Raw genomic sequence first — 112,989 nt, 5'->3', positions numbered from 1 at the left:
CGACACCACGCTCGGCGCCCCCAACTTCCCCGCGGTCGTGATCGCGATCGTGATCGGGCTGGGAATCAATGTGGTCCTGGGACTCTCGGTGTTCCGCCCACAGCTGCGCTGGTTCGTCAGCGGGCGTCCCGCTGACCGCGCCCGACGTCGTGCCGTGCAACGCATCCCCGGCTATCAGGTGATCACCACCCTGGTCGCGTGGTCCGCTGCGGTCCTCTCCTATGTCCTCGCCGCCAACGAGCTCACCGAGAAGACCGTGGTGGGTGTCGCGGTGGCATTCATGCTGGCGGGTTTCTCGAGTTCGTGTATCACCTACGTGTTCGCCGAGCGCGCGGCACGGCCGTTGTCGGTGGTCGCGCTGCAGGACGCGCCGGCACAGCATGTGATGCACGGCGTGCAGACGAGGATGATCGCGGTCTGGGCGGTGAGCTCGGCGGTCCCGATGGTCGGCCTGCTCATCATCAACATCGGGCGGTGGACGGGCATGCTGCCACCGGCCGTCGGCCCCGTCGACTGGGCCACCGTGGTACTAGCCATCGTCGGTCTGGCATCCGGCGCCCGCGTCATGGTCCTCGTCGGCCGAGCCATCGCCGACCCGCTCATCGATCTGCGGCGAGCTGTCGAACGTGTCGAGCAAGGCGACCTCTCGGCCCAGGTGGCGGTCTACGATTCCTCCGAACTCGGTGTCCTGCAACACGGTTTCAACGAGATGGTGGAGGGACTCGACGAGCGGGAACGCATGCGCGAACTGTTCGCCCGCCACGTCGGCGACACGGTTGCCGAACTCGCGCTCGAGCGTGGGGTCGGCATGCACGGCACCAACGCCCTCGTAGGTGTGCTGTTCGTGGACATCGTGGGGTCGACGTCGATTGCGGCCCAGCAGGATCCGCAGGCCACGGTAAAACTGCTGAACAGCTTCTTCACCATCGTCGCCGATGTGGTCGACAACCATTCCGGGTTCGTCAACAAGTTCGAGGGTGACGCCGCACTCGCGGTGTTCGGAGTGCCGGTCGTCATCGACGATCCGGCAGCCGAGGCCCTCGCGGCCGCGCGGGATCTGGCCGTTCGGCTCGAAGAACTGCCCGTCCGGTGGGGGATCGGGGTTTCCTACGGGATGTCGTTCGCGGGCAATGTGGGTGCCGAACACCGCTACGAGTACACCGTCATCGGTGATCCGGTCAACGAATGTGCGCGGCTGTCCGAGCTCGCAAAGACATCCGCCGTCCCGGTCCTCGCCGGTGATGGGGCCGTCGGTGCGGCCGGTGACGAGGCGCAGGAGTGGAGCTCGGTGGGCACACGGACATTGCGCGGTCGGCCGCGGCCGACCGAGGTGTTCGCCCCGGCGGCAATGGTCGTCGAACCGGCGACCCCGTCGGTCGGAGGGGTGCTGTCCGGCCTGCTGCGGCCGGCACGCCGCGTGGGACTGTCCGGGATGATGCGCCTGCCGTCCCAGTTCCTCGGTCGTTGACGGCCATCGGCGACGTCAATAGCGTGGACTGCATCATTCGCCGAGTAGGGGGTCGTGAGCACATGAGTGGTTGGTCGACATCGGACATCCCGGATCAGTCCGGGCGCACGGTGGTCATCACCGGCGCCAACAGCGGGCTGGGTGCGGAGACCGCGAAGGCGCTGGCGGCGGCCGGCGCCCAGGTGATCCTCGCGTGTCGTAACGCGCAGAAGGCCGATGTGGTGGCGCGGGAGATCGGATCCGCGGCGACCGTGGCGCAACTCGACCTCGCCGATCTCGACTCGGTGCGTGCCTTCGCCGACGGTCTCACCGGCGCCGACGTGCTGATCAACAACGCCGGCGTGATGGCGATCCCGCTCGACCGTACGGCGCAGGGCTTCGAGATGCAGATGGGCACGAACCATCTCGGCCACTTCGCGTTGACCGCGCTGGTCTTGCCGAAGATCGCCGACCGGGTCGTGACGCTGTCGTCGACGATGCATCAGATGGGGCGTATCGATCTCGGGGACCTCAACTGGGACAAGCGACGTTATCGGCGCTGGCGGGCGTACGGCGACGCCAAGATGGCCAACCTCATGTTCGGCAAGGAACTGGCGCAACGACTTGCCGCCGCCGGCTCCGCGACGGCGTCCCTGATCGCCCATCCCGGCTACGCGGCAACCGAACTGCAAGGCAGGTCGGGGACAGTCGAGGATGTGTTCATGAACGCGGCGAACAAGGTGTTCGCGCAGTCGGCCGCCGCCGGCGCGCTGCCGTCGTTGTACGCCGCGACGTCACCCGATGCCACGAACGGCACCTTCTACGGTCCGACTCAGATGTTCGGCGCTCACGGCGCTCCGGGGATCTCCGGCTACAGCAAGCGTGCCGACGACAAGGCCATCCGCGACGGTCTGTGGGCGACGTCGGAGAAGCTGACGGGCATCGGCTTCGCGCTCTGACGCCGGTGTGTCGGCGCCGGGGCTATTGGACGTCGAACTTGATGGAGTTCGAGGCTCCGGAGATGGTGTCGGTGACGCTGATCCCATAGGAACCCGGAGCGCGCAGGAGGAACGACTTCGCCGAGGTGCAGTCCTGTGTCTTGGTGAGCTGCGCCTTCTTCGGGACCCTCGGTCCCGAGAGGCGGATCTCCATCCGGCACTGGTTGCCGTCGACCACGGGGCCGGCGTCGATGGTCGAGTTCCACCGGACACCGAGCTGTGAGTTCTTCGGGTACACGCCCGGCGAGATCGCCTGTGCCTTGGGCGCATACGTCCACACGTTGATGGACTTCACGCCATTGGTCGCATCCGGGCGGCCGAGCTTGCCATAGTGCTGCGGCTTCGAGCTCGACGATCCGAGAGCGGAGCTGCCGGCGTTCAGGAGGTCGGAGCTGCCCGACCCCGAGCTCCCCGCGCTGCCGAAGAGAGTGTCCAGTGGACCGGCGGTTGCCGGGGCAGCGGCGGTTGCGATCGCGGCGGCGGCCAGAACGGCGACGGCGGCAGACTTTCGGATCATGATTCTCTTTTCGGCTCGGCCCCGGGGCGGTGACAACGCCCCCGATTCAACCATCCGACCAGGATGAGGAGGATATCGGGTTGGATCGATGTCGGGTCTGCCGGATCCCGGCGCTACCAGACGCCGGGTGGCCGGAACTGCACGCTGATGCGGGGTCCGACGCCGGGCGACTTCGGCACCGCGTGTTCCCACGTTCGCTGACAGCTCCCACCCATCACCAGGAGATCTCCCGGCCCGACCACGAACCGCACCGACGAGCCGCCACCGCGCGGCCGCAACATCAGCGGACGCGGGGAGCCGAGGGAGACGATGGCCACCATCGTGTCCTCGGTCGACCCGCGGCCGATCCGGTCGCCGTGCCAGGCGACACTGTCGGAACCGTCGCGATAGAGACACAGTCCGGCGGTCGCGAAACCCTCGGGCAGTTCGTCGCGATAGTGCCGCGACAGCCGCTCACGCGCCTCGCGGAGCAGAGGATCGGGGAATGACGCCGCGTCGAGGTAGGTCGCGACGAGGCGCGGGACGTCGACGACGCGGTTGTACATCTGCCGGCGTTCGGTGCGCCAGTCGGCCTCCCCGCGCAGCGAGTCGAAGAGCAGATCGGAGCCCGCGATCCAGCCGGGCCGGAGATCGACCCACGCGCCATCGGTGAGCACGCGACGCGTGGTCCGGTCGAGATCCCCGATACTCGTCTGGTCGCACTGCTGATCGAAGAGCGAACGCTGGATGCCCGCAGTCATGCTCACAGGCTACCGCATGATGCGAACATGTGTTCGATGATGTGCATCGCAGCCGGATGGCACCGAGGGGTCCGCCACAAATGTCCATTTCGTGGTGGCGGACAGCCGAGTCTTTCGGTATTCAGTAACAAGTGGAAGTCACTAACACTTTGGTGACCTCTGTCTGTTCGGCTCGTGCGAAGGGAAGACGATGGCGTCGTTGTTGTTCCGAGTCGGGAGGTTCTCCTTCCGGCACAAGTGGTGGGTGATCGCGGTTTGGTTGCTCGCCGCCGTGACGGTCGCCGGGCTCGTGGGCGCGTTGAGCCCGAAGTTCGCGAAGGACTTCAGCCTTCCCGGCACCGATTCGGGAACCGCGACATCGCAGGTCGAGAAGTACTTCCCGAATGTGATGAAACAGCAGTCACAGGCATCGACCAGTGTCCTGGTGGCCGCCGACGACGGACTGTCGGCGCACTCGTCGCAGATCGATGCGCTGGTCGATGATCTGCACAAGCTGCCCCAGCTGTCCGATGGCAACACCGTCGTGAATCCGACGGCGGTGGCCAAGGCGCAACCGGCGCTCGCCTCGTCCGTTCTCGGTGACGACGGCAAGGTAGGCCTGATCCAGGTCCGGCAGGGCATCGAGATGATGGACCTCACGGTCGATCAGAAGGACCAGCTCAAAGAGATCCTCGCCGACCACCGTGGTGGGGGACTGCAGGTGGAGGCGACGGGCTCCCTGATGCAGGTGCAGGAGGCGGGGGGCAAGGCCGAACTGATCGGTTTCGCGGTCGCCTTCGTGGTGATGATCGTCGCCTTCGGTGCGCTTGTCGCCGCATTCATCCCGCTCGTCACGGGCGTGCTCGGCGTGATGATCACCATCATGCTGGTGACCCTCGGGGCCAAGTTCATGAGCATCAACCAGACGGCAACCGGAATCGTCACGATGCTCGGCATCGCTGTGTCGATCGACTACGCACTGTTCATCGTGTCGCGCTATCGCAGTGAACGAAAGCGCGGGGGGAGCGCCGCCGACGCCGCGGGCAGAGCAGTCGGCACCGCCGGCTCGGCGGTGGTGTTCGCCGGGCTGACCGTGATCATCGCGGTGGTGGCGCTGATGGTCGTCGGTATCCCGCTGATCACCCAGATGGGTATGGGCGCGGCGATCGCCGTCGCCGTGGCGGTTCTCGCCGCACTGACGCTGATCCCGGCGTTGCTCGGCGCCGTCGGGCGCTTCGCCTTCGCTCCGCGTATCCCGTGGATCAAACATGCCGAGCCGTCCGAGACGTCCGAGACCGTCGGCGTGAAGTTCGGCCGGACCGTCGTCAAGCGTCCACTGCCGTTCATCATCGCGGGCCTGGCCGTCCTCGTGCTGGCCGCGATCCCGGCCACCAAGCTGGAGTTGGGGATGTCGATGACCACCGACGACGAGGCGGCGGCCCAGTCGCTGCTGCAGCGCGGCTTCGGTGAGGGCATCAACGGTCCGCTGCTGGTGGTGGTGCACACCGACAACGGTGACGTCACCGCGGCCGCCGCGCAGACCGTCGAGCACATCAAGACGCTCCCCGACGTCGCCAACACCAACACCCTGACCTGGGTCGGCAACGGCGCGACGCAACCTCAGGTCGGCGCGAACACCGCGCTCATCTCGGTGACGCCGACGAGCGCACCGTCGGACGGGGCCACCCACGAGCTCATGGAGCACATCCGCGACTACACGCCGGTCGTGGAGACCGCGGGTGCCCAGCTGCACGTCGGCGGGCAGACGGCCATCATGTCGGATCTGTCGGCCAAGCTCGACAAGGCGCTGATCCCGTATCTCGTGGTGGTGGTCGGCCTGGCGTTCCTGATCATGATCGCGGTCTTCCGGTCGATCTGGGTGCCGTTGATCGGCACCGTCGGCTTCATCTTCTCGGTGCTGGCGACGTTCGGCGTGACGGTGGCGATCTTCCAGGAAGGCAATTTCGGGCTGATCAGCCACACGCAGCCGATCCTCTCCTTCCTGCCGATCTTCCTGATCGGGGTGGTCTTCGGCCTTGCCATGGACTACCAGGTGTTCCTGGTGACGCGCATGCGGGAGGAATACATCCACGGGCTGTCGGCGAAGGACGCAATCGTCGCCGGTTATCGGCACGGTGCGCGCGTGGTGACCTCCGCGGCCATCATCATGATCAGCGTGTTCGCCGCGTTCATGCTGTCCCCGGACACGACGTCCAAGATGCTCGGTTTCGCATTGGCGGTCGCGGTGGCCTTCGACGCCTTCATCATTCGGATGATGGTCGTGCCCGCGATCATCGCGTTGCTCGGAGATCGCGCCTGGGGCCTCCCGAGATGGTTGGATCGACTCGTGGTGGACTTCGACATCGAGGGCGGAGCCGTCCGCGACCGCGGGCTGCCTGCCTCCGACACCGAGTCGACACCGCGGGAGCCAGTGGGTTCGGCGAGCTGATTCGAGGAGGTCGGGAGCATGGCCACACCGACGACGGCCCCGGGCGTCGGCCCGGGGCGTCGCATCGGGTTGCGGGAGAAGAACAAGATCCGTACCCGCAAGGCGATTCGTGAGGCGGCGATGCGACTGTTCGCCGAACATGGTTACACGCAGACCACCGTCGAACAGATCGCCCGTGAGGCCGAGGTCTCCCATACGACGTTCTTCCGATACTTCGCGTCGAAGGAGCAGGTGGTCATCTCCGACGACCTCGAGGAGGCCAGGGATGCGGCGACCGCCGCCATCCCCCCGGGGCTCGGGCATTTCGACCTCGTGCGGCGACTGGTGACCGATCTGTTCGAGATCGGCAACAGCGACGACTGGGCAAGCAACACCGAGAGGATGCGTCTGATCCAGTCCGAACCGGTCCTGCGCACCGCCTACCAGATCGAATCCGACCGGGCGATCTCCGAGGCGACGGACTTCTTCGCGGAATACACCGGTAAGACCGTCGACGACTTCCGGCTGCGGGTGTTCATCGCCGCGGCCGGTGGGGTGATGTTCCACTTCGCCCGGTCCGACGACCTCGCCGACGACGAGCTCCTGCGAGGACTGCTGGAAGCCATCGACCTGCTGGAACAGGGCCTGCCGCTCTAGGTCGGTCACGCATCACATCTGCTTCGACGGCGGCGGCATGGTGCCGACGCGTCACGAAAGGAGTTCTGCCATGGGACGTCTCGACAACAAGGTCGCGTTCATCACAGGGGTCGCGCGTGGCCAGGGTCGCGCCCACGCGGTTCGGCTGGCGGGTGAGGGCGCGCAGATCATCGGTGTGGACCTCGCGGGGCCGCTGCCCGGCGTGCCGTACGACCCGGCAACGCAAGCCGACCTCGACGAGACCGGCCGGCTCGTCGAGGAACAGGGCTCGAAGGCGCAGCTCGTCCGCTGTGATGTGCGGGACCTCGACGAGTTGAAAGCCGCTGTCGACGAGGGTGTCTCCGCTTTCGGTGGGCTTGACATCGCGGTGGCCAATGCGGGCATCTGCATCCCGGAGACGTGGGACGAGGTGACCCCTACCACCTTCCGCGACACCATGGACATCAACGTGATCGGGGCGTGGAACACGGTGACCGCAACTGCACATCATCTGATCGAGAGAGGTGGCGGCTCTATCATCCTGACCAGTTCGTTTGCCGGCAAGAAGATGCAGCCGTTCATGGTCCACTACACCACCAGCAAGCACGCGCTGGTCGGGATGACGCGGGCCTTCGCCGCCGAACTCGGGAACCACAACGTCCGGGTGAACAGCATCCATCCCGGAGCGGTCGCGACGCCTATGGGATCCGGCCAGATGGTGGCGCGGATCGAGGAGACCAACGCGGCCAACCCGCGTCTGGCCGGGATGGGTATGACGTTCCTGAACCAGTTCGTCGCCGAGGCAGACGAGATCGCCAATGTGGTGGCGTTCCTCGCCTCGGACGAGTCGAAGTTCATCACGGCCGAACACATCTCGATCGACGGTGGCGCGCAGTACTTCTGAGGACAACAGTACTTCTGACGACAGGAGACGGGTCAGCAGCGCCGCCCGCGGCCGGTCGACATCCGGCCGCGGGTGACCGTGATCCCCGTATGCGTACCCGCCTTCAGCCAGGTGGGGAGCGTGGGCCCGGTGAGGACCACGTCGACGCGTGCGGGACGAAAGGTCCCGGCGAGGGTCGCCGTCGCGCGGAGGAAATCGACCGGTCCGCCTTCCCTGCTGATCGGCTGCGCGAAGCCGAGCGCACCGGCGATGGGCAGCGTCACCGGTAGCGCGTGGGCGATGGCGTGCACGGACCAGTCCGCCCCGTTGGCGACCATCTCCGATGTCGCCTCCCCGTTGAACGCCGCCATCACCTTGGGCAGCCTCCAATGGACGCGACCACCGTGGACGGAGGTCTCCGAATCCACCGCGATGAACGGGACGTGCAGCCGCGGAAGAGGTCCGAGTCGTCGGCTCGGCGCCAGCAGCACCGGGCTGGCGAGAACCTCGCGATATGGTCCGACCGGCGAATCGAGGTAGTCGACCATCATCCCCACCGTGACCGGAATGGTCTTGGCGTCGGAGATCGCCAGCGACCGGGCGTCGTCGGTGGCCCGGTGCCACCAGAGGGTGGCGCGGACGGACGCAGGCCACGGCGCCGGCGGGCTCATCGGCCAGATATCACGATCAGTGCGGGACTCGACAACACTCCACATTCTGGTGCTCCTGGGATTCGCGGGATCAGGCGTGACGACGGACGGGGCTGATGGGGAGACGGATCGGCAGACGCAGGGCGCCCGGGGCGCCGTCCGGGACGGCCGCGCAATTCGGTGACACCGGCTCCACCGGTCGATAAGCCGTGCCCGGTTCCGGGCGTTGGTCCTGTTCACCGCGATTGGGCCACATGGCCAATGCCCGTTCCGCCGCGGCGGTGATGGTGAGCGACGGGTTGACGCCGAGATTCGCCGAGACCGTGGAACCGTCGACGATGTGCAGCCCGGGGTGGCCGAACACCCGGTGATAGGCGTCGACGACGCCGGTCCGCGAGTCGGTCCCGATGGCGCACCCGCCGAGGAAATGCGCTGTCATCGGGATGTTCAGGAGATCGACGACGGAGCCACCCGCATCGCCGTCGATGCGGTCGGCGACCGACCGGACAGCCCGATGTCCCTCGGGGATCCACCGCGGCGGTGGGTCCCCGGCTCCGGCTCGGCTGCGCAGACGAGGGCCGAGGCGGCCTCGTCGGGCGAAGAGTTCGATCGAGTTGTCGGCGGTCTGCATCACCAATGCGATGATCGTGCGCTCCGACCAGTGCCGCACCGACAGCGAACGGAGTGCGGCACCCGGATGTGTGAGCATCGCCCCGATCGCCTTGAGTATCCGCGGCATCCGCCCGCCGCCGTCGACGAGTACCGCCTGAAGGAGACCGATGAGGTTGCTGCCCTTGCCGTATCGGACCGGCTCGATATGGGTGTGCGCATTCGGGTGGAACGAGGAGGTGATCGCCACGCCCTGCGTGTAATCGACTGTGCGGTCGCGTGCGGTCGCTGCCAGTACGGCCTCCGAATTGGTGCGGACGACCTGGCCGAGACGATCCGAGAGGCCGGCGAGATCTCCGGACTGCTTCATCGAGAGGAGAAGTTTGTTGGTGCCGTAGGTACCGGCCGCGAAGACCACCTGGTCCGCGGTGTAGGTGCGTACCCGCCGACGGCGTCCGGTGCGATGGGTCCCGACGGTGTAGCCACCCTCGGCGCTGGGACGGACGGCATGCACCGAGGTCATCGGGATGATCTGTGCGCCCGCCTGTTCGGCGAGATACAGGTAGTTCTTCACCAGGGTGTTCTTCGCCCCGACCCGGCATCCGGTCATGCATGCCCCGCACTCGGTGCAGCCGGTGCGTGCCGGGCCGGCGCCACCGAAGAACGGGTCGGGGCTGGTGACTCCGGATTCCCCGAAGAAGACGCCCACCGGCGTCGGGACGAAGGTCTCCTCGACGCCGAATTCCGCGGCGACCTCACGCATGACGTCATCGGACGGCGTGACATGCGGGTACGTGGTGGCGCCCAGCATCCGTTCGGCCTGGTCGTAGTAGGGGCTCAGTTCGCCCGCCCAGTCAGTGATGGCGCCCCAGTGCGGATCGCCGAAGAACGACGCGGGCGGTCGGTAGAGCGTGTTCGCGTAGTTGAGCGAACCACCGCCGACGCCGGCGCCGGCCATCACCAGGACGTCGCGGAGAAGGTGCATCCGTTGCACGCCATAACATCCGAGGAACGGCGCCCAGAGATAGTCGCGGAGCCGCCAGCTCGTCGCGGGGAGTTCGTCGTCGGCGAATCGCCTGCCGGCTTCGAGGACGCCGACGCGGTAACCCTTCTCGGACAGCCGGAGTGCGGCGACCGAGCCGCCGAACCCGGACCCGATCACGATGACGTCGAAATCGGTGCCGGATGGACCGGCGGTGGGGCGGCCGATCATCGAACGACGCCCACGGTGGCCGGGGCCGTCGGCGTGATGTCCGCGTCCGGTGCGCCGGCAATCAGATGATCGGCCGGATCGAACTGCGACATCATCTTTCGATAGTCCTTGGTGAATGTCGGCCACATCACCGAGTTGCGTCCGGAGGAATCCATGTACCAGCTCGAGCAGCCGCCCGAGTTCCATACGGTCCCGGCGAGCTCGGCGTCCATCCGGTCCGTATACCGGCGCTGCGCGTCGGCAGTCACCTCGACGATCGAACGGCTTTGCGTTCGAAGGTGTTCGAGCACGGCCGAGATGTAGTACGCCTGCGGTTCGAGCATGAGCACTATGGAGCTGTGCCCGAGATTCGTGTTGGGCCCGTACATCAGGTGCAGATTGGGAAAGCCGTGTATCGCGACGCCACGATAGGCGCTCGGTGAACCGGCCCAGGTGTCGGCGAGCGTCCGGCCGTCGCGGCCCCGGAGGATGGTGGCGATCGGCGGCGTGGTGGGAGTGAAGCCGGTGGCGAAGATGACCGTGTCGACCCGATGCTCGGAGCCGTCGGCATCGACCGCCGCGCCGTCGGCGAGTCCGGAGATGGCGCCGGTCAGAGTCACATTGTCGCGCTGCAATGCCGGAAACCACTTGTTGGTCAGCAGCATCCGTTTGCACCCGATGGTGTAGTCGGGGGTGAGTCGCCGCCGCAGACCACGGTCGCGGACCTGGAGGCGGAGTTGCACCTTCGCGAGTGCGGTGGCTGCCGGGAGCAGCCGCGGGTGGCGGGCCATCATCAAGACGTAGGCCTCCCGATAGAGATAGGTGAGTCGGCGGATCAGCGTGTGGCTGATCGGCAGGGCGCGATAGGTGCCACGTTCGACGGGGCCGATGGTCCGGTCCATCCGCGGGACGACCCAGGCGGGCGTGCGTTGGAAGACGGTGAGATGCGCGACCCGGTCGACGATCTCGGGCACCACCTGGACGGCGGACGCCCCGCTGCCGACGATCGCGACGTGGCGGCCGGTGAGGTCGTGATCGTGACGCCACCGTGCGGTGTGGAACACCGTCCCGCCGAACTGGTCCGACCCGGGCAGGTCGGGGACGCCCGGCTCGGAGAGGGCGCCGGGGGCGGCCACCAGGTGGCGAGCATGGATGGTGCCGAGGCCGGTCTCGGCGATCCAGACAGCGGTGTCGTCATCCCAGGACGCCGCGGTGAGCGGACAGTTGTACCGGATGACGTCGGCGTGGTCGTGGGCAACCGCTTCGAGGTAGCGGCGGATCTCGTGCTGCCGACCGTAGGTGTGTGACCACTCCGGGTTCGCGGCGAAGGACAGCGAGTACAGGGAGGTCGGCACGTCGCAGGCCGCACCCGGATAGTCGTTGTCGCGCCAGACCCCGCCGGGGCCTGCCGCTCGCTCGATCACCCTGATGGTGAGCCGTGGGTGGTCTGCACGGAGGCGATGGACGGCGGCGAGTCCGCCGAATCCGGTTCCGACGATCAGGATGTCGACGTCTTCGGCCGGCTCGGCGCGTTCGGGATGTTCAGGCATGGCGGTCGAGGAGTTCCTTCCACACTGGGAGCAGTCGGGTGGTGAGCGCCCGGTCGGCATCGGCGGTTCGGAGAATTCGGGAAACAGCAAGTCCACGTGCGAGTTCCACGGTGAGCTCGAGTTCTGCGGGGGTGTAGCGGTCGCCGAAGAGGTCGGCGCATCCGGCGGCGAGTGCGTCGGTGACCTGTTGCTCGAGGGGGATCATCGCCTCGCGAAGCCCGCGGTCGGTGCGCGCGGCCACCCAGAGTTCCAGTGCCGCATCGAACAGTGGACCACTGAACGCTTCGACGACAATCTCGATGTCCTCGTCGCCGGTGCGGGGGCGGTTCAGGAGTTCGGTCAGCCGGCGATCCACCAGATGTGATACGGCAGCGACGACGAGCGCCTCGCGGGTCGGGAAGTGGTGCAGCAGCGCGCCGCGGGACACACCCGCACGCCGGTTGACCTCCTGCGTCGTCGTCCCGCCGTACCCGAGCTCGACGAGTGCGTCGACGGCGGCGTCCAGCACCTTCTCCCGGGTGGCGGCGGTGCGCTGCGCCTGGGTGCGCGTCACCGGTGCTGTCGGCTCGGTCATGGTGATGGAGAGTAGCGGGATTTAAAGAAACAGTCCAGACTGCTTGTTTCTTTCCGGGTTGGTGCATGTCGTGCACCTATCCGGGGAGTGTCGGGTCGGATAGCCTCTGACCTGCACGGCGCCGGAGCGTCGCCGGCCGCCGCGGAAATGAGGGGTGATCCGATGATGAAGGTGGGCCGGATTCATGTCGTCGGTGTCGTGGTGGTGGTGATCGCCGGAGTCGTGCCGTTGTTCGTCGGCGCGCAGGCGGCGGCCGCTCCTCGGTGCCCTGCGGTGTCGGTCACCACTGCGGCCGAGTCGCCGGGTGTCGCAGGCTGGGCCGAGAACCTGACCTTCGACGACGACGGCAACCTCTGGGTGTCGCGGGTGCTCGACAACACGGTCGAACGTTTTGATCGTGCCGGACGTCGCACCGCGGCAGTGCATGTCGTCGCTCCCGGAGCCATCCGGACCGGACCCGACGGCCTGCTCTACATCGCCTCGGGGGACACCACGCTCAACATGGTTCCGGGATCACCGCGCACCGGCACGATCGTCCGGTTGGATCCCTCAAGGCCTCGGCCGGCGGTGCAGGTGTTCGCCACGGGCCTGGGCATGCCGAACGGAATGGATTTCGACGCCGCCGGGATGCTCTACGTCGCCGACGGCAACTTCGGGGTCCTGCGAATCGACCGGCGTGGAGCCATCGACACGGCATGGTCACGTCGGGCTCCGAAGAATCTCGCAGTGTCCCGCACCGTGAACGGCACGAGCACCAATGGGATCGTCGTTCTCGGAGACAGTCTGTACGTCACATTGACGATGAGTCTCACCGGACGGATCCTGCGGGTGCCGATCGGTGATCCGGGCGCGGTGTCGGTCGCCGCCGACGTGACCCGGCCCTTCCCCGGCGTACTCGACGACCTGGTCGCGCTCGACGGCCGCACGCTGGCGGTCACGATGACGACCGGGCAGATCGCCACCGTCGATCTCCCGACGCATGGTGTCTGCGTCGCCGGCATCGGTCAGCCGGTCACGGCCATCGCGCAGCGTCCCGGCCGCCCGGACCTGCTGATCGTCGGCACCGAGTCCGGTGCGCTCCTGGCCGTCGCCGTGCGGCACTGAGTCGACTTCGTCGCCGAATGGCGAGAAAACTCGCTCGATGTATTGAGTCAGGTGACTGAATAGTGGTTGAATAGGCCGGACCCCGGGGACCGGGGGGGGGCTCCGGGGTCTAGGTCGGGGGACCGTGTCGGGGGCGTCGGACTTCCGGGGATGTGGGGGTCCTCGGCGGGTCGACGCCCCTGCTCCGGTTGGCTACTGCGCCGGTTCGCCTCGTCACTCCGGGGTGTGCGTCACCGGCGCCAGCCAGATACCGACGAGCGCGTCGATGAGCTGATCGCCGACGTCCGACCACGACCCGGTCGCCTCGCCGGCCGCCCGGGACCGCTCATGATCGGCCAGTGTCAGCAGGATCATGTTGCGCGCCATGGTGTCTCGCGATTCCAGGACGGTGGCGGGGATCGCGGGTAGCGACGAGTACAGGCCCGTGAGAACGGCCATCAGTCCGCTGGATGCGACTGCCTGATCGTAGAGGAGCGTCCCGAACTTCGGGTCGATCGTGATCTGCGCACAGAACCGGGCGAAATAGGTGGGTGTCCCGAGCGAACCCAGATAGTCGGTCTGCGGCGCGACGAGACAACCGATCCAGTCGCGTATCTCGACCTCCGGTCCGAGTGCGTCGACCATTGCGTATCGCAGTGGTTCGATCTCGGCGTTGTGAAGTTCGAGGATGGCCCGGACCAGTTCGAGCCGACCACCGAAGTGATATCCGACGGCATAGTTGTTGCCCTGGCCGGCGGCCTCGCTGATCTGACGATTGGACACAGTCGAAACACCCTGCTCGGCGAAGAGTCGCTCGGCAGTCGACATGATTCGGGCGCGGGTTACCGTGACCCGCTCGCTGCGGACCCTGCCCATCGTCGTCGATCTCCTAGCTGTCGCCGACTCCGTTCGGGTCGGGCATGCACTCGAGTCTAGTGCCCACCGAAGGCGCTGGGCCATGGCCGGCGCGGGTAGCGTGGGGCCATGCGATTCGGACTGTTCATTCCACAGGGTTGGCGTCTCGATCTCACCGGCATCGCGCCCGCAGATCAGTGGTCGGTGATGTCGTCGTTGGCCACGACAGCCGAAGAGACGGACTGGGATTCGATCTGGGTCTACGACCATTTCCACACGGTGCCGATGCCGACCGACGAGGCCACGCACGAGGCGTGGAGCCTGGTGTCCGCCTTTGCGGCCACCACGTCCCGCGTCGACATCGGGCAGATGTGCACGGCGATGAGTTACCGGAATCCGATGTATCTGGCGAAGGTGGCGGCCACCGCTGACCTCATCTCGGGTGGTCGAGTGCAGATGGGGATCGGCGCCGGGTGGTACGAGCAGGAGTGGCGTGCGTACGGTTATGGCTTCCCGTCTGCCGGGGTGCGACTCGCTCGGCTCGACGAGGGGGTGGCGATCATGAAACAGGCCTGGGAGACCGGACGTGCGAGTCTCGACGGTGTCCACTACCAGGTCGACGACGCGATCTGCGCACCCCAGCCGGTCGCCGGGCGCATCCCCTTGTGGATCGCGGGGGGTGGCGAGCGGAAGACGCTGCGGATCGCCGCGCAGTATGCCGACTACACGAACTTCGACGGAACGGCCGAGGGTTTCGCGCACAAATCATCTGTGCTGCAACAACACTGCGCCGACCTGGGTCGAGACTACGAATCGATCGTGCGCTCGGCCAACTGCAACGTGGTGATCGGCGAGACGGCCGCCGAGGTGGAGCGTCGGCTCGACGCCCTCGAGCAGCGGCTGGCGAAATTCGTCCATCCGGAGGCGGCCGCGGGGAGCATGGCGGCCTATCGCGGCATGCCTGCCGTCGGGACGCCGGAGCAGGTGATCGAGAACCTGTCCGCCCTGGTCGACCTCGGGATGTCCTATGGGATCTTCTACTTCCCGGACATCGCGCACGACCGCAGCAGCCTCGACTTGTTCGTCAACGAGGTCATGCCGGCGCTGCGCTGACAGCACCGCCGATCGGGCGCAACTTTCCGCCGATCGGGCGCACCGAAAGCACTGCGTCGGCCATCGGTCGGTGGCGGTGCCCGGTCGGCTGGTGGGAACCCGGGGATGGAACGTCAGAGTTGTCGAAGTCGTTGCGCGGCTTCGGAGATGACGTCCTCGCGCTTGCAGAAGGCGAATCGGACGAGGTGTCGCCAAGGTTCGACGTCGTCGACGAACGCGCTCACCGGAACGGCCGCGACACCGATCCGCTCGGGCAGCATCCGACAGAATGCGACACCATCGTCGAAGCCGAGCGGTCGCGGATCGGCACACACGAAATAGCCTGCCTCGCTTCGGTGGACGTCGAAGCCGGTGTCGCGGAGGGCGTCCGACAACAGAACGCGCGCCGAGGACAGTCGCTGCGCGGATCCGTGGACCCAGTCCATCTCGTCGTCGAGCGCGCGGGCCACCGCGGGCTGGAACGGTCCGGAACCCACATACGACATGAACTGCTTGGCGGAGCGGGCGGCCGCGACCAACTGGGCCGGACCGCTGACCCACCCGACCTTCCACCCGGTGCAGTTGAACGTCTTCGCGGCGCTCGAGATCCGCAGGGTTCGGTCACGCATGCCGGGAAAGGCGGCGAGCGGTCGATGGACCCGGTCGTCGAAGAGCAGGTGCTCGTAGACCTCGTCGGTCACCGCGACCACGTCGTGTTCGACGCACAGCCGCGCGATCTCGGCGAGATCGTCGTCGGAGAGGACCGTTCCGGTGGGGTTGTGCGGTGAGTTCACCAGGATGATCGCGGTGGAGGGGCCGAACGCGTCCGCCAGCCTGGTCCGGTCAAGACGGAAGCCGTCGCCGTCGGCGATCAGCGGAACGGTGCGTCGGATGCCGCCCGCCATCGCGACCGTGGCGGCATACGAGTCGTAGTACGGCTCCACCATCACCACTTCACGGCCGGGCTCGACGAGTCCGACGACGGCTCCGGCGATCGCCTCGGTTGCGCCGACCGTGATCAGCACCTCCGAGTCCGGGTCGTAGTCCAGTCCGTAATGTCGCCGCTGGTGCCGGGCCACCGCGTACCGGAGTTCGGGCACGCCGATCCCGGGTGGGTACTGGTTGTGTCCCTCGGCGATCGCGCGTTGTGCGGCCGTCAGCATCGACGCGGGACCGTCGGTGTCGGGGAAACCCTGCCCGAGGTTGACCGCATCGTGTTCGACCGCGAGCGCGGACATCTCGGCGAAGATCGTGGTGCCGAAGGGGCGGAGGCGGGAAACGGTGCGCACCGCTCAAGGCTGACACATCGGGGGTCATGCGTGCAGATGGCATCGTCACGGCCGTCATGGGCGGCGGTACGATCTGCGACTATGACCACCCCGCCCGTACCGCCGAACCCGGATTCACCGCAGGGGCCGCAGGACGCGGATCCCGAGCAGCCCCAGGGCAGTGGTGAGGGCCCGGCCGGAGCGCAACCGTCGCCAGGCGGCGAGCAGTACCCGGGTGCCCAGCCGGGCGCCGTTGCTCAGCCGTATCCGGGGGAACAGCCGTACTACGGCGCTCAGCCCAATCCCGGCGCTCAGCCTTATCCAGGTGCCCAGCCGTATCCCGGTGCCCAACCCGGTCCCGGCTCCCAGTCTTATCCGGGTGCGCAGTCTTATCCGGGTGCCCAGCAGTATCCGGGTGCCCAGCAGTATCCGGGTGCCCAGCAGTATCCGGGTGCTCAGCCGTACCCGGGGGAACAGCCATATCCCGGTGCTCAGACGTACCCGGGCGCCCAGCAATATCCGGGTGCCCCGCAATACCCGGGCGCGCAGCCGTACCCCGGTGCCCAGCAGTTTCCCGGCGGCCAGCCGTATCCGGGCCCGTATCCGTACGCGGCACCGCCGCCGAAGCGGTCGAGCAAGCGTTTGTGGTGGGTCGTCGGTATCGTGGCCGTCCTTCTGATGGCGATCATCGGGGTGGTCGGCTTCATCGCCCGCGATTCGGTCACCGACACCGGCGACGTCGCGGTGGGTGACTGTGTCTCGGTCACCGGCAGCGGACAGGGCGGTGACGTGCACGCGCGGAAGGCGGATTGCTCCTCGACGAGCAAGTTCACCTTCTACGTGGCGCAGAAGGTCACCGGAGCGACGTGCCCCAGCCAGGACTACTCCCGGCTCTACTGGATGCGCGACGGCGAGGAAACCGGCGAACAGTTGTGCCTGTCACCGAACCTGACGCAGGGCAAGTGTTACCAGATCCCGGTCGGCGGGATGCCGAGTGCGTCGCTGTCGGACTACAAGGAGCTCGGGTGCGGGGCCACCAAGGCCGCAGGCACCGAGATCGTCCGCGTCGATCAGCGGAGCAACGGACAGCCGTCCTGCTCCACCGACCAGCTGTCCGTCTACTTCGCGCTGCCCAAGCCGGTCGGCTACTGCCTCGCCGAACCCACCTGAGTCACCGGCAGGTCAGCCCGCCGATTCCTCGCCGATGGCGGGGCCGAGTAGATCGTCTGCGTCGGTGATCCGGTAGGCGTAGCCCTGCTCGGCGAGAAACCGCTGCCGATGCGCCGCATAGTCGGCGTCGAGGGTGTCGCGGGAGACCACTGAGTAGAAATGCGCCTGCCCGCCATCACGTTTCGGACGGAGTAGGCGGCCGAGGCGCTGCGCCTCCTCCTGGCGGGAACCGAAGGTGCCGGAGACCTGGACCGCGACGGATGCCTCCGGGAGATCGATCGAGAAGTTGGCCACCTTGGAGACCACCAGGGTCCGGATCTCACCTTTGCGGAACTGGTCGAACAGGACCTCGCGCTCCTTGTTCTTGGTGGAGCCCTGGATCACCGGCGAGTCGAGCTCGCGGCCCAACTCTTCCAGCTGATCGATGTAGGCACCGATGACCAGCGTCGGAGAATCCTTGTGCCGGGCCAGAATCGACTTCACCACATTCACCTTGGTGTGTGCGGTGGAGCAGAGCTTGTACTTCTCCTCGGCCTCGGCGACCGCGTACTGCATGCGCTCCTCGTCAGTGAGCGTCACCCGCACCTCGACACAGTCGGCGGGCGCGATCCAGCCCTGGGCCTCGATGTCCTTCCACGGTGCGTCATAGCGTTTCGGCCCGATGAGGCTGAAGACGTCGCCCTCGCGCCCGTCCTCGCGGACGAGGGTCGCGGTCAGGCCCAACCGGCGCCGTGACTGCAGGTCGGCGGTCATCCGGAACACCGGCGCGGGCAGCAGGTGCACCTCGTCGTAGATGATCAGGCCCCAGTCGCGGGAGTCGAACAGATCGAGATTCTTGTACTCGCCCTTCGATTTCCGGGTCATCACCTGGTAGGTGGCGATGGTGACCGGACGGACTTCCTTGCGTTCTCCGGAGTACTCGCCGATCTCGTCCTCGGTCAGGGATGTGCGGGCCACGAGTTCACGTTTCCACTGACGCCCGGCGACCGTATTGGTCACCAGGATCAGGGTGGTGGCACCGGCTTTGGCCATCGCGGCGGCGCCGACCATCGTCTTGCCGGCGCCGCAGGGCAGCACCACGACACCCGATCCGCCCGCCCAGAACGAATCGGCGGCCAGTTCCTGGTAGTCACGCAGATGCCAGTCGTCCTGATCGAGTTCGATGTGGTGGGCTTCGCCGTCGACGTAACCGGCGAGATCCTCGGCGGGCCAGCCCACCTTCAGCAGGACCTGCTTGAGCCGGCCACGCTCAGACGGGTGCACGACCACCGTGTCGTCGTCGAGGCGGGTGCCGAGCATCGGGGCGATCTTCTTGTTGCGCATGATCTCTTCGAGCACGGCGCGATCGAGGCTGATCAGGGTCAGGCCGTGTGCCGGGTGTTTGACCAGCTGCAGGCGGCCGAATCGGCCCATCGTGTCGACGATGTCCATCAGCAGCGGCTGCGGGACCGCGTAGCGGGAGTGGCTGACCAGGGCGTCGACCACCTGCTCGGCGTCGTGGCCTGCGGCGCGCGCGTTCCACAGGGCGAGCGGAGTCACCCGGTAGGTGTGCACATGTTCGGGGGCACGCTCGAGTTCGGCGAACGGCGCGATCGCCGCACGGGCCGCCGCCGCATCGGGGTGGTCGACCTCGAGCAGCAGGGTTTTGTCGGATTGCACGATCAGGGGTCCATCGGTCACCCCGTCCATTGTCCAGATCGGTGCAACTCTTGTCAGAAGCGGTCGCAGGTGGGAGGGCGCAGGTCGCCGCGACGACCCGTCGCAGCGGGTAGGTGTCGCCGGTGTCGCCCTCAGTTCTCGAGGAGTTCGACGCTGGTGATCCGGTGCAGGGAGAAGTGCTGCTCGTCCTCTGTTCCCGCGTCGACGGCGACGAGTTGCCCCGCCCCGAGGGTTCGTGGCGTCACCACATGCCGGCTGGCCGATCCGTGCGCGTCGACGTAGTCCACTCGCAGCCGCCGGTTCACCCGTAGCGCGAGCTGGATCAAGGCAGTCGCCGATTCGCCGCCACCGCTCGCACGGACCGGTGCCGCCGACGTCGCAAGGGATGCGGGACGGGCGGTCGCGGCCCGATCCTGGGAACGCATCCGGGCGACGACGGTCCGCAACTGATCTGGCGAAGGTACGGGCCGGCGCGGCTGGGGCGCTCGGCGCTGCCGTGCGACGGTGACGCGGCTGCCGCGTTCACGCAGGTCCACGACGGTGCCGGTGGAATCCTCGCCCGCCGGGGCGAACCCGGCGGCCCGGAGTCGGTCGATCACCTCACGGACGTCGGCCTGCGACACCGCAACCGTCGGCGCCAATGCGCGTAACGCCAGGTGTTCGGCGGCCTCGCTGCGTAGCACCGCGGCCAGGGTGGTGGGGTCCTCGCAGCGCACGAAGGCCGATGCGACGCCCACCCGCAGCTGGCCGTGCTTTCGCGCGACGTCCTCGATCAGGTAGGTCAACGACTGGGGCACCGGGGTGCGCGAATGTGCGGTGAACAGGGTCAGCAGTTCACTGCTGCTGCGGCCCGCGTCGAGCGCGCGTCGCACGCTGGCCTCGGAGACGCGATAGACCGACGCCGCGCCGCCGGACTCGAGGTCGGCGACGAGTTCCACCTGTTCGGCCAGGTCGGCGGCCATGGGTCCGGGGACCGTCAGGGTGAGGTCGGCCTGGGCGAGGAAGTGGTCGACGGGCTCGGGCAACGCCGCCCGCATCGCGGTGAGCACCGACGACTCCACCTCGTCGTGGTCGCCGGCGATGGCCGCCCGACCAACCGCGGTCAGCGATCCGTGGGCGACCACCCCCAGTTCGCGTGCCTCGCGCAGTGTCTCTTCGACGACGTGCCGTGAGTACCGGCGGATCTGGCGTGGGTGCTGCCAGTGCAGGGCTGTCGCCAGCGCGTCGGTGGTCACCGGCATGGCACGACCGGCCTCGCCCAGCGTCGAGAGCATCGCGTGACGCGCGATCGGTGCGTAGGCGTCGTGCAGCTCGCCCGACAACGCCGGCAGGGCGTTGCCGTCGCGATCGGGTTCGCCGATCTGCCACGCGCGCCGGGGCATCTCCAGCCATGCACCGAGCAACGCCCACCACTGCCGGTCGGGTGCCTGGTGCAACCAGGTGTCGGCGGCCATGGTGGGCGCGAAGGCGTGCTCGCCGGAGTCGGATGCCGGCGCGGGCTCGGGGAACCCGGCGTCGATGAATCGCAGGTACGCAAGGAGCTCGACGATGAATGCGAGACGCCGCTGTTCGAGGCCGGTCACCTTGGCCAGGCGCCGCAGCTCGCGAACACCCAGCGCGCCCGATCGCAACACCGCCGCGGGAGTTGCCCCGAGCGCGCGGATCAGCGAGGTGGCGTGGCGGATGAGCTCCAGCGCCTCGCCGCCCGCGGCGGCCTCGAGGGCGCTGGGGGAGAACCGGCGCTTGGCCGACTCGTCGTGCAGTGCGGGGGCACCGAGGTCGTCGGTGCGCAGCGTGGGCTCATCGCGCAGCAGCTGGCCGATCATCGGCGGCAACTCGACCGTCTGGTCGTCGATGCGCGCGAGGAGACCGGCCGCGAGGAGCCGGGCGACCGGCGAGTCCGGATCGGCGTCGGGTGCGGCGTCCCGGCTACGGCCCAGTGCGGGCCCGCGGGACAGGGTTTCGAGCAGACTGCGCTCGCGCTCATCGAGCCCGTCGAGGGTGGCGCGCAGGTCCTCGGGCTTCTGACGGGCGAGGGGCCCGGTGAGATGGTGGCCCCGCCACGGCAGGGCGGCCGGGGCATGCGCTCCGGTCAGGAGCGCGTCGTCGGGCCCCCAGAGCAGGGCGCGCCGCCGCAGCCGGTCGATCCGATCGAGGATCTCCTGCTTGTCGGCCTGCCCGGCGAGCGCGGCGACGATCGATGCGACGCCGGTCGGCGCGGGAATCGTGCCGGTGGTCTCGAGGCCGAGCGCGATCGCCTGTTCGAGCACGGCCACCGCGAGCAGATCGAGATCTTCGCCTGCCAGCGCCGATGACGCCGCCGACAAGGCCCGCGAGGCCAACACACCGGTGCCCGCCGGCGGTGGGGACGCGAGATCCGGGCGCGCGGTGAGCAGCTCGATGACCTCGTCGTCGCTGCGCAAGGCCAGGTCATCGGCCAGGCTGACGCCCTGGTCATCAGCACTCATTCGGTCGATTCTACTGAGCGGGCTCCCGACGGCGGTTTCGGCGGGACGGCCGTCGAGGCCACATGGCACAATGACCCCGTGGCTGAGAAGAAGAAGTACGTCGACAACGGCTGGCCGAAAGACGGAGAAGGCGACAGCGCACACGCTGTTTCCGAGTTCGCGGCCGGACTGTCCGGTGCCCTGTCGCCCTTCGGTGACATCGAGTTCCCGCTGGCCCCCGACGACCTGCCGTACCTCCAGCCGAAGACTGTCGTCAACCGCTGACGAGCGTGGCCGCCGGGAGCGAAGCGAGCGGGGCAGATGACACCGCCGCCGAGAGCGGGCCGATCCAGCCGGGCCTGAGTCACCTCGACTCGACCGGTGCGGCCCGGATGGTCGACGTCGGGGGCAAATCGCGCAGCGACCGCCGTGCGGTGGCCGGCGGGACGTTTCGCACCACGACCGAGGTGATCGGCTTGCTCAGCGACGGCAAGCTCCCGAAGGGCGATGTCCTCGCGACCGCCCGGATCGCCGGCATCATGGCCGCCAAGCGCACCGACGACCTGATCCCGCTGTGCCATCAGCTCGCCCTGTCGTCGGTCGAGGTCGAGTTCGCGATCGCCGACGATCACATCGATGTGACGGCAACGGTCGGGACCAGCGGTCAGACCGGGGTCGAGATGGAAGCCCTCACCGCGGTCGCGGTCGCCGGCCTCACCTTGCACGACATGGTGAAAGCGGTCGACCGCCGCGCCAGCATGGACGGGGTGCGCCTGCTCGAGAAGACCGGAGGCAAATCGGGGTCGTGGCGACGTGAGTGAGTCGCCGGGCGACGGCGGACGGTTCCGGGTGGCCAGGATCGTGGTCGCCTCGACCCGGGCCAGCCGTGGCGATTACGCCGACCGCACCGGACCCGTCATCGCCGACTGGCTCAAAGCCCGCCGATTCGTCGTCGACGACTGCAGCGTGGTGCCCGACGGCACGCCCGTGGGGAACGCGATCCGGGCCGGTGTGGACGCCGGTGCCGATCTGATCGTCACCACCGGCGGGACCGGTCTCTCGCCGACGGATCGCACCCCGGAACAGACCCGCCCGCTGCTCGACGTCGAGATCCCCGGTCTGGCGGACGCGATCCGTTCGGCCGGCCTGCCGACGGTGCCGACCGCGGTGCTGTCGCGCGGTACCGCGGGCGTGGCCGCCACGACGTTGGTGATCAACCTGCCGGGGTCGACCGGCGGGGTCAAGGACGGACTGTCCGTCCTCGACGGAGTCCTTGACCATGCGCTCGACCAGATTCGCGGCGGTGACCACTGATGTCGGAAGGGGCTGCCGGCGTGGCGGTGGTGCGGGCCTCGTTGTCCGACAACGAGATCGACCTGGCATCACACGAGGCGCTCGTCGTCGAGGCTGCGGGCGGTGCCGCCGGTGCCGTCGTGGGGTTCGTGGGTGCGGTGCGCAACCACGACGGCGGTCACGAGGTGACCAGGCTCGTCTACTCCGCCCATCCGACGGCGCCGACCGTGCTGTCCGACGTCGTCGGTGAGGTCGCCGGGGCAGCGGACGGGGTCCGTGCGGTGGCGGTGTCGCATCGGGTCGGAGAACTCGCGATCGGCGATGTCGCCTTCGTGGTGGCGGTCGCGGCCGATCATCGTCGAGCGGCCTTCGAGCTCTGCGCACGCCTGGTAGACGAGGTTAAGGCGCGACTGCCGGTGTGGAAGCACCAGTTCTTCGGCGACGGCAGCGACGAGTGGGTGGGGTCGGCGTGACCTCGCCACCTGACGAGGACGACGCGTCCCGGCCACGCCGCCACGAGACTCCTGCCGAGCGACTCGACCGCAACTGGGCCAGCCTGTTGCAGGAGCTGCGGGTGGTGCAGACCGGTGGTCAGATCCTCACCGGTCTGATGCTGACCGTCCCGTTCCAAGAGGGCTTCGAGGAGCTGAGCTCTCGTGAGCAGTACATCTTTGTCGTCAGCCTGGTCTGTGCGGTGCTGTCGACGGTCACCTTGATCTCGCCGGTGGCCCTGCATCGTCTGTTGTTCCGGCGCCACGCGATAGATCAGCTGGTGGACCGCGCACACGTGTTGACGCTGATCGGTATCGGACTGCTCGGAATGGCGCTGATCGGCGTTCTCACGGTGATCTTCGACATCGTGTTCGGCGGCTGGGCCGCGATCGCGGCCGGGTGCGTGGCACTGGTGGTCTTTCTGTTCATGTGGGTCGCGATGCCGCTGCGTGAACGGCGACGCTTGTCCCGACCCGACTGACCGGGCGTCCCATGAGAGTGGAAAAGGGCCCCGCACGGGTCTGAAACCGTCGTGCGGGGCCCTTCGACTGTGGGCCCGTGGTGCGGGCCGAGTCAGCTGCTCCTATCAGGGAGTGGGCAGCTGGTCCTTGTGCTCGTTGAACATCTTGATCTGGTCCGGGGTGAGCTCGTAGCCGCTCTTCTTGGCCATGTCCCACATGTTCTTGACCTCGGGCGAGATCCTGCCCTTCTCCTGCGCCTGGCTGAGCGCGGAGTCGAGCTGCTTCTGCACGTCATCGGTGCTCTTGGCCTCGGGCGCGGCCGACCAGTTGAACGGTGCCGGCAGCTTCGGGAGCTGCAGGCGCGGGGCCTCGCTCGGCGCGTTGCGCTGGGTGGCGCCCGAGAGGCCGGTGCCACACACGGGCCATGCGCCCTTGCCCTGGCTGCCCAGCACGCGCTCGGCAACCACGATCTGCTGCTCCTTGGTGGCCTGATCGGCGCTGGGAGCGAACTGGGTGCCGCCGTGGCCGGCCCAGGTGCCCTGGTTGAACTGCAGGCCGCCCTGGTATCCGTTGCCGGTGTTGATGGCCCAGTTGCCGCCCGACTCGCACTGGGCGACCTGGTTCCATTCGGCGTCGGTTGCGGCGTTTGCCGAACCGGTGCCGCCCAGCAGGGCGGCGCCGCCGCCGAGGACGGCTCCGGTGAGGGCGACCTTGGCGAAGGTCTTGGTGGGAGTGCCTGTAGTCGGTTTGCGATGGCGTCCGGACATGGTGGTGTTCCTCTCTCCACGCGCCTACGAAGTCAGCTGTCGGGTTCGGGCGAGAGGTGCCCGGTCTCGGCCTGACGTGAGTCACGCCGGGACTTAACCCCAAGGACGTCGTGATGACCGTCCGGTTCTCTGTCGGAGGGTGGGTCCCCCGTCCTCACTCCTAGATGTCGTTCTGGTGCGTCCCGTGACGGAGTGAGGTTCGGCGCGGCCGACGGGACGTTATGCATTTGGTTACTCGGTCGTGACCCCCCGGGGGGCGTCGTTCAGTCACAGTATTACGTCTGCGAGCTCGAATCACGTTGTTGGCAAGCCTGTTTTCGCGGCCCGATTGGGTCTCTCGACCCAATTTGAGGGTCATCCCTGCTCACGGGGCGATAGTCGACTTGTGTCCTTCTCGTTATCGACCCGTTATGTGATGAAGGTCACAGGGCGAGTGTGGCGTCAGCCACCGGTAAACGGCGGCAGAACGTCGACGATCGCACACGTCCCAAGGGTCACAGTGCGATCGCAGAGCGCGACGGAGTCGCGAAGATATGAACACCGTGCCAACACCCGCTGCAGATCCGGGTTGTCGGCGGACAGGATCGACTCGAGGTCGGCGAGCGTCGTATCCGCGTCGACGTCGACGACGGCCGTGTCCCTACCCGCCGCAGCGCGCGCAGCAGCGAAGTACCGGACGGTCAACTGCATCGCCGATCAGCCCCCGATGGCCGACATCGGCCGGGTGGGCTGGTGGAACTCGGGGCTGTTCACGCCGTGCCCGGCGGCCTTGACCCACGTGTTGCCGCGCCAGCGGTCGGCGATGGCCGCGTCGAGGCGATCGTCCGGCAGGCCGCTGCGCAGCACGGCGCGGAGATCGGTCTCCGACTCCGCGAACAGGCAGTTGCGCAGCGCGCCATCGGCGGTGAGTCGGGTGCGATCACAATCTCCGCAGAAGGGGCGGGTGACCGATGCGATCACACCGACGCGCGCCGGTGCACCGTCCACGTCGTGGCCGTCGACCAGCCACGTCGCGGCGGGAGCGCTGCCGCGCGGCCGGGGATCGGGCAGCAGGGTGTAGCGGGCGCGAAGCGCGGCGAGGATCTCGTCGGCGGTGACCATCGACGACCGGTCCCATCGGTGCTCGGCGTCGAGCGGCATCTGCTCGATGATGCGCAGCTGATAGCCGTGGTCCAGGCAGAACCCGAGAAGGTCGGGGAGGCGGTCGAGATCGTCGTGGCCGGCGAGGACCGCGTTCACCTTGATCGAGCGCACTCCGGCGGCGCGTGCGGCAGCCAGTCCGTCGACGACGTCGTCGAGGCGGTCACGTCGGGTGATCTCGGCGAATCGCTGTCGGTCGACGGTGTCGAGCGAGACGTTGATCCGATCGAGTCCGGCGGCCACGAGCGGTTCGATCCGGCGCCGGAGACCGAGGCCGTTGGTGGTCATCGCGATCTCGGGTGCGGCCGGCAGGGCCGACACGGCGCCGATCAGGTCGTCGAGGTCGCGGCGGAGCAGCGGTTCGCCGCCGGTGAAGCGGATCGTGCGGATGCCGAGGTCGCGGACCGCCACGGTCATCACCCGGATCAGCTCACCGGTCGTGAGCACGTCGTCGGTGGGCAGCCAGTCGAGCCCCTCGGCGGGCATGCAGTAGGTGCATCGCAGATTGCACCGATCGGTCACCGACACGCGCAGGTCGGTGACGATTCGACCGAACCGATCGCGCAGCGGACCCGTCGTCGGGGTGTCCGCCGGCGGTACGTCCATCGACGGCGATGTGGTGGGGAGGCCGAGCGAGACAACGGTCATGTGCCGGTCCTCCGCACTTCCAATGAGCGAAATGTGCTGGCGTGGAACACGAGTGGTTCCACGCCGGCGTCGTACTGCAGCGCCTCGATGCGGAGGAGGACCAAGGTGTGGTCACCGGCCGGGATCTCGTTGTGGAGCGAACAGGACAGGCAGGCGGCCGCGTCCGGGATGAACACGGCGCCGTCGTCGGTGCCGGAGGGGGTGATCCCGGAGAAGCGCGCGTGGCTCGGGCCGGCGAGCTGTCGACACAGGTCGGACTGATCGCGCGCGAACACGCTGACGCCGATGGCCGGGGCCGAGCGGAGTCGTGGCCACGTGGTCGACGAGTTCTGGACGCACAGCGAGACGAGTGGGGGGTCGAGCGAGACCGTGGTGAACGCACTTGCCGCCATCCCGACGAGTTCCGGCGCGCCGTCGGCGCCGACGACCCGGCACGCGACCGCGACGACGCCGGAGGGGAAACAGCTGTACGCGCGTTTGAGCACATCGACGTCGGCCGCGGGGGAGAGGTCGGCCGCGGTGGTCGGGAACGCGGATTCGAGGGTCATCGTGCCCGCCGCCCCGATCGGAGTGCGAAGACCAGCCCGATCACAAATCCCACCGGCGCGCACATGGTCAGCACGTACACGAACGTGGGTGCCGTGCCACCGTCGGTGACCATGGGAGTCACGAACAGGGCGACGATCGCCGCGAGTCCGATCGCGAACACGACCCCGGCCAGCTGCAGCAGTCGCGGGGACGATTGGCTCTTCATGTCTTCCACGGTAGAACACGTCGCGGGTCGGTGGCGCCCGGTGATCGTCGCGGGGCGTGAGGTAATCCACGTGCCCGGTCCGATTCGCGTTGGCTAGACTGAATCCTCATTGGCGCCTCTGCTCATCTGATGTGGAGCCGGGTCCCGGTCACGGGACCAGCTGTGACTCAGGTCAGGGGCGCTTTTGTCATGGACGCCGACGTACAGATGAGGGTGAGCACAGTGCCGACCGGCAAGGTGAAGTGGTACGACGCGGAAAAAGGTTTCGGCTTTCTCTCGCAGGACAGCGGTGAGGACGTCTACGTCCGATCGTCCGCATTGCCCGACGGCGTGGAGAGCCTGAAGCCGGGCCAGCGCGTCGAGTTCGGCATGGCCGCGGGACGTCGCGGACCACAGGCGCTGACCGTCACCGTTCTCGAACCGGCGCCCAGTGTCGCGAAGAACACACGCGAGGCCGCGCGCAAGGAGACCAAACGGCACACGCCCGACGAACTGCACGGCATGGTCGCCGATCTGATCACCCTTCTCGAGGGCGCGGTGCAGCCGGAGCTCCGCAAGGGCCGCTACCCGGATCGCAAGACGTCGCAGCGCATCTCCGAGGTGGTCCGTGCGGTCACCCGCGAACTGGAGCGCTGACCCCACCCCGGTGATCCGTCAGCGCGGGTTCGCGGCGGGCAATGGTAGGTCCTGGGGGCTTGTGTCCGCCGCGAGGTAGCCACGCGCGATCACGTTGTTGTTCTGGGCATCGGCGATCGCCGACGGCACCTGCACCTCGACGTTGACCAGGATTCGGTCCGGCGTCGAGTGCAGCACCGTGGTGTAGGTGGAGTTCGACCGCATCGGGACCGAGGTCCCGTCGAGCCCCTCGGGTGTGAGGTACTGGATCACCAGGTTCCAGGGCCATTCGGCGATGTCCTTGGACACCGACAGCATCACCGACTCGCCGACCGGCACCGGCACGCGCTGGACCTGCGCGTCGGCCATCCTCTTGGGCTCGCAGTTCTTGAGGAAGACGTCGCACATCCGGGTCGGGTCCACGCGTACGAGCCGATCGCCCACCGCGAGTTGCAGATACGGTTGTTCCTCGGTCGAATCGCCGGACCACTGATCCTTCGTCAGCACGGCGACCGTCCCGCCGACGATCACGACGAACGCGACCACCACGGCCGCGATGATCGCGAGCGCCTTCTTTTCTCCACTGTTCACGTGCACGGTCTACGACTGTCCTCGATCGGGTTCGGCGGGCATCTTCCGGGTGGGGTCGGCGGCGTGGCCGCGACGTGGATCAGGATGCCGACCACCAGGATGATGCGCGATGCGGGTCGGGGCGTCGGACGGGGGGTGGTGTGCGGGCGACGACCGGCGCGGCGGTGCCGCGGGGTGGCCGACCGCACGCAACGCCACCGTGGGTGCCGCGTAGTCGGGTCGTTGTCCGCCGATACCCGGCACCAACGACGATCCACGTGTGGTCATCACGGTCTGCAACAGGCCGATGCCCAGTAGCACCGCGACCACGGTGAAACCGATCCACAACGTCGGGGGCAACAGGACACCGAGCGTCGCGCCGAAGACCCATCCGAGCTGGAGAACGGTCTCCGACCGGCCGAAGGCCGAGGCCCGCGACTCTTCCGGCAGATCGTCCTGGATCGACGAATCGAGGCAGACCTTGCCGATCGCACTGGTGCCCGAGGCGACGAACGCGGCCAGTGTGGCGATCACGATGTTGCCGAAGATCGCGGCCAGTGCGGCGACGATGAAACAGGCCGCGGTGGACCAGACCACGATCCGGGGCGGGTTCTTCAGCTCCAGTCGGGTGCCGAGGCCGTTGCCGATCATGTTTCCGACACCCGCGGCCGCGCCGAACGCACCGAGCAGTACGAGTTGGGTCCAGTCGGAATGCACGTCCTGTTGCGCCTTGGCATAGAAGGCGATGTAGAGCGTGAGGAACCCGGTCAGGATGCGGATGGTCGCGTTGCCCCACAGCCCCGCGACGACCTTGCGGCCGAGTGGCTGCCGCATCTTCGCCGCCAGCGCGGTGGCCGTCTCGCGGGCACCGCGGCGCCCGCCCGCGGCGTCACCCGCAGGAGCGTGCGACATCGCCGGCTCCCCGTGGTAAGTGAGCGTGGTCGGGATCTCGCCCTCGGTCACCTCCACCCACGACGGGATGCGCATGCACAACCAGGCACCGGCAGCGGCGATCACCGCCAGCCAGACCATCGCGCCGGGGATGTGGATGGGCAGCACCTTGGCCAACAGCACCTCGAACATCGCCGCGACGGCACCGCCGATGATGGTGCCGCCGATCAGGCCGAAGGTGGTGAGGCGGGAGTTGACCCTGGGCAGGTCGATCGTGGGTGGCACCACGCGTGGCGTCACCGCGGATTTGAGGACCCCGAACGATTTGGACAACACCAGCAGGCCCAGCGCGCACGGATAGAGCACCCAGGGGTCGTACTGCAGTTGTTGCGTCGTGGCGTCCCAGGACGAGTTCGCCAGGATGAGCAACGCGAGGATCACCCGGAGCCCGAACGTGGTCGCCATCGCGATGCGCCGCCCGTGCTGGAGGCGATCGAGCATGGGGCCGATCAACGGGGCGATCAACGCGAACGGGGCGATCGTCAGGGCCAGGTAGAGGCCGACATTGGTCTTCGACTCGCCGGTGGCGGCCGCGAAGAACAGGGTGTTGGCGAGTGCGACGGCCATCGCGGCGTCCACCGCGAAGTTGGCGATCACCGGCAGTGTCAGGGCAGTCAGGCCGGAGCGGTCGGCGCCGTCGGCGGTCGCGGCCTGGTAGATCTTGCCGATCCCGCGGCCGGTCAACTCGCGGCTGCGCATCGCGGCGACGCGGGCGACGGTGATCTTCTTGGGGATTCCCGGACCCGAGGTGCCGCCCGGCATCGCCTTGGTACCGCCGATCCGGTCGGTCGGGGCGCCCGTCGGGGTCTCATCGTGCCCGTCGAGGGGTGGCAGATGCGGATTGTGGGTGGGCGGTGGCAGATAGGCGGTGTCGGCCGGTCCGCGGGACGTGGAGCGTCCGGTGACCGGACGCCGGGCGGTGGTCGGCTCGTCGGCAGGGTAGTTCGCGGTCCCGGGGTGTTGCCGACGACTGCGACCGTCGTGGCCGGCACCCGGTTCGACATCGTGACCCGCGCCGCGCGGGTCGGGCCCCGTCGGTTCGCTTCGCTTCCCCCGGGGGAAGCGGGGGCTGGGTCGGTTCACACCGACAATTGTTCCTCATCCCACCGACTCGGTGTCGGCACGGCCACCGCCCGCGCGTTGGATGGTCGACACATCGCCGACCGGGCGCACCTTTTCGCCGACCGGGCGCATCTTTTCGTCGACCGGGCGCATCTTTTCGTCGACCGTGCGCAGTTTCCTGTCGATCGTGCAGAGCCGACCCCAGTGCCGTTCACCGACGTGCACGGTCGGCGAGAAGGTGCGCACAGTCGGCGCGGGAAACGCCCCGAGCGGCGACATCGAGTCGCCCGCGAGGCCGATCGGGCCGGCTCGCGCGGTGCCGTGCGGGACCGCGATGCGAGACAAAGTGCGGGTCGGTGCCGCCGCGATCGCGCGATGTTGCACACTGGACACGTGACTCTTGCATTCGACGGTGACCGGCTGCTCGCCGCTGTCGACGCGGCGCGCGCAGCGCTGGTCGAGGATGGTCAGCAACCCGGGGCGCACCTGGAGAGCACCCCCGAGGGGGACTGGGCGGTCGCCCACTATTTCGAGGCCGACCTCGCCGGCTACCGAGGCTGGCAGTGGTGCGTCGTGCTGGCCGGGGCGCCGGACACCGACGAGATCACCGTCAGCGAGCTCGTGTTGCTGCCGGGTCAGGAATCGTTGCTGGCCCCGAACTGGGTGCCATGGAACCAGCGGGTCGCCCCGGGCGACCTGTCCGCGGGCGACGTCCTGGCGGCGGACCCCGACGATTCGCGGCTCGTGCCCAACCAGATCGACACCGCCGACGAGTTCGGGTTCTCGTCCGACGACGACGATCCTGACGACATCGGGCAGATCGCCGGTGAACTCGGCCTGGGTCGACGGCGATTGCTGAGTCGCGACGGTCGTGACGATGCTGCACAGCGCTGGCACGACGGCGAGTTCGGTCCCCGCAGCGAGATGGCTGTCGCCGCGGCGTACTCGTGTGCCAGCTGTGGCTTCTACCTACCGCTCGCCGGTGCGTTGCGGCCGGCCTTCGGCGTGTGCGCCAACGAGTACTCGGCCGACGGTCATGTGGTCGCCGCCGACTACGGGTGCGGTGCGCACTCCGATGTCGCCCCGCCGTCCGGTGGTGGATCGCCCGCCTACGACGCCTACGACGATGGTGCGCTCGAGATCGTCAGCGCCGGCGTGGGTGCCGCCGCGGACGCGACGTCCTGACCGACGTGCCCACGGGCATCGATCCCTGCGAACCTGACGATCCCTTCGCTCTCGACGAGCTCCGTGCGGCCACGCTCGACGCGTGGCGCGCCTCGCCGACGAGATTCGCCGAGGATGCCGCGGCCGAGCAGGACCTGGTCACCGTCGGCTACCGGGACCGGCTCTTCATCGAACTCGCGGCCAACGCGGCCGACGCCGCATCCGCATCCGATTCCCCGGGCCGGCTCGCCGTCTGGCTCGACGGACGTGCCCTGCACGTGGCCAACACCGGTGCCCCGCTGACTGTCGACGGCGTGCGATCACTGCTGTCGTTGAGGGTTTCGGCAAAGCGGGGTGATCTCGGGCGGCCGAGTGTCGGCCGGTTCGGGGTCGGCTTCACCGCGACCGGTACGGTCGCGGATCGCATCGAGATCCGGTCCAGGTCCGGGTCGTTCGTCGTAGATCGCGACCGGACCGCTCAGGCTGCCCGCGACGCCGGGGTGGCCGTGTCGGGAACCGACCGCATGCCGTTGCTCCGACTGGCATGGGCGCTCGACGTGCCGCCGGTGCCCGATCATGACACCGAGGTGGTGCTGCACCTGCGCGACGATGTCTCGGCCGACGCGCTGTTGGCGGCGGCCCGAGCGCAGGCCCCCGACCTGCTCCTGGAACTGGTCGGCCTGGAGGAGATCTCGGTGGCCGGCTCGACGACGACGATCGACCGGGGGACGCCCGTCGCGGACGCACGGACCCGTCGGTTGACGATCACCGAGACAGCGGCGACGGACCGCGTGGTGCGGACCTGGATCGAGGCCGATGGCAGCGGCACCCGATGGCTGATCGAGGCGGGGGAGTCGGGACCGAGACTCGCCGACCGGGATGTACTCAGGGCGCCGACCCCCACCGACATCGAGCTGTCGTTGCCGGCGCGATGCATCACCGACCTCCCGCTCACCCCCGACCGCAGACATCTGCATCCGGACGCCGACATAGCCACGGCGGCAACGGGTCACGCGGACCTGATGACCGGGGTGCCGGCGTCGTGGCGGCCGCTGCTGATCCCTTCGCCCGCACGAGCCCGCAACCGCGACGACGCGGCCCTGATCGAGGCCGTGCTCGGTGAACTACGCGACAGTGCGTGGCTGCCGGCGGCCGAGGGCGCCGATCTGGTCCCATCCCGGGCAGTCGTGCTGCCGGACCTGAGTGAGGACCTCGCCGCCGTGCTCGCCCCGGTCCTGGGGGATCTGGCCCATCCCGACGTCTCCGAACGCCGCCATCTGGGCCGCCTGCGCACGGTCGGCGTCGGCGAGATCGGTCTCGCCGACATCGCGGAGAGATTGGTCGGCGTCGAACGGGAATCGGAGTGGTGGCGTGACCTGTATGCGGCACTGTCGCCGTTTGTGACCACCGGAGTCGACGCGGACGAGCTGGGCGCGCTGCCGATCCCGCGAGCCGACGGACGGATGAACATCGGCGCGCGCGGGGTGTTCGTGGCCGACGGCATCGACATCCCGATGCGCTGGATCCCGACCGTCGCGACGGCTGCGCGACATCCTCTCGTGGAACGGCTCGGCGCCCAACCGATCTCGGTGGACCAGGTGCTCGCCGATCCGGCGTTGGCGCAGCTGGTCGACAAGGCCGACGACGACGAACTCGTCGAGGTGACCGACGAGGTCTTCGCGCTGCTCGCCGCGGACCCCGCTGCGGCAGTGCCGGATCGGCTGTCGCGTCTGCCCGTACCCGACCAGGACGGGGAGCTGCGCGCGGCCGACGAGCTCCTGCTGCCGGACAGTCCGCTGGCATCCGTCCTCGTCGCCGACGCACCGTTCGGTCTCGTATCCGACGATCTGGTCCGGCGGGTCGGGCCCGAGGTGCTGCGGCGGCTCGGCGTGGGCTGGGGCTTTCACGTCCTCGTAGACGATCTCCCGGTGGCGCCCGATCACGACCTGCCGGACGAGGAACAGTGGTGGGACACCCACGATGATCCCCCGCAAAGTCTCTCGGCCGTACGCGATCTCGATCTCGTCGACGAGAACCGCTGGCGGGACGCACTGACGCTCCTCGCCACCGACGACGCCGTGGCACCGCTGCTCGCCGACCGCGCCGGGTACACGGCCTGGTGGCTGCGGCACCACGCACTGATCGACGAACATCCGCTGGGGTGGTACCGGGCGCCGTCGGACACCACGGTCGAGGGTGTGCGTGCTGCGCTGGATCATCCGCAGGCCGACGTGTTCGCCGCGGCGCTCGGCACCGTCGATGTGGAGTCGGCTGCCGACGCCGATGCCATGCTCACCGGTCTCGGCGATCCCGGGCGTCAGGTCGCCGCGGGCGTGGCGGGAACGGTCTACGCATCGGTCGTGCGGGCGTGCCGGTCCGGCCTGTTCCTGGCAACAGAACTGGCTGTGCCGCAGCGAGTTCGGGCAGTGTCGGGGGCGACCGTGGAACGGGCCGCGGTGCTCGATCGCCCGTGGCTGATCCAGTCGATGGATCCCGACACGACGGTCGTGCTGGGTGGCCGTGTCGATGCCGACGACGCGGGGGTCCTCGCCGACATCCTCGACCTGCCGACCGTGAGTGAGGAAGCGCGGGCTGTGGTGCGCGACGAAGGGATCGCCACCACCTGGACGTCCACGGAGGCCGTGCTGTTCGCCGCGGAGTGGGGTCGCGACCTGGGTCACGGCGAGGTACGAATCCACGACGAACTCTGGATACGATTACAGCGCAACGGTTCCGAGTCGGATGTCGAGGTGACCTGGTGGGTGGATGATCGCGGGGTCACCCACCTCGCGCGTCGATTCCCCCGGTGAGGATCGAGGCCAGCTGCCGGTAGGCCTCCGCGTCGTCGAGGCCGGTGGTGACCGCCACGTCGCGCCGCTGGATCCGGCTCATCACGGATGCCGCCAGATCGGCGGCGAAGGCGGCGTTCACGTCGCGGAATGCTCCGGTGGCCACCCCCGCGGCGATCAGCTCGGTGACCCGGCCGGTGGCGGCAGCGGTGTTGCGTTCGTACAGTTCGCGGGTCGGTTCGTAGGCGTGCAGGTCGGTCATGAACGCATCCGAGGCGGGCGCGAGCGCATCCCCGACCGCGATGAGGTAGGTGATCACCTTCGCGCGTGCATCCAGCTCAAGGGCCACCCGTGCCTCGACCTGATCTGTGGCCACCCGGAAGAAATGCGTCACCGTCTTGACGACCAGTTGCTCCTTGCTGCCGGCGAGCGTGTACAGCGTGGACTTCGAGCATCGCAGTGCCGAGGCCAACTCGGCCACGCCGAGATGGGCGAATCCCTCGGAGAGCAGGAGTCGGACCAGGGCGTCGAACACGTCGCCGCGACGTCGGGTGGCGAAGCCGGTGTTGTCACTCACGCCCACATAGTACTGTGGCTGGTACTTGAGTACTGTTCAGTTTCCCTCGGAGGTTCGACATGCCGGTTGATCGACTGCTGCCAACGGATGAGGCGCGCGACCTCATCGCCCTGACCAGGGAGTTTGCCGACAAGCGGTTCGTTCCGATCGTCGATGAGTACGAGAAGGCGGAGAAGTACCCCGACGGCCTGTTCGCCGAAATGGGCGAGGCGGGACTACTCGGTCTGCCGTATCCGGTCGAGTGGGAGGGCGGCGGTCAGCCCTACGAGGTGTACCTCCAGGTGCTCGAGGAACTCGGCGCGCGGTGGGCCGCGGTGGCCGTCGCGGTCAGCGTGCACGGACTGGCGTGTCATCCACTGTTCAACTTCGGTACCGAGGAACAGAAGCAGCGGTGGCTACCGGACCTGTTGAACGGCCGACAGATCGGTGCCTACAGCCTGTCCGAGCCCCAGGCCGGATCCGATGCCGCGGCGGTGGCCTGCAAGGCGACCGCTGTCGACGGCGGGTACCGCGTGAACGGTGCCAAGGCGTGGATCACCCACGGGGGTATCGCCGATGCCTACAACCTCTTCGCCCGCACAGGTGAGGGATCAAAGGGCATCAGCTGTCTGCTCGTACCCCGCGACACCGACGGCCTCAGCTTCGGCAGGCCCGAGGAGAAGATGGGTCTGCATGCGGTGCCCACCACGTCGGCCACCTACGACGATGCCCTCGTCGCCGACGATCGTCTGCTCGGCGGCGAAGGGGACGGGCTGACGATCGCCTTCTCCGCTCTCGACTCCGGGCGACTCGGTATCGCCGCGGTGGCCACCGGGCTCGCCCAGGCTGCCCTCGATGCCGCCGTCGACTATGCCCAGGAGCGAACAACCTTCGGTCGCAAGATCATCGACCATCAGGGCTTGAGTTTCCTGCTCGCCGACATGGCCGTCGCGGTGGATTCGGCGCGAGCGACCTACCTCGACGCCGCGCGCCGGCGCGACGCCGGACGTCCGTACTCCCGGGCCGCGGCGACGGCGAAGCTGGTCGCCACCGACGCCGCCATGAAGGTCACCACCGATGCGGTCCAGGTGCTCGGTGGGTACGGCTACACCCGCGACTTCCGCGTCGAGCGCTACATGCGCGAGGCCAAGATCACGCAGATCTTCGAGGGCACCAACCAGATCCAGCGACTCGTGATCGGCCGGGCACTGGCCTCGCGATGATCGCCACGTCCCGGACCCCGGCATCTCAGATGGCGGCGTCGGGGTAGTAGCGGAAGGCGCGTCGTTCACCGCGCCGCAACGACCTCGAGCCGAGCCGGGCGATGACCCACATCGGACCCGGAATGCGTCGCCCCGTTCCCTGAGGTGCGAGCTCGCGAGCCTCGAAGGGCGGATTCGTGGGTGCCGGTGGCGGTGGTGTCTGGATGGTTGTCATCAGCGGTCTCCTTGTCGGTGGGCTGTCCCGACAAGCATCCGGCGGACCGCTTGGGCCCCACTTGGAGTGCACTCGTGTGCGAGGACCCGATCACACGGGCGTCATGTGTGTTTCCCGCCGGGTGGGCTTCGGGTCCTCCGCCGAATCGGCATCGGGCTCGAGCCCGACCTGTGGCAGCAGCCGGTCGAGCCAGGCGGGGAGCCACCAGTTGAATCGCCCCAGCAGTGACATGGTCGCCGGCACCAGGACCATCCGAACCAGGGTGGCGTCGAGGAAGACGGCCACCGCCATCCCCAGACCCAGCATCTTCATCACGAAGTCGGTCTCCGTCGCGAAGCTGAGGAACACCGCGACCATGATCGCCGCTGCCGTGGTGATCACCCGGCCGGTCTTGGCCAGCCCGCTGATCACGCTCGCCCGCGCATCACCGGTGGCGAGCCAGTCCTCTCGGATGCGGGAGAGCAGGAAGACCTCGTAGTCCATCGAGAGGCCGAACAAGATCGCGAAGACCAGGATGGGCACCCAGCTCGACACCGCGACCGGGTTGTCCACACCGAGCAACGACAGACCCCAACCCCACTGGAACACGGCGGTGATCACGCCGTAGGCGGCAGCCACCGACAGCAGGTTCATCGCCGCGGCCTTCACCGGGACCACCACCGACCGGAACAACACGGTCAGCAGGATCACCGAGGCGATCACGACGAAACCGATCACCAACCACAGCCTGCGCTGCAGCATGTGCGAGATGTCGTCGTAGTAGGGGGTCTCACCGGTCAGGATCGCGCCGTCGGGCAGACGTTCACGGATTCCCGAGAGCACATCGCCGGTCGCTGCTGCTGCCGGATCGGCGCTGATGGTGATCGGGACGATCTCGATTGCGCCGTCGGGGGATTCGGTGACCGGGGCCACCGCGGTCACACCCGGGACGCGGGCGATGTCACGCAGCGCCGCCATCAATCGGTCGCGATCGGTGGCCGACGGCGCGACGATCACGACGTCGGCATTGGTCCCCGGACCGAACTCGGCGGCCAGCAGGTCATGTGCGCGCCGCGTGGTCAGTTCGGTCGACTGGGCGCCGGAATCCGATGGCCAGGTCCGCATCGCGGCGGCCGGCGCGGCCAGCGTGACCAGCACGATCAGCGCCGGCACGATCGCGACGACGGGCCGTTGCCCTACCCGTCCGGCCCAGCGGGCGGTCAGAGGCATGCGGCGCGCTCCGTCATCGGCTCCCGTCGGGAGGGGGCGCCTGGCCTTGCGCGACACGATCCGGTGACCCGCCGGCCGGCACAGGACGGGCACCACCACGAGGGTCGCGGCAAGCATCGCCACCACCGCGATCGCCGTGGCGAACCCGAACGACGAATACGTGGGCAGTCCGGCGAGCCGGAGACCCATCAACGACACGAGCACAGTGGTCGCGGCGAACGTCGCCGACCGGCCCGCGGTGGCGACCGACCGCGCCGCGGACTCGACGGGGTCGTGGCCCCGTCGGAGGAACTCGACGTGCCTGCTCACCACCAGCAGGGCGTAGTCGATCCCGACGCCCAATCCCACCATGCTCGCGACCATGGGTGCGGTCGGGCTCACGTCCATCAACCCGGCGAGCAGCATGATCCCGGCCGACCCCGCGACCAGCCCGGCGATCGCGGTGACGATCGACAGACCGGCCGCGACCACCGATCCGAAGGCGAACACCATGATGAGCAGCGCGAGGGTGATCCCGATGATCTCCGCATGTCCCTTGATCGGGGCGGCCGCGGTCTCGGGTACCGACCCGTTCATCTCGACCTGCATGCCGTCGTCGGTCGTCGGGGCGACGGCCTTCTCGAGGCCGTCGGCGTTGCCCATGATCGACTGGTCGGTGACGGGGACGTCGTACCCGACGGTCACCACAGCGGTGTCGCGATCGGCGCTGTAGCGGGCGTCGCTGACGGTGGCCACGTGGTCCGTGTCGCCCAGCCGGCCGCGCAGGCCGTCGATCACGGACGCCGGGATGGTCCCGTCGTCGGAGTGGACGACGATGCGCGCGAACGCGTTTCCGGCGCCGGGGACGTGTTGGCGGAGCAGGTCGATCCCGGCCTGGGACGGGGTGCCTGCGACGTCCCAGTCCTCCTGGGTGTCACCGCCGAAGGTGGCCGATGCGGCCAGGAGGATACCGAGCGCGGCGACAAAGCCGATCAGCGCTCGGATGGGATGGGCCGCACTGGCGTGCCCGATCCGGTACAGCAGGGTGGTCTTCATCGGAGTCCTTTCGATGTGGGTCTGATCGTTAGGGTGGAATCCGTGACTTGTGGATCGCTTGGATGTGACTTGGGCCCGCGTCGAGCGGCGGACGCGACAGGTCGCAACCGGTGTTCTTGAGCCCCAACGGCGTGGATCGCGCGATCACCGACGCGGTGGTCGATGCACGCACCGACGTCGTCACCGACATCGCGCTCGTCGTGACGGCGACGGGAAACACCCTGGTCCTCACAACGGTCGTGGTGGTTGTGGTCCTCGGCCTCGTCGCAATCCGCGCGTATCCCGAGGCGGTCCTGGTGGGAGCCGGTTCCGCTGTCGGCTATCTGGCGATGGTGGGTCTCAAGCACCTGTTCGGCCGGCCGCGCCCACCGACGGTCGATCGCCTGCTCGACATCGACACCTACTCGTTCCCGTCGGGTCACGCGATGATGAGCACGATCGTGTTCGGGCTGTTGGCGGCCGCCGCCTTCCGACTGAGTGCCTGGGTGCGCGCGCACCGGTTCGTGCTCGCCATCGCGCCGATCTGGGCGATCGCCATCGGATGCAGCCGGGTGTACCTCGGCGTGCACTGGACCACCGATGTCCTGGCCGGATGGTTGATCGGCGCTGCCTGGGTGGCCGGATGTGTCTGGCTCTGTGCGCACTGGGCCCCGATGCCGAGCCGATTCCACGCGTCAGGACGTCTCGACGGCTGAGGCACAAACGTCCGCGCTCGCCGATGCCGACCGACTACCGTCGCGAGTATGGATTTCGCCCTCTCCGCACGGTCGGCCGACCTGACCGATCGTGTGCGCACGTTCATGGCCGACGAGATCATCCCCGTCGAGGCGCAGGTGCATCGCGACATCGCGCGGCGGCGCGAGTCCGGCGAGGACCGGTGGACGCCGCCTCCGATCCTCACCGAACTCAAGAGCAAGGCCCGCGCCGCCGGCCTGTGGAATCTGTTCCTGCCCAAGGAACATGCCGGCCGATATGCCGCAGATTTCGGCACGGACGGCGGCGAAGGTCTCAGCAACACCGATTACGCGCCCATCGCCGAGGCGATGGGTTCCTCGATGCTCGCCCCGCTGGTGTTCAACTGCAACGCCCCCGATACCGGCAACATGGAGGTGCTGTTGCGTTACGGCTCCGAGCCGCAGCGCGAGCGGTGGCTGGAGCCCCTGCTGAAGGGTGAGATCCGCAGCGCCTTCTGCATGACCGAACCCGACGTCGCGTCGTCGGATGCGACCAACATGGCCGCCACCGCGATCCCCGACGGCGACGACGTGATCATCAACGGCACCAAGTGGTTCTCCACCGGCGTCGGCAATCCCGACTGCAAGATTCTGATCTTCATGGGCGTCACCAACGCGACTGCCGACCGGCATGCTCGGCACACGATGGTGCTCGTGCCGATCGACACCCCGGGCGTCACCGTCGACCGCATGCTCACCACCATGGGCTACTTCGACGAACCGCTCGGACACGGCGAGGTGTCGTTCGACGACGTGCGGGTGCCGGCGTCGAATGTCCTGTTGGGGCCGGGCCGGGCCTTCGAGATCGCGCAGGGCCGACTCGGTCCCGGCCGCGTCCATCACTGCATGCGGGCCATCGGCCTCGCCGAACGTGCGCTCGAACTCGGCGTCCGGCGCTCGTTGGAGCGCACCGCCTTCGGGCGGCCGCTGGCCAAGCTGGGTGGCAGCAGCGAACGGATCGCCGACGCCCGGATCGCCATCAACCGATCACGGCTGCTGGTCCTGCACGCGGCCTGGCTGCTGGATCAGGGGCTATCGCGCGAAGCGGTCTCGGCGGTGAGCGAGATCAAGGTGGAGGTGCCCAACATGGCGCTCGACGTGATCGATCTGGCGATCCAGCTGCACGGCGGCGCGGGCCTCACCGACGACTTCCCGCTTGCGGCATCCTGGGTCGGCGCACGCTCGCTGCGGCTGGCGGACGGACCGGACGAGGTGCACCGCGGTGTCGTCGCGCGGATCGAGCTGGGGAAGTATCGCGGATGAGTGGCGATGGATCGTGTCGGAGTCGGAGGGAGACAACATGAGCAGTCAGGTGGCCGGGGCCAAGGCGGTACGGGACGAGGACGCGTTCGACGTCGAGCGGGTGGCGGAGTGGTTGCGTGCGAACGCCGACGACGCAACAGGTCTCGACGGCACCCCGGAGGTGCGTCAGTTCTCCGGTGGTGCTTCGAATCTCACGTTCCAGCTGACCTATCCGGATCGGGAGGTCATCCTGCGCCGGGCGCCCAAGGGCACCAAAGCGCGCGGTGCGCACGACATGGGCCGTGAGTTCCGGATCCAGTCGAAGCTCGCAGGCGTTCTGCCCTACGTGGCACCGATGGTTGCCTTCTGCGACGACGAGTCGGTGCTGGGCGCCGACTTCTATGTGATGGGCAAGATCGACGGCGTCATCCCCGGCAAGGAGTGGCCCTCAGACGTCGCTCTGTCGGGGGAACAGGCCCGCCAACTCTGCTTCACCTTCATCGACGTCCTCGTCGAACTCCATTCGGTCGACGTCGAGGTGGCCGGTCTCGCCGATCTCGGCAAGGGCCTCGGCTACGTCCGGCGCCAGGTCGACGGATGGTCGACCCGGTTCCGCAACGCCCGGACTGACGATGCGCCCGACTATGAATCGGTGATGGCGTGGCTTGACGAGAACCAGCCCGACGACGTCGCGAACTGTGTCATCCACAACGACTACAAGCTCGACAACGTCGTCCTGGCGACCGGGGATGTCACCCGCGTGGTCGGCATCCTCGACTGGGAGATGGCCACATTGGGTGATCCGCTGATGGATGTCGCCGGTTCGCTCGCGTACTGGGTGCAAGCCGACGATGACGAACAGCGGCAGATGATGCGCCGGGTGCCGACCAATCTGCCCGGCATGATCACCCGAGCCGAGTTCGTCGCATATTATTGCGAACAAATGGGTTTCGCGATGACGCCGGATCGGTGGCGATGGTATGAGGTGTTCGGGTTCTTCCGATCCGCGGTGATCGCCCAGCAGATCTACTACCGCTACTACCACGGACAGACCACCAACGAGGCGTTCGCGATGCTCGGCGCAGCCGTTCACGTCATCGACGAGGAGATCGCGCGGCTGATGGCGCGTTGATCACTGGCCGGTGGCCGGGACCCGTGTCAGGAATGTGCCGATCTCGCGGGCGACCGCCGCCGGCTGGTCCAGCATCGACAACACGTAGGCCTCGTGGATCTCGGCGTACAGGGCGTTGGGGATCAGATCCGCGAGCCTTCGCCCGTGTTCGGGCGGCATCACCCGATTCTCTGGCGACCACAACACCAGGGCGTCGCCGCCGAATCCCGCGAGCGCCTCGGTGTCGCGGATCAGGGCCGCATCATCGAAGGCGGTTGCGGTGTACTTCTGCAGGTCGCGCCGCACGCCCGGATTGCGCAGACACGGTTCGGTCCACCGGCGGACGACCTCATCGGGGATCGGGTGCCGCACCATCGCGCCGAACAGCAATGGCGTGCGGCGCAGCCATCCGATCCGGAGCTGACGAGCCGCGAGGGTTATGCCGCCCGGGAGCTTTGTTGCCAGGGTCGCCATCCGGCCGGGCAGGCCCGGCGGAAAGTTCTCGAAGGCCTCGCAGGGCAACACGACCATCGCGCTCACCCGGTCGTCGCGACCGATCGCGGTGAGGAAGAGCCCGCCGCCCCAGTCGGCATGGATGAGCGTCACATCATGGAGGTCGAGTGCGTCGAGGAAATCGGCGACCAGGTTGACCATCCCGGGCATGGCGAGGTCGGCATCCGGATTCATCGAGACCCGGTGCCCGCCGAGCGGTAGGACCGGACGGATGTACCTGAATCCCTTCGGCAGCAGCGGCAGCGTGGTGTCCCAGAGGGTCTCGTCCATGATCAGGCCGTGTAACAGCACTACGGGCGGACCGTCGCCGTCGTCGGTGTATTCGATCGTGCCTGCGGGCAACCGGACCTGCATCATGATGAACTCCTTCGCGTGGCGTCCGTCTGGAGTAGTTTCTCTAGAGAAATCACTCTAGAGCAAATGATCTAGGATGTGAACCGTGCAGACAGATCAGCGCATCACCGTGGCGATGGCGGAGCTCCTGCGTCGGCAGGGCTACGCAGGGACCGGGATCAAGCAGGTCATCGAGGCGGCCGGGGTGCCGAACGGCTCTCTGTACCACCACTTCCCGGGCGGCAAGAGCGAGATCGCCGGTGTGGCGCTGCGGACCATGGGCGCTGCCTACGCCGAATTGGTCGGCGGGCTGCTCGCCGACGGCGACGATCTGCCTGCCGCCATCGAGCGTGCTTTCGACGCAGCCGCGGACGACATCGAGAACACCGGATGGATCAACATGTGCCCGGTGGGGACGATCGCCGGAGAGGTCGCCGACGCCGAGCCCGCCCTGCGTGAGGTGGCGGCAGAGATCTTCGCCTCGTGGATCGACGGCGGCACGGAGCTCATCGTGCACCGCGGATATGCCACCGACGACGCCCGCGGCTTGGTGACGGCGCTCGTGGCCGCGCTCGAAGGGGCCTTTGTGATGGCTCGGACACTCCGGTCGACCGAACCGCTGCGTGGCGCCGGTCGCGCCATGGCTGCATATGCCTCGTCACTGCCGGTCGGTGCGCGATCGTGAGTGAACAGGCGGGTCGCGCCTTGACCTTCACGTTGGTCGAAACCCCAGCATTGTCGTCATGATCAACGACGACCTCCTCACCATCAGTGTCTTCGCGCGGGCCTGCGGCCTGACCGCGAGTGCGTTGCGCTTCTACGCGGACTCCGGACTGCTCGAGCCCGCATTCGTCGACGAGGCGACCGGATACCGCTACTACACACAGGATCAGCTCGATGGGGCGGTGATGGTCCGGCGCCTGCGCGAGATGGGGATGCCGTTGTCGCGCTTACGCGATGTGATCGACAGCGGCGACCCGCGGTCGGCAGCCGAACTGATCGACGATCACCTGGCGGAACTCATCGCCAGGGTGCGCAGTGCGACGGAAATCGCCGAGGTGGCGAAAGAATCACTGTCGTCACCGCTGCGAGCTGCGACAGTGCATGTGGACCTGAGCGGGATCCGCCTTGCCGCGGCGCTCGAACAGGTGCTGACGGCGACGGTCGTCGACGCGGAGTTGCCGGTGCTGAACGGGGTGCACGTGGTGGTGGGGGCCGGCACGATCACTCTGGTGGCGACCGATCGACTCCGGTTGACGACGCGGACGCTCGCGACGAACGGCGGAACCGGCGAGAACTGGTCGGCCACCATCGACGCCGATGATCTGCGGTCGGCGTTGTCGTGGATCCGCCGGCAGCATCAGGTGTCTCTCGCCGGTGGTGACGGAACTGTCGAGATCGCCTCGGAAGCCGGAGTCCGACGGTGCCGGATATTGGACGTCGTCTTCCCCGATCACGAGGAGATGCTGCGGTCGTTGCCGTCGAGTGCGACTCGTGCGGTGGTCTCCAGAGGCCGGTTGCTCGATGTCGTCGAGCAGTTCCGCTCGAGGTACCTGCGCCTCGAGATCGGCTCGTCCGGCAACGATTTCGTGGTCTCGGGAGGAGTGGACGAGCCGGCCGTGGCGGTCACTGCGTCGGTCAGCGGTCCGGCCATCGGTATCGACTTCGACGCGGTGACCCTACATCCCGCGGTCGGGGCCGCGATCGGTCCCGAGGTGATGCTCGAGCTCTCCGGGCCGGAGCACCCGATGATCGTGCGGTCTGCCGACAGCGGCGACCTGACCACCGTCGCCATGCCGGTTCGGGTGGGCTGATCCGCGGTGGGACGCCATCAGATCCCCACCAGGTCGATCCGCGACGGCCAACGCGGGCAACGTGAATCGTCCACGATGGTCGCGAAGCGTGCCAAGGCTCACACCGGCGGATCGGCATCATCGGGAGGTGTGACTCAGAACGGTGGTGAGCTGGTGATGAGGAATCGTGCAGGCCGGTCGGCGCGGTTGTGCCAGCGGTGGCGGACGGTCGCGGCGTAGTAGAGAACGTCGCCGGGGGCGAGCCGATAGGTGGTTGCGCCGACTTCCATCTCCAGCGCGCCGGCGATGACGTAGACGAATTCCTCACCGGCGTGCTCCGTCGCCGATGACGCTGAAGTGCCTGGGCCGGCGGTGATCTCGTTGGCCGCCATCGCCGCGCTGCGACGTGCACACCGGCGCATGGTGGCCCCCGGGGACGCCTCGAGCAGCGGTCCGTCGGAGGCGCGCACCAATGACACCTCGTCATCGGAAGGGCTCAGCAGCTCGTGAGCGGTGGTTCCGAGCGACCGGGCGATGGTGTGCAGATTGAGGATGCTGGGAACGGTGTGTCCGTTCTCGGCCTGGGACAGAAAGGACTGGGACAAACCGGTACGCTGCGCGAGCGCCTGGAGCGTCAGTCCTGCGTTCTTGCGGGCGGATCGGATGGCTGCGCCGAGCGTCACGGCGAGTGCGGATGCGTCCTCGCTCTGATCCCCGACATCGGGCGCCACCTCGTGCACGCGTCTCACGGTAATCGAGTTCAGCGGTGTCTGCGCAGCGTGCGGCCTCGTGGCGGACGTTTACACGGCGGTCACAATATGGGTAGCACTGAAGAAATATTCGATCTGTTCAATATCGACTGCCCGCTCCTCTACGCCCAACGGAGAACACATGTCGGAACACACGGTCGATGTCAGACCCCCTTGGGGACGCTTGGTCGCGTTCGCCATGCAGCACGTCCTCATCATGTATACGGGATGTATCACGGTGCCCTTGGTCTTCGGCGCCGCGGTCGGGCTCGACAGCTCCGACATCGCGTTCCTGATCAGCGCCGACCTGCTCATCGCCGGCATCGTGACAGCGCTGCAGGGCTTCGGACTGGGGCGCATCGTCGGCGTCAGACTCCCGATCGTGTGTGGCGCGACCTTCAGCGGTCTGACCCCGATGATCCTGATCGCCCAGAAGTACGGGCTGCAGGCCGTCTATGGGTCGATGCTCATCGGCGGCATCGTCGGGCTGGCGCTCGCGATCCCGTTCTCGCGGGTGATCCGGTTCTTCCCAGCCCTGGTCACCGGCAGCGTGCTCACGGTCATCGGGCTTTCCCTGATCGGCGTGGCCGGTGGGCTCATCGTCGGGTCCGATTCGGCGGCACCGGATTACGCCTCTCTACGGAACCTTCTGGTGGCCGCGGTCGTCGTGGTGGTCGCGCTGGTGCTGTTATGCCTCGGGAGAGGTCTGTGGTCGCAGTTGGCCGTGCTCATCGCACTCCTCGCGGGAAGTGCTCTCGCCGCGAGTCTGGGTATGTTCGATCTCGGTGCGCTCGGTTCCGCTTCCTGGGTGGGATTCCCCGCACCCTTCCACTTCGGCGTCCCGCACTTCCCGATCGCCGCAGTGGTGTCGATGAGCATCGTCATGACCGTGGTGTTCGCCGAATCCACGGCCAGCATGCTGGCGATCTCAGAGATCACCGGCAAGAAGCTCAGCACCGGGGACCTCGCTCGGGGGCTCGTCGGAGACGGAGTGTCCGGTGTCCTCGGCGGCATCTTCGGCGGCTTCATGGACACCGTCTTCGGGCAGAACGTCGGCGCGGTGGCCACCAGTCGTATGCACAGCCGGTTCGTCACCGGCAGCAGCGGGTTGATCCTCATCGTGTTGGCCCTGATCCCCAAGATGGGTGCCGCGGTCGCTGCGCTGCCCGGTCCGGTGGTAGGCGGAGTCGGGCTCGTGTTGTTCGGTACGGTCACGATGATCGGCATCCGGACGCTCGCCCAGATCGACCTCAACGATCAGGTCAACGTGGCGATCGCCGCCACGTCGATCGGGATCGGGTTGCTGCCGGAATATGTGCCGGACATGCTCGAGCGACTTCCGGATGCGATGCAGATCATCTTCGGTAGCGGCATCACCCTCACGGCGATCGTGGCCTTCACGCTCAATCTCGTGTTCCGCCACTCGCCCTTGCGGAGACGCGTCGCCACAGAGCCGGTGACGAATGCGACCACCGACATCGTGGTCGTCTCCGCAGACCAGCCCGCCACAGTGAAAGGCAGTGCATAGATGAACCAGCGCGAACCCGGCGACGCGTTCGTCGTCCCGACCGTCGACATCTCGGCCTACGTCGGTGAGGGCTCGACGACGGCCCGCCGCGACGTGGCGCGTGCGATCGACGATGCCTGCGCCACGGTCGGTTTCATCCAGATCGTCGGCCACGGCATCCCCGACTCCGTCATCGAGGGCCTCGCGTCGGCGGTCGACGATTTCTTCGGTCTCGGCCTCGAGGACAAGAAGGGTTATCGCGTGCCCGGTGCCAACCGCGGCTACACGGCACCGAAGACGGAGTCCCTGAGTCTCAGTGCCGGCGTCGAATCGGCCTCGCGGATGAACGACTTCTTCGAAGCGTTCAACGTCGGTGCGGAGGCGAGGTCGTTCACCGGACTCGATCTCGACGAAGCCGATTACGGCATCAACCTGTGGCCCGACATCGATGGATACCGTGTGCGGGTCGAGGCGTATTTCCAGGCGGCACAACGAGTTTCCGGAGCTCTCACCAGGATCTTCGCGGACGCGCTCGGCGAAGAGTCCGACTTCTTCGAGCGGCTCACCGATCACTCGATCGATGTGTTGCGGATGAACAACTACGCTCTGCCGCCGGGCACCGACGTCACACTCGACGGCGACCTCACCGGAATGGGAGAGCACACCGATTTCGGCATCGTCACCGTGCTGTGGGCGGATCAGGTCCGAGGGCTGCAGGTACTCGCACGCGATGGATCGTGGCACGACGTGGAACCTGCCGACGGCGCGTTGCTGGTCAATCTGGGCGACCTGACCGCACGCCTGACCAATGACCGCTGGATGTCCACACTGCACCGTGTGAAGCCGCCGGTGGTCGACGGCACCATCGAGCGCCGACGGTCCGTGGCGTTCTTCCACGACGGCAACGCCGACGCGGTCATCTCCACCTTGGCGAGCCACCTCGAGTACGACAACGGACTGGCCTACGAGCCGATCACGGTGACCGATCACATCGCGGCGAAGTTGGCCGGATCGCGTGGCGGGAAACTCAATTCCGCCGCGGTCCGGGAGGCCACCCGAGTGCTGCACGCTGCCGAGAAATGGTGACGCGCAACCCGACCGCGGTTCTCATCCACGGCGCCTGGGCCGGCCCCTGGGTCTGGGACCTGGTGGCGCCGTACCTGGCCGAGGCCGGGATCGACACCCGGTGTCCGGACCTTCCCGGGTCGGGCGACTGGGAGCCGGACGAGACCGTCGCGCTACCGGACCTGGTTGCCCACGTCCTCGGGGACCTCGGCGACATCGAGGGGCAGATGGTCGTGATCGGTCACAGCGGCGGCGGCGTGGTGGCGACCGGCGTCGCCGAACACCTCTGCAGGGTAGGCGATAGCCGTCTGGCCGGATTCGGTGTCGTCGCGGGAATGATGCTGCCTGCCGGAATGGATTTCGGCCAATTGTGTGATGTCGCGGGACTGACTGCACCGGTGGGTATCTCGGCTTTCACGGAGCCGACCGCAGATGGGCGCGGAACCGTCGTCGATCCGGCGGCCGCAGCTGCGGTCTTCTTCCACGGCGCCCCGCCCGCATTGTCGGTGCCTGCGGCGCATCGTCTTGTGCCGCAGTTGGAGAGTGCACGGTTGATCGCGCCGGACTGGACGCCCGATGGTGCCGGAGTGCTGCCGAGGCTCTATGTGGAGGCCACGCGGGACCGCTCGGTGCCCCTGGCCGCGCAGCGAGCGATGCAACGATTGAGCCCGGGAGCGCGGGTCGTGACACTGGAATCCGATCACGCTCCGCAACTGTCACAGGCGGCGGAGTTGAGCGAGATCCTGGCGGCGTTCGTTCTCGACGTCCGGGACCGGGCCGAACCGCCGCGACCTCGGGTGCCCTCGGGCGCCGATCGTCGGTGAGCCGCGTGGGCTCGCGAGGTGGCTCAATCAAGGCCCTGCTGGGCGGTGCGGTCGCCGCGGCGCACGGCGGCACGCTGTATCAGGAAGATCGTCGTCCCCAGGGATCCGACCGCCAGGCCGACGAGGCACACTGCCAGCGTGCGATCGCCACCCCAACCCGTCAGTCCCACCACGATCGCCGCGACGAGCCAGGCGAGCATGCCGGCGATGATGACCGGCTCCGGGGCGCGCAAGACAGAAGGTAGTTCGGGGATGTCGGATGCGTCGGCCATGCCATCAGAGTAACTTTCGTTTGTGCCCACCGATCCGTCGAGCGAGCCCAGCACGTCGTCGACCGAGTCCACGGAGACATCGGCGGCGCCCTCCACCCCTTCGATGGAATCCACCGGTTCACCGGGGGAGCCCAACGGTTCGCCGGGGGAGTCCTCCGCACCATCGGGTGAAACGGTGAGGTCGCAGCCCATGGGACCGCTGGACCGATTCTTCAAGATCGGTCAGCGCGGGTCGACCGTCAGTCGGGAGATCCGCGGCGGCCTCGTCAGCTTCTTCACGATGGCCTACATCGTGGTGCTGAATCCGATCATCATCGGCGGCATACCCGGTGAGCCGAAGAATGCCGACGTACTCGGCAACGTCCTCCCGCTGGCACAGGTCGCGGCGGTCACCGCCCTCGTCGCAGGCGTCATGTCGATCATCTTCGGTCTGGTCGCCAACTACCCGTTCGCCATCGCCACCGGTCTCGGCATCAACAGTCTGCTGGCCGTCACGATCGCGCCACAGGTGACGTGGCCGGAGGCGATGGGACTCGTGGTGATCGACGGCATCATCATCGTCCTGCTGGCGGTGACCGGGTTCCGGACCGCGGTGTTCAACGCGGTCCCGGCCGAGTTGAAGGCGGCGATCGCGGCAGGCATCGGTGCCTTCATCGCTTTCCTCGGCTGTGTCGATGCCGGGTTCGTGCGCCGGGTACCCGACGCCGCGGGGACGACCGTCCCCGTGCAACTCGGTACCGACAACTCGATCAGCACGATCCCGACGCTGATCTTCTCGCTCGGTGTCCTGTTGATGGGCGTGCTGGTGGTGCGCAAGGTGCCTGGTGGACTCCTGATCGGCATCGTCATCACGACCGTCGTCTCGATCATTCTCGAGTCGACTCTCGACCTCGGGTCGAGTGCTGACGACCCCAAAGGGTGGAGTCTGTCGATTCCTCAGATTCCCGACGGATTCGGCGGCATACCCAATCTGAGTCTGGTCGGCGACGTCGATCTGTTCGGCGCTTTCACTCGGATCGGGGTACTGGCGGCGTCGGTTCTCGTCTTCACCCTGGTGCTGTCGAACTTCTTCGACGCAATGGGCACGATGACGGGTCTCGGCAAGGAGGCCGGACTGAGCGATGACAAGGGCAACCTGCCCGGGATCGGCCGCGCGCTGGTCGTGGAAGGGACCGGCGCGGTTGCCGGCGGCGTCGCGTCGTCGTCGTCGAACACCGTCTTCGTCGAGTCGGCATCGGGCATCGCCGAAGGTGCGCGGACCGGTCTCGCGAACGTCGTGACTGGCGTGTTGTTCCTGCTCGCGATGTTTTTGACACCGCTTTACGAGGTGGTTCCGCTGGAGGCGGTGGCACCCGCACTGGTGGTTGTGGGCGCCATGATGATCGGTCAGGTGAAGCTGATCGACTTCACCAAGTTCTCCCACGCGCTGCCCGCATTCCTGACCATCGTGATCATGCCGTTCACGTATTCGATCGCCAACGGCATCGGTGTGGGGTTCATCAGTTGGGTGGTGATGGCGGCGGCAGCAGGCAAGGGCCGGTCGGTCCATCCGTTGCTCTGGATCATTGCCGCGGTGTTTGTAGCATATTTCGCCCGCGGACCGATCTACGACTTGGTGGGCTGACCACAGCGGGTCGGAATGGTCGACCTGTGTCCTCCAAAAGGACCAATCCCGCAGTCGCAAATCACGCTATCGCATTGCGTGATCGCAGAAGTGAATTACGCTTAGCGGCGTGGACTCAGTGGTCTCAGATTTGGCTCGCTCGGACAGGACATTCGCGGACATGACTATCTCGCACCTCGCAATCACGGATATGACCTTGCCCGACAGAACGCTGTCCGGTGAGTTGTCGCTGGCGATCGTCCGACTCGCCAGACGGCTGCGTGGGCGCCGGGTCAGCAAGGTCGTGTCGCTGACGCAGTTGTCCGCGCTGTCGACGCTCCACCACGAAGGCCCCATGTCGCCGGGCGCGCTGGCCCTCGCCGAACGCGTGCAGCCGCCATCGATGACCCGGGTGATCGCGTCGTTGTCGGACCTCGGGATGGTGCGGCGTGAACCGCATCCGACCGACGGCCGGCAGGCGATCGTCACGCTTGCCGAACGCGGCAATGAGGTGATCACTGCCGAACTCGACGCCCGCGAGGAGTGGTTGAGCGCGCGGCTGGCAGAGCTGACGCCACACGAGCGAGGTCAGCTGGCCGCCATCGTCCCGATCATCAGCAAGCTCATCAATGGCGACGACGACGTCCGCTGAGTGAACGGTCGTCCCGCGACGTGAACGACGACTAGAAGAACGTCCCGGCGAACGGTGCCCGATCGGTGCCGAAGGCACGGTCGAGGGCAGCGAGGGTGTCCGCGCTGTCGGTCCACAGACGCTCGGATGCCGCGAATCTGCGGGCGGGTGTCCCACCGAGGAAGATCGACCCGAGTACCGAGATGTCCAGGCGTACCGTCGGCGTCGCCGAACTGGGCGCGACGATCGCGCCGCCGTCGCGGACGGAAACGTCGAAAATGCCTCCGCGGCCTCGGAATTCGTCCGTCACCTCGATCACGGCGTCGAGATCTGCCGCATAGCGGCGGGAGCCGAGCGCACGTGGGACATCGAGGATGCGGAGCCACATCGTGTCGCGGACCCCGGTCACCGCGACTGCTCGATGATTCGTCAGGGAGACGGGCAGCGGATCGTCGACGGGAATCGACGCGGTGACCGTCGGCATGAGATCGAGTCCCACGAGCACCCGCCACAGGTCGATGCGTGCCTCGTCCGTGGCAGCGACCACCTCGGTGATGTCCCCACGGGTCGGTTGGGTGGACTGGTTGATCCGGTACGCCGCGTAACCGTCGGGGTGGAGCAGATAGTGCATGCCGCTGCTATGGGCCGGGCGCTGCGATTCGCGATCGGCCAGGATCGGGTCCCACCACGACTGTGGGCGGGCCAGGGCGCCCGGACGGGTTGTCGTCCAGCGCGCGTGGAGTTCGGGGATGTGGCGGGCCACCTCGTCGCCCGTGGCGTAGTTGACCGGTGAGTGAGCACGGTCGGCCCGGTGTCGCATCTTGGCGGCACCGAGGTCGACGGTGACGTCCTGCGCGAAACAGGTCGGGCCGAATCCGAAGCGCTCGTAGATGGTCGCCTCGCTCGCGGTGAGGATCGCGAACACGTGATCGTCGGCTTCCCACTGATCGAACAGCTCCGTGATCATCGTCCGCAGGATGCCGCGCCGGCGGTGGGTCGCGGCCACCGACACCCAGGAGAGTCCGGCCGCGGGGTGCGCCGCGCCGCCCGGCAACGTCATGACCATGCGATAGAACATCGAGACGCCGACGAGAGGCTCGCCGGCGAGGCCGTCGGGATTGCGCACCAGCACGACGTCGGCGTCGTCGACCTTGCCCCGCATGTCCGCCTGCTCGGCCGCCGACAGCGGGTTGGTCATCAGGAAGGCGCGCGCGTCGGTCGCGAAGATCTCGTCCCAGTCCGCATCGGTGGCACGGGCCACGGTGAGCGCGGATGAAGCGGCCTGCAGATTACTCACCTGTCAACCGTTTCACAGGCGGTCGGGACCGATGCGAGCAGCCCCGCCATCCCGCCGACAGCAACCTCGATCCCGGCGACAGCAACCCCGATCCCGGCGACAGCAACCCCGATCCCGGCGACAGCAACCCCGATCCCGCCGAGAGCAACCCCGATCCCGCCGAGAGCAACGCGCGTCCGGACCGGTCCGGACGCGCGAGTAGCTCCTTGGCAGACTGTCGGGGTGGCCATCATCCGAGTCGACGTCATCGACATCGACGACCCCGCCGATCCCCGGGTCGACGACTTCCGGGATCTGAACTCCGTGGACCGGCGACCCGACCTGCCCGTGTTGCCGGGCGGCCGGGTGGGCAAGGGCCTGGTGATCGCCGAGGGGGTGCTCGTCGCCAAGCGCATGATCGCCTCCCGATTCGCGCCACACGCATTCCTCGGGGTCGACAAACGCCTCACCGAACTCTCCGACGAGCTCACCGCGCCGTCCCTCGACGGTGTGCCCTTCTACCGCGCCTCCGCGGAGGTGATGGCCGAGGTGGTCGGTTTTCACCTGAACCGAGGAGTCCTCGGGGCGGCGCGCCGGCCCGAGCCACTGTCGGTCGCGGATGCGATCGCGGATGCGCGGACCATCGCGGTCCTCGAGGGCGTCAACGACCACGAGAACATCGGCAGCATCTTCCGCAATGCCGCGGGGCTCGAGGTGGACGCCGTGCTGTTCGGTGCCGGTTGCGCCGACCCGCTGTACCGACGCTGCGTCCGGGTGTCGATGGGTCATGCGCTGCTCGTCCCGTTCGCGCGCTTCGACGATTGGCCGAGAAGCCTGACCGCACTGGGCGACAATGAGTTCCGGCTGATCTCGCTGACCCCCGGCGACGGTTCCGTCCCGTTGTCGGATGCGGTCGGCGCGGAGAAGGTCGCATTTCTGGTCGGCGCCGAGGGGCCCGGATTGTCCGAGACGGCGATGCGCGCCAGCCATGTCCGCGCCCGGATTCCGATGAGCCGCGGCACCGACTCGCTCAATGTCGCGACGGCCGCGGCGATCGCGTTCTACGAACGTGCCCGATCGGGCACCATGGACGGATGATCTCGACCGATCGCGACAGTCGACGCCGGATGCATCCACTTGCGCCGGATGCCGACCGGGTCGTCGACGAGCCGACGCCGTGGGTTCTCGGTCTGCTGGTGTCGGCGATCTGCGCCCTGTTCGCCACCTGCTTGCTCGTCGGCGTCTACGAACTCATCGGTGGCGTGCTGAGCTGGCTCGGTCTGGCGGCGGTCGCGGTGGTCACCGTCGGACTCGGGTGGACCCTGTGGGATCTGCGTGAGCGACCTGTCTGGCGGTGGATCGTCTGGGGCAGCGTGATCGGCCTGCTGGCCGGATTCGGCTCGACGGTGGCACTCCTCGCGATGGGCCGATGACCGACGGCACGCCGACCGCACGCCGCCGCTTGCCGAACCCCCGTCAGTTGCCGAACCCGCGTCAGTTGCCGACCACCGTCAGTTGCCGAACCCGAAATACCGGGCGATCCGGCCTCGTTGTCGGGTGGGTCGGACCGGGGCCGCCTGGTCCTGGTCCGGAGATGTGGGACGCGGGGTGCCGTCCGTCGGGCGCTCGACCATCATCTGGCTGCGGTTCCGGTAGTCCCGCCAATCCGATTCTCCCGGTACGTAATCGGCAGGGTGGATCGCGAAGGCGGTGACCGGGATTCGCGACGGGTCGTGGTCGCCTTCGATGCGCGGGTGGGTGAACCGGAAACCCAGCCATTCCCGATTCGCCTGCTCGGCGAGGTGCTGTGGGTGAAACGGCAATCCGAGTGGTTCCGGCGGGACGCCGGGCGCGTAACGGAGAGGGTGCTCGCCGGCCCAGAACTCCCGCTCGAACGGATACGGGAGTCCGCAATCCTCGAAGATGGTGACCGGATCCGCCCCGAACGATCTACGGAGTTCGCCATTCTCCCATCGGGCAAAGATCCCGGTTGCCGTGTCGGGATCCGTGTAGAGCACCGTCGCTGCGGAACTCTGCCGGATGGACGAGATCGTCCGGGTCAGCGTCGATGGCTGGGTGGTCGCGAACAGCGAACAGGTGATGACGGCGAGTCGCCCGTACCACCCGGCGTACACGTGGGCGTCCTGCGCCGCGGCGGCCGTCGCGAGGTCGGTGTCCGCGAACGGGACGAGTACCCGGTCGCCGTAGATCGCCTCGGCCAATTTCTGCGCTGCGACAACGTCATTGGTAGGGGAGGCGAGCTCCGCAACCGGGTTGTCGGTGTCGATGAACCAGAGGGTGACCGCGCGTGCCGACACGTCGAGAGACTAGCTGTTGCCGTTGCTGCGGACGCCGAGCAGAACGTCTTCCCACGCGGGGACAGCCGGCTTGCGAGACTTGCGCCGAGGCTTCGCGGACGGGGCAGCAGCCTGATCATCGGTGTGCTCGCCGGAGGCGGTGGTCGCCGCCGGCGCCACCTCGTCGTCGCGATCGGAGGCGTCCGCGGGCCGAGGGTCGGGCTCGGTCCAGGTCGCATCGTCGCGACCGCCGAAATCGATGGCTACGGTGCCGTGCTCGTCGTGGCCCGGTTGCGGTGATCCGCCGCGGGTGCGCTGGGCGTCGATGAGCCGGTCGGCGTCGAGGGTGACCTCGTCATGACCGTCGGCGTTGGTGCCGGCGGCCGGGTCGACCTCTGGGTGCGGCGTCAGGTGCGGGGTCGCCACCGGCGTCAGTCGCCGGCGTGGCGGAATGGACTCGGGATGGGTCAGCTCGTCGGCCAGGTCGTCGAGCGGATCGGCGGTGCCACCGTGGGCGCCGGGTTGGAAACGCCAGTGGGCGTGATTGTCGGTACGCCCGACATGCCAACCGACCTGCACCACCCAGTGGCCGTCGTCGCCCTTCCAGGCGTCCCATTCCACGTCCTGCTGGTTGTGGCCCATCGCGGTCAGGGACTCGGCGACGACTTCACCGAGGGTCGAGACCGACGGACCGTCTTCCCGGATCGGGTGCGACATCGAGGCCAGTTCGGTGGCCCGGGCGCGCTCCAGGAGAACGGGATGGGCGAAACGCTCGATCCTGTCGACCGGAACCCCGGCCAGTGCCGCGACCTCCGGCACACTTGCACCGGCCCGGATTCGGGCCTGTATCTCTCGTGGCCTGAGTGAGCTTTCCATTTCGATCTCGATCTGCCCCAATCGTGAGATGTCACCGCGTGCGGCGGCGCGGAGGCGCTCGTCGGCCGCGATCCGGTACTTCTCACCCGACTCCGGGTCCTGACAGATCACATGGGTGCCATCGGCCTCGACGCCGATTACGCGTAGCTCACGCATCTGCTCCTCCTCCAGTGACCACGAGTGCGGGCATTGGGGTCAGGTTAGACCACCGGTGGGTCGTCGAGCCGTGGGACACGCGGCAAAACCGCAGATCAGCAAGGCTGTGGCGCATGCTGCCACAGGGGCAGATGTGTCACGAGTGACCCATGCGCCACCCTACCCTCCCTCTTGCCGCACACCCCCACCAACGCCAAACACCGCAGCCGCGACGGTTCCCGGCATCCGCGACGTCCAAACGGGGCGCGGATGCCGGAAACCGTCGCGGCTGCGGTTGGGGAAGTCGGGTAAGGGTTACAGGGCGCCGACGACGTGGTCGATGCACTGGGTGAGTTTGGTGATGTCGTCCGGCTCGATCGCCGGGAACATGCCGACGCGCAACTGGTTGCGGCCGAGCTTGCGGTACGGCTCGGTGTCGACGACACCGTTGGCCCGCAGCGTCTTCGCGACCGCGGCGGCATCGACGTCGTCGCTGAAGTCGATCGTCCCGACAACCTGGCTGCGCTGCGACGGGTCGGTGACGAACGGCGTCGCGAACTCACTGGCCTCGGCCCACTGATACAGCCGCGAGCTGCTGTCGGCGGTGCGTGAGACACACCAGTCGAGGCCGCCCTGTCCGAGCATCCACTGGATCTGGTTGTCGAGCAGCAGCAACGATGCAACGGCCGGGGTGTTGTAGGTCTGGTCCTTGCTGCTGTTGTCGACGGCGGTCGGCAACGAGAGGAACTCCGGGCACCACCGGTCGGTCTCGGCGATCTGGTCGATCCGTTCGAGGGCCTTCGGGCTCATCAGGGCGATCCACAGACCGCCGTCCGATGCGAAGCATTTCTGCGGCGCGAAATAGTAGACGTCGGCGTCGGCGACGTTCACCGGCAGACCGCCGGCACCGGAGGTCGCGTCGATGGCCACCAGTGCGTCGTCCGAACCGGCCGGCCGGGTCACCGGCACCGCGACGCCCGTCGAGGTCTCGTTGTGCGCCCATCCGATGAGGTCGATACCGCCGAAGTCATCGGAGGTCAGCGCGGCCGGGTCGGGAGCGGTCCCGGGGTCGGTGGAGATCACCGACGGCGAGTCCAGGAACGGTGCCTTCTTGGCCACGGTGGCGAACTTCGACGAGAACTCGCCGTAGGTCAGGTGGAGGGAACGCTGCTTGATGAGGCCGAACGCCGCGGCGTCCCAGAACGCGGTGGTACCGCCGTTGGAGATGACCACCTGATAGCCCTCCGGCAGCGCGAACAACTCGGCGAGGCCGGCGCGGACGGAGCCCACGACGTTCTTCACCGGTGCCTGGCGGTGGCTGGTGCCGAACACCGATGCGCCGGTGTCGACGAGGGCCTGCAGTTGCTCGGGCCGCACCTTGGACGGACCGCAACCGAAGCGGCCGTCCGACGGCAGAAGGTCGGCGGGGATCGTGATCGGTGCGGTGGCGGTGTCACTCATGTGGCCAATTCTAGGGTTGTGGCGCCAACCACCCACGGCGCGGTCCCTCGTCAGGTTGCTGGTGGCGCCGGCCCGACGGGTCGTTTCGGTAGCCGCGCACCTGCTGTGCAGGCGCGCAGGTCGCGGCCTGCGCGGCCTCGTGGGGGCTACGCGGATGATCTGGGGAGATGGCGCCGGACGGATCGGTGGGGGTGTTGACCGTCGCTGAACGTGCGTTTAATGTACTGAACATGCGTTCAATGGACGCCGACGACCGCACCACGCGAGCCCGTCTGCGCGACGCCGCCATCGAGGTGTTCGCCCGTGACGGGTTCTCCGCGACGGTGCGGGCCATCGCCGAGTCGGCGCGCGTCAGCCCCGGTCTGGTGATCCATCACTTCGGCAGCAAGGAGAAGTTGCGGGCGGAGTGTGATGCGCATGTGCTGCGGCAGACCCGCGAAGCCAACCAGGCAGGCCTCGAAACAACTCCGGGTGCAACGGCTTTCGGCGGGTTGCTGGCCAAGATGGACTCGATCGAGGAGGACGGGCCCCGCATCGTCTACCTCATCCGCAGCCTGCAGGCGGGCGGCGAGATGGCGCGGGAACTCCTCGGCCATCTCGCCGACGACGCCGAGGAGACGTTCCGAGGCGGGGTGGCGGCCGGCACGATTCGCCCCTCACGCGACGAGAAGGCAAGGGCCCGATACATGGTCGCCCAGTCCATGGGTGCGTTGCTGGTCGATGTGGTCATGCACCCGCCGGACGACTGGGCGGACGCGGGCGCGATCCTGCGGTCCTACGTCGACCGCGTGGTGGTCCCCGCCACCGAGGTGGCCGTCCACGGTGTCATGGCGGACGACTCCCTGCTCGACGCGGTCTTGGCATACCGAGAGGAACACGATGACCCGACAAGATGATCCGGTGATCGACGTGACCGGGCTGCGCAAGCGGTTCGGGTCTTTCCAGGCCCTCGACGGCCTGGACCTACAGGTGCGTGGTGGCGAGGTGGCCGGGTTCCTCGGTCCCAACGGTGCGGGCAAGTCGACGACGATCCGGGTTGTGCTGGGGATGTACCGGCACGACGGCGGCCGGGTCCGGGTGTTCGGTGCCGACCCGCTCGCCGACGCGGTGTCGATCCACCGGCGCCTCGCCTACGTACCGGGCGACGTGAGTCTGTGGCCGCAACTCTCGGGCGGTGAATGCATCGACCTGCTGCTGTCCCTGCGTGACCTGCGGGTCGAATCTGCCACGCGCAAGGCCGAACTCATCGATCGATTCGAGCTCGACCCCACCAAGAAATCGTCGACCTACTCGAAGGGGAACCGCCAGAAGGTCGCGCTGATCGCGGCGTTGTGCGCCGACACCGAGCTGTTGATCCTCGACGAACCGACCTCCGGACTCGACCCGCTGATGACGCGCGAGTTCGCGGATTGTGTCGCCGAACGAGCCCGTACCGGGTCGGCGGTACTCATGTCGAGTCACATCCTCGCCGAGGTGGAGGAGCTGTGCGAGACAGTGACCATCATCCGTGCAGGGAAGACGGTTCAGTCGGGCACCCTCGCCGAGCTGCGGCACCTACGTCGATCGCGTGTGACGGCGACGGTCGAGGGTGATGCGTCGGGCCTGGCCGACCTGCCGGACGTGCACGATTTCACGACCGACGGCGACGGTGTGAGTTTCACGGTGGCCGACGGTGGTCTGGCCGCGGTCACGACCGCCCTGGCCGGACTGGACGTCCGAACCCTGTCCGTCGAACCGCCGAGCCTCGAGGAACTGTTCCTGCACGCATATGGCGACAAGGAGCCGGCGTGATGGCGGCGCCGACGATCACCCCGGCATCTTCATCGACCGAGGGCGGGCGCGACCTGCTCGCGAAGTCCGGTCGGCTCGTGCGGCTGATGACGCGTCGCGAGCGGTGGATCATCGTGATCACTCTGGTGGTCTTCCTGCTGATCAACCTGTCCACCGCCGCGACCATCAGTAGTTCGTATCCGACATCGGAGAAGCGAGCGGCCTTGCAGGTCGGCGCCGGATCGAATTCGGCCTTCCGATTCCTGCTCGGACCACTGGACCACGTCGATTCCGCTGCCGCGGTGACCGTGTGGCGGGCCGGGCTGTTCATGATCGCGGCGCTCGCGGTGTGCGCCGTGATGATGGTGGTCCGGCAGACGCGGAAGGAGGAAGAACTCGGGCGGGCAGAACTTCTTCGTGCGGGCGCCACCGGCCCGTTGGCCTCGCTGTGGGCGGCGACCGTGGTGTCGACGGCCTTCTGCGTGGTCGTCGCCCTGGGGATGTCGGTCATGCTGTTCCCGCTGGGAGCCGGCGTCGGCGATGTGATCGCGGTGTTCGCGCAGTACGTGACGACTGCGATGGCCGCTGTCGGGGTCGCCTTGGTGTCGGCCCAGATCGCCAAGACGTCGCACATCGCCAACCTGACCGCGAGTTCGATCGTGCTCGCCGGCTACGTGCTGCGCGGTGTCGCCGACGTCGATGACACGTGGTCGTGGTTGCGCTGGATCACGCCGGTCGGGTGGGCCGAACTCATCGATCCGTTCGGCGCGAACAACCCTTGGCCGGCCGTCGCATCGCTCGCCGTTGCGGTCCTCGGCGTCGGCCTTGCGGCCCGGTTCGCCCTCGGGCGCGACCTGGACGCGGGATTGATCTCGCCACGTCCCGGGCCGGCGTCATCGACGAGGTTGTCGTCGGTCAGGGCCGTCGCGGTGCGGTTGTCGGGCTCGTTGCTCTATTCGTGGACTTCAGCAATCACGTTGTACGCGTTGGTCATCGGATTTCTCCAACCGTCGGTGGACGAGTTGGCCGGAGACAACGAACAGATGCGTCGGGTGCTGGAGCAGTCGGGTCTGCAGGGCGATCTGAGCACGCTGTTCGGCTCGACGATGATGACCTTCCTCGCCGTGGCGGCGAGCGCGTGGTCGGTCAATGTGGTGACACGGATGCGATCGGAGGAGGTGTCGTCGCGCACCGAGGTCCTGCTCGTCACCCCGACGTCGCGATCGAGATACCTGGCCGTGTACGCGGCGACCGCCGCTGTCGGGGTCGTGGTGATCCTCATCGCTGCCGCGCTCGGCATGACGGTGGGTAACGGCGTGGCCGGTGGGGGCTGGAGCGCGGCGGGCGACAACCTCGCGGCCGCCGGAGTGCAGATCCCGGCGGCGCTGCTCGTCAGTGGTATCGCCGTCGCGCTCTACGCGTTTCGGCCGATGCTGGTCCCGGTCGGCTGGCTGGTGGTGATCGCCGCGCTGTTTCTCGGGCCGCTGTCGGGGATGTTCAGCCTGCCGCAGTGGGCCCGCGACCTCTCTCCGTTCTCCCACGCCCCGGCGGTGCCGCTGGAACCGATGCAATGGCTCCCGATCGTGGTGCTGCTGGCCATCGCAGCGCTGTTCGCCGTTGCCGCCCAACTCGCCTTCCACCGTCGCGACATCGGCTGAGGCCGACACCGGCTGAGGCCGACACCGGCCAGAGGTTCTGGCCGCAGTTCCGTGTTCCGGCTTCGAGCTGATCCTGCGGCCAGCAGCCGAAAGTGCGGCCGGAACGGCAGTCAAGGGCAAGGGGGTCAGAGGCCGGGCTTCACCAATTCGCCCCATCCGGCGACATCTTCGGGACGACGCGGCGCCGGTCCCGTGTAGATCGCGGCCGGTCGGACGAGTTTGCCCAGGCGCTTCTGTTCGAGGATGTGTGCACACCAGCCCGCGGTGCGGCCGCAGGTGAACATCGCGGGCATCATGTGCGTCGGCACCTCGGCGAAGTCGAGGATCACGGCGGCCCAGAACTCCACGTTGGTCTCGATGGCCCGATCGGGGCGGCGTTCGCGCAGTTCGGTCAGCGCGGCCTGTTCGAGGGCCGCCGCGATCTCGTAGCGGGGTACATCGAGTTCCTGCGCGGTGCGGCGCAGCACCCGGGCCCGGGGGTCCTCGGCCCGGTAGACACGGTGACCGAAGCCCATCAGCTTCTCCTTGCGGTCCAGCACCCCCCTGACCAGGCCGCGGGCGTCGCCGGTGCGCTCGACCTCCTCGATCATCGGCAGCACGCGGGCCGGTGCGCCGCCGTGCAGCGGGCCCGACATCGCGCCGATCGCTCCCGACAGCGAGGCCGCGACGTCGGCTCCGGTGGACGCGATCACCCGGGCGGTGAAGGTGGAGGCGTTGAGACCGTGTTCGGCGGCGCTGACCCAATAGGCATCGATCGCCCGGATGTGCTTGGGGTCCGGATCGCCCTTCCAGCGGGTCATGAAGCGCGCGGTGACTGTGTCACAGTCGTCGATGACGTGCTGGGGGACGGCCGGTTGATGGATGCCGCGAGCCGACTGCGCGACATAGGAGAGCGCCATCACCGACGCCCGCGCGAGATTGGCGCGCGCGGTGGCGTCGTCGATGTCGAGTAGCGGTTGGTATCCCCAGATCGGCGCCAGCATCGCCAGCGCCGCCTGGACATCGACTCGCACGTCGCCGGTGTGGATGGGCAGCGGGAACGGTTCGGCCGGGGGGAGGCCGTCGCCGAAACGGCCGTCCACCAGGAGCGCCCAGACATCGGCGAAAGTGACGTGATTCTCGACCAGGTCTTCGATGTCGACCCCGCGATAACGGAGATTGCCGCCGTCCTTGTCCGGTTCGGCGATGTCGGTGGTGAACGCGACAACGCCCTCCAGTCCGGAGACGAAATCGTCGGGAACACTGTTCGCCATGGTGACCACCTATCTCGAAAAAACGTCATCGTGGGCGGCGCTGTCGGTGATGTCCGGCGTACCGGACCGAGCACCCACTTGGACTGTAGGGCAGCCGCGCGCCCAGGGGTGTACCGGGGAGTAACAGGCGTGTCCGGGGAGTAGCCTCACGCACGTGCCGGATGAACCGATTGACCTGCCGAACATGCGTGTCGGCTACGGCGGTGGCATTCCGCCCAACATCGGCGAGGGCGACCGGGCAGCCGGCGCCGACGGGATCCGCGAGAACCTGGACCCGAGTTGGCTCCGCGGAGATCCGCCGTGGGTGGATCTGTTCACCGTGTGGCTGCGCGAGGCGATCGAGGCGCGAATCCCCGAACCCAATGCCATGGTGCTCGGCACGGTCGACGCCGACGGTCATCCCGCGACCCGGACGGTGCTCTGCAAGGGCGCCGATGCGGCAGGCATCGTGTTCTTCACCGGCTACGACTCGGACAAGGGCCGCCACCTGGCCGCCGATCCGTATGCCTCGGTGACGTTCCCGTGGATCGCGCTCGAGCGCCAGGTCAACGTCCGCGGTCGCGTCGATCACGTCGGCATGGAGGAGACCCATGCCTACTGGTTCAACCGCCCGCGTGGTTCGCAACTCTCGGCCTACGCCTCCGAACAGTCCCGGCCGATCGGCAGCCGGACCGATCTCGAGGCCAAGGCCGCGGCGGTCGCGGAGGAGTTCGGCGGGTTCGACGACGGCGCCGAGATCCCGGTGCCGGCCGACTGGGGCGGCTTCCGCCTGGTTCCGACCGTCGTCGAATTCTGGCAGGGACGCGCCAATCGTCTGCACAACCGCGTGCGCCTGACGTTGCTCGACGACGGCTGGCGGGCGGAAAGACTCCAGCCCTGATGGCCAGACTCCTGGCCGACACCACGCCGCTGCGCAACGCCTACTTCCGACGTCTGTGGCTCGCGAACATCGTCACGGTCATCGGTGCACAGCTCACCGTGGTCGCGGTGCCCGCACAGATCTATCAGATCACCGGTAGCTCTGCATATGTCGGACTGACCGGCATCTTCGGACTCGTCCCGCTGGTCGTGTTCGGACTCTGGGGCGGCGCGCTGGCAGACGTCTTCGATCGCCGCACCCTGCTGATCATCTCGACACTGGGGCTCATCGCCTGTAGCGCCCTGTTCTGGGCGCAGGCTGCCGCCGGTGTTCGAAATGTCTGGATCATCCTGTCGCTCTTCGCCGTTCAGCAGGCCTTCTTCGCCGTCAACCAGCCAACCCGCAGTGCGGTGCTGCCACGGCTGTTGCCGGATCGCGAACTGCCCGCGGCGTTGTCGCTGAACATGACCGTGATGCAGGCGGGTGCCATCGCGGGTCCGCTCATCGGTGGTGCCCTGATCCCATGGCTCGGGTATTCATTGCTCTACCTCGTGGACACCGTCTTCCTGGTGCCGACGCTCCTCGCGGTGATCCTGCTGCCGTCGTTGCGGCCAGAGGGCGACGACCGACCCAAGACTCCCGGTCTGCGGTCGGTCATCGACGGCCTCAAATACCTGGCAGGCCACAAGATCCTGATGGCGTCGTTCCTGGTCGACCTCATCGCGATGATCTTCGGAATGCCCCGTGCCCTCTTCCCGCAGATGGCGCACGAGAACTTCGGCGGGCCATCCGGCGGCGGCATCGCGTTCGCGCTCCTGTTCACCGCCATCTCGGCCGGGGCCGTCGTCGGCGGCATCTTCTCCGGGTGGGTCAGTCGCGTCGAGCGGCAGGGACTCGCGGTCATCGTGTGCGTCATCGTCTGGGGCCTGGCCATGGCGGGTGTCGGCGTCGCCGTGGGCTTTGCCGGCGGCACGTCGTTGCCGATGCTGCCCGTGGCACTGGTCTTCCTCATGATCGGTGGTGCCGCCGACATGGCGTCGGCGGCGTTCCGCCAGTCGATCCTGCTGGCCGCGGCGACCGACGACCTCCGTGGCCGCCTGCAGGGAGTGTTCACCGTGGTGGTCGCCGGTGGCCCGCGGATCGCCGACGTCGTCCACGGTGCCGCCGCTGCCTCGATCGGGGTCGCGGTGACCACCACAGCGGGTGGACTCCTGGTCGTCGTGCTGACCATCGTTGCCGCTCTGGCGATCCCGGCGTTCGTCGCATATCGCGTCGGTCAGCACGCCTGACCCCGCAAAGCGCCCAGAGTTACGCCGTGCGCAGGCACACCATTGACGACACGCCGGTGAACCCCCGGTTGGGCGGGCGTTATTCCGGGGTGTTTGTCGGGAATGCCCCAGGCGGCATGCCCGACACGCGGGCGACAGCACGTATCGGCTGATCAGCGAGGTCGGCGATTCGATGCCACTATGGGTGCCATGAGCGCGGTCGTCGACAACCCCGCGGGGACCTTTTCGGTGCCCATCATCGACATCACCCCGTACACCGGCAACGGAAGTGCGGCTGATCGTGCTGTCGTCGCCGACCAGATCGACAATGCCGCCAGTGCCGTGGGGTTCATCCAGATCGTCGGGCATCAGATCCCGTCCGTGGTGATCGACGAGTTCACGGCCGTGATGGACGACTTCTTCGCGTTGCCACTGGAGCGGAAGAAGGCCTACCGCACCCCGCCGGAGATCAACCGGGGCTACGCGCCACCGAAGTCGGAGTCGTTGTCACTGAGCCTTGGCGTCGAGCCTGCCGATCGGATGAACGACTTCTTCGAGGCTTTCAACGTCGGAGTGGAGGCGACCAACTATCCGGATCTCGAACTGCCGGAGGATCAGTACGCCGGCAACACGTGGCCGGCCGTGGATCATTTCGAGGCTGCGGTGTCGGCGTATTTCGCCGAGGCCGCACGGGTGGCACACACGCTGACCCGGATCTTCGCCGACGCACTTGACCTCCCGCCGGACTTCTTCGACGGTTACACCGATCACTCGCTCGACGTGCTCCGGATGAACAACTACGCCCTGCCGCCCGGCGAGGTGGAACTCGACGGTGAGCTGACCGGGATGGGCGAGCACACCGACTACGGCATCGTCACGGTGCTGTGGGCCGATCAGGTCAAGGGGCTGCAGGTGCTCGATCGCGGCGGCGTCTGGCACGACGTCGAACCCGCCGACGGGGCGCTGCTGATCAACCTCGGTGACCTCATGGCGCGCTGGACGAACGAGCGGTGGATGTCGACGCTGCACCGCGTCAAACCGCCGGTGGTGGACGGGACCGTCGAGCGCAGGCGATCCGCCGCGTTCTTCCATGACGGCAACATCGACGCCATCATCTCCACGTTGCCGTCCTGCGTCGGCGCCGGAAGCCGCTACTCGCCGATCACGGTGGGCGAACACATCGGCGCCAAACTGGCCGGCTCCCGTGCCGGACAATCGAATCCGTATGCGCGCCGGGAGGCGCAGCGGGTGCGGCAGGCGATGCGCCGGGGGCTGGGACAGCAGTAGGGAATCTGTTGCAGGCCGGGAGATCTCGATACGGGTCCTCGCTGCGCTCGGTCCCTACTCGATCGGCGGGGAGGATGCCGGGCCTCGCTGGGCTCGGTTCCTACTCGATCGGCGGGGAGGATGCCGGGCCTCGCTGCGCTCGGTTCGTACTCGGTCGGCGGGGAGGCCGGGGGGTCAGTTCTCGCTGATGCGGCCCGGATAGGTGGCCCGTCGCGCAGCGTGCACCGGGCAGTAGTGCATCGGGTTGTCGCGCTCGGGTTCCGGTGGGAGATTACGAGCCGGCGTCTCCACGAGCGGGGCGTCGGGGGCCACCCGGCCATCGACCCGATCCCATGCGTCGCGCGGACGTGGATGGCGCAGAAAGCGTTTCGGGAGCAGGCGGTGCATCACGAGGTTGATCGTCCGGCCCAGCAGGCGGAAGCGCCTCTCGTCACGGTCGGTCCATGGCAGCCCCATCAACTCGCGGATCGGCTCGTCGTAGAATCCGGTGGTGAGCCAGGTGAAGAAGCGCTGATTGGTCTCGGCCATGTAGCGGAACCACAACGTCTCCGGAATGAACCGCAGGAACGGGGGCGGCGGCAGTTGTCCGATGTCGAGAACGGTCCGGACCGCCGGATGGTCGCGAAGGACGTTGCGGCACATGTAGTCCCAGTATTCGAGGAAGTCCTCGTACGTGTCCGGCACCGGTCGCATCGACACGCCGTACATCGCATACCACGCCTTGGACTCCTCGAAGAGCTGACGCTTCTGATCCTCGGTCAGCCACGGGCCGAAGCGTTCGCAGAGCCGTACATTGCCATACCAGAACGTAGCGTGTGCCCAGTAGAAGACGTCCGGATCCAACGCGTGGTAGCGCGTGCCGTCCTCCATCTGGCCCTTGATGTCCCGGTGATAGTCGCGCACCTCACGGCCGGTCGCGGTGCCGCCGTCGAAGACCACACCGCTGATGGGGTAGAGCGAGCGCATCAGTCGCTGCCATCGTTCACCGAAGAAGTCGGAATGCTCCCAGACGGCCGCCCCGAGCTTCGGGTGCATGTTCTGCATCGAGCCGGCCCACAGACCCTGGAACATGCCGGTCCAGGTGCCCCAGATCTGCCAGGTCAGCGAGTCCGGTCCGAGTGGTGCGTAATCCTCGGGCCGCGGCGTCGGGGCGCCCTCGGGTCCGTCAGTCGTGGCGTCCGCAGATTTCGTCAGCACCTCGGTCATGAGACGAAAGTCTAGGATCGTCTCAGCCGGACTGTCAACGACGGTGGAATCGGATCCGTTGTCCCGCGACGAGTTGGGCGGCGTGGTCGACAGCGGCCGGGGTGAGCACCGCGATGACCGGATAGCCACCGGTCACCGGGTGATCGGCGAGGAAGATCACCGGTCGTCCACTCGGTGGGACCTGCACGGCACCGTGCGGCACACCTTCGGAGGCGAGCTCGGGGGCATCGGCGCGATGGACGACGAGTGGGTGGTCCGACTCGGCCGGTCTGTCCAGTCGCACGCCGACCCGATTGCTGTCCGGGCTGACCTCCCAGATCCCGTGCGTGAGGTCCCGGGGCTCCTCGACCAATTCTCGACGTGGACCGTCCGACGCCTCGAGGGCGACGACCTCGGGCTCGCCGTTGTCGACCGGCGCGGCGGAGATCGCCGGCCATGGAGCCGTGGCGTGCCCGATAAGGACTTCGACGTCGGCGGCGAGCGGTTCGGGACCGAGGCCGGAAAGGGTGTCGGTGGAACGGGAGCCCAGTACCGCGGTCACGTCGAAACCGCCGCGGACGGCCACGTAGTTGCGGCAGCCTCGGGTGGGTGTGTCGATGGTGAGTTCGGCGCCGTCGGGAAGGGGGGCCGCGGCGGCATTGCCGACCGGAGACCCGTCGACGCGGACCTCCGCACGCGCACCGGTCACGGCGATCACCAGGGTCCCGTGTGCGCGAATCCGTAACCCGCCCAACGTCGTCTCGATGACGGCGGTGGATTCGGGATTGCCGACGAGGCGGTTCGCCAGCGTCAGCGATGAGCGATCGGCGCCGCCCGAACGCGGCACGCCGAGATGTGCATAACCCGATCTGCCCAGATCCTGCACGGTCGACAGCGGGCCCGGGTCGAGCACGGTGACGGACTTCACGGCCGGAGTCCTCACGATCCGGCGTCGGCGTCGACGAAGCAGATGAGTGTGCCGGGTTCGAGAAGTGCCGGCGGAGAGTTGTCTTCGTCCCACATCGACTGTTCGGTGTGCCCGATCAGGTGCCAACCGCCCGGGCTGACCCGTGGGTAGACGGCACTGTAGCCGGCGGCGATGGCGACGGACCCGGCCGGCACCCGGGTCCGCGACTCGCTGCGACGGCCCACATCCCGGAACGGATGATCTGAGTTCTGTTGCGGGACGAGATAACCGAATCCAGGTGCGAATCCCATGAACTGGACCTGCCAGGTGGTGTCCCGATGGATCGCGGAGACCTCGTCCGGGTTGAGGTCGAGCAGATCGGCGACGTCGGCGAGATCTGGTCCGTCGTAGGAGACCGGGATGCGGATCTCGGAGGTGGTCGAGTCGTCGGTGGCGCCGGGCGCCACGGAGGTCCGCAGTGCGCGATGGATACCCAGCACGTCGATCCCGCGGCCGGGTTCGGCCTGCACCAGCAGCGTCTGCGCGGTCGGGATCACCTCGATGGCGTGCAGGGTTCCGGCCTGTACGGCACGCCGCAACGCGGCCGCCGCCGTGCCGACAGCGTGCAGCGGCGCTGTGTCGGTGGCGGAGTCGAGGTCGGTGGCGAAGTCGAGCAGCACCGCGTCGGGCCCGGCGGGTAACTCTCGCATGTGCACAACCTACCGGTGCATCGACGAATAGTGCCGGTGGAGTCGGCCGTCGATGGCAGGATTGTCGGCAACTCCGGAGGTGTCCTGATGCGTGAGATCGTGATCTGCGGCGAAGCACTCGTCGACGTCGTCGCAGCCCGCACACCGGTCGGTACCGGCCGACTGGCCGCGCTCCAGCCGGCACTCGGCGGCGGCCCGTTCAACGTGGCCGTGACCCTCGGCCGGCTGGGCAGTGCCGTCTCGCTGTGTACGGCGGTGTCCACCGACACCTATGGCGACGCGATCGTCGCAGCGCTCCAGGCCGGCGGGGTCGGAACCGGGCACGTGCAACGGCGTCGCGAGCCGACCTCGCTGGCGCTCGCGACGATCGGCACCGACGGCGCCGCGCATTATTCGTTCTACGTGGAGGGCACGGCCGACCGTCTGGTCGAGGAGCCGGGAGTCTTCCCGCAGACCGTCGCGGCGGTGTGTTTCGGCACCCTGTCGCTGGTGCTGGAACCCGGTGCGTCGGTGTACGAGTCGCTCATCCGCCGCTGTCACGACGAAGGGCGTCTCGTGGTGATCGACCCGAACATCCGGCCGGCGGTGATCGCCGACCACGACGCGTACCGGCGTCGTTTCGCGTCCTGGATGGACGCGGTGGACATCGTCAAACTCTCCGATGAGGACGCCGACTGGCTCTCGGCGGGTCCGGCGGGCACCGGCCCCGACGCCTGGCTCGCCGCAGGCGTCACCGCGGTGATCACGACCGCCGGTCCGGACGGGATCACGGTGACCACAGCTGCGGCGGCGGTCACATCACCGGCGCCGAAGGTGCAGGTCAGCGACACGATCGGAGCAGGGGACAGCGTCGTCGGTGGAGTGCTGCGCCACCTGGAGAACCTCGGCGCGCTCTCACCTCGCGCAGTGGCCGAACTGAGTGCCGAAGAGTGGCTGGCGACCGCTGAGTTCGCAGGTCAGGTAGCCGCCGTCACCGTTTCACGGCCGGGCGCGGACCCTCCGTGGGCGGGCGAGCTGCGAAGCGACTACGTTGATAAGCAACAGCATCCTTACCCGGATCTGCGTAGTACAAGACTCTCACCTGAGTAAAGGGGTTCGTGTGTCCGCTGAAACAGTCCCAGCTGACCAGGCGTCCGATACGGCATCAGCGACGTTCACCTACCCCGGTGGTCAGCTGGAGCTTCCGATCCTGAAGGCCACCGAGGGTTCCGACTCGGTCGGACTGGGCAAACTCCTCGCCGAGACCGGCCTGACCACCTTCGATGGCGGCTTTGTCAACACCGCGTCGACCAAGTCGGCGATCACCTACATCGACGGTGACGCAGGCATCCTGCGGTACCGCGGTATCCCGATCGACCAGCTCGCGGAGAAGTCCACCTTCATCGAGGTCAGCTATCTGCTCATCTACGGTGAGCTGCCGACGCCCGCGCAGCTCGAGGACTTCACGGACAAGATCCGGAGGCACACCCTCCTGCACGAGGATCTGAAGCGCTTCTTCGACGGCTTCCCGCGTAACGCCCACCCGATGCCGGTGCTGTCGAGCGCGGTGAACGCCCTCTCGGCCTACTACCAGGACTCGCTTGACCCCAAGGATCCCGAGCAGGTCGAGCTGTCGACGATCCGACTCTTGGCCAAGCTGCCCACGATCGCGGCCTACGCGTACAAGAAGTCGGCCGGTCAGCCGTTCCTCTATCCGGACAACTCGCTGAGCCTCGTCGAGAACTTCCTGCGCATGACGTTCGGCTTCCCGGCCGAACCGTACGAGGTCGACCCGAAGGTCGCCAAAGCCCTCGACATGCTGTTCATCCTGCATGCCGATCACGAACAGAACTGTTCGACCTCGACCGTGCGTCTCGTGGGGTCGTCACAGGCCAATCTGTTCACGTCGATCTCCGGCGGCATCAACGCGCTGTGGGGTCCGCTGCACGGCGGTGCCAACCAGGCCGTGCTCGAGATGCTCGAGGACATCAAGCAGTCCGGCGGCGACACCCAGGCCTTCATGAACAAGGTCAAGAACAAAGAAGACGGCGTGAAGCTCATGGGCTTCGGTCACCGTGTCTACAAGAACTACGACCCGCGTGCTGCGATCGTCAAGAAGACCGCCGACCAGATCCTGGAATCACTTGGCGTGCAAGATGATCTGCTCGACATTGCGAAGGGCCTCGAAGATGTTGCGCTGAGCGACGACTACTTCATCGAGCGCAAGCTGTACCCGAATGTCGACTTCTACACCGGCGTCATCTACCGTGCAATGGGCTTTCCGACCCGGATGTTCACAGTGCTGTTCGCACTCGGCCGGCTGCCCGGATGGATCGCGCACTGGCGTGAGATGCACGCGGATCCGTCCGGCAAGATCGGCCGCCCGCGTCAGCTGTACACGGGCTACACCGAACGCGACTACGTGAACATGGGACAGCGCTGACGCGCCGGAAGGCCTGAGATCGGCGCCACGTACGCCGATCTGACCAGACACCTGATCCGACGACTCAAAGGAGAGTCCCGTTGACCAGCACAGAGAAGCCCGTAGTCGAATTCCCGGAGGGTCCCGCTCCCGCCGAACTGCAGGTCAAAGACCTCATTGTCGGTGAAGGCGCCGAGGCGCAGAGTGGTGGCGTGGTCGACGTGCACTACGTCGGCGTCGAATACGACACCGGCGAAGAGTTCGACTCCTCCTGGGACCGTGGTCAATCGGCGAACTTTCCGCTCGACCGGCTGATCCCGGGCTGGCAGGAGGGTATTCCCGGCATGAAGGTCGGCGGCCGCCGGCAGCTGACGGTTCCGCCGCAGCTCGCCTACGGTCCGGCAGGGGCCGGTCATCGACTCTCGGGCAAGACACTGGTGTTCGTCATCGATCTGCTGGGCGTGGGATAGCCGCTCCGGCAGGCGAGCGAGCGGGCCGGGTTCGTGCCGTCGGCACCGTCGGTGCTGTGGCTCAGACGCGATCTGCGTCTGAGTGACCTTCCGCCCCTCATCGCCGCCCATGACGGCGGTGACCAGATCCTGATCTGTTTCGTCGTGGACCCGAGGCTCGAGAAGTCTTCGGGTCCACGACGTCTCAGCTTCCTGTTCGACTCACTCCGAGAACTCGACGACAAGCTCTCCGGCCGTCTGCTGGTGGTGCGTGGCAGGCCGGAGGAAGAGATCCCGCGGGTGGTGGCCGCAGTCGACGCCGCGTCGGTTCACGTGAGCGACGACTTCTCTCCGTTCGGACGACGGCGCGATGCGACCGTTGCCGAGGCGCTCGGGGACATACCTCTCGAGGCCACCGGTTCTCCATATCTCGTCTCGCCCGGCCGGGTCACCAAGCCGGACGGCGATCCGTACAAGGTGTTCACCCCGTATTTCCGGGCGTGGTGCCGACATGGCTGGCGGCGGCCCGCATCGTCGGCGGTGGCTGTCTCGGACCTGTTGAACCCCAGTAATATTCGTCACTCGGGACGCATCCGGGTGCCGGCCGCTCCGGCGACACTCGAGATCCCCGCAGGCGAGGACGCTGCACTGGCGCGCTGGTCGGAGTTCGTCGGCGACGATCTCGAGGACTACGAAACGGGCCGCGACAGACCGGATCTCGATGTGAGCAGCCGGATGTCGGCCTATCTGAAGTTCGGCAACATCCATCCCCGGACGATGGCCGCCGACCTGGGCCGGTCTATGGGCGCTCAGGCGTATCTCCGGGAACTCGCGTTTCGGGACTTCTACGCCTCGGTGCTCTACCACTGGCCGGACAGCTTGTGGCACAACTGGAATCGTCAGTTCGACGACATCGAACTCGACACCGACGCCGATGCGCACCGGCGCTTCGATGCGTGGAAGGAGGGGCGGACCGGCTTCCCGATCGTCGATGCCGGCATGCGTCAGCTCGCCGAGACCGGCTTCATGCACAACCGCGTCCGGATGATCGCGGCGTCGTTCCTGGTCAAGGATCTACACCTGCCCTGGTGGTGGGGTGCGCGATGGTTCCTCGATCAGCTCGTCGACGGGGACATGGCGTCCAATCAGCATGGATGGCAGTGGGCGGCGGGCACCGGGACCGATGCGGCGCCGTACTTTCGCGTCTTCAACCCGGAGACCCAGCGACGGCGGTTCGATCCCGACGGCGCGTACGTGCGCCGGTGGGTGCCGGAGGTCGACGATGATCACCCCGACCCCATCGTCGACCACAAGGCGGAACGCGAAGAGGCTCTTCGACGCTTTCGCCAGATCTGATGTCCTTCGCTCGCCATTGCGACTCCGCATTAGGCTGACACCCGTGATCGCGACTCCAGACCCGTTTGTCGCCGACATCTCCGACGATGCGGCGTGGGCCCGTCTCGCATGGTCGGCGGACCGCCACGTCGAGTCCGTCCGGATCGGATTCACGTCCGGGTCGCTCCCGACGGTGGACTGGGCGGTGCTCGGCGAGCGATGCGACGTCGTCTATGCCGCTCCCGAGGCCGAGGGGGTGCACCGATCGGTCGTCGGGACCGTCGAACCCGAAGCGGCCGCCCACCGACTCGCCGACCACGTCGCCCGCAATCCGCAGGCCGCGACCACCTTGGCCGCCGTGCTCCGGACGGGGACGCAGGTGTCGGTCCGGCAGGCGCTGGACATCGAGTCGTGGGCGTACTCGACCTTGCTCGGCGGAGATGAGTTCGCGGCGTGGCTCACCCGGCGAGGTCCGCGTCCGCTGCCTCCGGCGCCCCGGGGTGTGCCGGTGATCGTCGATCGCGATGCCGGCCGGCTCACGATCGGTTTGAACCGGCCGGAGCGCCGCAACGCTTTCGGCGCGGCCCTTCGGGATGCGCTCGTCGAGTCGCTCGACGTCGCGGTGCTCGACGAGACGGTCACGGAGGTCCACCTGCGCGGCGCGGGTCCGGTCTTCTGCGCGGGCGGCGATCTCGACGAGTTCGGGACCACGCCGGATCCGGTGATCGCCCATTTCGTCCGCACGGCCGGCGGGGCAGGCGTCCGCCTTGCGGAGATCGCCGACCGGACAACGGCTTTTCTGCACGGCGCGTGTGTGGGTGCGGGCATCGAACTGCCCGGCCTGGTCGGTCGGGTGGTGGTCGATCCGGGAGTTGTGATCCGCCTGCCCGAGGTGGGCATGGGTCTGATCCCGGGTGCCGGCGGTACGGTCGGCATCCCACGACGGATCGGCCGCTGGCGGGCCTTTCATCTCGCGGTGGACGGTGGCGCCATCGGAGCGGAGACCGCCCTGCGGTGGGGACTCGCGGATGAGATCGCCGATGTCGTGCCCGTCGACGTCAGCGGGCCAGGGACATGGCCTCGGACCACTTGACGCGGGTGCCGGTCCGCAGGATCGACCGCTGGTAGATCCGGGATGCGAACCAGGTGGCGGCCGCGCAGGCGAGCACCATCAGTGCGAACGTGACGACGACCTGGAACGTCGAGGTGTCGCCGGTGGCAATCCGGACCGGCATCAGCGCCGCGCTGAACGGTGGTATCCAGGTGAGCACCTGGATCAAGGTGGAGTCGAGGGCCTGGATGCCGAAGATCCCGGAGTACATCACCGCCATCGCCAGGATGGTCAGCGGAGCCGAACTGGCGTTGAGTTCCTCCTGGCGGGAGACGAGCGCACCCGTCGCCGCGTAGAGCGTGGCGAAGAACAGGAAACCCAGTACGAACCAGGCGATCACCGCCGCGAACATCCCGATCGCAGCCCCCGGGATCGTCAGCAGCCCGGTCATCCGACCCGCGATCACTGCGGTCGCGCCGAGCAGCAGGACCTGCGCCATCGCGATGGCGCCGATGCCGATGATCTTGCCCCACAACAGGTGCAGTGGCTTGATCGTTGCGAGCAGCAGTTCGACGACCCGTGATGTCTTCTCCTCGACGACACCGACGGCGACCATCGACCCGCCCATCATGATCGCGGTGATCAGCAGGATGGTGCCGACGAGCGCGATCACGATGCGTTGTCCCTCGTCGGGCTTGTCGGGAGTGGTCTGTTCCACGGTGATCGTCGCGCGGGGGAGCGATGCGGCGTCGACGCCCCGTTCGGCGAGCGAACGGGTGAGGCCGACCTGCTCAACCGACGACCGCAGAACACCGTCGAGAGTGGGGCTCAGCCCGCTCTCCGAGACCGCGACATACGCGTTCGGTGAGGTACCCGGCAGGAGGGCGGCGGTGAGATCACCGTCGGCCACCCGGGCGCGGGCGTCCGCCGCCGAGGCAACCGGAACCACATCGACCGAAGTGCCGGTTGCCGAGCCGAACTCCTCGATGGTCTGCGAGAGTGCGGCATCCTGGCCGACGACGCCGACGCGATCGGCGTCGTCACCGCCGCTCAGCGCCGACCAGACGATGGCGCCGACGATGATCACGATCATCAGCAGACCGGTGCTGATCAGAAACGACCGGGTCTTCGCGCGGGTCGCGATCTCTCGTTCGGCGACCAACCAGATCGACTGCACGGCACCGGCACCACCGGCACCACCTGACCCGGACCCGGTTGATCCGGCGCGCTCGTGCGGGGGGCGTGAAATGGGGGAGTTCATGCGGAGACCACCTCTCGGAACAGTTCGGTCAGGGAAGGGGTCGACGTCGCGAAGCGGTGGACCGGACCCACGCGCAGAGCCGCGCCGAGGATCGCCTGGTCGTCTGCGACAGCCGGGTCGAGCCGCAGCGTCGTCAGGTCGATGTCGGTGTCGTAGTCGGCCTGCTCGACGCCGGCGATGCCGTCCGCCCACCGGGTCCGGGCCGACGGCCCGGCGACCTCCAGCGTCACGCCTTCGCGTGCACGGAGATCGTCGACCCGGCCCAGTGCCCGCATCTGGCCGCGCGCGACGATGCCGACCCGATCGCAGAGGCGTTGGACGAGATCGAGCTGATGGGAGGAGAAGATCACCGGGATACCCTCGGCCGCCTTCTCTTTGAGCACATCGCTCATGACGTCGACCGCCACCGGGTCCAGCCCGGAGAACGGTTCGTCGAGCACCAGGACGCGGGGATCGTGGATGAGGGCCGCCGCGAGCTGGACGCGCTGCTGATTGCCCAGGCTCAGATCGCCGACATCGTCGTTCACCCGTTGCTCGACCCCGAGCCGGGTAGTCCACCGGTCAACGCTCTCGCGGGCTGCGATGGACGACATCCCGTGGAGTCGGGCGAGGAACACGAGCTGTTCGCCGACCTTCATCTTGGGATAGAGCCCGCGCTCCTCGGGCATGTACCCGATGCGCCGACGCGTCTGCAGGTCGATCGGATGATCGCCGAGGCTCACGCTGCCCGCATCCGCGGCGAGGACCCCGAGGATGATCCGCATCGTGGTGGATTTGCCCGCGCCGTTGCTCCCGACGAATCCGAATATCTCACCGGGTGAGACCTGAAAGGTCATGTCCTGCAGGGCGATCAGTTTCCCGTATCGCTTGTGCAGTCCGTCGATGATCAGCGGCCCGTTCATCCGTGGCTCCGTTCTGTCTCGCTGGTGATGAGGTCTTCGGGGTCGGGATCGTTCATCCACCAGGCGGTGAGCATCGTCGGGAGTACCACCGCCATCACCACGAGGGTGATGAGCAGAATGGCGGTGCCGTACACCGATTGGCCGCTCACGCTGTCGTTGGTGCCCAGGATGATGAGGATCAGGTACGGGATGAACATGAGCGAGTAGAGAACGACGAACCCGATGGACCTCGCCGAATTCCGTTGGGCGAGCTGGATCTCGTCGAGCGCAGGTACCGGGGTGTCGGCGATCGATCCGGTCACGATGCGGAGCGCGTATTGCACGGTGCAGGATCCGACCACCCCGACGACGAACGGGATCACGAACCACATTGTCGCGAAAGACATCACGGCACCGGCGAGGGTCACCACGAGGGCGGACACCTGGAGCAGGACCAGTCGTCGGGCGCCGCGACGAGTGCGCCACGAGTTCAGCGCGCCCGCATGCTTCTCGTTGAAACGGAGATGACGCCCGGCCCGCCACTCGTCGTAACGCCGCCACAGGGCGGGGGTCGCGTCCTCCGGGATGGCCGAATTGGGGTCCCTCATCGTGCTCCTCCGTGATCGGGTTGTCGGTCGTCGGTGACCCGCGGATACAGCTCGGCCGACATGGCCCCGAATTCACGGCGGCTGAACACGGCCTCGACGGGCAGGTCGAAGACGGCGCAGATACGGAACGCGAGGTCGAGGCTGGGGTAGTTGTCGCCGCGTTCGAGGGCGCCTACGGACTGGACGTTGATGCCGACCAGTTCGGCAAGGTGTGCCCGCGACATCTTCCGCTCCGCGCGCAGGACGCCGATGCGATTGAAGATCGGGAGCTTCTCGCCTCTCCTGACAGGGCTCACCTACGCAATTGTTAGGAAAACACAACAGAATGTCAAGGTCTCCCGCGAACGTCGATCAACCGATCAACCGATCAACTCCGCGACGTTTCGCGCCGCCGCGCGGCCTGCCCGATTGGCTCCGATCGTGGATGCCGACGGCCCATAGCCGAGGAGCTGGATCCGTGGCTCCGCCGCGACGGTGGTGGCCAACCGGCCGGTCATCGTGATCCCGCCGCCGGGTCCGCGAAGGTGTAGTGGAGCGAGATGGTCGAGCGCGCTGCGGAATCCGGTGTTCCAGAATATGACGTCGACGTCCAGGGTGGCGTCGCCGCTCGTGGCCTCCACCCCGCAGTCCCAGCACACGCCGGTCTCCGTGATCCGGGTGAACATCGGGCGCCAGGCGAGGATGCCGTCGTCCTGCGCGGCCCGGATCGCCGGAGTGAGGGCCAGTCCGGTCACCGAGACGACCGACGTCGGTGGCAGGCCGGCCCGGACACGTTCGTCGACGCGGGCGACCGCCCGTCGGCCTTTGTCCGGATCGAACGGGGTCGGGTCGAACACCGGCTCGGTCCGGGAGCACCAGAACGTCTGTGCCCCGGGTGCCCTGCGGGCGATCTCGATGAGCAACTGGATCGCCGAGATGCCGGCCCCGACCACGAGCACCCGTTTGCCCGCGAACTCCTCGGGCCCGACGTAGTCATGCGTGTGCAATTGGCGGCCACGGAAGTCGCCGATCCCGGGAACATGCGGGACGAACGGGCGTTCCCAGGTGCCCGTCGCGTTGATGATCGCCCGGGTGGTGATCGTCCTCCGGTCGCGGAGAGTCGCGACAAAGCCGTCGTCGCCCGACTCGGCGTCGAGGCGCTCGACCGAGCGGACATCGACCGGCCGATGTACCCGCAGGCCGAACTTCTGCTCGTACTTACCGAAATATTCCGGGACGGCGGTCGCGGCGGGAAACGTCTCGCAGTCGCGTCCGAGTGCCTCTACGAGCCCGTATCCGGGCAGGTCGTGGACGCGATTGGCCGCAGCGAGTGTCAGCGTCGGCCAGCGGAACTGCCATGCCCCGCCAGGCCCCCGGGCGTGGTCGAGGAGCTGATAACGGTCGTCGAGTGAGAATCGCTGCAAGAAGTACGCGGCCGACAACCCGGCCTGCCCGCCCCCGATCACCAGCACGTCGCAGTCGTCTCGGATGTCGCTGTCGTTGTCGGGAGCACCCACACTGGGCAGTCTGTCACCTCGGTAGGCTTCGGCACATGATTCACTCGTCTGCAGAAGGTGCAGTGGTCAGCATCGAGCTCGACCGCCCCGACAAGCGCAACGCCCTCGACGAGACCATGGTCTCTGAGCTCTCGGAGGCATTCGTCGATGCGGTGGACGGAGGAGCGCGGGCGATCGTCCTCACCGGGAGGGGGCCCGTCTTCTGTGCCGGCGCCGACCTCTCCGGTCCGGTGTACGACCCGGCGTTCCTGGACAAACTGGTGACGACCCTGCAACAGATCGAGGCGACACCTGTCCCGGTGATCGCGGCGTTGAACGGCTCGGCGCTCGGCGCGGGACTGCAGCTCGCGATGGCGGCGGACCTGCGCGTGATGGCTCCCGATGCGATGGCCGGTATTCCCGCCGCGAAGATCGGTGTGGCGGTTGATGAATGGACGATCAAGCGGTTGGCGTCGCTGGTCGGGACCGGCCAGGCAGCGGGCATGCTCATCGGATGCGATCCGCTGTCCGCGGATCGTGCCCATGCACTCGGTTTCGCCAACCGCATCGGCGATCTGACCGACGCCCGACACTGGGCTTCCGTCATCGCCGATCTGGCGCCGCTCACCCTCCAGCACTACAAGCTGGTCCTCAACGGTGACGGTGCGCGCGATGAGCCGCCGTCCGATCGGTTGGCCGCGATGATGCAGGCCTGGGAAAGCGACGATCTCGCGGAAGGTCGTGCCGCACGGGCGGAAAAACGCACTCCGAACTTCAGCGGACGCTAGGGAATTCGGACAAAACGGTCTCTCCGTCAGGTCGGGATGGGAGTTTTCGTGTCCGAAACATTCCGGTCAAGTGATCGAAATCGCCCGTTTCTACCTTCACCCAAGGTGTCCTCCGGTCCGGAGTGCGCACGAAACCTGGTGAGGGAGCGGTATGTCGAATGAGTCGGTCCACGACGGGGTCGGGGGGTTCGCCGACCAAGTCGGTGATGTGGAGAAGGCCGAGGGGGGAATCATCGCCACCGGCCCGCAGGCCGCGGCCATGCGCGAGACACTCGAGGATTACACCCTCCGGTTCGCGCCACGCAGTTATCGCAAGTGGGGGCCGGGCGTCGTCGCCATCTCGGCACTGGGCGGCATCGCCTATCTGGCCGACTTCGCCATCGGGGCGAACGTCGGCATCGCGAACGGCACCGGAAATGCGCTGCTGGGCATCGGATTCTTCGCAATCGTGATCGTCCTGACCGGGTACCCGCTGGCCTTCTATGCGGCCCGCTACAACATCGACCTCGATCTGATCACGCGCGGAAGCGGATTCGGATACTACGGGTCGGTGCTGACGAACGTGATCTTCGCTTCGTTCACGTTCATCTTCTTTGCCCTCGAGGGGTCGATCATGGCGCAGGGCCTCGAATTGGGGCTGCACATACCGTTGTGGATCGGCTACCTCCTGTCGTCCGTGTTGATCATCCCGCTCGTGATCTACGGGATGAACACGCTGGCGAAGCTACAGGTGTGGACGACCCCGCTGTGGCTGATCATGATGGTGCTGCCGTTCCTGTACCTCGTGATCAAGCATCCGGATGCCATCGGCGACTTCTTCGCCTTCAGTGGTGTCGACTCCAATGGCCAGCCCCTGGGCAAGGGAGTGAGCTTCGCCGGGACGATGCTCGCTGCCGGTGTCTGTCTCTCGCTGATCGCCCAGATCGCCGAGCAGATCGACTATCTCCGATTCATGCCGCCGCGCACCCCGGAGAACTCGCGCAAGTGGTGGATCGCCACCATCACGGCCGGTCCGGGCTGGGTCTTCTTCGGTGCCATCAAGCAGATCGTCGGCCTGTTCCTGGCCGTCTACCTGATCGGGATCTCGGTCGACAACGCCGGCATCGCGAACCAGCCCGTGCATCAGTTCGTGGAGATCTACCAGGACTTCCTACCGCACTGGCTCGCTCTGACGCTGGCGGTGATCCTGGTGGTCATCAGCCAGGTCAAGATCAACGTGACCAACGCGTACTCCGGCTCGCTGGCATGGACCAACAGCTTCACCCGCGTCACCAAGACCTATCCGGGACGACTCGTCTTCCTGTTCTTCAACGTCGCGATCGCCATCGTTCTGATGGAGTCCGACATGTTCAGCTTCCTCAACAACCTGCTGAACTTCTACGCCAACTGTGGTATCGCCTGGGTCGTCGCGGTGGCGTCGGACATCGCGATCAACAAGTACCTGCTGAAGATCTCGCCGAAGCAGCCGGAGTTCCGGCGCGGCATGATCTACAACTTCAACCCGGTCGGCTTCGTGTCGCTGATCGTCTCGGCGGGTGCGTCGATCCTGGTCTACTTCCACGTCTTCGGCGACACCATCCAGCCGTACTCGCCGCTCGTCGCATTGGTGCTCGCCCTGGTGCTGCCGCCGATCATCGCGCTCTCGACCAAGGGCAAGTACTACCTGCGTCGCACCGACGACGGCATCGACATCCCGATGTACGACGAGCACGGCAACCCGACGCACGAAAAGCTGATGTGTTGCGTCACGGGGATGGAGTTCGAGCGTCCGGACATGATCGCGTCCGCCGTCCCGGGCCCGGACGGGGAGAAGCAGTACATCAGTTCGTTGGCGTTGTCGTGCGACAAGACCGGTGAGCACGTACTGCCCGCGCAGACGTAACGCGTTCGTGGTCGACCGGGTTCGGGAGTTCGTGCCGAGCCCGGTCGACGTCGGTCTGGGAGAATGACGAGATGCGAAATCTCATCCCCGTGCTGCTGGACCGTCTCGCCGACGGTCCGGTGGCGCTGGCGCGGGTCGTCGCGACGAGTGGCCCGGCGCCTCGCCGACTCGGTGCGGCGATGGCGGTCACCGCGGCCGGTGAGGTGATCGGTTCACTGTCGGGGGGATGTGTCGACTCGGCCATCGTGCAGTCGGCGCGCGACGTACTGGACACGGGATGTGCGGTCGGCGAGCGCTTCGGTCCCACGGACCTCGACGACGTCGCCATCGGCCTCACCTGCGGGGGAGAGATCGAGGTCTTCGTCGAACGGATCGATGCGGGTCACGTGGCCGATCTCACCGATCTGCTTGCCGCGATCACCAGCGGCCGGCCGGTCGCGGTGGCGACGACGCTGACCGCGCAGCCGCTCTGGCGGGTGAACCACGGTGACGCGATCGAGCGGTGGCGCGAACTCGACGAGGACATCGCCGACCTGCTCGACGCCGGGCGAAGTGGGATCGTCGGCGTCGACGACACCGAGATGCCGCTCGGTTGCGCGGCCGGCAGACCGCGGACCTTCGTGCAGACCTTCGCATCGCCGCGTCGCCTGATCGCGGTCGGCGCCAACGAGTTCGTCCGCGCCCTCACCACCACGGCGAAGAACATCGGTTATCACGTCACCGTCGTCGATCCGCGTCCCGTGTTCACGACGGCGGCCCGGTTCCCCGATGCCGACGAGGTGATCGTGGACTGGCCGGACCGATATCTGGACGGCGAGATAGTCTCGGGTCGAACAGATTCCGCCACCGTGGTCTGCGTGCTGACCCACGACGTCAAGGTCGACGTGCCGATCCTGATGTCGGCTCTGCGGTCCGACCGGGTCGGGTTCGTGGGTGCCCTGGGTTCCCGGCGCACCCACACCGACCGGATCGCGCGCCTGATCGACGCCGGGCTCCCGCGGGACCAGATCGATCGGCTGCGGTCTCCGCTCGGACTCGACATCGGCGGCCACACCCCGTCGGAGGTGGCGATATCGGTTGTGGCGCAACTGATCTCCGATCGGAATGGTGGAAGCGGGCGGCCGCTGCGCGACATCGACGGACCGATCCACCGCATGTCGGAGGCTCCGTCCGCGGATTGAGTGGCACGGAGCGGGATAATCCCTGGCCAGGGTTCCTCGGACTGCACAGGCAGATCCGCCTGCTGGTGACCTTCGTGGCTCCTGGTCTCCGCACGGCGGTTTCCGGCGGATGCACCGCCCCGGGACTCGGCCCGCTCAGTCCTCGACGACGTAGGTCATCAGCGCGGTCACCACCAGTTCGATGATCTTCGCGATCGCCACATCGTCAGAGGTGCTCAGATAGGTGAGGGTGATGGTGTTGGTGGCGGCGATGATCACCGGGCTGAGATCGGAGACCGGCTCCTTCCATCGCACACCCGCGCGCTCGGCCGCGATCTCCAGGCCGATGCCCGCCACCTCGTACAGTCGGCCGTACATCTCCTTGCCGACCTCCTGCAGCTCCGCGTGATTGTGCGCGTAGATGCCCAGTGAGATGGTGGCCTGCATCCGGCCGGGATCGGCCTTGAGCAGGGTGTAGAAGCCCTCGAGGTGTGCCTGCGCGTTCTTGCGCATCGCCTCACGCCCGCGGCCTTCCGGATCCGCGGCCATCGGCAGGATCGCCTCGAGCATCCGGCTGATGTCGGAGGGCACGGCCGTCTCCATCACCGCGCAGAGCAACGCAGTGCGACTGTCGAACGCGTAATGGAAACTGGCGAGCGGCATGTTCGCGTGCGCGCAGATGCGACGCGTCGTCGCACCTTCGACACCGTGATCGGCGATCACGCGATATGCGGCTTCGATGAGCGCCGACCGACGCTCCCCGACAGACATTCTTGCCAACGAGGACTACCCCCAAGACCGCATGTGACCTGCACATGTATGGTGACGTGTTCGTCGAAGCCTATCAGTGCGAATCGGGCAACGAACGTGAGATGGGCGGGTCCGCCGCGTCGGGACGGTTCGTCGAGACGATCAACACGTCGGCGTCGCGGCCCGTCCCAGAGTCGGACGGCACTATCCTGAGTCCCGTGACCTCGACTATCAGCCGGACCGGCGCAAATCTGGCACAGCGTGCGGCCTCAACTCTCTCGACGGTAGGGCTGGCGACGGCCAATGCGGTCACGGGCGGACTGGCCAGACGTGGACTACCCGCGGCACGCGCCCTCGGCGCCGACGCCGAGGAGATCCGCCGGTTCACGGCGGCGTCGGCGCGGCAACTCGACGGGGTGTTCAGCAATGTCGAACAGGCCGAACCCGCGGTCGACGCCGACTTCCGGGTGTTTCTCGATATGGCGCGGCGACCCGGCCGGCCGCGTCGGCCGATCCCGGTCCTGAGACCCGAGTTCGCGGATGAGGTGCGTGCCCTGCACGCCACCTGGCTGGGGCACGCCTCGGTCCTGGTCGAACTCGACGGGGTACGCGTGCTGACCGATCCGGTGTTCAGCCGACGTTGTTCACCCGCCAAGGCAATCGGCCCGGCCCGCATGCATCCCGCACCCGCCCAGGTCGCCGACCTGCCGCCCATCGACGTGGTCCTGATCAGCCACGACCACTACGACCACCTCGACATGCCCACCGTGGTCGACCTCGCCGCACGGCAGCCGGGTGTCCGCTTCGTCGCCCCGATCGGAGTCGGTGCCCACCTCATGTCCTGGGGGATCGCGGCGGACCGGATCGACCAGATCGACTGGTGGGACGACCACACCCTGTCTTTCGTTCGCGGCGACCTGACGTTCACCTGTACCCCCGCCCGACATTTCTCCGGGCGATCGCTGACCCGCAACCTGACGCAATGGGCGAGCTGGGTGGTCGCAGGACCCACCCACAGTTTCTTCTTCTCCGGTGACACCGGATTCTCTGAACAGTTCGACGAGGTCGGGATGCGGCTCGGCGGCGTCGACCTCACGCTGGTGGCGGTGGGCGCCTACGATCCCGTCTGGCCGGATGTCCACGTGAACCCCGAAGAGGCGGTTCGGGTGCACCGGATGGTGACCGGAGATCGCGTGCGCGACGCGGTGATGATCCCGATCCATTGGGGGACGTTCAATCTCGCCCGCCATTCGTGGGGCGACCCCATCGCCCGGCTGCTACCGGCCGCGGCAGACAACGCGACGACGGTGATCGTTCCGCCGCCCGGCGGTTCGATCGATCTCCTGACCCGGTCCGGCACCGCACTCGACGACCCGGCGTGGTGGGAGGCCACCGCGTGACCCAAGTGACCGCCGGACATCCCGGTCTCACCGCGGCAGAGGTCGCACAACGGGTGGCCGACGGCCAGGTCAATGACCTTCCGGACCGGTCCGGGCGCTCCGTCGCCGACATCGTGCGGGCCAACGTGTTCACCCGGATCAACGCGATCCTCGGGGTGCTGTTCGTGATCGTCGCTTCCACCGGCTCGCTGATCAACGGCCTGTTCGGCCTGCTGATCATCGCGAACAGTGGCATCGGCATCATCCAGGAGGTTCGTGCGAAACGGACCCTGGACAAGCTGGCGATCGTCGGCCAGACCACGCCGATGGTGCGTCGCGACGGGCAGGTGGTCGCACTGTCGCCGAACGAGATCGTCCTCGACGACATCATCGAGATCGGTGCAGGCGATCAGGTCGTCGTCGATGGCGAAATGGTCGAGGCGATGGCTCTCGACGTCGACGAGTCACTGCTCACCGGGGAGGCCGACCCGGTCGACAAGACGTCGGGGGATCAGATCCTGTCCGGGAGCTTCGTCGTCGCGGGCTCGGGTGCTTATCGGGCCACCAAGGTCGGTGCCCAGGCCTACGCCGCACAACTCGCGTCGGAGGCGTCCAAGTTCACCCTGGTCTCCTCGGAACTGCGGTCGGGGATCGACCAGATCCTCAAGGTGATCACTTGGCTGCTGATCCCGGCGGGCATCCTCACCATCGTCAACCAGTTGTTCATCAGCGACAACGGGATACGCGCCTCACTACTGGGCATGGTCGCCGCCCTGGTGCCGATGGTCCCCGAAGGTCTGGTCCTGATGACCTCGATCGCGTTCGCCGTCGGCGTGGTGCGGCTCGGTCAGCGGCAATGTCTGGTCAACGAACTGCCCGCGATCGAAGGCCTGGCCCGCGTGAACGTGGTGTGCGCCGACAAGACGGGAACACTCACCGAGAACGGGATGCGGTTGTCGGAAGTGCGGCCGGTCGCCGGGCAGGCGCCGGCCGATCTCGGACCCGTCCTGGCGTCGCTGGCCGCCCACGACCCGCGCCCGAACGCCAGCATGCAGGCCTTGTCCGAGGCCTATCCCGAGCCGCCGTCGTGGACGCTGGTCACGGTGGAGCCGTTCACGTCGGCCAAGAAGTGGAGCGGAATGTCGTTCCGCGACGACACCGACGGTGAGGACATGGGCAACTGGCTGGTGGGTGCGCCCGACGTGCTTCTCGATCCGGAGAGTGCCACCGCGCATCTGGCGAACGAACTCGGCTCGACAGGACTGCGGATTCTGCTGCTCGCGCAGACCGATGTGCCGGTCGACACCCCGCCCGCGCCGGGTGCCCACACCCCGGGCTCGGTCACCCCTGTCGCGCTCCTCGTGCTCGAGCAGCGGGTTCGGACCGATGCACGGGAGACTCTCGACTACTTCGCGAGTCAGCACGTCGACGTCAAGGTGATCTCCGGCGACAACGCGCGATCGGTCGGCGCGGTCGCGGCCTCACTCGGTCTGGGTTCACCGGAGACGTCGGTGGACGCACGCAGCCTGCCCGCCGACCAAGAGGAACTCGCCGAGATTGTCGAACGCGGCGTCACCTTCGGGCGGGTTCGTCCCGATCAAAAGCGGTCGATGGTCAAGGCGTTGCAGTCCACGGGCGACACCGTTGCGATGACCGGAGACGGTGTCAACGACGTGCTGGCGCTCAAGGACGCCGATATCGGGGTGGCGATGGGATCGGGGAGTTCGGCGGCGCGCTCGGTCGCGCAGATCGTGTTGCTCGACAACAGGTTCGCCACCTTGCCCTATGTCGTCGGCGAGGGTCGCCGCGTGATCGGCAACATCGAACGGGTCTCCAACCTGTTCCTCACCAAGACCGTCTACGCGGTGCTGCTGGCATTGTTCGTCGGTATCGGCGGACTGGTGGATCACCTGTTCGGTGCCGGTTCTCTCAGCTACCCCTTCCAGCCGATCCACGTCACCATCTCGGCGTGGTTCACCATCGGTATCCCGGCGTTCGTACTGTCGCTGGCACCGAACAATGAACGAGCCCGGCCGGGATTCGTTCGACGTGTCCTGTCCCAAGCGGTGCCCAACGGCATCATCGTCGGACTGGCCGCCTTTGTCACCTACGTCATCGTGAACCCGGGTGGGGCGGGTGTCGAGATCGGGAGCAAGGACTCGGTCGACCTCAGTCCTCTGCAGACGCAGGCGGCGACCGCGACCTTGATGACCCTGATCGCCGTCGCGCTGTATGTCCTGGCGGTGGTCGCGCGGCCGTACAACTGGTGGAAGGCGATCCTGCTCGGGGTGTCGGTCGGCGCGTATGTGCTGATCTTCCTGTGGCCGTGGACTCAGGACCTGTTCAAGCTGGACACGTCGAATGCGCAGATGATGTCGGTCGCCGCAGTGTCGGCGGCAGTGGGCATCGCCGCGGTCGAGGTGGTCTCGCGGATGGTTCCGCGGGTCGTGGCGGCGCGCGATCAGCGCCGGGCCGATGCCGCGGATCCAGTCGACGACGGGACTGCAGCGGGACGCCCGGACTGACTAGACTCGGAACATGGATCTCAAAGGACTGGTGGACAAGGCCAAGGCCGCGCTCAAGGGCAACCCGAACCTGATCGACAAGGGCGGCGACACGGTCAACAAGGTCACCGGCGGCAAGTACGCCGGTCACGTCGACAAAGCGCAGGACGCGGTCAAGAAGGCGGTCGGCCCGGATACCCCGAAGCCGGATACCCCGAAGCCGGAGAACCCGGCTCCATCCTCGAGTCCTGAACAGCCGAAACCCGAAGAGCCGAAGCAGAATCCGCCTCAGGCGTAGGGTTCGCCCCGGGGCTCGGCCCGAGCATGCCGCCGATACGACGACACGCTCGGATCGGCAGCGATCCAGAATCGCCACGGCACATCGGCGGCACGTCGGACGCCGACACGTGGTCCCACGCTGATCGCTGCCGACACCACCGGTCCTGATCGGTCGAGGCTGACCGGCCAGCCGTCGTCGACGTCGCTGTCGAGGTCGTCCATCGTGATGCCGAGCGCGCGGGTGAGATTTCCCGGTCCGCGCGCCAACGACACGTCGTCCTTGGCGGTCGGGCGCCGTGTCCGGGCCAGATCGAGCCCGTCGACGATCTCGCCGGCGCGGATCAGGACGGCCGATCCCTGTTCGGTGGGTCCGGTCACCACATTCGCGCAGAAGTGCCCGTGAATCCGATAAACGTAGAGCCGCCCGGGCGGGCCGTACATGATCTCCGACCTGCGGGTGCGGGTGTACGCGTGCGATGCCGGGTCGTCGCGACCGCCGTACGCCTCCACCTCCGTGATGCGGGCGGCGACGCCGTGCCCGATCAGAACGGTGCCCAGCAGCGCTCGCGCGTAGTCGCTGACGCTAGGCTCACTCACCATGGCCAAGACTAGTGACTCCATCGATGTGGACCTGTCTGTCGAAGATACCTGGGCCGCGGCGTCGGATCTCACGCGCTACACGGAGTGGCTGGTGCTGCACGACGGCTGGCGATCGGCGGTTCCGGCGGCCGACGAACTCGGCGAAGGGGTTTCTCTCGCATCGGTGGTCAAGGTCAAGGGGACCCGCATCCGGTTCGACTGGACGATCGAGAAGTACCGTCCACTGGAGCAGGTGCGGTTGAAAGGCAACGGCAAGGGCGGCGTGAAGGCCAAGCTCGACCTGGGCATAGCGCCCACCGATTCGGGTTCGACAGTGACCTTCACTGTTGATCTCGGCGGTTTGCCACTGATCGGGCCGGCCGGCAAGGCAGCGGCCATGGCGGTATCCGGGGATCTGCGGAAGTCGTTGACGACCTTCCGTGAGGTCTTCGGCTAGACGACAAAACAGGGGGAGACGGCGATGGGGCGTCACAGTTCGGGCGGTGACCGCCCGGAGTCGGGAGAAGGTCGAAAGCGGCCGGAACCGGGAGCGGGGCGAGATCGACAAGGCTCGGGCGCGGAACGAGTGTCGCGCACCGGGCCGATCGACATGCCGGCGAGCGGTCCGATCGAGCGGCAGTCGGCTCGGCGGGGTTCCGGCGACGATTTCGGGTTCGAGCACCGGCGTGCGTCGACGGGTCGCCGGGCAGGCTGGCTCTGGGGTACTGCCGCGCTGATCGTGGTGGCCGCCCTGGTCACCGGCTTCGTGTTGTGGCGGACAGGCGCCGTGGGCTGTGCCGATCGGAAGACCATCTCGGTCGCCTCGGATCCCTCGATGACCAGTGCGTTGCGCACGGTCACCCAGGAAGCATCCGAGGACTCCTGTTACGACTACGACATCAACGGCGTGGCCGGCGCACAGGTGCCCGGTCAGTTGACCAGCGGTGACAAGGCGCCCGACCTGTGGGTCGCCGACTCGCAGATCCAGGCCCGCCGGGTCACCACTCAGGTGCGCCGTGATCTGAACATGGTGTCGCCGTCGATCGCATCCTCACCGACAGTGGTGGCGGGGAAGTCGGTGCCGCAGTTGAACAGCTGGGTCGACGTGATGAAGCTGCAGGATCTGCGGACCGGCAGCCCGATCGACACCAGCACCGGCGACGCACCGATCGTGGGTGCGCTGGCGGAGGAGAACGCCGGGAACCTGTCGGACAAGCAACTGACCGCGGCGATGACGGTGCTCGCCGTGCAGCAGAACAACGCGCGCCTGGCCAACGACAACGAGGGCACCCGCCTGAACTTCGCGAACACGACCGCGGTCCCGGTGGTCACCACCGAACAGCAGTACCTGCTGTTCACGCGAACGCATCCAGGGTCAGAGCTCAAGGCGTCGGTGCCCGCCGACGGCACAGTGATGCTCGATTACCCGATGGTCAACACGGCGAGCGCGGCCCGAAGTGACACTGCGGCCAAGGCCGGCAAGGAGCTTGCCGACAGGCTCGCGTCGTCGGATGGGCAGAAGACGCTCAACGAGTCGGGGTACCGCAATCCCGATGGTGCGGCGTTGCCCGACGGCGCCGGGATCGGTGAGGTCAAGAACCTCGAGCTCAAGGATCCATCGCAGGTCGACCGGGCGATCCGGCAGTGGCAGGTGCTCGGCGTGCCGATTCGGACGCTCGTCGTCGAGGACACCTCGGGTTCGATGGCCGCGCCGGCAGGTGACCAGACCCGTGCCGATCTGCTCATCGATGCGTCGATGACCGGTCTCACCCTGTTCCCCAACAACGCCATGGTCGGTGGATGGGCGTTCGGCATCGACAAGGGCGGCCCCGATCAGGACTGGAAATGGATGTCCCCGATCCGGCGTCTCGACGCCTCGGCCGTCGGTGGCGGAACGCACCGTCAGGAACTGGGGCGGGCGGTCCGTCGTGGTCTCGCGCCCTCTCAGCTCGGTGGCGGCACAGGCCTCTACGACACCACTCTCGCGGCGTTCAAAGAGGTGCAGAACAGCTACGACCCGAACTACTCGAACTCGGTCATCATCATGACCGACGGGCAGAACGAGGATCCGAACAGCATCAGCCTCGACGAGTTGCTCTCGCAGCTGAAGGAACTCGAGGATCCGGCGCGCCCGGTCCTGGTCCTCACGATCGGGATCTCCGAGGATGCCGACACCGAGGCGTTGAAGGAGATCGCCGACGTCACCCCGGGCGGCACCACGTACGTGGCTCAGACACCCGAGGACATCAAGTCGGTGTTCGTCGATGCGATCCAGGCGCGCGTCGCCGCGGCCGGCCGCTGACCAAACTCGGGCAGTGCGGTCGTTACGTCCGGGAATCCGCGGTCAGTCCGTTCGACCGCTCGGGCGATCCGACACATCGACTCCGCCGCGCGGTCGCAGTTCTGGCGCGTTCACACCGACGCGTGCCTGGGCTGGTGTCCGACCCCGACTGACCCGACCCCGACTGACCCGACCCCGACTGACCCGACCCCGACGTGGCCGCCGGGACCGCACGCACGATGGGCGACATTCTGCGCCCGATCGACGGGAAACTGCGCCCGGTCGGAGGGGTTTGCGTCACTCGTCGCGCGCGACCCGCCGCAGGACCGCCAGCACTTGTTCGATCATCGGTGACGGATCGCCGGCGGGCCGCGCGACGGCGAGATCGACCGGCGCGACATCGGGGGCCAGGGGCAGATACCGCACCCCCGCGACGCCGAGCGCAGCGGTGGGTTCGGGGACGATCGCCACGCCCAGCCCGGCGGCGACCAGAGTGACGAGTGTCGACGTCTCGGTGACTTCGTGCCGGATCGCAGGTACGAATCCGGCCGACGCACAGATCGTCGCGACGATCCCGTTCATCACCGATCGGCCGTGCCCGGCATGCACGATGAACTCCGCGTCGCGCAGTGTGTCGACGTGGACTGTCGCATCCCGCCATCGACGGTCGCCCTCGGGTATCGCGACGAAGAGCCGGTCTCGCCGGACGGTCTCGACGACGATCTCCGTGCCACCCGCGGGTGGCCGTAGCAGTGCCAGGTCGATCTCGCCGGATGTCAGCGCCGACAGCTGTGCAGGCGCCAACATCTCGCCGCGCACGCTGACGTCCAGATCTGGCAGGTCCTCGCGGAGCGCGCGGACCAGCCGGGGGAGTAGCGAATAGGTCGCCGACCCGACGCAGCCGATCGCCAAGGTGCCCTGCCGGCCTTCGGCGACGCGTTGTGCCTGCAGCCCCGCCACGTCGACAGCATCGAGGATGGCCTCCACCCGCTCCAGGTAAGCCGTGCCTGCCGGCGTGAGTTCCACGCGCCGGGTGGACCGCACGAAGAGGGTCACACCGAGTTCGGCCTCGAGTTGCCGGATCTGCTGCGACAGGGGCGGCTGCGCGATGTGCAATCGCTCCGCGGCACGGCCGAAATGCAGTTCCTCGGCGACGGCCCGGAAATACCGGAGATGTCGGAGTTCCATGATTGAGACCTTACGCATATCACTGAGCGCGAAATAAATACTTCTCAATATCGGATGACGTTCCTATCGTGGACGTATGAGTACCGGATCCGACGTTGTCATCTGTTCCCCGTTGCGCACACCGGTCGGGCGCATGGGTGGCGCGCTCGCCTCGTTGACCGTGACCGACCTCGCCACCGGTCTGCTGCGGGAACTGGCCTCCCGAACGGGTCTCGGCGAAGGCGACATCGACGACGTGATCCTCGGCCAGGGCTATGCCAACGGCGAGGCCCCGGCGATCGGCCGGATCGCCGCGCTCGACGCCGGGCTGGGCACCGGTGTCCCCGGCATGCAGGTCGACCGGCGCTGCGGTTCCGGGCTGCAGGCGATCCTCAACGGCGCCGCACAGGTTGCCACGGGTGGCGCAGGCCTGGTGGTGGCCGGCGGCGCCGAATCGATGTCGAACGTCGAGCACTACGCGCTTGGGTTGCGGACCGGAATCCGGCAGGGCGGCGTCGAACTGATGGACCGCCTCGACCGTGGTCGCCTCACGGCGGGCGGCGACAGCCATCCCGTGCCCGGCGGCATGATCGAGACCGCCGAGAACCTCCGTGCCCGGTACGGCATCAGCCGCGCGGAGCAGGACGAACTCGCCGTGCGCTCTCACCAGCGTGCGATCGCGGCGCACGAGGCCGGTCGCTTCGCCGACGAACTCGTGCCCGTGACGGTCCCCGGTAGACGCGGGAAGCCGGACGTGGTGGTCGAACGTGACGAGCATCCCCGTGCCGATGCCTCGGTGGAGTCGATGGCTGCCCTGCGACCGATCCGACTGAAGATCGACCCCGAGTCCACCGTGACCGCGGGCAACGCTTCCGGCCAGAACGACGGCGCCGCCATGTGCGTCGTCACGACTCGTGACGAGGCGGCTCGTCGAGGTCTCGAACCGATGCTCGCGCTGACGTCATGGGCGGTCACCGGATGTGAGCCCGAGGTCATGGGAATAGGTCCGGTGAACGCCACGGCCGCTGCGCTCGAGCGGGCCGGCCTCACCCTCGACGAGATCGACCTCATCGAACTCAATGAGGCCTTCGCGGCCCAGGCTCTTGCGGTTCTCGCCGAGTGGAAAGTCGATGCGAACGATGATCGGCTGAACCCCAACGGTTCCGGGATCTCCCTTGGCCACCCGATCGGCGCCACCGGTGCCCGCATCCTCGCGACGGCCGCCCACGAGGCACGTCGTCGCGATGCCCGCCATGTGTTGGAGACGATGTGCATCGGCGGCGGTCAGGGCCTGGCCGCGATCTTCGAGGTGATCCGATGAGCGCCGTCGACGTCGAGGCGGTGGTGTCCGGCCGCACCGACGGACCCGTTGTGGTGCTGTCGAATTCGCTCGGCTCCACCTACCGCATGTGGGACGCTCAGCTCGCGGCCCTCGAGGAACGATTCCGGGTCGTCCGCTACAACACCCGCGGGCACGGTGCATCGCCGGTACCGCAGGGGCCGTACACGATCGACGATCTCGCCGACGATGTGATCGCGCTGCTCGACCGGTTCGACGTCGAACGCGCCCACGTGGTCGGGCTCTCGCTCGGGGGCATGACGGCGATGCGTGTGGCGGTTCGCAACCCGGAGCGGGTGCACGCGCTCGGACTGCTGTGCACCGGCGCGCAGCTCACCCCGTCGTCGGCGTGGACCGACCGGGCGGCAACCGTCCGCGCGCAGGGGAGCGCGGCAGTCGCGGAAGCCGTTGTGCAACGGTGGTTCACCCCGGAGTACCTGACCGACCACCCGGGCTCTCGCCGCCATCACGAGGCAATGGTGGCCGATACCCCTGCCGAGGGATACGCGGGGTGTTGCGAGGCGATCGCGGTGATGGATCAGCGCGCGGACCTCGCGTCGATCACCGCGCCGACCCTGGCGATCGCCGGCGCCGACGATCAGGCCACGCCGCCGCCGAAGCTCGAAGAGATCGCCGACACGGTCAAGTCCGGCCGACTCCTGATCGTCCCGCAGTCGGCGCACCTCGCCAATGCCGAGCAACCCGAGATCATCACGCCCGCACTGATCGAACACCTGGAGCAATCATGAGCATCGACAAACTGGCCGATACGGCCGCCGACGCCGTCGCCGACATCCCGGCCGGCGCCAGCCTCGCGGTCGGCGGGTTCGGCCTCGCGGGTATCCCGTGGTTCCTCATCGATGCGCTGCTGGAACAGGGCGCGGCGCAACTGACCGTCGTCTCGAACAACTGCGGCGTCGACGGTGCGGGCCTCGGGCTCTTGTTGGAGGCCAGGAAGATCGACAAGGTGATCGCCTCCTACATCGGTGGGAACAAGGAGTTCGGCAGGCAGTTCCTGGCCGGTGAGGTGACCGTCGAGCTCACCCCGCAGGGCACGCTCGCGGAGCGGATGCGTGCCGGCGGCAGCGGGATCGGCGCGTTCTTCACCCCGACCGGAGTCGGCACGCTGGTCGCCGACGGCGGACTGCCGTGGCGATACAACCCCGACGGCAGTGTCGCGCTCGCGTCGCCGCCGAAGGAGGTGCGTACGTTCAACGGACAGGACATGGTCCTCGAGGAGGCCATCGTCACCGACTACGCGCTCATCCGCGCCGCCGTGGTGGACAAGGCCGGCAACTGCAAATTCCATGCGGCGGCACGTAATTTCAACCCGCCGGCAGCGATGTCCGGACGGATCACGATCGTCGAGGCGGAGCGGGTCGTCGAGGTGGGCGAGCTGAGCCCGGATGAGATCCATCTGCCGGGCATCTTCGTCAAACGGATCGTCGAGCTCACGCCGGAACAGGCCGCGCGTAAAGAGATCGAGCAGCGCACCACGAGGCCGCGCCCCGCCCAGACCGACGCCAACCCCGAACAGCCCGTTCTTTCCTAGGAGGACATCATGACCTGGACCCGCACCGAGATGGCGGCACGCGCGGCACGTGAACTCCGGCCCGGCGACTATGTGAACCTCGGTATCGGCTTGCCGACGATGATCCCAGACCATCTCCCCGACAACTCGGGTATCACGCTGCACGCGGAGAACGGCATCCTCGGTGTGGGGCCGTACCCGTACGACGACGAGGTCGATCCGGACCTCGTCAACGCCGGCAAGCAGACTGTGACAGTCCTGTCGGGGGCGTCGTTCTTCGACTCGGCAACGAGTTTCGCGATGATCCGCGGCGGCCACGTCGACGTCGCCGTGCTGGGCGGTATGCAGGTGGCGAGCAACGGAGACCTCGCCAACTGGATGGTCCCCGGTGCGATGGTCAAGGGCATCGGCGGCGCCATGGATCTGGTGAACGGCGCAGGCCAGGTCATCGTGCTCATGGAGCACACCACCAAGAAGGGCGATCCCAAGTTGATCGCCGACTGCTCGCTGCCGCTCACCGGCCGTTCCGTGGTCAGCCGCGTCATCACCGATCTCGGTGTGTTCGACGTGAACGGTACGGGATTCGACGTCGTCGAACTCGCGCCGAACGTCGACTTCGCGACTGTCGAGGCGAAAACCGGTGCGCCGGTGGTAGACCGGACGTCCGCGAACGAGCCCGCAAAGGTCTAGCGAGTCGGGCGTGGTCTCGATACGGCGCCTCGCTGCGCTCGGTGCCTACTCGACCAGCGGTGGTAGCCGCGCTGCCGCGGTCCCGCCGGTCGAGTAGCCGCGCTGCCGCCGTCCCGCTGGTCGAGTAGCCGCGAACGGAGTGAGTGGCGTATCGAGACCAAGTCGACCGGCAGGTAGCGCATCAGCGCCGCAGCGCCGCGAGCTCCGATCGTGAGCGGATCCCGAGCTTGGCGTAGATGCGTGTCAGGTGATACTGAACCGTCTTGGGGGAGATGAAGAGTTCGGCCGCCACCTCGCGGTTGGACATGCCCCGGGAGACAAGCTCGGTGACGGCCTCCTCCTGCGGCGTCAGGTCCACGGCACCGCGATCGGATCGGAGGGCATTGAGTCCGCCCGCCTTGAGTTCACGTTCGCACCGCTCCACATACGTGGTCGCACCGAGCGACAGATACATCTCTCGCGCCGCACCCATGACGGCATCGGCCGCCCGGCGTTTCCCTGCGCGTCGCAGCGTCTGACCGTACGCGAAGTTGACCCGCGCCTGGTCGTAACGTAGTGGCAGCCCGTCCAGGAGCTCCAGTGCCTCTTCGAAAATTCTTCTGGCCTGGTGTATCTCGCCGGTCGCTCCGAGTAGTCGGCCGCGGGCGTACTTGAGTCGTGCGGATGCCGACCGGTGCCCGCGCAGTTCGACGAGGTCCTCGTACGGCCGTAGCAGGTCATCGGCTGCGCCGAGTTGGCCGTCGATGACGAGCGCGTTGGCCAGGACATCGACCCATGGCCACCATCCGGGTTCGCTGAGTCCGGGGATGTCGGTGGCCATCCGCATCAGCGGTTCCAGCGTCCGGCGCACCTTGCCGTAGTCGGCGGCGGACTCCGCGATCTGACTGCGCGCCAACAGGTCCGGAATCCGCATGATCTCGTAGTCGCCGACGGCGGTCGCCGCCTCCTGGACACTGCGCTCGGCCTCCTCCCATTCGCCGCGCAGCGAGTGGATCTGCGCCGCGGTCCAATTCAACAACGGCGTGGCCAGCGCGATGCCGCTGGTCCGCGCGAGCGCACGCCCCTGTTCCACGGTGTGCAGCGCCGGCTCCCAATCGCCGGTGAGAAATTGTGTCCGGGCCAGCCAGCCGAGCGCCCACAACGAAATCCGCGCCGAACCGCCGAGATTGGCCATGGACACCGCGGTCTCGAGGTTGCTGCGGGCTGCTCCGATGTCGTCGAGCCCCAGTTGCAGCCAGCCCCGGCCCATCGTCGCGCGTTGCGCCTGTGCCCCGAACCGAATCCGTTCCGTGAGGGCGGCGTATTCGGCGGTCGCCTCGGTAGGTCGTCCGGACCACGCGAGGCCGAGTCCGCGGATCACTGCCGCCTCCACGCCGGCGGGCGACTGGCTGCCGGCCATCGTGATGGCGCGGTCTGCCCATTCCACCAACTCGGTGCCCTGACATCGGACCAGGTTGTGCAGGACGTAGCGCTGCGCGATGAGGGCGGCGGTGTCCGGGTCACGGTCGAAATTGACGATGTCCCAGGCTCTGTCGAGGCGCACCTGAGCTTCGGCTGAACGGCCGCGCAAGATGGCGAGGTACGCGAGTGCGGCATTTCGCAGGGGAGTCTCCCGGAGGCTCTCCACCTGAGGCACCAACGCGCCGGCGCCCACGCAGTCGCCGGCGGCGAGCAACGCGTCCAACGCGAGTGTCGAACGTGTTTCGCGCACGAGCGGATCCGCTGTCAGTCGACCCGCCTGGGCAAAGAGCCCCGCCGCCTCCGCCCATGCGCCGTCGGAGCCGCGTTCGCGGGCCAGTGCGTCCAGGTCGTCGGCCAGGGCGGGGTCCGGGATCGCCGTCGCGGCGACGCGATGATGGAGCTGTCGGACGGGATCGGTGACAACCGACGCTGCCCGTTGGTGGAGATCCCCGACGGCGCGGATACCCATGACCTCCAGAATTGCGGCCCGGATCAGCGGGCCTGCGGTGTGTGGCTGTGTCTGTGCGGGTGTCAGCGCCGTCGGCGCCACCACCAAGCCGGTCCCCAGCGCCTCGTCGACCGCGGCGAGCGGGTCGTCGATCTCGCTGAGAGTGACCGCGGTGTCGAGCGAATCCATGTCGCTGAGCACGGCGATCGCCTCGATGAGGGCACGGGTCGGTGGGGTGGTACCCGCGAGCCGTCGACGAACCTCCGCCACGATGTGCGACGGCGCGGGCAGCTCGACGTCGACCCGGGACCAGGTGGCCGTGGGCAATTCGTCGAGGAGGGCGATGGCGTCGCGTGGATTGCCCCCGGTGTGCCTGGTCAGCCGGTCGACGACGATCGGATGGAGTACTCGTCCGCGCGCGGTGGCGAGGGCCGCGATGCTCTCTCGATCGATGCCCCCGAGGCGGAGGGTATCGGCCAGCAGCGCGCTGATCGCAGGCGTCGGATCGGCGGCGGTGAGTACTACGAGTACCGGTGCATCGCGATTCTGTTGCACCAGAGCTGCGATGTCGCGGACGAGTTCGTCGTTCTGGTCGGCGTCGTCGACCAGAACGAGCGCAGGTCCCGCAGCCGACCGGATCGCGCCCTCGACGTCGGACTGTGCCGGGCGTCCGTCCCACGCCACCCACGTATCGAGGTCGGTGTCCGCGGCGACCTGTGTGAGCCGTCGCAACATCGTGCTCTTGCCGATGCCGGCCTCGCCGATGAGAGCGATGAATTCCGGGCCGGTCGCCGCCCGGGCGCGCTCGAGGAGTTCGGCGATCTCGGCATCCCTTCCGAGACACTCCGCCGCGATGATCACCGTCCCATCGTATGTCCGATGCGGGAGGTTCAGCCCAGATCCCCGCCCGCCACCGGGAGCACGGTCCCGGTGATGTAAGCAGCCTCGTCGGAGGCGAGGAAGCAGATCGCAGCAGCCTGCTCGTCGAGGGTTCCGTAGCGTTTCACCAGCGACGACGAGACGGTCTGATCGATGTGCGCCTGGAACCACTCCTGTTCGATGGGGTTCGCCGGTTCCGGGGTCCCCCGAGAAATGCGGCGTGGCGGTGCCTCTGTGCCACCCGGGGCAGTGGCCACCACTCGGATACCGTTCTCGGCGAACTCCATCGCGAGCGAGGCGGTGATGGCATTGATGCCGCCCTTCGCCGCCGAATACGGGATGCGGTGGATACCGCGCGTCGCCGCCGACGACACGTTCACGATGACACCGCTCCCGGCGGTGATCATCGACGGCAGCACCGCGCGGCACGCATACAACGTCGTCATCAGCGACCGGTCGATCTCCGCGCGGATCTGCCGCTCGGTGAACTCCGTGAACGGCTTGAAGTTGATGGCGCCGCCCACATTGTTGATCAGCACGTCGACGCGGCCATAGGCGGCCACGGCCGTCCGCACCACCGACTCGGCTCCGTCATACGTCTCGAGGTCGGCGATGGCTGTGACGGCACCGGCTCCCGCGGCATCGAGCTGTCCGGCCAACTCCGCGACGATGTCGGAGCGGTCCGCGAGCACCACCTTGCCGCCCTCGGCGCTGATCCGCCGCGCGGCCTGAGCGCCGATACCTTGTGCGGCACCTGTGATCACCACGACCTTGCCGGTGAACCGCCCCGGTGAGACGAAACGGGGTCGATTCGTGGCCATCTCGTCGGCCATCGCGCGACGCATGGTCTCCTTGGACCGGTCGGCGTGGTCGGCGATCAATGTGCGCGCCGACGCGCGGTCGCCCGCCTCGAAGGCCGCCACGATGTCGACATGGTCCTGGGCGCAGAGCGGGTGGCACCAGGTGGCGTTGCGCAGCACCTCGCCCATGCGGCCCTTCACACCGAGTGCCTTGTAGGCCTCGAGGAGGTGGTTGTTGCCGGTCAGGGTGAAGAGGTAGTCGTGAAAGTTCGCGTTGGTCTCGGTGTACTCCGCGGCGTCCACGAACCGCTCACCCTCGACGAACGGCAACGTGGTCTCCGCGAGTAACCGGTAGCCGGCGAGTTGCCGGCTCGTGAGGCGGCCGAACGTCAGCTCGAGGGCACCGAGTTCCAGCGCGGCGCGTGCCTCGAACAGTGCGTCGGACTCGTGGATCGCCGGGTGTTCCTCGCCGATCTGGTAGCCCTCCGGGGTCACCATGGTGGCGTCGGGAGCGGGCTGTGCCGCTGGTGTCTCGGGGATCTCGGTTGCCGGGATCTCGGCTGTGGGGACCGCAGGCTGCGGTGTCGTCAGACCATGCAGGGGCTCGATCACGCTGGGCGCAAACACTTCCTGACCGGCGATGCCACGAGCGGCCACCGGCGCGACTGTGCCGTCGTCGGCGTCGAGATCTGCGCCGGCCCCGCTGACCGTCCACAGTTGCTGTCCGGCGATCCGCAACCTGGTGTCGTCGTCGCAGGGGGCCTCGACAGTTTCGGGCCACGGACCGATGTCCCAGGGCTCGATGTCACTCGGCGGCAGGGTGATCTGGCCGGCGATCGCGCGGGCGTCGGTGGCCGGGATCACCGGTTCATCGGTGGTCGTTGCCGATTCCGGTCCAGAGGCCATGACGGCGGAGGCCGTCTCGGTCTGGTTTGCCGCACCCGACGGAACGGCCAGGGCGAATTTCTCGTAGTAGAACCCGGTCGGCTCGATGCCCGCCTCGCCGACATGTTTGCGGACCGATTCCACCATCGGCGGTGGCCCGCAGAGATATATGGCGACGTCACCACCGTGGAGATGTCGCGGTTCGATCAGGCTCATCACGTAGCCCTTGTTGGCGGCGGCGCTGCCGGGGTCGGAGACGCAGTGGTCCCAGGTGAATCCGGGTAGCTCACCGGCGAAGTATTCGATCTCGTCGAGCGCGACCAGATCGACGTCGGTCGACACGCCGTAGATCAGGTGGACTCGGCGGTCGCTGTCGTCGTCGTGCAATTTGCGCAGCATCGAGAGGATGGGCGCGAGCCCGGTTCCGCCCGCCAGCAGCAGGACCGGTCGGATCGCCTCGCGGAGAAAGAACGATCCGTGCGGCCCGCTGAGGGTGATCGAGTCCCCGCGCTGCGCACGGTCGGTGAGATAGGTGGACATCGCGCCGCCCGGCGTCAGTTTCACCAGGAAGACGAGTCGTTCCTCGTGGGGACCGTTGGCGAAGGAATACGAGCGCGAGAGAAATCCGCCGTCACCGCAGTCGGTTCCGGGTACCGAGATGTTGACGTACTGGCCAGGCAGAAAGGCCAGGTCGCCACGGTTCGGGATCTCGATGGCGACCCGCATCGTGGAATCCGAGAGCCGGTCGAGCTCGACGACCGAACCGGTGAACGTCGAGGCCTGTGTCTTGGCGATGTCAGAGGTGGCCGAGATGTCGAGCACCAGGTCGGATCTCGGCTTCATCGAGCAGGGCAGAGCGTAGCCGGCGGCGGATTCGTCGTCGGAGAGTGCATCCTCGATGTAGGTGCCGCCGTCGTAGTCGCCGGGTTCGCAGAACGCCTTACACGTGCCGCACGCACCGTCGCGGCAGTCGAGGGGGATGTTGATCCGCTGCCGGTAGGACGCGTCGGCGACGGTCTGGTCCTCACGGCACGTGATGAACCGCGTGACACCGTCTTCGAAGGCCAACGCGATCTGATGGGTCCTGGGTTCGGCCCCGGTGGCGGCCGCCGTGTTCCGGCCTGTCGTGACAGTCATGTGCTGATATCCCTAGAAGTGGTAGATGTCCACCACGTGGTGGATGTAGTCGTTCTTGAGCACGATGGTCTTGCGCCGGATCAGCGGGTGCTCGCCGGAGAAGTCGATCGTGTAGAAGGACGTGCCGTAGTAGGGGTCGACCGTGTTGTACCGGAAATACATGGTGTGCCAGTTGAATCGGACGTCCACGAGGTCGCCTCGACGCTCGATGACCTCCACGTTGCTGATGTTGTGACTGGTCCGCGCCTCCGGCAGAGACGTCGCCGACGACCGCTCGGTCCGGATACGGAAGACCCGATCCTCCAGGCCGCCCTTGTTGCCGTAGTAGATGAGAGAGATCTCGCGCTGCGGGTTCTCGGTCAATCGGTCACGGTCGTCCCACGAGGGCATCCAGTAGACGACGTCGTCGGCATAGCACTCGAGCCATTTCTCGAACTCACGGTCGTCGAGGTACCGCGCCTCGCGGTAGAGGAACTGCTCGATCATGTTCTGGGTGATGAGTTGTGCCGAGGCGTTCGCGGTGGAGGTCTCGGCTGGCTCTGTGGTGGTCATGGGATCGTCCTGTCTGAGAAGGTTTTCGGGACGGGGTCTCGATACGCCGCTCCTTCGTCGCGGCTACTCGACCGGCGAATAGTATGGTGCGGCTACTCGACCGGCGAATAGTGTGGTGCGGCTACTCGACCGGCGTAAGGTGGGGAGCGGCTACTCGACCGGCGGTTGAAACCCCGTTGCCTTGCGCATCGTCTCCAGCCAGTAGCCGTGCTGAACCGGGTACAGACCTTCGTCCTCGTTCTTCACGCCGGCGGAGATGACACCGGTCATCCCGAGCGTCTCGGCCACCGGGTCGGGTCCGGTCAGCCAATGTTCGGCGCCGCGGCTCATGTCGTTCCACGGCGCGGCCTGCGCGCGGAAGGTGAGCTGGCAGGACCGGAATTCCTCGAGATCGTCGGGGGTCGCCATGCCGGAGGCGTTGAAGAAGTCCTCGTACTGCCGGATGCGGTGGGTGCGGGCCGCATCGCTCTCACCCTTGGGCGCGATGCAATAGATGGTCACCTCGGTCTTGTCCGGGGCGATCGGCCGGAAGTGGCGGATCTGTGTCGAGAACTGGTCCATCAGATAGACATTCGGGTACAAGCACAGATTGCGTGAACCCTTGACCATGAACTCGCCCTTGGCGTCGCCGAACTCCTCCTTGAGTGCGTCCATCTTGTCCCAGAGCGGTCGGTCCTGCGGGTTGGCGGCCCAGGTCCACAGGCAGAGATGGCCGTTCGGGTACGACCAGTATCCGCCACCCGATTTGCCCCAGCCGCCCGCGTCGAGGGCCTTCGTGTCGTTCTTCGATTCGCCCGTGCTGCGCCGCGACGTGGTGGCGGCATAGTTCCAGTGGGTCGCGGTCACGTGATAGCCGTCGGCGCCGTTCTCCGCCTGGACCTTCCAGTTACCGTCGTAGGTGTAGGTCGACGCCCCGCGCACCACCTCGAGGCCGTCGGGCGACTGGTCGACGAGCATGTCGATGATGGTTCGGGTGTCGCCGAGGTGCTCGTCGAGGGTCAGCACGTCGGGATTGAGGCTGCCGAACAAGAATCCGCGATAGGTGTCGAACCGCGCGACCTTGGTGAGATTGTGGGAGCCGTTGACATTGAAAGTGTCCGGATATCCGGCGTCCTCGGGGTCCTTGACCTTGAGCAGCGTTCCGTCGTTGCGGAAGGTCCATCCGTGGAACGGGCAGGTCAGCGTCATCCGGTTGTCGGTTTTGCGACGACAGATCATGGCGCCGCGGTGAGCGCACGCATTGATGAGGCAGTGCAGCTCGCCGTCCTTGTCCCGCGTGATCATCACCGGTTGCCTGCCGATGTACGTCGTGAAGTAGTCGCCCGGTTCTGGTACCTGGCTCTCGTGCGCCAGGTAGATCCAGTTGCCCTCGAAGATGTGTTTCATCTCGAGCTCGAAGATGTCCTCGTCGGTGAAGATGCGCCGGTTCGCCCGGTAGATGCCGGCTTCGCGGTCATCGATGACGGCATCTGCCAAGACCGAGTTCACATGGTGCGGGTTGTCGGTGGTCGACGCGGTCATGCTCTACCTCCAGGAACGATGAATGTGGGCCTTCCCTGCACTGTGGCACTGCGTGGTGCCGATCACACCAGGGCTATGGCTAGTCCTGACCAAGCATCTTATTGATCGTTTTGGTTTATCAATCAGGGAAAACTGTGTCCTTGTCAGGTATGTATCGCTGTCCTACCGTGGGATTCATACGTGGTGTCGATCACAGCAGGTCATCACGGTGAGACAGGACAGGAAATCGCACGGACATGGAGCTACGGCACCTTCGCTACTTCGCGGCCGTCGCCGAGACCTGCCATTTCGGGCAGGCGGCGGCGCAGTTGCACGTCGCGCAGCCCGCGCTGTCGTACGCGATCCGCCAGCTCGAGAACGAGCTGGACGTCACGTTGTTCACCCGGACAACTCGTCAGGTCGCTCTGACCCCGGCTGGTGAATACCTCAAAGGGGAGTCCGAGCGCATCCTGGCGGGTGTCGACGACGCCGTGGATGGCGTGCGCCGGATCGCCGCGGGCCGCAGTGGACTGGTCCGCCTGGGTCTGACCGGCATCGCGGCCTTCTCGCACTTACCGAGGATCGCGCGAATGGTCAGGCGTGAACTCCCCGACGTCGACCTCCAGATCCAGTCGGACATGCTCACACCCGTCCAGTGCGAGGGTCTGCGCACGATGGCGCTCGATCTCGGAGTGCTTCGTCCGCCGGTGGTCGGGGAGGAGATCGACATGCGCACGATCGACATCGAACCCATGGTGCTCGCCGTCTCGGTCGACCACCGCTTGGCGGTCGAGCCCGTGGTGTCGATGGACGACCTGCGCAACGAGATGTTCGTGATGTACGACAGCCGCGATTCGGCGGTCAACGATGCCGCGATCCGTAGCTGTCATCGTGCCGGGTTCGTTCCACAGCGAGCGCACGAGGCGCCGGGTACGGCGGTGCTGCTCGCACTCGTCGCCGCCGGACTCGGGGTGGCCGTCCTGCCGGCATCGGTCCGGTCGCTCCCGCTCGAAGGTCTGGTGATCCGCGATCTGGTCGACGGCGGCACCGTGGAGCTCGCGCTGGCCTGGCGTGCCGGACAGGACAACCCGGTCGTGCAGTCCGTCGCCGACGCCATCGCTGCCGCGTTTGCCGGCGCATACCTGGGAGAGAATCGATGAAAATCACTGCTATCGAAGCGATTCCGTTCGCGATCCCGTACCTCAAACCGCTGAAATTCGCCTCCGGCGAGGTACACACCGCAGAGCACGTCCTCGTCCGGGTCCACACCGATGACGGGGTGGTGGGCGTGGCGGAGGCACCGCCGCGGCCCTTCACGTACGGCGAGACGCAGGACGGCATCATCGCGGTCATCGAGAAGGTCTTCGCTCCCCAGGTGATCGGCCTGACGCTGCTCGAGCGAGAGGTCGTGGTCTCGCGGCTGGCGCGGACGATCGGTAACCCGACCGCGAAATCCGCACTGGACATGGCCATCTGGGACGCGCTCGGAAAGATGTTGACGCTCCCGGTGTCGGATCTGCTCGGCGGTTACACCGATCGTATGCGGGTCAGTCACATGCTGGGCTTCGCCGATCCGGCGACGATGGTCGCCGAGGCCGAGAAGATGCGCGGCACCTACGGAATCACCACCTTCAAGGTGAAGGTCGGACGCCGACCGATCACGCTCGACACCGCGGTCGTCCGTGCCCTCCGTGAACGATTCGGCGACGAGATCGACCTCTATGTCGACGGCAATCGGGGATGGACCGCGTCGGAGTCGGCCCGCGCGATGAAAGAGATGGCCGACCTCGGACTCCTGTTCGCCGAGGAACTCTGCCCCGCCGACGACGTGATGAGCCGCCGATGGCTCGTCGGCCAGGTCGATGTGCCGTTCATCGCCGACGAGTCGGTGCCGACCGCCGCCGACGTGACCCGTGAGATCCTCGGTGGCTCGGCGACGGCGATCAGCATCAAGACCGCACGCACCGGCTTCACCGCGTCGCGACGCGTCCACCATCTCGCCGAGGGACTCGGCCTGGAAGTGGTGATGGGCAATCAGATCGACGGCCAGGTCGGCACGTCGTGCGCATTGGCGTTCGGCGCCGCATTCGAATCGACATCGCGAAACGCCGGGGAGTTGTCGAACTTCCTGGACATGAGCGACGACCTCCTGACCGAGCCACTGCAAATCCGGGACGGATATCTGCACCGATCATCGGCCGCTGGAATCGGCGTCGAGATCGATCCCGACAAACTGGCCCACTACCGACTCGATCGGAGCTGACGAGATGCTCTTCCACGTACGGATGGACGTCAACATCCCGCACGACCTGGACCCGGACACCAAGGCCGAGACCGTGGCACGGGAGAAGGCCTATTCGCAGGAGCTGCAACGGTCCGGCAAGTGGCCGCACATCTGGCGGATCGTCGGGGAGTACTCCAACTTCTCCATCTTCGACGTGGCCGACAACGATGAACTGCACGGCATTCTGTCCGGGCTTCCGTTGTTCGCCTACATGGACATCTCGGTGACCCCCTTGGCCACCCACCCCTCGGATATCGCTGCGGGCTGACCGGCCCTCACCCGAAGCGTCAGCCCACAGGCCAGCACAGAAGGAGTTCCACCCATGACCGACATCAGCTTTGTGGCCGAAACGTCCGCGAAAGCCGCCGACTCCGGGGCCAACGCCTCGGCCCGGTTCCGGGAGCGCATGGCGGGCGGCGGCACCCGCTCCGGTGTCGTCGACACCGAGCGCGTCAACTACCTCGCCGGCAAGGTGGTCAAGAGCCTCAACGACATCATCCTGTCCGACCGGGTCAGCTACGAGGAATACAACGCACTCAAGGCATGGCTGATCCGGGTCGGCGAGGACGGCGAATGGCCACTGTTCCTCGACGTGTGGCTCGAGCACTCGGTGGAAGAGGTCGCCAACGAGCATCGTGAGGGCAGCAAGGGCACGATCGAGGGTCCGTACTACATCGACGGCGCGCCCGAACTCCCCTGGAACGGCACCATTCCGATGCGCGACGACGAGCCGGGCACGCCGCTCGAGTTCGCCGGGCAGGTGCGCGCGGTGGACGGCACCCCGTTGTCGGGCGCCACGGTCGAGCTCTGGCACGCCGACGACCTCGGCTTCTATTCGCAGTTCGCACCCGGACTGCCGGAATGGAATCTGCGCGGATCGTGGACTGCAAACGAGGACGGGCGCTTCGAGATCCACACGCTGCGACCGGCTCCGTACCAGATCCCCACCGACGGCGCGTGTGGTCAGCTCATCGAGGCGGCGGGTTGGCACGCCTGGCGCCCGGCCCACCTGCATTTCAAGGTGAGCGCTCCCGGTTACGAGCTGATCACCACACAGCTGTACTTCCCGGGTGACCCGCACAACGACGACGACATCGCCACGGCGGTCAAACCGGAACTCATGCTCGACCCGCACTCCACCCCGAACGGCGAAGGCGTCGTCGTCAACTACGATTTCGTGCTCGATCCCGAGGGCTGAGCACGGCTGCCGATCGACTGCACTGACCGCCGATCGGGGCCTTGTCTGCTGATCCAGTAGCCGATGAGCGGAGCGGGGAGCTCCTGACCGCTGATCGAGTAGCCGATGAGCGGAGCGGGGAGCTCCTGACCGCTGATCGAGTAGCCGACGAGCGGAGCGAGGAGGCGTATCGAGATCACCACCGCCACAGCGTTGGAATCCGGTACGCCCCGCTCACTCCGTTCCTCGCTACCGGACCGGCGGTGAATTGCCTCCTGTCACCAGCGGGATGACCTCCTGCGCAAGGAGTTCGAGTTGACGTTCGTGATCGGCGAGCGGCCAGACGAGGACCTGATCGGCCCCCGCGTCGCGGTACTCCCGCAGCAGAGCGGCGCAGTGCTCCGACGATCCGATGAGTACCCTGCCCGCGAGGTCCCGCTCGTCTCGGCCGAGGAGCGCCGCGAGTCGAGCGAGCCACTCGGACCGTTCGCGCTTGCCGTGCGTCACCTGGGTCCACATCGTGGCGACCACGCAGGACAGGTCGCGGTCAGAGCTGTCGGTGCGGCTCGCGCGCAGTACTTCCCGGCCGAGGGCGAGGTGGTCCGGCGTCGTGTTGTAGGCCGACGCCAGCCAGCCATCGCCCAGGCGGGCGACGCGACGGAGGCCGGCGGGCGATCCCCAGCTCGCGATCCACACCGGTGGTCTACCCGCACGTTTCGGCTGTGGTGCCAATGGTGTCGGGTCCGGGTAGAAGCGGCCACGTGACGACGGGCCGTCGTCGCGACCGAGTTGTGACCGCAGCAGCCGGACAGCTTCCTCGAACCGTGGCCACCGCTCATCGAAGTCGACGCAGGAGAGTGCGTAGTCGGCTGCCGAGGACCCTGCCCCCACGCCGAGTACGAATCGGCCGTCGGAGAGGATGTCCAGCGCTGCAGCCGCTTTGGCGAGTGCAGCAGGCCCGCGAACCACTGGCAGCGCAACCGTTGTCGCGAGGTCGAGATCGCCGCTCGCGTCGACGACCGACGCCAGCGCAACGATCCCGTCCAGCCATGGTCGCCGAAAGGCGAGATGATCGTTGGCGGCCACGGTGGCGTACCCCAGCCGCTGCGCGGTCCGGGCGTACGACGACAGTCGACGCGCATCCCAACCGCGACCGTCGAGGTCGATCAGCGGCAGGTGTGCGCCGTACTCCATCCTTGGAAAGTACTCTCGTCGAACCCCGTTGGTCGAGGGTGCCGGGGGAGTGATCTCGATACGCCACTCACTTCGTTCGTGGCTACTCGATCAGCGGGTGTTACGGCTCGCTTCGTTCGTGGCTACTCGATCAGCGGGTGTTACGGCTCGCTTCGTTCGGCGGGTGGTGCCACTCACTTCGTTCGGCGGGATGGGTTGCGTCCTGCTGATCGAGTAGCCGACGAGCGTAGCGAGGAGGCGTATCGAGATCACCGACCCGACGGCGGGATATAGTGCAGTCCACGGAATGTCGCGCTACTGGCGAAAACCGAGGCGTCGAGCTCCACCCCGCGGTGCGCCGCCATCCGCAGCGCCAGTCGCAGCAGCATCTTGATGTCGCGCGGAGTGATGTCGGGGAAACCGCCGACGAGATCGTCGAGCAGTCCTTCGTCCAGGGTGACGTCGTTTCCGGCTGCGAGGATCTGCCAGACCTGTCGTGCATCCTTGGGGCCGGGTGGCCGGTATTCGATGACCGCCGCGCACCGGGCATGGATGGCCTCGTCGACTCCGTCGATCCGGTTGGTCGTCAGGAACAGCAGTCCGTCGAAATACTCCAGCGTGCGCAGGAACTCGGCGACGATGGCGTTCTGGGCGAGGTCGAGCCCACGCTCCATCACGAAGACGTCGGCCTCGTCGAGGAGGAGTACGGCGTCCCACCGTTTCGCACGGTCGAAGATCACCTCGAGGTTCTTGCGCACGAGTTCGGCTGTCACACCCAGGGATCCGGAGTGGATCGAGTACAACGGTCGGCCGGTGACCTCCGCGTACACCTCGGCGGTCAGGGTCTTGCCCACTCCGGGCCGCCCCATCGCCAAGATCACGTTGCCTGCGGACTTCCCGTCGATGATGTCGCCGGTGAAGACGGAGATGTCCGTGGTGAGGATATTCAGCAGTTCGCGCTGATCATCGGGGAGGACCAGCTTGTCCTGGAGATCGGCGTCGTAAGTGTACTCGGAGAGGTCCCCGGTGTTCACATCCAGAAAATCCTGCGCGCCCAGGTCGAAGACGCGGACCGCCGTGATGACCGGCACCGAGCCATAATCGCCGCCCTCGAACAGGACCGAGGCTGCGACCATTCGCAACGCCGCGATCTCGCTGGGCGCCACGTCGTGGACAACCTTCCGGTTCTCGCGTTTGTTGGGCGAACGGTAATCGTCGGTCCGGATCGCGCGGCCGGTGAAGGTGAATTGCTGCCCGAATCCGTCGTCGATGATCTCCTGGTACCGGTCGCGGCGCACTTGGTATTCGGCCTTGAGTTCCACCGTCTCCTTGTACGCGCCACCGGCGACCAGGACATCGCCCGGCAGTTTGCCGACGATCTCCGTCTCCTCGAAGTACAGCACCCGCGGTTTGCGTGACGGCCGCTTCACGGTGGCGTTGTCGGCCTCCATGGTGAACTTGATCCGGGGCCCGTGCGTGCGGTCGCCGTGTTCCAGCGTGAGGTCCATGACCAGATACGGATGCAGATAGCCGTCGGATTCACGGACGTACAGCCAGCCGTCGATGAGGTCGTCACGCAGAAAACTCCGGAAGATCTCGGCGGCTGCGTCGACGTGTGGGATGGCCGGGAACTCGCCGGCACGTGCCGATCGGATCGCGGACACCGCGCGGGCGAAGGAGTCGTCGGCGGTTGACGTCGCGGCGGCGACCAGGTCTGCGAGCGCGGCGTCGGTGAGGTCGCGGTCGGCGATCCCGATCTCTGGCGATCGCCACGACTGTGCCTGTTTCCGCGCGGCCGCGAGGTCTTCCGACGAGGTGGCCGCGACCAGAGTGGTGGGTGCGACGAGCATGGTGGTCCTTTGTCGAGCAGCGCTGCCAACGGGCGTTCTCATCAGGCTATCGACCATGTTTGACATGCGCCAATACCCAATCTGACTCCACTGAGACATGGTCTTTATGAATGCGGAGACGAGTTCGCGACGCATACGGTGGCGGTATGGAGTATCGGTTCGAGATCGTCTCATTGCTGGTGTCGCCGCGGCACGCCTACTTCGGCAGGCCCAAGGACGGCCCCGCCGACGAGGTGGAAACCGCCGCTCCGGATCGAGTGGACATCGTGGCGGACAAGGGGATTCGCGGTGACCGGTTCTTCGGGGTCCGGGCGCACACCGAGGCCTCGATCACCTTCTTGGCGCTCGAGGCGTGGCGGGCGGCTGCCGGTGACGTTGATCCGGCGGTCGGGCGACGCAACATCGTCGTCCGCGGCCTCGAACTCGATCCGCTCCGTGGTCGTGAGTTCGAGATCGACACCGGTGACGGCGGCATCGTCTTCCGTGGCGGCCGTCCCGCTCATCCGTGCTCGTGGATGGACTCGATGGCGGGTGAGGGCGTCCGTAAGGCGCTCATCGGCCGTGGTGGGTTACGTGCCCAGCCGTTGTCGTCGGGTGTCCTCCGCGTCGGACCGGCGGTGATCAGATGCGACGTCGAACTCGATGCCTCGCGAGCGGCCGATCAGGTCAGGCGGGCTCAGCCGCTGTGACCGGATGGCGTCGGTCCGCGAGCGCCCGGAGAAAGAAGGTGACGTTGGCAGGCCTCTCGGCGAGGCGCCGGACGAAGTAGCCATACCACTCCCGGCCGTAGGGGATATAGACGCGCACACGATGCCCATCTCCGGCGAGCCGCAGCTGCTCGTCGGTGCGGATGCCGTACAACATCTGGTGCTCCCAGGAGTCCGGGGCCCGCCCGAACTCCGCCGCCAGTTCGTGCGCGGCGCCGATCATCATCGGATCGTGGCTGGCCACCATCGGGTGTCCGTTGCCTTTCATCAGGATCCGCAGGCAGCGTAGGAACGCCTCGTCGATCTGGGTGCGGTCGGCGAACGCCACCGTGGGCGGCTCCGCATATGCACCCTTGCACAGTCGGATTCGTGCACCGGATTCGGCGAACTCGCGACAATCGTCCTCGGTGCGGCGCAGGTAGGCCTGGAGTACGGTGCCGAGGGAGGGCAAATCGCGACGCACGGTCCGCACGATGTCGAGTCGCCCGTCGACGGTCGCGTGATCCTCGGCGTCGACCGTCACGAGGACGCCGGCGGCCTCGGCTGCTGCGCAGATGGTGTGAACATTCTCTTCGGCGATCTTGCGCCCGTGTCGCGGCAGCATCTGGCCGAGGGCGGTGAGTTTCACCGATACCTCCAGCGCATTGGGAGTCGGCGGCGACATCCTCGACATCTCTTCCAGGAGTGAGAGATATGCGTCGACGGTCCGTGCGGCCTGCGCGTCGTCGCTGGTGTCCTCACCGAGGTGGTCGATGGTGACCGACAACCCGTTGCCCAGCGAGTCGCGGATCGCCGCCAACACGTCCTCCTCGGTTTCGCCGGGGACGAATCGCTCGACGACACGTCTGGTGACGGTCAGCCGTTGCGACGTCTCCTTGATGCGCTCGCTCGCCGCGACGGCGGTGATCATCGGTCGCATCGTGGTGTCGAAGAACTTGCTCATCGGGTCTCCTCGGTGCGGGGCGGGTGCGCTGGTCTCGATACGCCACTCACTTCGTTCGTGGCTACTCGACCGGCGGTAGGGGTGTGGCTACTCGACGGGCTGGGATGCCGTCATGTGGGGGTACGCGGATGCGGTGGGCGGCACGAAGGTCTCCTTGATGGTCCGGGTGGAGGTCCAGCGCATCAGATTGGCCTTCGAGCCCGCCTTGTCGTTGGTGCCTGATGCGCGCGCGCCGCCGAACGGTTGCTGCCCCACGACGGCGCCGGTGGGCTTGTCGTTGACGTAGAAGTTGCCGGCCGCCTGGCGCAGCAGATCGGACGCGGTCGCGACAGCGGCCAGGTCGGTGGCGATCACCGCGCCGGTCAGGGCATATCTCGCGGTCGAATCCACCAGCCCCAGGGTGTGTTCGAAGTCGTCGTCCTCGTAGACATGGACCGACAGCACGGGTCCGAAATACTCGGTGGAGAACGCCTCGTCGTAGGGGTCGTCGGACAGCAGCACTGTCGGGCGGACGAAAAATCCCTCACTGTCGTCGCACTCACCGCCGACGGCCACCGTCATGGTCGGGACGGTCTTGGCGCGGTCAATCGCGGCGACATTCTTGTCGTAGGCGCGGCGGTCGATCAGTGCCCCGCCGAAGTTCCCCAGATCGCGGATGTCCCCGTAGGACAGCTGATCTGCCTCCGCAAGGAAGTCGTCGCCCATGCGCTCCCACACCGACCGTGCGATGTACGCGCGGGACGCGGCCGAACACTTCTGGCCCTGGTACTCGAACGCGCCGCGGATCAGCGCGGTGCGCAGGACATCGGGATCGGCCGACGCATGCGCCACGATGAAGTCCTTGCCACCGGTCTCGCCGACGATTCGCGGATAGTTCCGGTACCGGTCGATATTCGCACCCACCTCACGCCACAGGTGCTGGAACGTTCTCGTCGAACCGGTGAAGTGGATACCCGCGAGATGTTCATCGGCGAGCACCACTTCGGACAACTCGACACCATCGCCGTGAACCAGGTTGATCACACCGTCCGGAAGTCCTGCGGCCCTGAGCAATTGCATTGTCAGGTGGGCGGCGTAGGCCTGTGTTGGTGACGGCTTCCAGATGACTGTGTCGCCCATCAGCATCGGGGCGGTCGGCAGGTTTCCGGCGATCGCGGTGAAGTTGAACGGGGTGATGGCGTAGACGAATCCATCCAGCGCGCGATGGTCGATCCGATTCCACACCCCCGGCGAGGAGATCGGTTGCTCTGCGAGTATCTCCCGGGCGAACGAGACGTTGAACCGCCAGAAGTCGATGAGTTCGCACGGCGCGTCTATCTCGGCCTGCTGCACCGATTTCGACTGACCGAGCATGGTCGCAGCGGCCATCCGCTCCCGCCACGGGCCGCTCAGCAGGTCGGCGGCACGCAGGAGGACGGCCGCGCGATCGTCGAAGGAGGTCGCCGCCCACGCGGGCGCGGCCGTCCGTGCCGCGGTGACTGCCGCCTCACCGTCGTCGTGGGTCGCATTGCAGATGGTGCCCAACACCTCTCGATGTGCGTGCGGCTGGACCACATCGATGCGCTCGCCGCTGCCATGCAGCTCGTAGCCGCCGATGACATGCGGGAGCTCCATCGGTCCCGCCGAGGACTGCCGGGTGAGCTCGTCGGTGATCCGGGTCCGCTCGGGTGTTCCGGGTGCATAGGTGTGGACCGGCTCGTTCGACGGGCGCGGGGGTGTGGTGATGGCATCCATACCAGCAGTTCAGCACCCCAGAACCCGGGACGATATGTCCGATCGGCAAATCGAATACGGCGGCCTTTGTCGATCAGGACAACGCGGTCATCGCACCACGGCCCGGGACCTGAGTCTGCCGAGCAGCGCCAACGAGATCAGCGTCGCTGCAAGCAGCACCGACGTGCAGGCCGCCGCGGAGAACACCTGACCACGGTCGGACAGACCGAAGATCGTCACCGGGAGGGTCTTCCAGGTCGCCGGGTAGACCATCACCGTTGCGCCCAACTCACCCATCGACAAGGCCACCGCCAGGCCCGCCGCCGCGCCCAGGGCGGGTAACAGGAGTGGCAGCGTCACCCTCGTCATGACCCGAAACGGTCCTGCCCCGAGCGATTCCGCGGCCTGTCGATACGCCGGATCGAGTCGCTCCAGGGCGGCCGAGACGGCGCTGAAGGCGAACGCCAGCACCAACACCGTGTGGGCGACGATCACGATCCACTTCGTCCCGCCGAGCAGCAGCGGCTTCTCGTTGAAACTGATCAGTAACCCGAGGCCGATGGCGACCGACGGTACCGCGATCGGCAGGTGGAACACCGCGTCCACGACCCTGCCGACCGGCCCGCTTGCCTCGCGCGCCGCGATCGCGGCCCACGTACCCAGGATCAGCGCCAGCGTGCCGGCGATGAACGCGGTCTGCAGGCTCACCGACAGACTGGCGACGTTGTCGCCGGATAGTGCGTCGCCGAAGTGTGCGAGGCCGAGATCCGACGGCAGCGGTCCCGTCCAGGATCCCGCGAAACCGGCCACCACGACGGTGGCGATCGGCGCGACGAACACCACCAGGACCACCACGGCGAACAACGTCCACACCACCGCCCGGCCCCGTCGAGTCCAGAACAACATCAGTGGTCTCCTCGCCGGCTCGTCGTCATCCGCGCGAACACGAGCCGGTACGCGCCGTAGAGGATCAGAGACAGGAGCACCTGCACGGTCGCGATCACGGCAGCTCCGGGTAGGTCGAAGGAGACGATTCCGCGTGTGTACACGAGCATCGGCAGCGTCACCACATCTTTCGCGCCGGTGAACAGCACGATGCCGAACTCGTTGAGCGTCAACAGCAATACCAGGCTGCCGCCGGCCAGCAGCGAGGGCACCGCCTCGGGCATGACCACGGTGCGCAGCACACGCCACGGCGACGCGCCCAGGCTGGCGGCGACATCGAGCTGATCCCTCGACATCACGGTGAACGACGCGAGCAACGGGCGGACGACGAACGGTGTGAAGAAGGTGATCTCGGCGGCGATGACCCCGGCCGGCGTCGCGAGGAAATTCAACGGCCGGTTCCCCGTGACCTCGAAGATGGCCGCATTCACCGCACCCGCACTCCCGTACAGAAACGTGAACGCGAGCGTGATGAGAAACGACGGCAGCGCGAGCACCGTGTCGATCAGGCGCGCCACGACGGTGGAACCCGGGAAGGGAACGAAGGCCAGCACGATCGCGAGGAACGTGCCGAGTATGAGGCAACCGACGGTCGAGCAGACCGCGATCTGTGCCGTCGTCGCGAGTGCGCGTCGGAAGATCTCACTGCTCAGCACGGCTCGCCAGGTGCTCTGACCGGTGCCGCCTGCCGACTCGGTCAGCACAC

Annotated in this window: 108 protein-coding genes and 1 riboswitch (2 of these 109 only partly in view); of the genes, 57 read left to right on the top strand and 51 right to left on the bottom strand. The window is 67.3% G+C overall.

The genetic code is table 11. From position 1 onward, the window contains the following. Together ACPXCG_RS03305 and ACPXCG_RS03300 are read left to right on the top strand one after the other, a co-directional pair. Positions 1-1,468, top strand: the 3' portion of a protein-coding gene (locus ACPXCG_RS03305; RefSeq protein ID WP_425789044.1) for an adenylate/guanylate cyclase domain-containing protein. 254 nt of this gene lie to the left of the window's left edge; 1,468 of the gene's 1,722 nt are visible here — the last part of the coding sequence; the start codon falls outside the window, past its left edge; its stop codon occupies positions 1,466-1,468. Positions 1,469-1,530: 62 nt separating this feature from the next. Then, a complete protein-coding gene (locus ACPXCG_RS03300; protein WP_425789042.1) occupies positions 1,531-2,406 on the top strand; it encodes an oxidoreductase in 876 nt (291 codons plus the stop codon). 22 nt (positions 2,407-2,428) lie between these two features. Here the strand turns inward: ACPXCG_RS03300 and ACPXCG_RS03295 are convergent, their stop codons facing one another. Beyond that, complete coding sequence (locus ACPXCG_RS03295) at positions 2,429-2,962, bottom strand: hypothetical protein (protein ID WP_425789040.1); 534 nt, start codon at positions 2,960-2,962, stop codon at positions 2,429-2,431. Positions 2,963-3,075: 113 nt separating this feature from the next. Continuing rightward, complete coding sequence (locus ACPXCG_RS03290; RefSeq protein ID WP_425789038.1) at positions 3,076-3,702, bottom strand: alpha-ketoglutarate-dependent dioxygenase AlkB; 627 nt, start codon at positions 3,700-3,702, stop codon at positions 3,076-3,078. Positions 3,703-3,892: 190 nt separating this feature from the next. Here ACPXCG_RS03290 and ACPXCG_RS03285 point away from each other — a divergent pair, with 190 nt between their 5' ends. The 3 genes from ACPXCG_RS03285 to ACPXCG_RS03275 all read left to right on the top strand — a co-directional run bounded on the left by ACPXCG_RS03285 (position 3,893) and on the right by ACPXCG_RS03275 (position 7,649). Further along, on the top strand, positions 3,893-6,130 hold the full coding sequence (locus ACPXCG_RS03285; RefSeq protein ID WP_425789036.1) for an MMPL family transporter: 2,238 nt from the start codon (positions 3,893-3,895) through the stop codon (positions 6,128-6,130). 18 nt (positions 6,131-6,148) lie between these two features. Then, a complete protein-coding gene (locus ACPXCG_RS03280; protein ID WP_425789034.1) occupies positions 6,149-6,766 on the top strand; it encodes a TetR family transcriptional regulator in 618 nt (205 codons plus the stop codon). A 70-nt stretch (positions 6,767-6,836) separates the two neighbouring features. Continuing rightward, a complete protein-coding gene (locus ACPXCG_RS03275) occupies positions 6,837-7,649 on the top strand; it encodes a mycofactocin-coupled SDR family oxidoreductase (RefSeq protein ID WP_425789032.1) in 813 nt (270 codons plus the stop codon). Between the two features lie 32 nt (positions 7,650-7,681). On the opposite strand, the gene ACPXCG_RS03270 is transcribed toward ACPXCG_RS03275, so the two are convergent. The 4 genes from ACPXCG_RS03270 to ACPXCG_RS03255 are packed head-to-tail and all read right to left on the bottom strand — an operon-like array spanning position 7,682 to position 12,203. Next, positions 7,682-8,344 (bottom strand): hypothetical protein, encoded by a 663-nt coding sequence (locus ACPXCG_RS03270; RefSeq protein WP_425789031.1) that lies wholly within the window; start codon positions 8,342-8,344, stop codon positions 7,682-7,684. A 25-nt stretch (positions 8,345-8,369) separates the two neighbouring features. Then, entirely contained in the window at positions 8,370-10,100 is a 1,731-nt protein-coding gene (locus ACPXCG_RS03265; RefSeq protein ID WP_425789030.1) for a GMC oxidoreductase, read from the bottom strand. Further along, a complete protein-coding gene (locus ACPXCG_RS03260; protein WP_425789028.1) occupies positions 10,097-11,629 on the bottom strand; it encodes a flavin-containing monooxygenase in 1,533 nt (510 codons plus the stop codon). Before ACPXCG_RS03260 ends, ACPXCG_RS03265 begins: the two co-directional genes overlap by 4 nt. Beyond that, positions 11,622-12,203, bottom strand: coding sequence for a TetR/AcrR family transcriptional regulator (locus ACPXCG_RS03255; RefSeq protein WP_425789026.1), 582 nt, complete (start codon positions 12,201-12,203; stop codon positions 11,622-11,624). Before ACPXCG_RS03255 ends, ACPXCG_RS03260 begins: the two co-directional genes overlap by 8 nt. Positions 12,204-12,365: 162 nt before the next feature. Between ACPXCG_RS03255 and ACPXCG_RS03250 the strand changes: the two genes are divergently transcribed. Then, positions 12,366-13,307 carry an SMP-30/gluconolactonase/LRE family protein gene (locus ACPXCG_RS03250; RefSeq protein WP_425789024.1) on the top strand — a complete coding sequence of 314 codons (942 nt, stop codon included), beginning with the start codon at positions 12,366-12,368 and terminating at the stop codon, positions 13,305-13,307. A 213-nt stretch (positions 13,308-13,520) separates the two neighbouring features. Here ACPXCG_RS03250 and ACPXCG_RS03245 read toward each other — a convergent pair whose 3' ends face one another. Next, positions 13,521-14,162 carry a TetR/AcrR family transcriptional regulator gene (locus tag ACPXCG_RS03245; protein WP_425789022.1) on the bottom strand — a complete coding sequence of 214 codons (642 nt, stop codon included), beginning with the start codon at positions 14,160-14,162 and terminating at the stop codon, positions 13,521-13,523. 108 nt (positions 14,163-14,270) lie between these two features. On the opposite strand from ACPXCG_RS03245, the gene ACPXCG_RS03240 reads away from it, so the two are divergent. Further along, complete coding sequence (locus ACPXCG_RS03240; protein ID WP_425789020.1) at positions 14,271-15,254, top strand: LLM class F420-dependent oxidoreductase; 984 nt, start codon at positions 14,271-14,273, stop codon at positions 15,252-15,254. A 113-nt stretch (positions 15,255-15,367) separates the two neighbouring features. Here ACPXCG_RS03240 and ACPXCG_RS03235 read toward each other — a convergent pair whose 3' ends face one another. Beyond that, entirely contained in the window at positions 15,368-16,522 is a 1,155-nt protein-coding gene (locus tag ACPXCG_RS03235; RefSeq protein ID WP_425789018.1) for a pyridoxal phosphate-dependent aminotransferase, read from the bottom strand. A gap of 81 nt (positions 16,523-16,603) precedes the next feature. On the opposite strand from ACPXCG_RS03235, the gene ACPXCG_RS03230 reads away from it, so the two are divergent. Then, complete coding sequence (locus tag ACPXCG_RS03230; RefSeq protein ID WP_425789016.1) at positions 16,604-17,671, top strand: LppU/SCO3897 family protein; 1,068 nt, start codon at positions 16,604-16,606, stop codon at positions 17,669-17,671. Between the two features lie 12 nt (positions 17,672-17,683). On the opposite strand, the gene ACPXCG_RS03225 is transcribed toward ACPXCG_RS03230, so the two are convergent. Next, the gene (locus tag ACPXCG_RS03225; RefSeq protein WP_425789014.1) at positions 17,684-19,351 is read right to left on the bottom strand and encodes a DNA repair helicase XPB; all 1,668 of its coding nucleotides are present in this window, start codon (positions 19,349-19,351) and stop codon (positions 17,684-17,686) included. A 110-nt stretch (positions 19,352-19,461) separates the two neighbouring features. Beyond that, positions 19,462-21,798, bottom strand: coding sequence for a helicase-associated domain-containing protein (locus tag ACPXCG_RS03220; protein ID WP_425789012.1), 2,337 nt, complete (start codon positions 21,796-21,798; stop codon positions 19,462-19,464). A 78-nt stretch (positions 21,799-21,876) separates the two neighbouring features. Here ACPXCG_RS03220 and ACPXCG_RS03215 point away from each other — a divergent pair, with 78 nt between their 5' ends. The 5 genes from ACPXCG_RS03215 (at position 21,877) to ACPXCG_RS03195 (ending at position 24,043) form a co-directional block, all read left to right on the top strand. Continuing rightward, the gene (locus tag ACPXCG_RS03215; RefSeq protein WP_425789010.1) at positions 21,877-22,062 is read left to right on the top strand and encodes a hypothetical protein; all 186 of its coding nucleotides are present in this window, start codon (positions 21,877-21,879) and stop codon (positions 22,060-22,062) included. Between the two features lie 62 nt (positions 22,063-22,124). Next, positions 22,125-22,598 (top strand): cyclic pyranopterin monophosphate synthase MoaC, encoded by a 474-nt coding sequence (gene moaC, locus ACPXCG_RS03210; protein WP_425790473.1) that lies wholly within the window; start codon positions 22,125-22,127, stop codon positions 22,596-22,598. Beyond that, positions 22,591-23,091 carry a MogA/MoaB family molybdenum cofactor biosynthesis protein gene (locus tag ACPXCG_RS03205; RefSeq protein ID WP_425789008.1) on the top strand — a complete coding sequence of 167 codons (501 nt, stop codon included), beginning with the start codon at positions 22,591-22,593 and terminating at the stop codon, positions 23,089-23,091. Before moaC ends, ACPXCG_RS03205 begins: the two co-directional genes overlap by 8 nt. Further along, positions 23,091-23,543: a molybdenum cofactor biosynthesis protein MoaE gene (locus ACPXCG_RS03200; RefSeq protein WP_425789006.1), complete on the top strand. Its 453-nt coding sequence runs from the start codon at positions 23,091-23,093 to the stop codon at positions 23,541-23,543. The genes ACPXCG_RS03205 and ACPXCG_RS03200 overlap by 1 nt, the downstream gene beginning before the upstream one ends. Beyond that, complete coding sequence (locus tag ACPXCG_RS03195; RefSeq protein WP_425789005.1) at positions 23,540-24,043, top strand: DUF6328 family protein; 504 nt, start codon at positions 23,540-23,542, stop codon at positions 24,041-24,043. The genes ACPXCG_RS03200 and ACPXCG_RS03195 overlap by 4 nt, the downstream gene beginning before the upstream one ends. Positions 24,044-24,148: 105 nt before the next feature. On the opposite strand, the gene ACPXCG_RS03190 is transcribed toward ACPXCG_RS03195, so the two are convergent. The 5 genes from ACPXCG_RS03190 to ACPXCG_RS03170 form a co-directional block, all read right to left on the bottom strand. Beyond that, positions 24,149-24,790: a transglycosylase family protein gene (locus tag ACPXCG_RS03190; RefSeq protein ID WP_425789003.1), complete on the bottom strand. Its 642-nt coding sequence runs from the start codon at positions 24,788-24,790 to the stop codon at positions 24,149-24,151. Between the two features lie 5 nt (positions 24,791-24,795). Then, positions 24,796-24,978: riboswitch (cyclic di-AMP (ydaO/yuaA leader) on the bottom strand. Between the two features lie 253 nt (positions 24,979-25,231). Continuing rightward, positions 25,232-25,480, bottom strand: coding sequence for a MoaD/ThiS family protein (locus tag ACPXCG_RS03185; RefSeq protein ID WP_425789001.1), 249 nt, complete (start codon positions 25,478-25,480; stop codon positions 25,232-25,234). Between the two features lie 6 nt (positions 25,481-25,486). Further along, positions 25,487-26,578: a GTP 3',8-cyclase MoaA gene (moaA, locus tag ACPXCG_RS03180; protein ID WP_425788999.1), complete on the bottom strand. Its 1,092-nt coding sequence runs from the start codon at positions 26,576-26,578 to the stop codon at positions 25,487-25,489. Further along, complete coding sequence (locus ACPXCG_RS03175; RefSeq protein ID WP_425788998.1) at positions 26,575-27,126, bottom strand: flavin reductase family protein; 552 nt, start codon at positions 27,124-27,126, stop codon at positions 26,575-26,577. Before ACPXCG_RS03175 ends, moaA begins: the two co-directional genes overlap by 4 nt. Next, positions 27,123-27,332, bottom strand: a complete 210-nt coding sequence (locus ACPXCG_RS03170; protein WP_425788996.1) for a hypothetical protein — start codon at positions 27,330-27,332, stop codon at positions 27,123-27,125. Before ACPXCG_RS03170 ends, ACPXCG_RS03175 begins: the two co-directional genes overlap by 4 nt. A gap of 222 nt (positions 27,333-27,554) precedes the next feature. On the opposite strand from ACPXCG_RS03170, the gene ACPXCG_RS03165 reads away from it, so the two are divergent. Continuing rightward, entirely contained in the window at positions 27,555-27,968 is a 414-nt protein-coding gene (locus tag ACPXCG_RS03165; RefSeq protein WP_425790471.1) for a cold-shock protein, read from the top strand. A gap of 18 nt (positions 27,969-27,986) precedes the next feature. Here ACPXCG_RS03165 and ACPXCG_RS03160 read toward each other — a convergent pair whose 3' ends face one another. Genes ACPXCG_RS03160 through ACPXCG_RS03150 form a run of 3 tightly spaced genes read right to left on the bottom strand, consistent with a single transcriptional unit; the run spans position 27,987 to position 30,923 of the window. Then, positions 27,987-28,538: a DUF2771 family protein gene (locus ACPXCG_RS03160; RefSeq protein WP_425788994.1), complete on the bottom strand. Its 552-nt coding sequence runs from the start codon at positions 28,536-28,538 to the stop codon at positions 27,987-27,989. A 9-nt stretch (positions 28,539-28,547) separates the two neighbouring features. Continuing rightward, positions 28,548-30,551 carry an MFS transporter gene (locus ACPXCG_RS03155; protein ID WP_425788992.1) on the bottom strand — a complete coding sequence of 668 codons (2,004 nt, stop codon included), beginning with the start codon at positions 30,549-30,551 and terminating at the stop codon, positions 28,548-28,550. Between the two features lie 15 nt (positions 30,552-30,566). Beyond that, complete coding sequence (locus ACPXCG_RS03150) at positions 30,567-30,923, bottom strand: hypothetical protein (RefSeq protein ID WP_425788990.1); 357 nt, start codon at positions 30,921-30,923, stop codon at positions 30,567-30,569. Here ACPXCG_RS03150 and ACPXCG_RS03145 point away from each other — a divergent pair. Continuing rightward, positions 30,906-31,715, top strand: a complete 810-nt coding sequence (locus ACPXCG_RS03145) for a DUF3027 domain-containing protein (protein ID WP_425788988.1) — start codon at positions 30,906-30,908, stop codon at positions 31,713-31,715. The genes ACPXCG_RS03150 and ACPXCG_RS03145 overlap by 18 nt on opposite strands. Before the next feature lie 5 nt (positions 31,716-31,720). Then, positions 31,721-34,504 (top strand): sacsin N-terminal ATP-binding-like domain-containing protein, encoded by a 2,784-nt coding sequence (locus ACPXCG_RS03140; RefSeq protein ID WP_425788986.1) that lies wholly within the window; start codon positions 31,721-31,723, stop codon positions 34,502-34,504. Here the strand turns inward: ACPXCG_RS03140 and ACPXCG_RS03135 are convergent. Further along, complete coding sequence (locus ACPXCG_RS03135) at positions 34,473-35,060, bottom strand: TetR/AcrR family transcriptional regulator (RefSeq protein ID WP_425788984.1); 588 nt, start codon at positions 35,058-35,060, stop codon at positions 34,473-34,475. The two genes, ACPXCG_RS03140 and ACPXCG_RS03135, sit on opposite strands and share 32 nt — an antisense overlap. Positions 35,061-35,119: 59 nt before the next feature. Between ACPXCG_RS03135 and ACPXCG_RS03130 the strand changes: the two genes are divergently transcribed. Continuing rightward, positions 35,120-36,262: an acyl-CoA dehydrogenase family protein gene (locus ACPXCG_RS03130; protein WP_425788982.1), complete on the top strand. Its 1,143-nt coding sequence runs from the start codon at positions 35,120-35,122 to the stop codon at positions 36,260-36,262. A 25-nt stretch (positions 36,263-36,287) separates the two neighbouring features. On the opposite strand, the gene ACPXCG_RS03125 is transcribed toward ACPXCG_RS03130, so the two are convergent. Together ACPXCG_RS03125 and ACPXCG_RS03120 are read right to left on the bottom strand one after the other, a co-directional pair. Further along, positions 36,288-36,476, bottom strand: coding sequence for a hypothetical protein (locus ACPXCG_RS03125; protein ID WP_425788980.1), 189 nt, complete (start codon positions 36,474-36,476; stop codon positions 36,288-36,290). 90 nt (positions 36,477-36,566) lie between these two features. Continuing rightward, positions 36,567-38,720, bottom strand: coding sequence for an MMPL family transporter (locus ACPXCG_RS03120; protein WP_425788979.1), 2,154 nt, complete (start codon positions 38,718-38,720; stop codon positions 36,567-36,569). Positions 38,721-38,830: 110 nt separating this feature from the next. Between ACPXCG_RS03120 and ACPXCG_RS03115 the strand changes: the two genes are divergently transcribed. Genes ACPXCG_RS03115 through ACPXCG_RS03105 form a run of 3 tightly spaced genes read left to right on the top strand, consistent with a single transcriptional unit; the run spans position 38,831 to position 41,828 of the window. Continuing rightward, positions 38,831-39,415, top strand: coding sequence for a phosphatase PAP2 family protein (locus tag ACPXCG_RS03115; RefSeq protein WP_425788977.1), 585 nt, complete (start codon positions 38,831-38,833; stop codon positions 39,413-39,415). A 48-nt stretch (positions 39,416-39,463) separates the two neighbouring features. Continuing rightward, entirely contained in the window at positions 39,464-40,717 is a 1,254-nt protein-coding gene (locus ACPXCG_RS03110) for an acyl-CoA dehydrogenase family protein (protein ID WP_425788975.1), read from the top strand. 37 nt (positions 40,718-40,754) lie between these two features. Further along, positions 40,755-41,828 (top strand): phosphotransferase family protein, encoded by a 1,074-nt coding sequence (locus ACPXCG_RS03105; protein ID WP_425788973.1) that lies wholly within the window; start codon positions 40,755-40,757, stop codon positions 41,826-41,828. On the opposite strand, the gene ACPXCG_RS03100 is transcribed toward ACPXCG_RS03105, so the two are convergent. After that, the gene (locus ACPXCG_RS03100; RefSeq protein WP_425788971.1) at positions 41,829-42,677 is read right to left on the bottom strand and encodes an alpha/beta fold hydrolase; all 849 of its coding nucleotides are present in this window, start codon (positions 42,675-42,677) and stop codon (positions 41,829-41,831) included. 82 nt (positions 42,678-42,759) lie between these two features. On the opposite strand from ACPXCG_RS03100, the gene ACPXCG_RS03095 reads away from it, so the two are divergent. After that, positions 42,760-43,338: a TetR/AcrR family transcriptional regulator gene (locus tag ACPXCG_RS03095; protein ID WP_425788969.1), complete on the top strand. Its 579-nt coding sequence runs from the start codon at positions 42,760-42,762 to the stop codon at positions 43,336-43,338. A gap of 58 nt (positions 43,339-43,396) precedes the next feature. Further along, positions 43,397-44,467: a MerR family transcriptional regulator gene (locus ACPXCG_RS03090; RefSeq protein WP_425788967.1), complete on the top strand. Its 1,071-nt coding sequence runs from the start codon at positions 43,397-43,399 to the stop codon at positions 44,465-44,467. 134 nt (positions 44,468-44,601) lie between these two features. Here the strand turns inward: ACPXCG_RS03090 and ACPXCG_RS03085 are convergent, their stop codons facing one another. Then, the gene (locus ACPXCG_RS03085; RefSeq protein WP_425788965.1) at positions 44,602-45,186 is read right to left on the bottom strand and encodes a helix-turn-helix domain-containing protein; all 585 of its coding nucleotides are present in this window, start codon (positions 45,184-45,186) and stop codon (positions 44,602-44,604) included. 151 nt (positions 45,187-45,337) lie between these two features. Here ACPXCG_RS03085 and ACPXCG_RS03080 point away from each other — a divergent pair, with 151 nt between their 5' ends. The 3 genes from ACPXCG_RS03080 to ACPXCG_RS03070 are packed head-to-tail and all read left to right on the top strand — an operon-like array spanning position 45,338 to position 48,591. Beyond that, a complete protein-coding gene (locus ACPXCG_RS03080; protein WP_425788963.1) occupies positions 45,338-46,723 on the top strand; it encodes a solute carrier family 23 protein in 1,386 nt (461 codons plus the stop codon). After that, positions 46,724-47,788, top strand: a complete 1,065-nt coding sequence (locus tag ACPXCG_RS03075) for an isopenicillin N synthase family dioxygenase (RefSeq protein ID WP_425788961.1) — start codon at positions 46,724-46,726, stop codon at positions 47,786-47,788. It begins immediately after the preceding gene. After that, a complete protein-coding gene (locus tag ACPXCG_RS03070; protein WP_425788960.1) occupies positions 47,782-48,591 on the top strand; it encodes an alpha/beta fold hydrolase in 810 nt (269 codons plus the stop codon). The genes ACPXCG_RS03075 and ACPXCG_RS03070 overlap by 7 nt, the downstream gene beginning before the upstream one ends. Positions 48,592-48,614: 23 nt before the next feature. Here the strand turns inward: ACPXCG_RS03070 and ACPXCG_RS03065 are convergent, their stop codons facing one another. After that, the gene (locus ACPXCG_RS03065) at positions 48,615-48,863 is read right to left on the bottom strand and encodes a DUF2530 domain-containing protein (protein WP_425790469.1); all 249 of its coding nucleotides are present in this window, start codon (positions 48,861-48,863) and stop codon (positions 48,615-48,617) included. 190 nt (positions 48,864-49,053) lie between these two features. On the opposite strand from ACPXCG_RS03065, the gene ACPXCG_RS03060 reads away from it, so the two are divergent. Beyond that, on the top strand, positions 49,054-50,487 hold the full coding sequence (locus tag ACPXCG_RS03060; RefSeq protein ID WP_425788958.1) for an NCS2 family permease: 1,434 nt from the start codon (positions 49,054-49,056) through the stop codon (positions 50,485-50,487). A gap of 160 nt (positions 50,488-50,647) precedes the next feature. Then, the gene (locus ACPXCG_RS03055) at positions 50,648-51,118 is read left to right on the top strand and encodes a MarR family transcriptional regulator (protein WP_425788956.1); all 471 of its coding nucleotides are present in this window, start codon (positions 50,648-50,650) and stop codon (positions 51,116-51,118) included. 31 nt (positions 51,119-51,149) lie between these two features. Here the strand turns inward: ACPXCG_RS03055 and ACPXCG_RS03050 are convergent, their stop codons facing one another. After that, positions 51,150-52,394 carry a GNAT family N-acetyltransferase gene (locus ACPXCG_RS03050; RefSeq protein ID WP_425788954.1) on the bottom strand — a complete coding sequence of 415 codons (1,245 nt, stop codon included), beginning with the start codon at positions 52,392-52,394 and terminating at the stop codon, positions 51,150-51,152. 222 nt (positions 52,395-52,616) lie between these two features. Between ACPXCG_RS03050 and ACPXCG_RS03045 the strand changes: the two genes are divergently transcribed. Together ACPXCG_RS03045 and ACPXCG_RS03040 are read left to right on the top strand one after the other, a co-directional pair. Beyond that, positions 52,617-53,471: a TrmH family RNA methyltransferase gene (locus ACPXCG_RS03045; protein WP_425788952.1), complete on the top strand. Its 855-nt coding sequence runs from the start codon at positions 52,617-52,619 to the stop codon at positions 53,469-53,471. 29 nt (positions 53,472-53,500) lie between these two features. Continuing rightward, on the top strand, positions 53,501-53,806 hold the full coding sequence (locus ACPXCG_RS03040) for a DUF2537 domain-containing protein (RefSeq protein WP_425790467.1): 306 nt from the start codon (positions 53,501-53,503) through the stop codon (positions 53,804-53,806). A gap of 78 nt (positions 53,807-53,884) precedes the next feature. Here ACPXCG_RS03040 and ACPXCG_RS03035 read toward each other — a convergent pair whose 3' ends face one another. The 3 genes from ACPXCG_RS03035 to serC all read right to left on the bottom strand — a co-directional run bounded on the left by ACPXCG_RS03035 (position 53,885) and on the right by serC (position 57,142). Next, positions 53,885-54,691, bottom strand: coding sequence for a DUF6928 family protein (locus tag ACPXCG_RS03035; RefSeq protein WP_425788950.1), 807 nt, complete (start codon positions 54,689-54,691; stop codon positions 53,885-53,887). Positions 54,692-54,700: 9 nt separating this feature from the next. Continuing rightward, positions 54,701-55,702 carry a septation protein SepH gene (gene sepH, locus ACPXCG_RS03030; protein WP_425788948.1) on the bottom strand — a complete coding sequence of 334 codons (1,002 nt, stop codon included), beginning with the start codon at positions 55,700-55,702 and terminating at the stop codon, positions 54,701-54,703. Between the two features lie 294 nt (positions 55,703-55,996). Then, positions 55,997-57,142, bottom strand: a complete 1,146-nt coding sequence (gene serC, locus ACPXCG_RS03025) for a phosphoserine transaminase (RefSeq protein WP_425788946.1) — start codon at positions 57,140-57,142, stop codon at positions 55,997-55,999. A gap of 230 nt (positions 57,143-57,372) precedes the next feature. Between serC and ACPXCG_RS03020 the strand changes: the two genes are divergently transcribed. The 3 genes from ACPXCG_RS03020 to ACPXCG_RS03010 are packed head-to-tail and all read left to right on the top strand — an operon-like array spanning position 57,373 to position 60,570. Beyond that, positions 57,373-58,038, top strand: a complete 666-nt coding sequence (locus ACPXCG_RS03020; RefSeq protein ID WP_425788945.1) for a TetR family transcriptional regulator — start codon at positions 57,373-57,375, stop codon at positions 58,036-58,038. Then, a complete protein-coding gene (locus tag ACPXCG_RS03015) occupies positions 58,022-58,933 on the top strand; it encodes an ATP-binding cassette domain-containing protein (RefSeq protein ID WP_425788943.1) in 912 nt (303 codons plus the stop codon). The genes ACPXCG_RS03020 and ACPXCG_RS03015 overlap by 17 nt, the downstream gene beginning before the upstream one ends. After that, entirely contained in the window at positions 58,933-60,570 is a 1,638-nt protein-coding gene (locus ACPXCG_RS03010; protein ID WP_425788941.1) for an ABC transporter permease, read from the top strand. The genes ACPXCG_RS03015 and ACPXCG_RS03010 overlap by 1 nt, the downstream gene beginning before the upstream one ends. Positions 60,571-60,695: 125 nt before the next feature. Here ACPXCG_RS03010 and ACPXCG_RS03005 read toward each other — a convergent pair whose 3' ends face one another. Continuing rightward, entirely contained in the window at positions 60,696-61,823 is a 1,128-nt protein-coding gene (locus ACPXCG_RS03005; RefSeq protein WP_425788939.1) for a citrate synthase 2, read from the bottom strand. A 184-nt stretch (positions 61,824-62,007) separates the two neighbouring features. Here ACPXCG_RS03005 and pdxH point away from each other — a divergent pair, with 184 nt between their 5' ends. The 3 genes from pdxH (at position 62,008) to ACPXCG_RS02990 (ending at position 65,237) form a co-directional block, all read left to right on the top strand. After that, on the top strand, positions 62,008-62,703 hold the full coding sequence (pdxH, locus tag ACPXCG_RS03000) for a pyridoxamine 5'-phosphate oxidase (RefSeq protein WP_425790465.1): 696 nt from the start codon (positions 62,008-62,010) through the stop codon (positions 62,701-62,703). Then, a complete protein-coding gene (locus ACPXCG_RS02995; protein ID WP_425788937.1) occupies positions 62,703-63,971 on the top strand; it encodes an MFS transporter in 1,269 nt (422 codons plus the stop codon). Before pdxH ends, ACPXCG_RS02995 begins: the two co-directional genes overlap by 1 nt. 180 nt (positions 63,972-64,151) lie before the next feature. Beyond that, positions 64,152-65,237, top strand: coding sequence for an isopenicillin N synthase family dioxygenase (locus tag ACPXCG_RS02990; protein WP_425788936.1), 1,086 nt, complete (start codon positions 64,152-64,154; stop codon positions 65,235-65,237). A gap of 174 nt (positions 65,238-65,411) precedes the next feature. Here ACPXCG_RS02990 and ACPXCG_RS02985 read toward each other — a convergent pair whose 3' ends face one another. Genes ACPXCG_RS02985 through ACPXCG_RS02975 form a run of 3 tightly spaced genes read right to left on the bottom strand, consistent with a single transcriptional unit; the run spans position 65,412 to position 68,039 of the window. Then, positions 65,412-66,443, bottom strand: a complete 1,032-nt coding sequence (locus ACPXCG_RS02985; protein WP_425788934.1) for an oxygenase MpaB family protein — start codon at positions 66,441-66,443, stop codon at positions 65,412-65,414. A gap of 34 nt (positions 66,444-66,477) precedes the next feature. Beyond that, complete coding sequence (locus tag ACPXCG_RS02980) at positions 66,478-67,350, bottom strand: biotin-dependent carboxyltransferase family protein (RefSeq protein ID WP_425788933.1); 873 nt, start codon at positions 67,348-67,350, stop codon at positions 66,478-66,480. A gap of 11 nt (positions 67,351-67,361) precedes the next feature. Then, complete coding sequence (locus ACPXCG_RS02975; protein WP_425788931.1) at positions 67,362-68,039, bottom strand: 5-oxoprolinase subunit B family protein; 678 nt, start codon at positions 68,037-68,039, stop codon at positions 67,362-67,364. Positions 68,040-68,126: 87 nt separating this feature from the next. On the opposite strand from ACPXCG_RS02975, the gene ACPXCG_RS02970 reads away from it, so the two are divergent. The 5 genes from ACPXCG_RS02970 to ACPXCG_RS02950 all read left to right on the top strand — a co-directional run bounded on the left by ACPXCG_RS02970 (position 68,127) and on the right by ACPXCG_RS02950 (position 73,317). Then, positions 68,127-69,128 (top strand): carbohydrate kinase family protein, encoded by a 1,002-nt coding sequence (locus ACPXCG_RS02970; protein ID WP_425788929.1) that lies wholly within the window; start codon positions 68,127-68,129, stop codon positions 69,126-69,128. Between the two features lie 10 nt (positions 69,129-69,138). Beyond that, positions 69,139-70,461 (top strand): citrate synthase, encoded by a 1,323-nt coding sequence (locus ACPXCG_RS02965; RefSeq protein WP_425788928.1) that lies wholly within the window; start codon positions 69,139-69,141, stop codon positions 70,459-70,461. An 80-nt stretch (positions 70,462-70,541) separates the two neighbouring features. After that, on the top strand, positions 70,542-70,910 hold the full coding sequence (locus ACPXCG_RS02960) for an FKBP-type peptidyl-prolyl cis-trans isomerase (RefSeq protein ID WP_161060126.1): 369 nt from the start codon (positions 70,542-70,544) through the stop codon (positions 70,908-70,910). Between the two features lie 54 nt (positions 70,911-70,964). Beyond that, a complete protein-coding gene (locus ACPXCG_RS02955; protein ID WP_425790463.1) occupies positions 70,965-72,245 on the top strand; it encodes a cryptochrome/photolyase family protein in 1,281 nt (426 codons plus the stop codon). 43 nt (positions 72,246-72,288) lie between these two features. Then, positions 72,289-73,317 carry an enoyl-CoA hydratase/isomerase family protein gene (locus ACPXCG_RS02950; protein WP_425788925.1) on the top strand — a complete coding sequence of 343 codons (1,029 nt, stop codon included), beginning with the start codon at positions 72,289-72,291 and terminating at the stop codon, positions 73,315-73,317. Here the strand turns inward: ACPXCG_RS02950 and ACPXCG_RS02945 are convergent. The 5 genes from ACPXCG_RS02945 to ACPXCG_RS02925 all read right to left on the bottom strand — a co-directional run bounded on the left by ACPXCG_RS02945 (position 73,283) and on the right by ACPXCG_RS02925 (position 77,521). Beyond that, a complete protein-coding gene (locus tag ACPXCG_RS02945) occupies positions 73,283-74,536 on the bottom strand; it encodes an ABC transporter permease (RefSeq protein WP_425788923.1) in 1,254 nt (417 codons plus the stop codon). The two genes, ACPXCG_RS02950 and ACPXCG_RS02945, sit on opposite strands and share 35 nt — an antisense overlap. After that, positions 74,533-75,438: an ABC transporter ATP-binding protein gene (locus tag ACPXCG_RS02940; protein ID WP_425788921.1), complete on the bottom strand. Its 906-nt coding sequence runs from the start codon at positions 75,436-75,438 to the stop codon at positions 74,533-74,535. The genes ACPXCG_RS02945 and ACPXCG_RS02940 overlap by 4 nt, the downstream gene beginning before the upstream one ends. Further along, a complete protein-coding gene (locus tag ACPXCG_RS02935) occupies positions 75,435-76,025 on the bottom strand; it encodes a hypothetical protein (RefSeq protein WP_425788919.1) in 591 nt (196 codons plus the stop codon). Before ACPXCG_RS02935 ends, ACPXCG_RS02940 begins: the two co-directional genes overlap by 4 nt. After that, a complete protein-coding gene (locus ACPXCG_RS02930; RefSeq protein WP_425788918.1) occupies positions 76,022-76,321 on the bottom strand; it encodes a helix-turn-helix transcriptional regulator in 300 nt (99 codons plus the stop codon). The genes ACPXCG_RS02935 and ACPXCG_RS02930 overlap by 4 nt, the downstream gene beginning before the upstream one ends. A gap of 63 nt (positions 76,322-76,384) precedes the next feature. After that, positions 76,385-77,521: an NAD(P)-binding domain-containing protein gene (locus ACPXCG_RS02925; RefSeq protein WP_425788916.1), complete on the bottom strand. Its 1,137-nt coding sequence runs from the start codon at positions 77,519-77,521 to the stop codon at positions 76,385-76,387. A gap of 35 nt (positions 77,522-77,556) precedes the next feature. Here ACPXCG_RS02925 and ACPXCG_RS02920 point away from each other — a divergent pair, with 35 nt between their 5' ends. The 3 genes from ACPXCG_RS02920 (at position 77,557) to ACPXCG_RS02910 (ending at position 81,351) form a co-directional block, all read left to right on the top strand. Continuing rightward, a complete protein-coding gene (locus ACPXCG_RS02920) occupies positions 77,557-78,288 on the top strand; it encodes an enoyl-CoA hydratase (protein WP_425788914.1) in 732 nt (243 codons plus the stop codon). A gap of 151 nt (positions 78,289-78,439) precedes the next feature. Then, entirely contained in the window at positions 78,440-80,170 is a 1,731-nt protein-coding gene (locus ACPXCG_RS02915; RefSeq protein WP_425788912.1) for a purine-cytosine permease family protein, read from the top strand. A gap of 71 nt (positions 80,171-80,241) precedes the next feature. Further along, positions 80,242-81,351, top strand: a complete 1,110-nt coding sequence (locus ACPXCG_RS02910) for an XdhC family protein (RefSeq protein WP_425788910.1) — start codon at positions 80,242-80,244, stop codon at positions 81,349-81,351. 135 nt (positions 81,352-81,486) lie between these two features. Here ACPXCG_RS02910 and ACPXCG_RS02905 read toward each other — a convergent pair whose 3' ends face one another. Then, the gene (locus ACPXCG_RS02905; protein ID WP_425788909.1) at positions 81,487-82,110 is read right to left on the bottom strand and encodes a TetR/AcrR family transcriptional regulator; all 624 of its coding nucleotides are present in this window, start codon (positions 82,108-82,110) and stop codon (positions 81,487-81,489) included. Positions 82,111-82,298: 188 nt separating this feature from the next. On the opposite strand from ACPXCG_RS02905, the gene ACPXCG_RS02900 reads away from it, so the two are divergent. From ACPXCG_RS02900 to ACPXCG_RS02890, 3 genes are read left to right on the top strand one after another with little or no spacing between them, the layout of a single operon-like run. Further along, complete coding sequence (locus ACPXCG_RS02900; RefSeq protein ID WP_425788907.1) at positions 82,299-83,480, top strand: MBL fold metallo-hydrolase; 1,182 nt, start codon at positions 82,299-82,301, stop codon at positions 83,478-83,480. Further along, complete coding sequence (locus ACPXCG_RS02895; protein WP_425788905.1) at positions 83,477-85,984, top strand: HAD-IC family P-type ATPase; 2,508 nt, start codon at positions 83,477-83,479, stop codon at positions 85,982-85,984. Before ACPXCG_RS02900 ends, ACPXCG_RS02895 begins: the two co-directional genes overlap by 4 nt. Before the next feature lie 13 nt (positions 85,985-85,997). Continuing rightward, the gene (locus ACPXCG_RS02890; RefSeq protein ID WP_425788903.1) at positions 85,998-86,261 is read left to right on the top strand and encodes an Rv0909 family putative TA system antitoxin; all 264 of its coding nucleotides are present in this window, start codon (positions 85,998-86,000) and stop codon (positions 86,259-86,261) included. On the opposite strand, the gene ACPXCG_RS02885 is transcribed toward ACPXCG_RS02890, so the two are convergent. Next, complete coding sequence (locus ACPXCG_RS02885) at positions 86,252-86,863, bottom strand: DNA-3-methyladenine glycosylase (RefSeq protein ID WP_425788901.1); 612 nt, start codon at positions 86,861-86,863, stop codon at positions 86,252-86,254. The two genes, ACPXCG_RS02890 and ACPXCG_RS02885, sit on opposite strands and share 10 nt — an antisense overlap. Here ACPXCG_RS02885 and ACPXCG_RS02880 point away from each other — a divergent pair. Further along, complete coding sequence (locus ACPXCG_RS02880) at positions 86,841-87,278, top strand: type II toxin-antitoxin system Rv0910 family toxin (protein WP_267627796.1); 438 nt, start codon at positions 86,841-86,843, stop codon at positions 87,276-87,278. The two genes, ACPXCG_RS02885 and ACPXCG_RS02880, sit on opposite strands and share 23 nt — an antisense overlap. Positions 87,279-87,302: 24 nt before the next feature. Further along, a complete protein-coding gene (locus tag ACPXCG_RS02875; RefSeq protein ID WP_425788899.1) occupies positions 87,303-89,123 on the top strand; it encodes a substrate-binding domain-containing protein in 1,821 nt (606 codons plus the stop codon). A gap of 276 nt (positions 89,124-89,399) precedes the next feature. Here ACPXCG_RS02875 and ACPXCG_RS02870 read toward each other — a convergent pair whose 3' ends face one another. Further along, positions 89,400-90,290: a LysR substrate-binding domain-containing protein gene (locus tag ACPXCG_RS02870; protein ID WP_425788897.1), complete on the bottom strand. Its 891-nt coding sequence runs from the start codon at positions 90,288-90,290 to the stop codon at positions 89,400-89,402. 76 nt (positions 90,291-90,366) lie between these two features. Here ACPXCG_RS02870 and ACPXCG_RS02865 point away from each other — a divergent pair, with 76 nt between their 5' ends. Genes ACPXCG_RS02865 through ACPXCG_RS02850 form a run of 4 tightly spaced genes read left to right on the top strand, consistent with a single transcriptional unit; the run spans position 90,367 to position 93,829 of the window. After that, a complete protein-coding gene (locus tag ACPXCG_RS02865; RefSeq protein ID WP_425788895.1) occupies positions 90,367-91,590 on the top strand; it encodes an acetyl-CoA C-acetyltransferase in 1,224 nt (407 codons plus the stop codon). Continuing rightward, positions 91,587-92,357: a 3-oxoadipate enol-lactonase gene (gene pcaD / locus ACPXCG_RS02860; protein WP_425788893.1), complete on the top strand. Its 771-nt coding sequence runs from the start codon at positions 91,587-91,589 to the stop codon at positions 92,355-92,357. Before ACPXCG_RS02865 ends, pcaD begins: the two co-directional genes overlap by 4 nt. After that, complete coding sequence (locus tag ACPXCG_RS02855; protein WP_425788891.1) at positions 92,354-93,160, top strand: CoA transferase subunit A; 807 nt, start codon at positions 92,354-92,356, stop codon at positions 93,158-93,160. The genes pcaD and ACPXCG_RS02855 overlap by 4 nt, the downstream gene beginning before the upstream one ends. A 9-nt stretch (positions 93,161-93,169) precedes the next feature. Further along, positions 93,170-93,829, top strand: coding sequence for a 3-oxoacid CoA-transferase subunit B (locus tag ACPXCG_RS02850; RefSeq protein WP_425788890.1), 660 nt, complete (start codon positions 93,170-93,172; stop codon positions 93,827-93,829). A gap of 181 nt (positions 93,830-94,010) precedes the next feature. On the opposite strand, the gene ACPXCG_RS02845 is transcribed toward ACPXCG_RS02850, so the two are convergent. From ACPXCG_RS02845 to benA, 4 genes are all read right to left on the bottom strand, one after another. Next, positions 94,011-96,599, bottom strand: coding sequence for a LuxR C-terminal-related transcriptional regulator (locus ACPXCG_RS02845; RefSeq protein ID WP_425788888.1), 2,589 nt, complete (start codon positions 96,597-96,599; stop codon positions 94,011-94,013). A gap of 29 nt (positions 96,600-96,628) precedes the next feature. After that, positions 96,629-99,439 (bottom strand): benzoate 1,2-dioxygenase electron transfer component BenC, encoded by a 2,811-nt coding sequence (gene benC / locus ACPXCG_RS02840; RefSeq protein WP_425788886.1) that lies wholly within the window; start codon positions 99,437-99,439, stop codon positions 96,629-96,631. Positions 99,440-99,451: 12 nt separating this feature from the next. Continuing rightward, positions 99,452-99,991 carry a benzoate 1,2-dioxygenase small subunit gene (benB, locus tag ACPXCG_RS02835; protein WP_425788884.1) on the bottom strand — a complete coding sequence of 180 codons (540 nt, stop codon included), beginning with the start codon at positions 99,989-99,991 and terminating at the stop codon, positions 99,452-99,454. Between the two features lie 150 nt (positions 99,992-100,141). Next, complete coding sequence (gene benA, locus ACPXCG_RS02830; RefSeq protein ID WP_425788882.1) at positions 100,142-101,512, bottom strand: benzoate 1,2-dioxygenase large subunit; 1,371 nt, start codon at positions 101,510-101,512, stop codon at positions 100,142-100,144. Between the two features lie 236 nt (positions 101,513-101,748). On the opposite strand from benA, the gene ACPXCG_RS02825 reads away from it, so the two are divergent. Genes ACPXCG_RS02825 through catA form a run of 4 tightly spaced genes read left to right on the top strand, consistent with a single transcriptional unit; the run spans position 101,749 to position 104,973 of the window. Beyond that, entirely contained in the window at positions 101,749-102,651 is a 903-nt protein-coding gene (locus ACPXCG_RS02825; protein WP_425788880.1) for a LysR substrate-binding domain-containing protein, read from the top strand. Continuing rightward, a complete protein-coding gene (locus tag ACPXCG_RS02820; RefSeq protein WP_425788878.1) occupies positions 102,648-103,754 on the top strand; it encodes a mandelate racemase/muconate lactonizing enzyme family protein in 1,107 nt (368 codons plus the stop codon). Before ACPXCG_RS02825 ends, ACPXCG_RS02820 begins: the two co-directional genes overlap by 4 nt. Before the next feature lie 4 nt (positions 103,755-103,758). Next, the gene (gene catC / locus ACPXCG_RS02815) at positions 103,759-104,043 is read left to right on the top strand and encodes a muconolactone Delta-isomerase (RefSeq protein WP_425788876.1); all 285 of its coding nucleotides are present in this window, start codon (positions 103,759-103,761) and stop codon (positions 104,041-104,043) included. A 54-nt stretch (positions 104,044-104,097) separates the two neighbouring features. Then, positions 104,098-104,973 carry a catechol 1,2-dioxygenase gene (gene catA / locus ACPXCG_RS02810; protein ID WP_425788874.1) on the top strand — a complete coding sequence of 292 codons (876 nt, stop codon included), beginning with the start codon at positions 104,098-104,100 and terminating at the stop codon, positions 104,971-104,973. Here the strand turns inward: catA and ACPXCG_RS02805 are convergent. The 3 genes from ACPXCG_RS02805 to ACPXCG_RS02795 all read right to left on the bottom strand — a co-directional run bounded on the left by ACPXCG_RS02805 (position 104,943) and on the right by ACPXCG_RS02795 (position 107,975). Beyond that, a complete protein-coding gene (locus ACPXCG_RS02805) occupies positions 104,943-105,155 on the bottom strand; it encodes a hypothetical protein (RefSeq protein WP_425788872.1) in 213 nt (70 codons plus the stop codon). The two genes, catA and ACPXCG_RS02805, sit on opposite strands and share 31 nt — an antisense overlap. A gap of 46 nt (positions 105,156-105,201) precedes the next feature. After that, the gene (locus tag ACPXCG_RS02800) at positions 105,202-106,146 is read right to left on the bottom strand and encodes an LLM class flavin-dependent oxidoreductase (protein ID WP_425788870.1); all 945 of its coding nucleotides are present in this window, start codon (positions 106,144-106,146) and stop codon (positions 105,202-105,204) included. 248 nt (positions 106,147-106,394) lie between these two features. Next, a complete protein-coding gene (locus ACPXCG_RS02795; RefSeq protein ID WP_425788868.1) occupies positions 106,395-107,975 on the bottom strand; it encodes an AAA family ATPase in 1,581 nt (526 codons plus the stop codon). Positions 107,976-108,121: 146 nt separating this feature from the next. On the opposite strand from ACPXCG_RS02795, the gene ACPXCG_RS02790 reads away from it, so the two are divergent. Further along, on the top strand, positions 108,122-108,664 hold the full coding sequence (locus ACPXCG_RS02790; protein ID WP_425788865.1) for a molybdenum cofactor biosysynthesis protein: 543 nt from the start codon (positions 108,122-108,124) through the stop codon (positions 108,662-108,664). Here ACPXCG_RS02790 and ACPXCG_RS02785 read toward each other — a convergent pair. The 4 genes from ACPXCG_RS02785 to ACPXCG_RS02770 all read right to left on the bottom strand — a co-directional run. Further along, on the bottom strand, positions 108,642-109,625 hold the full coding sequence (locus ACPXCG_RS02785; RefSeq protein WP_425788863.1) for a proline dehydrogenase family protein: 984 nt from the start codon (positions 109,623-109,625) through the stop codon (positions 108,642-108,644). The genes ACPXCG_RS02790 and ACPXCG_RS02785 overlap by 23 nt on opposite strands. 87 nt (positions 109,626-109,712) lie before the next feature. Then, positions 109,713-111,359: an L-glutamate gamma-semialdehyde dehydrogenase gene (gene pruA / locus ACPXCG_RS02780; RefSeq protein WP_425788861.1), complete on the bottom strand. Its 1,647-nt coding sequence runs from the start codon at positions 111,357-111,359 to the stop codon at positions 109,713-109,715. 87 nt (positions 111,360-111,446) lie between these two features. Next, entirely contained in the window at positions 111,447-112,244 is a 798-nt protein-coding gene (locus ACPXCG_RS02775; RefSeq protein ID WP_425788859.1) for an ABC transporter permease, read from the bottom strand. After that, a protein-coding gene (locus ACPXCG_RS02770) for a 2-aminoethylphosphonate ABC transporter permease subunit (RefSeq protein WP_425788857.1) crosses the window boundary here: on the bottom strand, positions 112,244-112,989 show its 3' portion. The gene runs 148 nt beyond the window's last position; 746 of the gene's 894 nt are visible here — the last part of the coding sequence; its start codon lies beyond the right edge, outside the window; its stop codon occupies positions 112,244-112,246. The genes ACPXCG_RS02775 and ACPXCG_RS02770 overlap by 1 nt, the downstream gene beginning before the upstream one ends.

The organism is Gordonia sp. DT218 (assembly GCF_049847105.1).
In the GTDB taxonomy this organism is placed as follows: Bacteria; Actinomycetota; Actinomycetes; order Mycobacteriales; family Mycobacteriaceae; genus Gordonia.
Note: the sequence above shows the minus strand (reverse complement) of the source record. Positions and strands in the feature narration are given on the sequence as shown.

Bases quoted from the DNA above. Each gene is read 5' to 3' on its own strand.
- ACPXCG_RS03300 (WP_425789042.1), top strand. From the start codon at position 1,531: ATGAGTGGTTGGTCGACATCGGACATCCCGGATCAGTCCGGGCGCACG.
- ACPXCG_RS03295 (WP_425789040.1), bottom strand. From the start codon at position 2,962: ATGATCCGAAAGTCTGCCGCCGTCGCCGTTCTGGCCGCCGCCGCGATC.
- ACPXCG_RS03290 (WP_425789038.1), bottom strand. From the start codon at position 3,702: ATGACTGCGGGCATCCAGCGTTCGCTCTTCGATCAGCAGTGCGACCAG.
- ACPXCG_RS03285 (WP_425789036.1), top strand. From the start codon at position 3,893: ATGGCGTCGTTGTTGTTCCGAGTCGGGAGGTTCTCCTTCCGGCACAAG.
- ACPXCG_RS03280 (WP_425789034.1), top strand. From the start codon at position 6,149: ATGGCCACACCGACGACGGCCCCGGGCGTCGGCCCGGGGCGTCGCATC.
- ACPXCG_RS03275 (WP_425789032.1), top strand. From the start codon at position 6,837: ATGGGACGTCTCGACAACAAGGTCGCGTTCATCACAGGGGTCGCGCGT.
- ACPXCG_RS03270 (WP_425789031.1), bottom strand. From the start codon at position 8,344: ATGTGGAGTGTTGTCGAGTCCCGCACTGATCGTGATATCTGGCCGATG.
- ACPXCG_RS03265 (WP_425789030.1), bottom strand. From the start codon at position 10,100: ATGATCGGCCGCCCCACCGCCGGTCCATCCGGCACCGATTTCGACGTC.
- ACPXCG_RS03260 (WP_425789028.1), bottom strand. From the start codon at position 11,629: ATGCCTGAACATCCCGAACGCGCCGAGCCGGCCGAAGACGTCGACATC.
- ACPXCG_RS03255 (WP_425789026.1), bottom strand. From the start codon at position 12,203: ATGACCGAGCCGACAGCACCGGTGACGCGCACCCAGGCGCAGCGCACC.
- ACPXCG_RS03250 (WP_425789024.1), top strand. From the start codon at position 12,366: ATGATGAAGGTGGGCCGGATTCATGTCGTCGGTGTCGTGGTGGTGGTG.
- ACPXCG_RS03245 (WP_425789022.1), bottom strand. From the start codon at position 14,162: ATGGGCAGGGTCCGCAGCGAGCGGGTCACGGTAACCCGCGCCCGAATC.
- ACPXCG_RS03240 (WP_425789020.1), top strand. From the start codon at position 14,271: ATGCGATTCGGACTGTTCATTCCACAGGGTTGGCGTCTCGATCTCACC.
- ACPXCG_RS03230 (WP_425789016.1), top strand. From the start codon at position 16,604: ATGACCACCCCGCCCGTACCGCCGAACCCGGATTCACCGCAGGGGCCG.
- ACPXCG_RS03220 (WP_425789012.1), bottom strand. From the start codon at position 21,798: ATGAGTGCTGATGACCAGGGCGTCAGCCTGGCCGATGACCTGGCCTTG.
- ACPXCG_RS03200 (WP_425789006.1), top strand. From the start codon at position 23,091: ATGTCGGAAGGGGCTGCCGGCGTGGCGGTGGTGCGGGCCTCGTTGTCC.
- ACPXCG_RS03190 (WP_425789003.1), bottom strand. From the start codon at position 24,790: ATGTCCGGACGCCATCGCAAACCGACTACAGGCACTCCCACCAAGACC.
- ACPXCG_RS03185 (WP_425789001.1), bottom strand. From the start codon at position 25,480: ATGCAGTTGACCGTCCGGTACTTCGCTGCTGCGCGCGCTGCGGCGGGT.
- moaA (WP_425788999.1), bottom strand. From the start codon at position 26,578: ATGACCGTTGTCTCGCTCGGCCTCCCCACCACATCGCCGTCGATGGAC.
- ACPXCG_RS03175 (WP_425788998.1), bottom strand. From the start codon at position 27,126: ATGACCCTCGAATCCGCGTTCCCGACCACCGCGGCCGACCTCTCCCCC.
- ACPXCG_RS03170 (WP_425788996.1), bottom strand. From the start codon at position 27,332: ATGAAGAGCCAATCGTCCCCGCGACTGCTGCAGCTGGCCGGGGTCGTG.
- ACPXCG_RS03145 (WP_425788988.1), top strand. From the start codon at position 30,906: ATGTTGCACACTGGACACGTGACTCTTGCATTCGACGGTGACCGGCTG.
- ACPXCG_RS03130 (WP_425788982.1), top strand. From the start codon at position 35,120: ATGCCGGTTGATCGACTGCTGCCAACGGATGAGGCGCGCGACCTCATC.
- ACPXCG_RS03125 (WP_425788980.1), bottom strand. From the start codon at position 36,476: ATGACAACCATCCAGACACCACCGCCACCGGCACCCACGAATCCGCCC.
- ACPXCG_RS03120 (WP_425788979.1), bottom strand. From the start codon at position 38,720: ATGAAGACCACCCTGCTGTACCGGATCGGGCACGCCAGTGCGGCCCAT.
- ACPXCG_RS03110 (WP_425788975.1), top strand. From the start codon at position 39,464: ATGGATTTCGCCCTCTCCGCACGGTCGGCCGACCTGACCGATCGTGTG.
- ACPXCG_RS03105 (WP_425788973.1), top strand. From the start codon at position 40,755: ATGAGCAGTCAGGTGGCCGGGGCCAAGGCGGTACGGGACGAGGACGCG.
- ACPXCG_RS03100 (WP_425788971.1), bottom strand. From the start codon at position 42,677: ATGATGCAGGTCCGGTTGCCCGCAGGCACGATCGAATACACCGACGAC.
- ACPXCG_RS03090 (WP_425788967.1), top strand. From the start codon at position 43,397: ATGATCAACGACGACCTCCTCACCATCAGTGTCTTCGCGCGGGCCTGC.
- ACPXCG_RS03080 (WP_425788963.1), top strand. From the start codon at position 45,338: ATGTCGGAACACACGGTCGATGTCAGACCCCCTTGGGGACGCTTGGTC.
- ACPXCG_RS03075 (WP_425788961.1), top strand. From the start codon at position 46,724: ATGAACCAGCGCGAACCCGGCGACGCGTTCGTCGTCCCGACCGTCGAC.
- ACPXCG_RS03070 (WP_425788960.1), top strand. From the start codon at position 47,782: ATGGTGACGCGCAACCCGACCGCGGTTCTCATCCACGGCGCCTGGGCC.
- ACPXCG_RS03065 (WP_425790469.1), bottom strand. From the start codon at position 48,863: ATGGCCGACGCATCCGACATCCCCGAACTACCTTCTGTCTTGCGCGCC.
- ACPXCG_RS03060 (WP_425788958.1), top strand. From the start codon at position 49,054: ATGGGACCGCTGGACCGATTCTTCAAGATCGGTCAGCGCGGGTCGACC.
- ACPXCG_RS03055 (WP_425788956.1), top strand. From the start codon at position 50,648: ATGACTATCTCGCACCTCGCAATCACGGATATGACCTTGCCCGACAGA.
- ACPXCG_RS03040 (WP_425790467.1), top strand. From the start codon at position 53,501: ATGCATCCACTTGCGCCGGATGCCGACCGGGTCGTCGACGAGCCGACG.
- sepH (WP_425788948.1), bottom strand. From the start codon at position 55,702: ATGCGTGAGCTACGCGTAATCGGCGTCGAGGCCGATGGCACCCATGTG.
- serC (WP_425788946.1), bottom strand. From the start codon at position 57,142: ATGAGTGACACCGCCACCGCACCGATCACGATCCCCGCCGACCTTCTG.
- ACPXCG_RS03020 (WP_425788945.1), top strand. From the start codon at position 57,373: ATGCGTTCAATGGACGCCGACGACCGCACCACGCGAGCCCGTCTGCGC.
- ACPXCG_RS03015 (WP_425788943.1), top strand. From the start codon at position 58,022: ATGACCCGACAAGATGATCCGGTGATCGACGTGACCGGGCTGCGCAAG.
- ACPXCG_RS03010 (WP_425788941.1), top strand. From the start codon at position 58,933: ATGGCGGCGCCGACGATCACCCCGGCATCTTCATCGACCGAGGGCGGG.
- ACPXCG_RS03005 (WP_425788939.1), bottom strand. From the start codon at position 61,823: ATGGCGAACAGTGTTCCCGACGATTTCGTCTCCGGACTGGAGGGCGTT.
- pdxH (WP_425790465.1), top strand. From the start codon at position 62,008: ATGCGTGTCGGCTACGGCGGTGGCATTCCGCCCAACATCGGCGAGGGC.
- ACPXCG_RS02995 (WP_425788937.1), top strand. From the start codon at position 62,703: ATGGCCAGACTCCTGGCCGACACCACGCCGCTGCGCAACGCCTACTTC.
- ACPXCG_RS02990 (WP_425788936.1), top strand. From the start codon at position 64,152: ATGGGTGCCATGAGCGCGGTCGTCGACAACCCCGCGGGGACCTTTTCG.
- ACPXCG_RS02985 (WP_425788934.1), bottom strand. From the start codon at position 66,443: ATGACCGAGGTGCTGACGAAATCTGCGGACGCCACGACTGACGGACCC.
- ACPXCG_RS02975 (WP_425788931.1), bottom strand. From the start codon at position 68,039: ATGCGAGAGTTACCCGCCGGGCCCGACGCGGTGCTGCTCGACTTCGCC.
- ACPXCG_RS02970 (WP_425788929.1), top strand. From the start codon at position 68,127: ATGCGTGAGATCGTGATCTGCGGCGAAGCACTCGTCGACGTCGTCGCA.
- ACPXCG_RS02945 (WP_425788923.1), bottom strand. From the start codon at position 74,536: ATGAACTCCCCCATTTCACGCCCCCCGCACGAGCGCGCCGGATCAACC.
- ACPXCG_RS02940 (WP_425788921.1), bottom strand. From the start codon at position 75,438: ATGAACGGGCCGCTGATCATCGACGGACTGCACAAGCGATACGGGAAA.
- ACPXCG_RS02935 (WP_425788919.1), bottom strand. From the start codon at position 76,025: ATGAGGGACCCCAATTCGGCCATCCCGGAGGACGCGACCCCCGCCCTG.
- ACPXCG_RS02920 (WP_425788914.1), top strand. From the start codon at position 77,557: ATGATTCACTCGTCTGCAGAAGGTGCAGTGGTCAGCATCGAGCTCGAC.
- ACPXCG_RS02915 (WP_425788912.1), top strand. From the start codon at position 78,440: ATGTCGAATGAGTCGGTCCACGACGGGGTCGGGGGGTTCGCCGACCAA.
- ACPXCG_RS02910 (WP_425788910.1), top strand. From the start codon at position 80,242: ATGCGAAATCTCATCCCCGTGCTGCTGGACCGTCTCGCCGACGGTCCG.
- ACPXCG_RS02890 (WP_425788903.1), top strand. From the start codon at position 85,998: ATGGATCTCAAAGGACTGGTGGACAAGGCCAAGGCCGCGCTCAAGGGC.
- ACPXCG_RS02880 (WP_267627796.1), top strand. From the start codon at position 86,841: ATGGCCAAGACTAGTGACTCCATCGATGTGGACCTGTCTGTCGAAGAT.
- ACPXCG_RS02885 (WP_425788901.1), bottom strand. From the start codon at position 86,863: ATGGAGTCACTAGTCTTGGCCATGGTGAGTGAGCCTAGCGTCAGCGAC.
- ACPXCG_RS02875 (WP_425788899.1), top strand. From the start codon at position 87,303: ATGGGGCGTCACAGTTCGGGCGGTGACCGCCCGGAGTCGGGAGAAGGT.
- ACPXCG_RS02870 (WP_425788897.1), bottom strand. From the start codon at position 90,290: ATGGAACTCCGACATCTCCGGTATTTCCGGGCCGTCGCCGAGGAACTG.
- ACPXCG_RS02865 (WP_425788895.1), top strand. From the start codon at position 90,367: ATGAGTACCGGATCCGACGTTGTCATCTGTTCCCCGTTGCGCACACCG.
- pcaD (WP_425788893.1), top strand. From the start codon at position 91,587: ATGAGCGCCGTCGACGTCGAGGCGGTGGTGTCCGGCCGCACCGACGGA.
- ACPXCG_RS02855 (WP_425788891.1), top strand. From the start codon at position 92,354: ATGAGCATCGACAAACTGGCCGATACGGCCGCCGACGCCGTCGCCGAC.
- ACPXCG_RS02850 (WP_425788890.1), top strand. From the start codon at position 93,170: ATGACCTGGACCCGCACCGAGATGGCGGCACGCGCGGCACGTGAACTC.
- benC (WP_425788886.1), bottom strand. From the start codon at position 99,439: ATGACTGTCACGACAGGCCGGAACACGGCGGCCGCCACCGGGGCCGAA.
- benB (WP_425788884.1), bottom strand. From the start codon at position 99,991: ATGACCACCACAGAGCCAGCCGAGACCTCCACCGCGAACGCCTCGGCA.
- benA (WP_425788882.1), bottom strand. From the start codon at position 101,512: ATGACCGCGTCGACCACCGACAACCCGCACCATGTGAACTCGGTCTTG.
- ACPXCG_RS02825 (WP_425788880.1), top strand. From the start codon at position 101,749: ATGGAGCTACGGCACCTTCGCTACTTCGCGGCCGTCGCCGAGACCTGC.
- ACPXCG_RS02820 (WP_425788878.1), top strand. From the start codon at position 102,648: ATGAAAATCACTGCTATCGAAGCGATTCCGTTCGCGATCCCGTACCTC.
- catC (WP_425788876.1), top strand. From the start codon at position 103,759: ATGCTCTTCCACGTACGGATGGACGTCAACATCCCGCACGACCTGGAC.
- catA (WP_425788874.1), top strand. From the start codon at position 104,098: ATGACCGACATCAGCTTTGTGGCCGAAACGTCCGCGAAAGCCGCCGAC.
- ACPXCG_RS02800 (WP_425788870.1), bottom strand. From the start codon at position 106,146: ATGGAGTACGGCGCACACCTGCCGCTGATCGACCTCGACGGTCGCGGT.
- ACPXCG_RS02795 (WP_425788868.1), bottom strand. From the start codon at position 107,975: ATGCTCGTCGCACCCACCACTCTGGTCGCGGCCACCTCGTCGGAAGAC.
- ACPXCG_RS02790 (WP_425788865.1), top strand. From the start codon at position 108,122: ATGGAGTATCGGTTCGAGATCGTCTCATTGCTGGTGTCGCCGCGGCAC.
- ACPXCG_RS02785 (WP_425788863.1), bottom strand. From the start codon at position 109,625: ATGAGCAAGTTCTTCGACACCACGATGCGACCGATGATCACCGCCGTC.
- pruA (WP_425788861.1), bottom strand. From the start codon at position 111,359: ATGGATGCCATCACCACACCCCCGCGCCCGTCGAACGAGCCGGTCCAC.
- ACPXCG_RS02775 (WP_425788859.1), bottom strand. From the start codon at position 112,244: ATGTTGTTCTGGACTCGACGGGGCCGGGCGGTGGTGTGGACGTTGTTC.